The sequence below is a fragment of the Nonlabens tegetincola genome (assembly GCF_002954355.1).
Lineage (GTDB): Bacteria > Bacteroidota > Bacteroidia > Flavobacteriales > Flavobacteriaceae > Nonlabens > Nonlabens tegetincola.
The window spans coordinates 1-115,343 of the sequence record NZ_MQVV01000014.1; the positions used below are offsets into that span (position 1 = coordinate 1).

General features: G+C 36.9%; 98 protein-coding genes, 4 tRNA genes, 5 rRNA genes and 3 pseudogenes (1 of these 110 running past the window's edge). 36 read left to right on the forward strand and 74 right to left on the reverse strand.

What is annotated here, in order from left to right:
* Window positions 1-1,452: ribosomal RNA gene (locus BST93_RS14305) — 23S ribosomal RNA — on the forward strand; the annotation flags it as partial.
* 79 nt (window positions 1,453-1,531) lie between these two features.
* Window positions 1,532-1,639 (forward strand): 5S ribosomal RNA (gene rrf, locus BST93_RS06915).
* Window positions 1,640-1,770: 131 nt separating this feature from the next.
* Here the strand turns inward: rrf (BST93_RS06915) and BST93_RS06920 are convergent.
* Window positions 1,771-2,322: pseudogene (locus BST93_RS06920) on the reverse strand (PLP-dependent aminotransferase family protein); the annotation flags it as partial.
* A 449-nt stretch (window positions 2,323-2,771) separates the two neighbouring features.
* On the opposite strand from BST93_RS06920, the gene BST93_RS06925 reads away from it, so the two are divergent.
* The 5 genes from BST93_RS06925 to rrf (BST93_RS06945) all read left to right on the forward strand — a co-directional run bounded on the left by BST93_RS06925 (window position 2,772) and on the right by rrf (BST93_RS06945) (window position 7,834).
* Window positions 2,772-4,297, forward strand: a 16S ribosomal RNA gene (locus tag BST93_RS06925).
* Between the two features lie 116 nt (window positions 4,298-4,413).
* Window positions 4,414-4,487, forward strand: a tRNA-Ile gene (locus tag BST93_RS06930).
* 133 nt (window positions 4,488-4,620) lie between these two features.
* A tRNA-Ala gene (locus tag BST93_RS06935) sits at window positions 4,621-4,694 on the forward strand.
* A gap of 140 nt (window positions 4,695-4,834) precedes the next feature.
* Window positions 4,835-7,646, forward strand: a 23S ribosomal RNA gene (locus BST93_RS06940).
* An 80-nt stretch (window positions 7,647-7,726) separates the two neighbouring features.
* Window positions 7,727-7,834, forward strand: a 5S ribosomal RNA gene (rrf, locus tag BST93_RS06945).
* Between the two features lie 131 nt (window positions 7,835-7,965).
* Here the strand turns inward: rrf (BST93_RS06945) and glyA are convergent.
* On the reverse strand, window positions 7,966-9,243 hold the full coding sequence (glyA, locus tag BST93_RS06950) for a serine hydroxymethyltransferase (protein WP_105018586.1): 1,278 nt from the start codon (window positions 9,241-9,243) through the stop codon (window positions 7,966-7,968).
* Between the two features lie 98 nt (window positions 9,244-9,341).
* On the opposite strand from glyA, the gene fahA reads away from it, so the two are divergent.
* The 6 genes from fahA to BST93_RS06980 all read left to right on the forward strand — a co-directional run bounded on the left by fahA (window position 9,342) and on the right by BST93_RS06980 (window position 16,814).
* Window positions 9,342-10,637, forward strand: coding sequence for a fumarylacetoacetase (gene fahA / locus BST93_RS06955; protein ID WP_105018587.1), 1,296 nt, complete (start codon window positions 9,342-9,344; stop codon window positions 10,635-10,637).
* Window positions 10,638-10,705: 68 nt separating this feature from the next.
* Entirely contained in the window at window positions 10,706-12,313 is a 1,608-nt protein-coding gene (bshC, locus tag BST93_RS06960) for a bacillithiol biosynthesis cysteine-adding enzyme BshC (protein WP_105018588.1), read from the forward strand.
* Between the two features lie 82 nt (window positions 12,314-12,395).
* Entirely contained in the window at window positions 12,396-13,931 is a 1,536-nt protein-coding gene (gene guaA / locus BST93_RS06965) for a glutamine-hydrolyzing GMP synthase (RefSeq protein WP_105018589.1), read from the forward strand.
* A gap of 1 nt (window position 13,932) precedes the next feature.
* Entirely contained in the window at window positions 13,933-15,867 is a 1,935-nt protein-coding gene (locus BST93_RS06970; protein ID WP_105018590.1) for a LysM peptidoglycan-binding domain-containing protein, read from the forward strand.
* A 19-nt stretch (window positions 15,868-15,886) separates the two neighbouring features.
* On the forward strand, window positions 15,887-16,288 hold the full coding sequence (locus BST93_RS06975; RefSeq protein WP_042278073.1) for an OsmC family protein: 402 nt from the start codon (window positions 15,887-15,889) through the stop codon (window positions 16,286-16,288).
* A gap of 238 nt (window positions 16,289-16,526) precedes the next feature.
* The gene (locus tag BST93_RS06980) at window positions 16,527-16,814 is read left to right on the forward strand and encodes a DUF922 domain-containing protein (RefSeq protein WP_181072567.1); all 288 of its coding nucleotides are present in this window, start codon (window positions 16,527-16,529) and stop codon (window positions 16,812-16,814) included.
* Here BST93_RS06980 and BST93_RS06985 read toward each other — a convergent pair.
* Entirely contained in the window at window positions 16,809-17,306 is a 498-nt protein-coding gene (locus BST93_RS06985) for a hypothetical protein (RefSeq protein ID WP_146104989.1), read from the reverse strand. The two genes, BST93_RS06980 and BST93_RS06985, sit on opposite strands and share 6 nt — an antisense overlap.
* A 346-nt stretch (window positions 17,307-17,652) precedes the next feature.
* Between BST93_RS06985 and BST93_RS06990 the strand changes: the two genes are divergently transcribed.
* The 3 genes from BST93_RS06990 (at window position 17,653) to yidC (ending at window position 23,803) form a co-directional block, all read left to right on the forward strand.
* On the forward strand, window positions 17,653-20,121 hold the full coding sequence (locus tag BST93_RS06990; protein WP_105018593.1) for a reprolysin-like metallopeptidase: 2,469 nt from the start codon (window positions 17,653-17,655) through the stop codon (window positions 20,119-20,121).
* A 182-nt stretch (window positions 20,122-20,303) separates the two neighbouring features.
* A complete protein-coding gene (gene pyrG / locus BST93_RS06995; protein WP_105018594.1) occupies window positions 20,304-21,923 on the forward strand; it encodes a CTP synthase in 1,620 nt (539 codons plus the stop codon).
* Between the two features lie 68 nt (window positions 21,924-21,991).
* Window positions 21,992-23,803, forward strand: coding sequence for a membrane protein insertase YidC (yidC, locus tag BST93_RS07000; protein ID WP_105018595.1), 1,812 nt, complete (start codon window positions 21,992-21,994; stop codon window positions 23,801-23,803).
* A gap of 241 nt (window positions 23,804-24,044) precedes the next feature.
* Here yidC and BST93_RS07005 read toward each other — a convergent pair whose 3' ends face one another.
* The 5 genes from BST93_RS07005 to BST93_RS07030 all read right to left on the reverse strand — a co-directional run bounded on the left by BST93_RS07005 (window position 24,045) and on the right by BST93_RS07030 (window position 28,829).
* Window positions 24,045-24,863 carry a hypothetical protein gene (locus BST93_RS07005; protein ID WP_105018596.1) on the reverse strand — a complete coding sequence of 273 codons (819 nt, stop codon included), beginning with the start codon at window positions 24,861-24,863 and terminating at the stop codon, window positions 24,045-24,047.
* Window positions 24,864-25,281: 418 nt separating this feature from the next.
* Window positions 25,282-25,695, reverse strand: a complete 414-nt coding sequence (locus BST93_RS07015; RefSeq protein WP_105018598.1) for a DUF6691 family protein — start codon at window positions 25,693-25,695, stop codon at window positions 25,282-25,284.
* A gap of 3 nt (window positions 25,696-25,698) precedes the next feature.
* Window positions 25,699-26,256 (reverse strand): YeeE/YedE family protein, encoded by a 558-nt coding sequence (locus tag BST93_RS07020; protein WP_105018599.1) that lies wholly within the window; start codon window positions 26,254-26,256, stop codon window positions 25,699-25,701.
* A 169-nt stretch (window positions 26,257-26,425) separates the two neighbouring features.
* The gene (gene cydB, locus BST93_RS07025; protein WP_105018600.1) at window positions 26,426-27,463 is read right to left on the reverse strand and encodes a cytochrome d ubiquinol oxidase subunit II; all 1,038 of its coding nucleotides are present in this window, start codon (window positions 27,461-27,463) and stop codon (window positions 26,426-26,428) included.
* Window positions 27,464-27,473: 10 nt separating this feature from the next.
* Window positions 27,474-28,829 (reverse strand): cytochrome ubiquinol oxidase subunit I, encoded by a 1,356-nt coding sequence (locus BST93_RS07030; protein ID WP_105018601.1) that lies wholly within the window; start codon window positions 28,827-28,829, stop codon window positions 27,474-27,476.
* 255 nt (window positions 28,830-29,084) lie between these two features.
* Between BST93_RS07030 and BST93_RS07035 the strand changes: the two genes are divergently transcribed.
* Together BST93_RS07035 and BST93_RS07040 are read left to right on the forward strand one after the other, a co-directional pair.
* Window positions 29,085-29,450 (forward strand): hypothetical protein, encoded by a 366-nt coding sequence (locus tag BST93_RS07035; protein ID WP_105018602.1) that lies wholly within the window; start codon window positions 29,085-29,087, stop codon window positions 29,448-29,450.
* A gap of 80 nt (window positions 29,451-29,530) precedes the next feature.
* Entirely contained in the window at window positions 29,531-31,633 is a 2,103-nt protein-coding gene (locus BST93_RS07040) for a TonB-dependent receptor domain-containing protein (RefSeq protein WP_105018603.1), read from the forward strand.
* Window positions 31,634-31,707: 74 nt separating this feature from the next.
* Here BST93_RS07040 and BST93_RS07045 read toward each other — a convergent pair whose 3' ends face one another.
* From BST93_RS07045 to BST93_RS07070, 6 genes are all read right to left on the reverse strand, one after another.
* Window positions 31,708-32,181, reverse strand: a complete 474-nt coding sequence (locus BST93_RS07045; RefSeq protein ID WP_105018604.1) for a Dps family protein — start codon at window positions 32,179-32,181, stop codon at window positions 31,708-31,710.
* A gap of 6 nt (window positions 32,182-32,187) precedes the next feature.
* Window positions 32,188-33,516 carry an MBL fold metallo-hydrolase gene (locus BST93_RS07050; RefSeq protein ID WP_105018605.1) on the reverse strand — a complete coding sequence of 443 codons (1,329 nt, stop codon included), beginning with the start codon at window positions 33,514-33,516 and terminating at the stop codon, window positions 32,188-32,190.
* Window positions 33,517-33,582: 66 nt separating this feature from the next.
* Window positions 33,583-34,248, reverse strand: coding sequence for a peroxiredoxin (locus BST93_RS07055; protein WP_105018606.1), 666 nt, complete (start codon window positions 34,246-34,248; stop codon window positions 33,583-33,585).
* A 144-nt stretch (window positions 34,249-34,392) separates the two neighbouring features.
* On the reverse strand, window positions 34,393-34,848 hold the full coding sequence (locus BST93_RS07060; protein WP_258150496.1) for a methyltransferase family protein: 456 nt from the start codon (window positions 34,846-34,848) through the stop codon (window positions 34,393-34,395).
* Between the two features lie 93 nt (window positions 34,849-34,941).
* A complete protein-coding gene (locus tag BST93_RS07065; RefSeq protein ID WP_105018607.1) occupies window positions 34,942-36,204 on the reverse strand; it encodes an NAD(P)/FAD-dependent oxidoreductase in 1,263 nt (420 codons plus the stop codon).
* Between the two features lie 132 nt (window positions 36,205-36,336).
* A complete protein-coding gene (locus tag BST93_RS07070; RefSeq protein WP_105018937.1) occupies window positions 36,337-36,543 on the reverse strand; it encodes a YgaP family membrane protein in 207 nt (68 codons plus the stop codon).
* A gap of 107 nt (window positions 36,544-36,650) precedes the next feature.
* Between BST93_RS07070 and BST93_RS07075 the strand changes: the two genes are divergently transcribed.
* Window positions 36,651-37,310, forward strand: coding sequence for a class I SAM-dependent methyltransferase (locus BST93_RS07075; protein WP_258150497.1), 660 nt, complete (start codon window positions 36,651-36,653; stop codon window positions 37,308-37,310).
* Window positions 37,311-37,403: 93 nt separating this feature from the next.
* On the opposite strand, the gene BST93_RS07080 is transcribed toward BST93_RS07075, so the two are convergent.
* From BST93_RS07080 to BST93_RS07270, 39 genes and pseudogenes are all read right to left on the reverse strand, one after another.
* Window positions 37,404-38,084, reverse strand: a complete 681-nt coding sequence (locus tag BST93_RS07080; protein WP_105018608.1) for an aspartate/glutamate racemase family protein — start codon at window positions 38,082-38,084, stop codon at window positions 37,404-37,406.
* 3 nt (window positions 38,085-38,087) lie between these two features.
* On the reverse strand, window positions 38,088-38,687 hold the full coding sequence (locus tag BST93_RS07085) for a methyltransferase domain-containing protein (protein ID WP_105018609.1): 600 nt from the start codon (window positions 38,685-38,687) through the stop codon (window positions 38,088-38,090).
* Complete coding sequence (locus tag BST93_RS07090) at window positions 38,671-39,537, reverse strand: hypothetical protein (RefSeq protein ID WP_146104990.1); 867 nt, start codon at window positions 39,535-39,537, stop codon at window positions 38,671-38,673. The genes BST93_RS07085 and BST93_RS07090 overlap by 17 nt, the downstream gene beginning before the upstream one ends.
* A 7-nt stretch (window positions 39,538-39,544) precedes the next feature.
* Complete coding sequence (gene trxA, locus BST93_RS07095; RefSeq protein ID WP_105018611.1) at window positions 39,545-39,847, reverse strand: thioredoxin; 303 nt, start codon at window positions 39,845-39,847, stop codon at window positions 39,545-39,547.
* Window positions 39,848-39,851: 4 nt separating this feature from the next.
* Window positions 39,852-40,382, reverse strand: a complete 531-nt coding sequence (locus tag BST93_RS07100; RefSeq protein ID WP_105018612.1) for a hypothetical protein — start codon at window positions 40,380-40,382, stop codon at window positions 39,852-39,854.
* Between the two features lies 1 nt (window position 40,383).
* Window positions 40,384-41,106 (reverse strand): DUF2490 domain-containing protein, encoded by a 723-nt coding sequence (locus BST93_RS07105; protein WP_181072569.1) that lies wholly within the window; start codon window positions 41,104-41,106, stop codon window positions 40,384-40,386.
* A 1-nt stretch (window position 41,107) separates the two neighbouring features.
* The gene (locus BST93_RS07110) at window positions 41,108-42,118 is read right to left on the reverse strand and encodes a Tll0287-like domain-containing protein (protein WP_105018614.1); all 1,011 of its coding nucleotides are present in this window, start codon (window positions 42,116-42,118) and stop codon (window positions 41,108-41,110) included.
* A gap of 40 nt (window positions 42,119-42,158) precedes the next feature.
* Window positions 42,159-42,425 (reverse strand): heavy-metal-associated domain-containing protein, encoded by a 267-nt coding sequence (locus BST93_RS07115; RefSeq protein WP_105018615.1) that lies wholly within the window; start codon window positions 42,423-42,425, stop codon window positions 42,159-42,161.
* Window positions 42,426-42,549: 124 nt separating this feature from the next.
* Window positions 42,550-42,843, reverse strand: a complete 294-nt coding sequence (locus BST93_RS07120; protein WP_105018616.1) for a rhodanese-like domain-containing protein — start codon at window positions 42,841-42,843, stop codon at window positions 42,550-42,552.
* A 20-nt stretch (window positions 42,844-42,863) separates the two neighbouring features.
* Window positions 42,864-43,226, reverse strand: a complete 363-nt coding sequence (locus tag BST93_RS07125) for a rhodanese-like domain-containing protein (RefSeq protein ID WP_258150498.1) — start codon at window positions 43,224-43,226, stop codon at window positions 42,864-42,866.
* Window positions 43,227-43,389: 163 nt separating this feature from the next.
* Window positions 43,390-43,707, reverse strand: coding sequence for a rhodanese-like domain-containing protein (locus BST93_RS07130; protein WP_105018617.1), 318 nt, complete (start codon window positions 43,705-43,707; stop codon window positions 43,390-43,392).
* 10 nt (window positions 43,708-43,717) lie between these two features.
* The gene (locus tag BST93_RS07135) at window positions 43,718-45,127 is read right to left on the reverse strand and encodes an MBL fold metallo-hydrolase (protein ID WP_105018618.1); all 1,410 of its coding nucleotides are present in this window, start codon (window positions 45,125-45,127) and stop codon (window positions 43,718-43,720) included.
* Between the two features lie 141 nt (window positions 45,128-45,268).
* On the reverse strand, window positions 45,269-46,681 hold the full coding sequence (locus BST93_RS07140; protein ID WP_105018619.1) for an MBL fold metallo-hydrolase: 1,413 nt from the start codon (window positions 46,679-46,681) through the stop codon (window positions 45,269-45,271).
* Window positions 46,682-46,878: 197 nt separating this feature from the next.
* A complete protein-coding gene (locus BST93_RS07145) occupies window positions 46,879-47,691 on the reverse strand; it encodes a sulfite exporter TauE/SafE family protein (RefSeq protein ID WP_105018620.1) in 813 nt (270 codons plus the stop codon).
* Between the two features lie 69 nt (window positions 47,692-47,760).
* Window positions 47,761-48,396, reverse strand: coding sequence for a Crp/Fnr family transcriptional regulator (locus BST93_RS07150; RefSeq protein WP_105018621.1), 636 nt, complete (start codon window positions 48,394-48,396; stop codon window positions 47,761-47,763).
* 34 nt (window positions 48,397-48,430) lie between these two features.
* Window positions 48,431-48,790, reverse strand: coding sequence for a DUF983 domain-containing protein (locus tag BST93_RS14170; protein WP_181072571.1), 360 nt, complete (start codon window positions 48,788-48,790; stop codon window positions 48,431-48,433).
* A 56-nt stretch (window positions 48,791-48,846) separates the two neighbouring features.
* Entirely contained in the window at window positions 48,847-50,103 is a 1,257-nt protein-coding gene (locus BST93_RS07160) for a site-specific integrase (protein ID WP_105018622.1), read from the reverse strand.
* 321 nt (window positions 50,104-50,424) lie between these two features.
* Complete coding sequence (locus tag BST93_RS07165) at window positions 50,425-52,392, reverse strand: heavy metal translocating P-type ATPase (RefSeq protein WP_105018623.1); 1,968 nt, start codon at window positions 52,390-52,392, stop codon at window positions 50,425-50,427.
* On the reverse strand, window positions 52,389-52,751 hold the full coding sequence (locus BST93_RS07170; RefSeq protein WP_105018940.1) for a DUF3703 domain-containing protein: 363 nt from the start codon (window positions 52,749-52,751) through the stop codon (window positions 52,389-52,391). Before BST93_RS07170 ends, BST93_RS07165 begins: the two co-directional genes overlap by 4 nt.
* Before the next feature lie 53 nt (window positions 52,752-52,804).
* Window positions 52,805-53,221, reverse strand: a complete 417-nt coding sequence (locus BST93_RS07175; protein WP_105018624.1) for a Fur family transcriptional regulator — start codon at window positions 53,219-53,221, stop codon at window positions 52,805-52,807.
* Window positions 53,222-53,228: 7 nt separating this feature from the next.
* Entirely contained in the window at window positions 53,229-53,855 is a 627-nt protein-coding gene (locus tag BST93_RS07180) for a cation diffusion facilitator family transporter (protein WP_105018625.1), read from the reverse strand.
* A 4-nt stretch (window positions 53,856-53,859) separates the two neighbouring features.
* Entirely contained in the window at window positions 53,860-55,086 is a 1,227-nt protein-coding gene (locus tag BST93_RS07185) for an efflux RND transporter periplasmic adaptor subunit (protein ID WP_105018941.1), read from the reverse strand.
* 4 nt (window positions 55,087-55,090) lie between these two features.
* Window positions 55,091-59,535, reverse strand: a pseudogene (locus BST93_RS07190) (CusA/CzcA family heavy metal efflux RND transporter).
* 119 nt (window positions 59,536-59,654) lie between these two features.
* Window positions 59,655-60,026, reverse strand: a complete 372-nt coding sequence (locus tag BST93_RS07195; RefSeq protein WP_105018626.1) for a hypothetical protein — start codon at window positions 60,024-60,026, stop codon at window positions 59,655-59,657.
* Window positions 60,027-60,101: 75 nt separating this feature from the next.
* Window positions 60,102-61,838: an efflux RND transporter periplasmic adaptor subunit gene (locus BST93_RS07200; protein ID WP_105018627.1), complete on the reverse strand. Its 1,737-nt coding sequence runs from the start codon at window positions 61,836-61,838 to the stop codon at window positions 60,102-60,104.
* Between the two features lie 4 nt (window positions 61,839-61,842).
* The gene (locus BST93_RS07205; RefSeq protein ID WP_174270037.1) at window positions 61,843-62,334 is read right to left on the reverse strand and encodes a DUF305 domain-containing protein; all 492 of its coding nucleotides are present in this window, start codon (window positions 62,332-62,334) and stop codon (window positions 61,843-61,845) included.
* A gap of 25 nt (window positions 62,335-62,359) precedes the next feature.
* On the reverse strand, window positions 62,360-63,067 hold the full coding sequence (locus tag BST93_RS07210; protein WP_105018628.1) for a PepSY domain-containing protein: 708 nt from the start codon (window positions 63,065-63,067) through the stop codon (window positions 62,360-62,362).
* 1 nt (window position 63,068) lies between these two features.
* Window positions 63,069-63,653 carry a DUF2911 domain-containing protein gene (locus BST93_RS07215; protein ID WP_105018629.1) on the reverse strand — a complete coding sequence of 195 codons (585 nt, stop codon included), beginning with the start codon at window positions 63,651-63,653 and terminating at the stop codon, window positions 63,069-63,071.
* Between the two features lie 19 nt (window positions 63,654-63,672).
* Entirely contained in the window at window positions 63,673-66,174 is a 2,502-nt protein-coding gene (locus tag BST93_RS07220; protein WP_105018630.1) for a heavy metal translocating P-type ATPase, read from the reverse strand.
* Window positions 66,175-66,192: 18 nt separating this feature from the next.
* Window positions 66,193-66,669, reverse strand: a complete 477-nt coding sequence (locus BST93_RS07225; RefSeq protein ID WP_105018631.1) for a nuclear transport factor 2 family protein — start codon at window positions 66,667-66,669, stop codon at window positions 66,193-66,195.
* A 134-nt stretch (window positions 66,670-66,803) separates the two neighbouring features.
* A complete protein-coding gene (locus BST93_RS07230; RefSeq protein WP_105018632.1) occupies window positions 66,804-67,259 on the reverse strand; it encodes a heme-binding domain-containing protein in 456 nt (151 codons plus the stop codon).
* Window positions 67,260-67,856 (reverse strand): DUF3347 domain-containing protein, encoded by a 597-nt coding sequence (locus tag BST93_RS07235; RefSeq protein ID WP_105018633.1) that lies wholly within the window; start codon window positions 67,854-67,856, stop codon window positions 67,260-67,262.
* A 30-nt stretch (window positions 67,857-67,886) separates the two neighbouring features.
* Window positions 67,887-70,270: pseudogene (locus BST93_RS07240) on the reverse strand (multicopper oxidase domain-containing protein).
* 69 nt (window positions 70,271-70,339) lie between these two features.
* Window positions 70,340-70,906 carry a helix-turn-helix domain-containing protein gene (locus BST93_RS07245; RefSeq protein ID WP_105018634.1) on the reverse strand — a complete coding sequence of 189 codons (567 nt, stop codon included), beginning with the start codon at window positions 70,904-70,906 and terminating at the stop codon, window positions 70,340-70,342.
* A 2-nt stretch (window positions 70,907-70,908) separates the two neighbouring features.
* Window positions 70,909-72,126: a TolC family protein gene (locus BST93_RS07250; RefSeq protein WP_105018635.1), complete on the reverse strand. Its 1,218-nt coding sequence runs from the start codon at window positions 72,124-72,126 to the stop codon at window positions 70,909-70,911.
* A complete protein-coding gene (locus BST93_RS07255; protein WP_105018636.1) occupies window positions 72,123-75,920 on the reverse strand; it encodes an efflux RND transporter permease subunit in 3,798 nt (1,265 codons plus the stop codon). Before BST93_RS07255 ends, BST93_RS07250 begins: the two co-directional genes overlap by 4 nt.
* 109 nt (window positions 75,921-76,029) lie before the next feature.
* On the reverse strand, window positions 76,030-76,449 hold the full coding sequence (locus BST93_RS07260; RefSeq protein ID WP_105018637.1) for an HYC_CC_PP family protein: 420 nt from the start codon (window positions 76,447-76,449) through the stop codon (window positions 76,030-76,032).
* 81 nt (window positions 76,450-76,530) lie between these two features.
* A complete protein-coding gene (locus BST93_RS07265) occupies window positions 76,531-77,784 on the reverse strand; it encodes a site-specific integrase (RefSeq protein WP_105018638.1) in 1,254 nt (417 codons plus the stop codon).
* Window positions 77,785-78,016: 232 nt separating this feature from the next.
* Window positions 78,017-78,090: transfer RNA gene (locus BST93_RS07270), tRNA-Arg, on the reverse strand.
* A gap of 116 nt (window positions 78,091-78,206) precedes the next feature.
* Here BST93_RS07270 and BST93_RS07275 point away from each other — a divergent pair.
* The gene (locus tag BST93_RS07275) at window positions 78,207-78,725 is read left to right on the forward strand and encodes an adenine phosphoribosyltransferase (RefSeq protein ID WP_105018639.1); all 519 of its coding nucleotides are present in this window, start codon (window positions 78,207-78,209) and stop codon (window positions 78,723-78,725) included.
* A gap of 53 nt (window positions 78,726-78,778) precedes the next feature.
* Here the strand turns inward: BST93_RS07275 and BST93_RS07280 are convergent, their stop codons facing one another.
* The 4 genes from BST93_RS07280 to BST93_RS07295 form a co-directional block, all read right to left on the reverse strand.
* Entirely contained in the window at window positions 78,779-79,618 is an 840-nt protein-coding gene (locus BST93_RS07280; protein ID WP_105018640.1) for a M57 family metalloprotease, read from the reverse strand.
* A gap of 364 nt (window positions 79,619-79,982) precedes the next feature.
* Window positions 79,983-80,058, reverse strand: a tRNA-His gene (locus tag BST93_RS07285).
* A 106-nt stretch (window positions 80,059-80,164) separates the two neighbouring features.
* Window positions 80,165-80,881: a bacillithiol biosynthesis deacetylase BshB1 gene (gene bshB1 / locus BST93_RS07290; protein ID WP_105018943.1), complete on the reverse strand. Its 717-nt coding sequence runs from the start codon at window positions 80,879-80,881 to the stop codon at window positions 80,165-80,167.
* Between the two features lie 8 nt (window positions 80,882-80,889).
* Complete coding sequence (locus BST93_RS07295; protein WP_042278473.1) at window positions 80,890-82,035, reverse strand: trans-sulfuration enzyme family protein; 1,146 nt, start codon at window positions 82,033-82,035, stop codon at window positions 80,890-80,892.
* An 86-nt stretch (window positions 82,036-82,121) separates the two neighbouring features.
* Here BST93_RS07295 and hutI point away from each other — a divergent pair, with 86 nt between their 5' ends.
* Both hutI and BST93_RS07305 read left to right on the forward strand, forming a co-directional pair.
* Window positions 82,122-83,375 carry an imidazolonepropionase gene (gene hutI, locus BST93_RS07300; RefSeq protein WP_105018641.1) on the forward strand — a complete coding sequence of 418 codons (1,254 nt, stop codon included), beginning with the start codon at window positions 82,122-82,124 and terminating at the stop codon, window positions 83,373-83,375.
* A 2-nt stretch (window positions 83,376-83,377) separates the two neighbouring features.
* Window positions 83,378-84,385 (forward strand): formimidoylglutamase, encoded by a 1,008-nt coding sequence (locus BST93_RS07305; protein WP_105018642.1) that lies wholly within the window; start codon window positions 83,378-83,380, stop codon window positions 84,383-84,385.
* Here BST93_RS07305 and BST93_RS07310 read toward each other — a convergent pair.
* Window positions 84,359-86,152 carry a cytochrome-c peroxidase gene (locus BST93_RS07310; RefSeq protein WP_219843740.1) on the reverse strand — a complete coding sequence of 598 codons (1,794 nt, stop codon included), beginning with the start codon at window positions 86,150-86,152 and terminating at the stop codon, window positions 84,359-84,361. The two genes, BST93_RS07305 and BST93_RS07310, sit on opposite strands and share 27 nt — an antisense overlap.
* A gap of 41 nt (window positions 86,153-86,193) precedes the next feature.
* A complete protein-coding gene (locus BST93_RS07315; protein ID WP_105018644.1) occupies window positions 86,194-87,660 on the reverse strand; it encodes an alkaline phosphatase PhoX in 1,467 nt (488 codons plus the stop codon).
* A gap of 162 nt (window positions 87,661-87,822) precedes the next feature.
* Between BST93_RS07315 and BST93_RS07320 the strand changes: the two genes are divergently transcribed.
* The 8 genes from BST93_RS07320 (at window position 87,823) to BST93_RS07355 (ending at window position 95,581) form a co-directional block, all read left to right on the forward strand.
* Window positions 87,823-88,605 (forward strand): MBL fold metallo-hydrolase, encoded by a 783-nt coding sequence (locus BST93_RS07320; protein WP_105018645.1) that lies wholly within the window; start codon window positions 87,823-87,825, stop codon window positions 88,603-88,605.
* Between the two features lie 251 nt (window positions 88,606-88,856).
* Window positions 88,857-89,516 carry a bacteriocin fulvocin C-related protein gene (locus tag BST93_RS07325; protein ID WP_105018646.1) on the forward strand — a complete coding sequence of 220 codons (660 nt, stop codon included), beginning with the start codon at window positions 88,857-88,859 and terminating at the stop codon, window positions 89,514-89,516.
* Between the two features lie 3 nt (window positions 89,517-89,519).
* A complete protein-coding gene (locus BST93_RS07330; protein WP_105018647.1) occupies window positions 89,520-90,161 on the forward strand; it encodes a hypothetical protein in 642 nt (213 codons plus the stop codon).
* Window positions 90,162-90,288: 127 nt separating this feature from the next.
* Complete coding sequence (locus BST93_RS07335; RefSeq protein WP_105018648.1) at window positions 90,289-91,134, forward strand: hypothetical protein; 846 nt, start codon at window positions 90,289-90,291, stop codon at window positions 91,132-91,134.
* 600 nt (window positions 91,135-91,734) lie between these two features.
* Window positions 91,735-91,899 (forward strand): 50S ribosomal protein L34, encoded by a 165-nt coding sequence (gene rpmH, locus BST93_RS07340; RefSeq protein WP_042278158.1) that lies wholly within the window; start codon window positions 91,735-91,737, stop codon window positions 91,897-91,899.
* A gap of 99 nt (window positions 91,900-91,998) precedes the next feature.
* Window positions 91,999-94,851: a carbamoyl-phosphate synthase large subunit gene (gene carB, locus BST93_RS07345; protein ID WP_060522887.1), complete on the forward strand. Its 2,853-nt coding sequence runs from the start codon at window positions 91,999-92,001 to the stop codon at window positions 94,849-94,851.
* Between the two features lie 65 nt (window positions 94,852-94,916).
* Window positions 94,917-95,222: a hypothetical protein gene (locus BST93_RS07350; protein WP_105018649.1), complete on the forward strand. Its 306-nt coding sequence runs from the start codon at window positions 94,917-94,919 to the stop codon at window positions 95,220-95,222.
* Window positions 95,219-95,581, forward strand: coding sequence for a hypothetical protein (locus BST93_RS07355; RefSeq protein WP_105018650.1), 363 nt, complete (start codon window positions 95,219-95,221; stop codon window positions 95,579-95,581). The genes BST93_RS07350 and BST93_RS07355 overlap by 4 nt, the downstream gene beginning before the upstream one ends.
* Before the next feature lies 1 nt (window position 95,582).
* Here BST93_RS07355 and BST93_RS07360 read toward each other — a convergent pair whose 3' ends face one another.
* Both BST93_RS07360 and BST93_RS07365 read right to left on the reverse strand, forming a co-directional pair.
* Window positions 95,583-95,816, reverse strand: coding sequence for a hypothetical protein (locus BST93_RS07360; RefSeq protein ID WP_146104992.1), 234 nt, complete (start codon window positions 95,814-95,816; stop codon window positions 95,583-95,585).
* Complete coding sequence (locus tag BST93_RS07365; RefSeq protein WP_105018652.1) at window positions 95,809-96,360, reverse strand: REP-associated tyrosine transposase; 552 nt, start codon at window positions 96,358-96,360, stop codon at window positions 95,809-95,811. The genes BST93_RS07360 and BST93_RS07365 overlap by 8 nt, the downstream gene beginning before the upstream one ends.
* Window positions 96,361-96,693: 333 nt before the next feature.
* Between BST93_RS07365 and BST93_RS07370 the strand changes: the two genes are divergently transcribed.
* Window positions 96,694-97,344, forward strand: coding sequence for a hypothetical protein (locus tag BST93_RS07370; RefSeq protein WP_105018653.1), 651 nt, complete (start codon window positions 96,694-96,696; stop codon window positions 97,342-97,344).
* A gap of 7 nt (window positions 97,345-97,351) precedes the next feature.
* Here the strand turns inward: BST93_RS07370 and BST93_RS07375 are convergent, their stop codons facing one another.
* The 3 genes from BST93_RS07375 to BST93_RS07385 are packed head-to-tail and all read right to left on the reverse strand — an operon-like array spanning window position 97,352 to window position 101,395.
* Entirely contained in the window at window positions 97,352-97,777 is a 426-nt protein-coding gene (locus BST93_RS07375) for a DUF7832 domain-containing protein (protein ID WP_105018654.1), read from the reverse strand.
* 56 nt (window positions 97,778-97,833) lie between these two features.
* Window positions 97,834-99,063 (reverse strand): DUF3999 domain-containing protein, encoded by a 1,230-nt coding sequence (locus tag BST93_RS07380; protein ID WP_105018655.1) that lies wholly within the window; start codon window positions 99,061-99,063, stop codon window positions 97,834-97,836.
* A complete protein-coding gene (locus BST93_RS07385) occupies window positions 99,047-101,395 on the reverse strand; it encodes a DUF2339 domain-containing protein (RefSeq protein WP_105018656.1) in 2,349 nt (782 codons plus the stop codon). The genes BST93_RS07380 and BST93_RS07385 overlap by 17 nt, the downstream gene beginning before the upstream one ends.
* Before the next feature lie 194 nt (window positions 101,396-101,589).
* Here BST93_RS07385 and BST93_RS07390 point away from each other — a divergent pair, with 194 nt between their 5' ends.
* Window positions 101,590-103,104 (forward strand): serine hydrolase, encoded by a 1,515-nt coding sequence (locus tag BST93_RS07390; protein WP_105018657.1) that lies wholly within the window; start codon window positions 101,590-101,592, stop codon window positions 103,102-103,104.
* Between the two features lie 3 nt (window positions 103,105-103,107).
* Here the strand turns inward: BST93_RS07390 and BST93_RS07395 are convergent, their stop codons facing one another.
* Together BST93_RS07395 and BST93_RS07400 are read right to left on the reverse strand one after the other, a co-directional pair.
* Window positions 103,108-103,659, reverse strand: coding sequence for a YceI family protein (locus BST93_RS07395; protein ID WP_105018658.1), 552 nt, complete (start codon window positions 103,657-103,659; stop codon window positions 103,108-103,110).
* Between the two features lie 6 nt (window positions 103,660-103,665).
* Window positions 103,666-104,031, reverse strand: coding sequence for a c-type cytochrome domain-containing protein (locus BST93_RS07400; RefSeq protein ID WP_105018659.1), 366 nt, complete (start codon window positions 104,029-104,031; stop codon window positions 103,666-103,668).
* Between the two features lie 104 nt (window positions 104,032-104,135).
* On the opposite strand from BST93_RS07400, the gene BST93_RS07405 reads away from it, so the two are divergent.
* From BST93_RS07405 to BST93_RS07415, 3 genes are read left to right on the forward strand one after another with little or no spacing between them, the layout of a single operon-like run.
* Window positions 104,136-104,543, forward strand: a complete 408-nt coding sequence (locus BST93_RS07405; RefSeq protein WP_105018660.1) for an OB-fold protein — start codon at window positions 104,136-104,138, stop codon at window positions 104,541-104,543.
* Complete coding sequence (locus BST93_RS07410) at window positions 104,533-105,300, forward strand: choice-of-anchor V domain-containing protein (RefSeq protein ID WP_042278176.1); 768 nt, start codon at window positions 104,533-104,535, stop codon at window positions 105,298-105,300. Before BST93_RS07405 ends, BST93_RS07410 begins: the two co-directional genes overlap by 11 nt.
* Before the next feature lie 46 nt (window positions 105,301-105,346).
* Window positions 105,347-106,186, forward strand: coding sequence for a DUF5777 family beta-barrel protein (locus tag BST93_RS07415; protein WP_042278179.1), 840 nt, complete (start codon window positions 105,347-105,349; stop codon window positions 106,184-106,186).
* Window positions 106,187-106,301: 115 nt separating this feature from the next.
* On the opposite strand, the gene BST93_RS07420 is transcribed toward BST93_RS07415, so the two are convergent.
* Window positions 106,302-106,958 carry a hypothetical protein gene (locus BST93_RS07420; protein WP_042278181.1) on the reverse strand — a complete coding sequence of 219 codons (657 nt, stop codon included), beginning with the start codon at window positions 106,956-106,958 and terminating at the stop codon, window positions 106,302-106,304.
* A 99-nt stretch (window positions 106,959-107,057) separates the two neighbouring features.
* On the opposite strand from BST93_RS07420, the gene BST93_RS07425 reads away from it, so the two are divergent.
* The gene (locus tag BST93_RS07425; protein WP_105018661.1) at window positions 107,058-108,392 is read left to right on the forward strand and encodes an aspartate kinase; all 1,335 of its coding nucleotides are present in this window, start codon (window positions 107,058-107,060) and stop codon (window positions 108,390-108,392) included.
* Window positions 108,393-108,396: 4 nt separating this feature from the next.
* Here BST93_RS07425 and BST93_RS07430 read toward each other — a convergent pair whose 3' ends face one another.
* From BST93_RS07430 to BST93_RS07460, 7 genes are all read right to left on the reverse strand, one after another.
* Window positions 108,397-108,945: an acyl-CoA thioesterase gene (locus BST93_RS07430; protein WP_060522872.1), complete on the reverse strand. Its 549-nt coding sequence runs from the start codon at window positions 108,943-108,945 to the stop codon at window positions 108,397-108,399.
* A 64-nt stretch (window positions 108,946-109,009) separates the two neighbouring features.
* Entirely contained in the window at window positions 109,010-109,378 is a 369-nt protein-coding gene (locus BST93_RS07435) for a DUF8785 domain-containing protein (protein WP_105018662.1), read from the reverse strand.
* Window positions 109,375-110,082 carry a DUF3307 domain-containing protein gene (locus BST93_RS07440; protein ID WP_105018663.1) on the reverse strand — a complete coding sequence of 236 codons (708 nt, stop codon included), beginning with the start codon at window positions 110,080-110,082 and terminating at the stop codon, window positions 109,375-109,377. Before BST93_RS07440 ends, BST93_RS07435 begins: the two co-directional genes overlap by 4 nt.
* On the reverse strand, window positions 110,066-110,689 hold the full coding sequence (locus BST93_RS07445; RefSeq protein ID WP_105018664.1) for a SatD family protein: 624 nt from the start codon (window positions 110,687-110,689) through the stop codon (window positions 110,066-110,068). Before BST93_RS07445 ends, BST93_RS07440 begins: the two co-directional genes overlap by 17 nt.
* Before the next feature lie 103 nt (window positions 110,690-110,792).
* Window positions 110,793-112,238, reverse strand: a complete 1,446-nt coding sequence (locus BST93_RS07450) for a DNA recombination protein RmuC (RefSeq protein WP_105018944.1) — start codon at window positions 112,236-112,238, stop codon at window positions 110,793-110,795.
* 75 nt (window positions 112,239-112,313) lie between these two features.
* Window positions 112,314-113,981 carry an RluA family pseudouridine synthase gene (locus BST93_RS07455; protein WP_105018665.1) on the reverse strand — a complete coding sequence of 556 codons (1,668 nt, stop codon included), beginning with the start codon at window positions 113,979-113,981 and terminating at the stop codon, window positions 112,314-112,316.
* Window positions 113,982-115,343 carry the 3' portion of an ABC transporter ATP-binding protein gene (locus BST93_RS07460; protein ID WP_105018666.1) on the reverse strand. It continues 459 nt past the right edge of the window, so 1,362 of the gene's 1,821 nt are visible here — the last part of the coding sequence; the start codon falls outside the window, past its right edge; the stop codon is at window positions 113,982-113,984.

A 115,343-nucleotide genomic window follows, 5' to 3' on the forward strand; every position in this document is an offset into this window, starting at 1 on the left:
GCTAACGCGTACCCGAACGGGGAAGTGGATGGATAACAGGTTAATATTCCTGTACCTGCTCACAATAAAAGTGACGGAGGTGTGAATTTGGTGCGTACTGACGGAAATGTACGTTGAACCAACTGTTAAGGTTGGGATAGTACCACAAGGCTACGGCTACGTGGATAATCCAGAGGAGCAACTTCCAAGAAAAGCAAGTGAAGCAGCCGTACCGTAAACCGACACAGGTGGTTGGGATGAGAATTCTAAGGTGCTCGAGTGATTCATGGCTAAGGAACTAGGCAAAATAGACCTGTAACTTCGGGAGAAAGGTCCCCTATTTAATAGGGCGCAGTGAAAAGATCCAAGCGACTGTTTATCAAAAACACAGGGCTCTGCAAAATCGAAAGATGAAGTATAGGGCCTGACACCTGCCCGGTGCTGGAAGGTTAAGAGGAGGGTTTAGCTTCGGCGAAGATCTGAATTGAAGCCCCAGTAAACGGCGGCCGTAACTATAACGGTCCTAAGGTAGCGAAATTCCTTGTCGGGTAAGTTCCGACCTGCACGAATGGTGTAACGATTTGGATACTGTCTCAGCCATGAGCTCGGTGAAATTGTAGTATCGGTGAAGATGCCGATTACCCGCTACGGGACGAAAAGACCCCGTGCACCTTTACTATAGCTTAGTATTGATTTTGGATAAGTAATGTGTAGGATAGGTGGGAGACTATGAAGTGACGTCGCCAGGCGTTGTGGAGTCATTGTTGAAATACCACCCTTTGCTTATTTGAAATCTAACCCAGAAATGGGGACATTGCTTGGTGGGTAGTTTGACTGGGGTGGTCGCCTCCAAAAGAGTAACGGAGGCTTCTAAAGGTTTCCTCAGCACGCTTGGTAACCGTGCGTAGAGTGCAATGGCATAAGGAAGCTTGACTGAGAGACATACAGGTCGATCAGGTTGGAAACAAGAGCATAGTGATCCGGTGGTTCCGCATGGAAGGGCCATCGCTCAAAGGATAAAAGGTACGCCGGGGATAACAGGCTGATCTCCCCCAAGAGCTCACATCGACGGGGGGGTTTGGCACCTCGATGTCGGCTCGTCACATCCTGGGGCTGGAGAAGGTCCCAAGGGTTGGGCTGTTCGCCCATTAAAGTGGCACGCGAGCTGGGTTCAGAACGTCGTGAGACAGTTCGGTCTCTATCTGTAGTGGGCGCTAGAAATTTGAGTGAATCTGACTTTAGTACGAGAGGACCGAGTTGGACTGACCGCTGGTCTACCAGTTGTTCCGCCAGGGGCATTGCTGGGTAGCTACGTCGGGAAGGGATAAGCGCTGAAAGCATATAAGCGCGAAACCCATCACAAGATGAGATTTCTTTAAAGGGTCGTGGGAGACTACCACGTTGATAGGTCATAGGTGTAAAGGCAGTAATGTCATAGCCGAGTGATACTAATTACCCGTAAGCTTAGATACCTCTATCTACTTGTATTGATTTTGAATTTTTCAAAATGTCAACATATACAGTTGGATTATTTTAATTTAACTGAAACCTTTAAGGTGGTTATAGCAATGGGGCTCACCTCTTACCATTCCGAACAGAGAAGTTAAGCCCATTAGCGCAGATGGTACTGCATTTGTGGGAGAGTATGTCGCCGCCTTCTTTTAAAACCCTTATCAATTTGATAAGGGTTTTTTGTTGTGCTAAACTTTCTCTAATTAGAAATAAATTAAATAAAAGGCTGTTATTAAATAAATAATAACAGCCTTTTATTGTATTCTATTAATATGTTCTTTAGAGTTGAAATAAAGAATATGTGCTCATCATCAAATTGATTTGTTCTTTTATAGATTTTAATTTACTCTCATCGTCTTTATTTGTGATTGCGTCACTTATATATTGAGATATTAGACTCATTTGATATTCTTTCAATCCTCTTGTTGTTACAGCTGCAGTTCCTATGCGTATACCACTTGTTATAAACGGTGACTGGTCGTCAAACGGCACCATATTTTTATTTACGGTTATATCTATCTTACCAAGAAGCTCTTCTGCGTCTTTACCCGTAATGCCTTTGTTTCTTAAATCGATTAACATCATATGGTTATCTGTACCATCAGAAATAATATTAAACCCTTTATCGATTAAGGCACTTGCGAGTGTTTGTGTATTTTTCTTTACTTGAACCATGTAATGAAGAAAATCATCAGAGAGTGCCTCTTTAAATGCCACTGCTTTAGCAGCGATTATATGCTCTAAAGGACCTCCTTGATTACCAGGAAATACAGCACTGTTTAACAATGATGACATCTTTTTCAATTTACCGCTCTTCAAACGTTGATCAAATTTCTATTTACGACTAGACAACGGATTATATATTGTGATTAAAAAAGTTTTGATTTTTTCATTTTGTAAGTAATTGATTCGAAGGTGTTTGAGGACGGGTTGTGATTTTTTTCAAATTTTTTGTCGTAAAAGTTTGTTTGGTAAGAAAAAGTGTGTGTATATTTGCACCCGCTTTGGGAAACAATGATGTTTACATAAAGCGATAGTTCTTCAAAAAGGTTGGAAATATTTGTAGCGGATTGTGAGGATTTCGCATCAAATTTTCGGTCTAGATATTTTGAAGTAGTTCATTGAAAATAATGATTGACAGCACAGCGATACTGTTTTTGTATTGATTAATACAAAGGCAAGTATTGGTAAGAAAATAAAAATAGACACATGTACGCTAATTGAGGGTTCTTAAAAGAGGTTTTTGGAGTTATTCTAATAAATGATCTTTAAAAGATTCTACGATGAAGAGTTTGATCCTGGCTCAGGATGAACGCTAGCGGCAGGCCTAACACATGCAAGTCGAGGGGCAGCATAGATAGCTTGCTATCTGATGGCGACCGGCGCACGGGTGCGTAACGCGTATACAACCTACCTATTACTGAGGGATAGCCCGAAGAAATTTGGATTAATACCTCATAGTATTATAAGATGGCATCATTTAATAATTAAAGGTTACGGTAATAGATGGGTATGCGTCCTATTAGCTAGATGGTGAGGTAACGGCTCACCATGGCAACGATAGGTAGGGGTCCTGAGAGGGAGATCCCCCACACTGGTACTGAGACACGGACCAGACTCCTACGGGAGGCAGCAGTGAGGAATATTGGACAATGGAGGCAACTCTGATCCAGCCATGCCGCGTGTAGGAAGACGGCCCTATGGGTTGTAAACTACTTTTGTACGGGAAGAAATACAGTCACGTGTGATTGTTTGACGGTACCGTAAGAATAAGCACCGGCTAACTCCGTGCCAGCAGCCGCGGTAATACGGAGGGTGCAAGCGTTATCCGGAATCATTGGGTTTAAAGGGTCCGTAGGCGGGTAATTAAGTCAGTGGTGAAATGCAGGGGCTCAACTCCGGCACTGCCATTGATACTGGTTATCTTGAATTATTGTGAAGTGGTTAGAATATGTAGTGTAGCGGTGAAATGCTTAGATATTACATAGAATACCGATTGCGAAGGCAGATCACTAACAATATATTGACGCTGATGGACGAAAGCGTGGGGAGCGAACAGGATTAGATACCCTGGTAGTCCACGCCGTAAACGATGGTTACTAGCTGTTTGGATCGATTGAGATCTGAGTGGCCAAGCGAAAGTGATAAGTAACCCACCTGGGGAGTACGTTCGCAAGAATGAAACTCAAAGGAATTGACGGGGGCCCGCACAAGCGGTGGAGCATGTGGTTTAATTCGATGATACGCGAGGAACCTTACCAGGGCTTAAATGCAGTATGACAGATTTGGAAACAGATTTTTCTTCGGACATATTGCAAGGTGCTGCATGGTTGTCGTCAGCTCGTGCCGTGAGGTGTCAGGTTAAGTCCTATAACGAGCGCAACCCCTATTTCTAGTTGCCAGCACATAATGGTGGGGACTCTAGAGAGACTGCCGGTGCAAACCGTGAGGAAGGTGGGGATGACGTCAAATCATCACGGCCCTTACGTCCTGGGCTACACACGTGCTACAATGGTAGGGACAGAGAGCAGCCACTTCGCGAGAAGGAGCGAATCTACAAACCCTATCTCAGTTCGGATCGCAGTCTGCAACTCGACTGCGTGAAGCTGGAATCGCTAGTAATCGCATATCAGCCATGATGCGGTGAATACGTTCCCGGGCCTTGTACACACCGCCCGTCAAGCCATGGAAGCTGGGGGTGCCTGAAGTCGGTGACCGAAAGGAGCTGCCTAGGGTAAAACTAGTAACTGGGGCTAAGTCGTAACAAGGTAGCCGTACCGGAAGGTGCGGCTGGAACACCTCCTTTCTGGAGTTCCTGAAATAATGGAACGAAACAAGGGATAGTTTCAAGACCTTTAACACTCAATTAGTGTGTGTTTATTTTAAAAAGCAAGTCAATCAAGAAATAGTCGCAAGACACTCAGTCTCATAGCTCAGCTGGTTAGAGCGCTACACTGATAATGTAGAGGTCGGCAGTTCGAGTCTGCCTGAGACTACGATGTCTTAGGTAGTTATTGAGTAGATAATTATAGCTAAGAGATAAAGTTCATTTATAGAATTTTAATGGAAATTCTAGAGGTTGAGGATTCTAAATTCGATATTCTAAATTCAGTATTTAGGATTCGTCATGGGGAATTAGCTCAGCTGGCTAGAGCGCCTGCCTTGCACGCAGGAGGTCATCGGTTCGACTCCGATATTCTCCACGAATGATTAGTAGAGATTAATCATTAAACGTTCATTGACATTTTGAAAAGATCAAAACGAGCATTAGTTCTAATATTAATTAGGATTAATACAAGATAGAAAAAATAATATTACTATATATCGTTGTATAGTAATAGGTATCATAAGCAAATAAGGGCGTATGGGGGATGCCTAGGCTCTCAGAGGCGATGAAGGACGTGATAAGCTGCGATAAGCTGCGGGGATTGGCACATACGATGTGATCCGCAGATTTCCGAATGGGGCAACCCGGCATGTTGAAGACATGTCACCAGTAATGGAGCAAACCCGGTGAACTGAAACATCTAAGTAGCCGGAGGAAGAGAAAACAATAGTGATTCCGTCAGTAGTGGCGAGCGAACGCGGAAAAGCCCAAACCAATTAGGTTACGGCCTAATTGGGGTTGTAGGACTACAATATTTGATGCTAAAAGAATAAGAATCCTTTGGAAAGAGGAGCCAAAGAAGGTGATAGCCCTGTATTGGTAATTTTAGTTATTGATAGTAGTATCCTGAGTAGTGCGGGGCACGGGAAACCCTGTATGAATCTAGCGGGACCATCCGCTAAGGCTAAATACTCCTGAGAGACCGATAGTGAACCAGTACCGTGAGGGAAAGGTGAAAAGAACCCTGAATAAGGGAGTGAAAAAGAACCTGAAACCATACGCTTACAAGCGGTCGGAGCCTTCGGGTGACGGCGTGCCTTTTGCATAATGAGCCTACGAGTTACCGTTGCTAGCAAGGTTAAGTGTTTCAGACACGGAGCCGTAGCGAAAGCGAGTCTGAATAGGGCGCTATAGTTAGTAGTGGTAGACGCGAAACCGTGTGATCTACCCATGGGCAGGGTGAAGCTGTGGTAACACACAGTGGAGGCCCGAACCGGTTGACGTTGAAAAGTCTTCGGATGACCTGTGGGTAGGGGTGAAAGGCCAATCAAACTCGGAAATAGCTCGTACTCTCCGAAATGCATTTAGGTGCAGCGTTGATTTAGTTTTATAGAGGTAGAGCTACTGATTGGATGCGGGGGCTTCACCGCCTACCAATTCCTGACAAACTCCGAATGCTATAAAATGATGATCAGCAGTGAGGGCATGGGTGCTAAGGTCCATGTCCGAAAGGGAAAGAACCCAGACCATCAGCTAAGGTCCCCAAATGTATGTTAAGTTGAAAAAACGAGGTTGTACTGCTTAGACAGCTAGGATGTTGGCTTGGAAGCAGCCATTCATTTAAAGAGTGCGTAACAGCTCACTAGTCGAGCGGTACGGCATGGATGATAATCGGGCATAAACATACTACCGAAGCTATGGACTCCATTGAGAGTGGTAGGAGAGCATTCTAATTGTGTTGAAGGTGAACTGTGAGGTTTGCTGGAACGATTAGAAACGAAAATGTAGGCATAAGTAACGATAAAGGGGCGAGAAACCCCCTCACCGAAAGACCAAGGTTTCCTCAGCTATGCTAATCAGCTGAGGGTTAGTCGGGTCCTAACGCGTACCCGAACGGGGAAGTGGATGGATAACAGGTTAATATTCCTGTACCTGCTCACAATAAAAGTGACGGAGGTGTGAATTTGGTGCGTACTGACGGAAATGTACGTTGAACCAACTGTTAAGGTTGGGATAGTACCACAAGGCTACGGCTACGTGGATAATCCAGAGGAGCAACTTCCAAGAAAAGCAAGTGAAGCAGCCCGTACCGTAAACCGACACAGGTGGTTGGGATGAGAATTCTAAGGTGCTCGAGTGATTCATGGCTAAGGAACTAGGCAAAATAGACCTGTAACTTCGGGAGAAAGGTCCCCTATTTAATAGGGCGCAGTGAAAAGATCCAAGCGACTGTTTATCAAAAACACAGGGCTCTGCAAAATCGAAAGATGAAGTATAGGGCCTGACACCTGCCCGGTGCTGGAAGGTTAAGAGGAGGGTTTAGCTTCGGCGAAGATCTGAATTGAAGCCCCAGTAAACGGCGGCCGTAACTATAACGGTCCTAAGGTAGCGAAATTCCTTGTCGGGTAAGTTCCGACCTGCACGAATGGTGTAACGATTTGGATACTGTCTCAGCCATGAGCTCGGTGAAATTGTAGTATCGGTGAAGATGCCGATTACCCGCTACGGGACGAAAAGACCCCGTGCACCTTTACTATAGCTTAGTATTGATTTTGGATAAGTAATGTGTAGGATAGGTGGGAGACTATGAAGTGACGTCGCCAGGCGTTGTGGAGTCATTGTTGAAATACCACCCTTTGCTTATTTGAAATCTAACCCAGAAATGGGGACATTGCTTGGTGGGTAGTTTGACTGGGGTGGTCGCCTCCAAAAGAGTAACGGAGGCTTCTAAAGGTTTCCTCAGCACGCTTGGTAACCGTGCGTAGAGTGCAATGGCATAAGGAAGCTTGACTGAGAGACATACAGGTCGATCAGGTTGGAAACAAGAGCATAGTGATCCGGTGGTTCCGCATGGAAGGGCCATCGCTCAAAGGATAAAAGGTACGCCGGGGATAACAGGCTGATCTCCCCCAAGAGCTCACATCGACGGGGGGTTTGGCACCTCGATGTCGGCTCGTCACATCCTGGGGCTGGAGAAGGTCCCAAGGGTTGGGCTGTTCGCCCATTAAAGTGGCACGCGAGCTGGGTTCAGAACGTCGTGAGACAGTTCGGTCTCTATCTGTAGTGGGCGCTAGAAATTTGAGTGAATCTGACTTTAGTACGAGAGGACCGAGTTGGACTGACCGCTGGTCTACCAGTTGTTCCGCCAGGGGCATTGCTGGGTAGCTACGTCGGGAAGGGATAAGCGCTGAAAGCATATAAGCGCGAAACCCATCACAAGATGAGATTTCTTTAAAGGGTCGTGGGAGACTACCACGTTGATAGGTCATAGGTGTAAAGGCAGTAATGTCATAGCCGAGTGATACTAATTACCCGTAAGCTTAGATACCTCTATCTACTTGTATTGATTTTGAACTTTTCAAAATGTCAACATATACAGTTGGATTATTTTAATTTAACTGAAACCTTTAAGGTGGTTATAGCAATGGGGCTCACCTCTTACCATTCCGAACAGAGAAGTTAAGCCCATTAGCGCAGATGGTACTGCATTTGTGGGAGAGTATGTCGCCGCCTTCTTTTAAAACCCTTATCAATTTGATAAGGGTTTTTTGTTGTGCTAAACTTTCTCTAATTAGAAATAAATTAAATAAAAGGCTGTTATTAAATAAATAATAACAGCCTTTTATTGTATTCTATTAATATGTTCTTTAGAGTTGAAATAAAGAATATGTGCTCATCATCAAATTGATTTGTTCTTTTATAGATTTTAATTTACTCTCATCGTCTTTATTTGTGATTGCGTCACTTATATATTGAGATATTAGACTCATTTGATCTTCTTTCAATCCTCTTGTTGTTACAGCTGCAGTTCCTATGCGTATACCACTTGTTATAAACGGTGACTGGTCGTCAAACGGCACCATATTCTTATTTACGGTTATATCTATCTTACCAAGAAGCTCTTCTGCATCTTTACCCGTAATGCCTTTGTTTCTTAAATCGATTAACATCATATGGTTATCTGTACCATTAGAAATAATATTAAACCCTTTATCGATTAAGGCACTTGCAAGTGTTTGTGCATTTTTCTTTACTTGAACCATGTAATGAAGAAAATCATCAGAGAGTGCCTCTTTAAATGCCACGGCTTTAGCAGCGATTATATGCTCTAAAGGACCTCCTTGATTACCAGGAAATACAGCACTGTTCAACAATGATGACATCTTTTTCAATTTACCGCTCTTCAAACGTTGATCAAATGGGTTATCAAAATCCTTACCCATAATAATAATTCCTCCGCGAGGACCTCTTAATGTCTTGTGTGTAGTAGACGTACAGATGTGAGCGTATAAGACCGCATCATTTAGAATACCTTTGGCAATTAGTCCAGCGGGATGTGCAATATCTGCTAGTAGTATAGCTCCAATTTTATCTGCGATTTCTCTAAATCTTTTGTAGTCAATATCTCTACTATAGGCGCTAGCACCAGCTATTATAAGTTTAGGTTTTTCAGCTTCTGCTATTTTCTCGATGTTATCGTAGTCAAGTAAACCAGATTCCTTATTAACACCATAGAATGATGTTTGATAAAGTTTTCCAGAAAAGTTCACAGGTGAACCATGTGTTAAATGACCACCATGAGCTAAGTCAAATCCTAGTATTTTTTCACCAGGAGAGAGGCAAGCATGAAATACAGCTGTGTTAGCTTGGCTACCAGAATGAGGTTGAACATTTACATATTCTGCATTAAATAATTCTTTAGCTCTTTCTATGGCTAGATTTTCGATTTCATCCACAATTTCACAACCACCGTAGTATCTCTTGCCAGGATAGCCTTCTGCATATTTATTAGTTAAAATAGAACCTGCTGCAGCTAGAACGTCTGGGCTTACATAGTTTTCACTAGCAATTAATTCTATACCATTTGTTTGACGGATTCTTTCCTGTTCAATCAAATTGAAAATTTCCTTATCTCTGTGTGCCATATTATATTAATTATTTGACAAAAATACATGTTGCTATATATAATCTATACTTAAATTATATATTTGATTAGTACTTTTCAACAACAATAACTTACGGTATGCCAAATAAAACTAACGACCCGAATAGAAAATCATGGATCGGCTATAATCAAGATACTCATTTTCCTATACAAAATATTCCATTTGGAGTTTTTTTGACTAGAGATAATGTAATTACAATAGGTACAAGGATTGGAGATTATGCCATAGATCTAGGTGCCTTGCAAGAAATGAATTACTTCTCAATGATCCCGTTGACTGATGACATGTTCATGCAGGATACTCTTAACGATTTTATTTCGGATGGTAAAAAAACATGGAGACTAGTTCGTAATAGAATTGGCGATATTTTTGATAAAAACAATCCAGAATTAAGGGACAATAAAGAACATAGAGATAGAGTAATCTTCGCTATGGACGAAGTTGAAATGCAATTGCCAGTTTCAATAGGTGATTATACTGATTTTTATAGTAGTAAAGAACATGCAACCAATGTTGGAACCATGTTTAGAGATCCTGAAAATGCTCTTTTACCTAATTGGTTGCATATGCCAGTAGCATATCATGGGCGTAGTAGTACAATTATCCCATCTGGTATCAATATTCATAGACCACAAGGACAAACTATGCCAGCAGGTTCTGATGCACCTGTATTTGGTCCTTCTAAATTAGTAGATTTTGAATTAGAAATGGCATTTATAACTACTGATGCCAATAATCTAGGACATCCCATTCCAGTAAATGAAGCAGAGGATTACATTTTTGGTATGGTTTTATTTAATGACTGGAGCGCAAGAGATATCCAGAAATGGGAATATGTTCCCTTAGGTCCATTTCTTGCTAAAAATTTTGCTAGTAGTATTTCTCCATGGATTGTTACCTTAGATGCTTTGGAACCTTATAGGGTAGAAAGTCCTAAAAGGGAGAAACCTGTGTTAGATTACCTTAATAGTAAAGGGAAAAAAAGTTTTGATATTCATTTAGAAGTGGATATAACCCCAGAAGATGGAAAACCAACAACAGTTTGTAAATCCAATTTTAAGTACATGTATTGGAATATTTCACAACAACTAGCACACCATACCATTAATGGTTGTAGTGTGAATAGCGGTGATCTAATGGGTAGTGGAACTATTTCTGGACCTACGCCAGATAGTTATGGTAGTATGTTGGAATTGAGCTGGCGAGGTGAGAAACCGGTTAAACTTAACGATGGTACAGAACGTAAGTTTATTCAAGACAACGATACGGTTACATTGCGTGGTTATTGTAATAATGGTCCTTTTAGAATAGGTTTTGGCGAAGTAACAAATAAGCTTTTACCAATCTACGAACCTAAAACAAAGAATAAATAATATTACGCTTTCGCGAAAGCGTATCAATTCCAATTTGTTCTGCAATTTAAAGAACTATAGTAAGATTAATGGACGACTGTCATATTTCATATCAAGATCTAAGATATTTTTCTAATTTAATGAAGGATTATTTAGATGAAAAACCTGATGTTAAATCTTTATACCATAGATTTCCAAATATTAAAAATTTTGAAAATCAAATAGAAGAAAAGTCCATAGAATGGTCTTCAAAATCACTAGAGCGACAAAATTTGGTAAAAGTCCTAAGAGATCAATACAATGGTTTGGAAGATGTTGATAAAGTTCTATATAATATTGATTTACTCGAAAAAGAAAACACATTCACAATAACTACTGGACATCAATTAAATCTTTTTACGGGTCCTTTATATTTTTTCTATAAAATCATAGACACCATAAACCTAACCAACAAACTAAGGTCATTTTATCCCAAGTATAATTTTGTACCTGTATACTGGATGGCTAGTGAGGATCATGACTTTGAAGAAATTCAATACTTTAACTATGCAGGGAAAAAAATTGTTTACGAAACAGATCAAACAGGGGCAGTAGGTAGATTTGAAAACCGTGAATTAAATAAGGTTTATAAAGTTCTTGAATTGTCTTTGGGTAAAAGTGATTACGCTCAGGAATTATTACAAACATTTGAAAAAGCCTATTTAAAAACCAGTTCGTTATCTGAAGCCACTAGGGTACTAGTTCATCAATTTTTTAAAGATGATGGGTTACTTATTCTAGACGCTGACGATACAACGCTAAAAAGAACAATGTTTCCTTTTTTTAAACAGGAATTTACAGATCAAAAATCTTATAATCAGGTGAACAATACTCTTGCTAGTTGGCCTGAAAAATATAAGGTTCAAGTAAACCCTAGAGAGAACAATTTGTTTTATCTAAAGGATAATTTAAGGTCTAGAATAATTTCTCATGAAAATAACACCTATTCGATTGACGGTACAGATTTAAAATTTGACAAGAAGGAAATTTTGGAAGACCTAAATAAACACCCAGAAAGATTTTCACCTAATGTTATATTGAGACCTCTTTATCAAGAAGTTATATTACCTAATTTGTGTTATATAGGTGGTGGTGGTGAAATGGCTTACTGGTTGCAATTAAAGCAAATGTTCGATAGTTATAACGTGACGTTTCCAATATTACTTCTTAGAAACAGTGTGTTGATTGCAACTGAAAAGCAGCTTAGAAAATTAACAGCCCTCAAATTGTCTGTGCAAGAATTGTTTTTACATCCGGACGAGCTCAAAGAAAAGGTTACCAATTTGCATAGTGAGATTGAAATAGATTTTTCTAATCAGAAGAGTCATCTTAAAAAGCAATTTCAGGATTTGTATGAAATAGCGACAAAAACAGATCACTCATTTTATGGAGCAGTGGCAGCACAAGAGCGTAAACAGATAAAAGGTCTTGAAAATTTAGAAAAGAGACTCCTTACAGCTCAAAAACGTAAATTAAAGGATGTGAATGAAAGAGCACTGAAGTTGCAAGAACAGTTATTTCCTAATGGTAATTTACAAGAGAGAGTTCTTAATTTTTCATCCTTTTATGAAAAATACGGTTCTCAATGGCTGGAAAAACTGAAGAGTAATTTAAATCCATTTGATTTAAGGTTTACGGTGATTGAATTACCTGATTGATAAGATATAGTTGTTAACAAAACCTGATGACAATTATTTAAAAGCCTGATGGCTTTTTTCTAGCAAAAGGGTAAATTTGCCCATGCAACATGACAAGGTACTTATAATCGATTTTGGCTCGCAGTATACTCAGCTTATTGCTCGCCGTGTTAGAGAACTCAATATCTATTCTGAAATTCATCCCTATCATCACTTGCCTGATGATATCGATGGATTTAAAGCCGTAATACTTTCTGGTAGTCCAATGTCTGTAAGGTCTGATCAGGCATTTCACATAGATCTAGATTCTATACGTGGTAAAAAGCCACTTTTAGGTGTTTGTTATGGAGCACAGTACCTTGCACATTTCCATGGAGGTGAAGTAGGAGCTAGTAGCACAAGAGAATATGGACGAGCTAATTTGAATTACGTTCACCCAGATGAGCCTTTTTTCAAAGGAATAAACAAAGGCAGTCAGGTCTGGATGAGTCACAGTGATACAATTAAAAAACTTCCCACAGGCGGAACACTTTTAGCTTCTACAAATGATGTAGAGAATGCCGCATACAAAATAGAAGGAGAAAAAACCTATGCTATTCAATTTCATCCAGAAGTTTATCATAGTACAGATGGTAAGTTACTTCTGCAAAACTTTTTGATAGACATAGCCGAAGTAAAACCAGACTGGACGCCTAATGCTTTTGTTGAAGAAACAGTTGCCCATCTTAAAGAGAAAATAGGTGATGATAAAGTGGTATTAGGATTGTCTGGTGGAGTAGATAGCAGTGTGGCTGCCATGTTACTGCACAAAGCGATAGGAAATAACCTGTATTGTATTTTCGTAAACAACGGCCTACTTCGTAAGAATGAATTTAGTCAAGTACTTCATCAATATGAAGGAATGGGACTTAATGTTAAAGGAGTAGATGCTTCGGCACGATTTATGGAAGCACTTGCTGGTGAAAGCGATCCAGAGAAAAAACGTAAGGCAATAGGGCGTGTGTTTATAGAAGTATTTGATGATGAAGCTACTTCTATCAAAGACGTTACTTACCTGGCACAAGGAACGATTTATCCTGATGTGATAGAAAGTGTAAGTGCTACTGGTGGACCTAGTGCCACGATTAAATCTCATCACAATGTAGGAGGATTGCCAGATTTTATGAAATTAAAAGTGGTAGAACCTCTTAAGGCATTGTTTAAGGATGAAGTTCGTAGAGTAGGAGCAAGTATGGGAATGGCACCAGAATTATTGGGTCGTCATCCTTTTCCAGGTCCAGGATTAGCTATTCGTATTCTAGGTGATATCACACCAGAAAAAGTCGCTATACTGCAAGAGGTAGATGCTGTTTTTATTGAGAATCTTAAAAAATGGAATCTTTATGATAAAGTATGGCAGGCAGGAGCAATCTTACTTCCTGTAAATTCTGTAGGAGTGATGGGTGATGAACGCACTTATGAAAAATGTGTAGCTTTAAGAGCTGTAGAAAGTACAGATGGTATGACCGCCGATTGGGTGAATTTACCTTATGAATTTTTACAAGCTACCAGTAATGAGATAATAAATAAAGTAAAGGGCGTTAATAGAGTAGTGTATGACATTAGTTCAAAACCGCCAGCAACAATAGAGTGGGAATAATATGAAGCATTTTATATATAGTTTATTAATTATTTGTCTCGCTTTCGCGAAAGCGAGCTGTGCAAGCGCACAAACCTATAAAAAGCATACAGTTGATCAGGGTGAGACCTTGTATAGTATAACGCAGTTATATGACGTAACCGAAGATGCTCTAGTTCAACTTAATCCCGACCTTAAATCAGGATTAAAAATGGGTGCAGTACTATTGATACCTGAAAAGTCTGGCAAGCAAGATAGTAGGATTGAAAAATATATCACCCATAAAGTTAAACGAAAAGATAATCTTTTTAGACTTGCTCAAAAGTATGGGATTGATGAACTAGATATAAAAGAGGCCAACAAAGAATTATACTCAAAACCCTTAAAACGAGGTGATAAAATAAGAATTCCTGTTTTTGCCGAAGACCAAAAGCAACAAGTGACACAGGATAATTCACCTATCACCTTGATAGATGGACAATATAAAGTCTTGCCCAAGGATACTAAATACGGTATAGCAACTAGATATGGTATAAAAGTTAAGGAATTAGAAAAACTTAATGATGGTTTAGATAACTTACAACCTGGAATGATAATCAACGTTCCCAAAAAGAATACCGTTGAAAATGAAGGGTCAACTGATGCAAGTAAATTTGTGACCTACACTGTGCCGGCAAAAATGGGAATGTATTCGCTTACTAGATTAGCAGGAATTTCCGAGGATAGTATAATATCTTTAAATCCTGATGTTAAAGAAGGTCTCAAAGTTGGAATGCAATTAAAATTACCTGCCAGAGTTAACCTAGATAATGGTTTAAGTGGTAATGGTATAAATACAAATAGGTTATATAGCAATTTACGAGATAGTATTGTTAATTATGACCAACAGCGTATAGCAGTAATGCTACCTTTATCATTGCATAAAATTACTGAGGAACAATCCCAGGATGATAGATTGCAAGCTGATCGTACTCTAAGGAGGGCCCTAGATTTCTATAGTGGTATGCAGGTAGCCAGAGACAGTGCCAAAAAATTAGGAATAGACGTCAACTTTGATTTATACGACACTCGTAAAAGTTTAGATAGAACAAAATCCATTTTAAATCAAACAGATTTTTCGAATTACAATACTATTATTGGTCCATTGATGGGTAAAAATGTAGTAGAGGTGGCAAAACACGTAAAAGGAGATGATATTCCTGTGGTGAGTCCTCTCACAACAACCGATGTAAGACTGTATAAAAATCTTTTTCAATCAAGACCTGTAGATGAGCTCTTTATTGAAAAAATGCAAAAATATATCCTTAGTATTAAGGAAGGAAAAAATATTATTATAGTTACAGACAATACAAAGCCTGAGCTTAAAAATTTATTTGCAAACCTTGTTCCCGAAGCAAAACTGTTAATTCCTAATCAAAAAAAGAATTACATTTTTAGTCGTCACTATTTTGATGCCTTGGATAAGGAAAAAGAAAATTTAGTAATTCTTGCTGTTGAAAACGTTGGATTTATCACCGATGCTGTTTCTAATTATAGCGCAAAGGCTGATGACTTTAAAATCACCATGATAGGAATGGATAATTACGAGGATATGGATTTGTCAAATACTCGACTTGCGCAGCTTAATTATATTTACCCAAAAATGAATAGAGATTCTGGTGGTGATACCGCTTTCGCGAAAGCGTACTATAGAGCACACAATATTTCACCCAATGAGTATGCAACAAGAGGATTTGATGTAACTATGGATGTGATATTAAGACAAGCTAGCGCTAGTGATTTATTTGAAAGTGCCATGCGCCATGGAGCAACAACGATGGTTGAAAACAAATTTGATTATCGAAAGAAGTTTCTTGCGGGATATTATAATGAAGCAGTTTTTCTATTACAATATCAAAAGGATTTATCTATAAAAGTTATTGATGTGGACTCGTCTGAGGAAACAAAAGAGAATTAATAAAACGAATAGTTGAGATATGACATCAAGGGTTGAGTATTTAGGAGATTTAAGGTGTAAATCTGTTCATATTAAAAGTGATAACTCATTCGTAACAGATGCTCCTACTGATAACAATGGGAAAGGAGAAGCCTTTTCACCTACTGATACTGTGGCAACAGCTCTTGCAAGTTGTATGCTTACTGTAATGGGAATAAAGGCAAATGATCTTAATCAGGATATTTCTGGTAGTTGTGCTCATGTGTTAAAAACAATGGCAAGTGAACCTCGAAGAATTTCTAAGATAGAAGTTTCACTTGAAATGAAGGGTAATTGTGATAAGCGCACTCAAATTATTCTTGAGAGGATAGGGAATACTTGTCCTGTACTAAATAGCTTGCATCCTGATATTGAAAAGGTAATTAAGTTCAACTGGGAATGATGAAACTTGCTTGGTGTTTCGTTTTTCTTTTAGTTCTAAATTCTAATCCTTCAGAATATTTTACTTATGCGGATCATCCTGTATTGACCTGGGAAGATTTTAAAGGTATTCCACCACAAAATGCGAGACATTTTGCGAGTGTCAACACAGGTATAGCCTATAGTTATGAGGTTAAGATTTTAAATGGTGATTTTCATTTGAGCTATGAAATAGAAAGTCAATTTTATCCTCAGCTCAGTTGGAAAAAAATATACAAGAAAGTAGTAGAGATTTACTTGCTCACGAGCAATTGCATTGGGATATTTCTGAAATTTATGCTAGAAAACTTAGAACAGCTTTAAGCAAATATCGACCTAGAAAGTCATACAAAACTGATTTGAATGAAATCTTCCAAAAAATTGAATCAGAAAGACGAAAGCTACAAAAGCAGTACGATAGGGAAACTAATCACGGTATCGACAAGGAAGAACAAGCTAGGTGGTACATAAAAATCAAGGAGCAACTTTTTAAAACTACTCATCTATAATTTGATAGTGGTATTAATTGATTTTAAAATGTGAGGCACTTCACTTAAAGAGAAAGTTCCTGTTAAAGTAATCTGTTCATTGTTTCTATTGAGCTTAATATTAGCTTTTTCAACTGGATAGTATCCAGTCGCTCCTCTACAATTACACAATCTACCGAAAGACAAATCCTTGATATTTTCCTGATTGTACTCGTAGGTACCATTCTCGTTAGGAATTAAAATGTGAAGTTCTTCCTTGTAATAAGAATCTGCAATGTTATTCATCTCATCTCTTAAGAAGGAATAACGAACAGAACTTTGATCAGAGTTCATCTTTTTAATGTAGGTGGCACCATATTCATCTGCTTGTATCTTGAAAATTGTATTTTCAAAAAACTCAGATTGACATGTGCCTCCTTCTGGGCAATTGGATGAACTGTTTTTCATTATCATATCCTTTTCAGTTTTACATCCCAAGGTTACAGTTAGAACAATTAAAAGAAAGATCTTCATTATAGAAATTTTAAATTTTTGTCCACTATTCATTATGAGTTTGTTTATATAAATGTGATGATTAAACGTTATTTTTACAGCATAAGATATAGATTATGCAAAACAAATACCCTTCTAATGCTTTATTTTTAGTTTTAGTAATATTGATTTCATCAATTTCGATTGCTCAAAATAATTTTTTAAACAAATTTCTAAAATTCAAATTAAGGATTCTGATAAACTCGAAAGGAAATCAGAGCCTTTTAGGTACAAACTTTATTCTATCGATGTAAATCAAATTAAGGCATCGATTATTAATGCTCCTCATCGTTTTGATAGTACCACCCATAGCTCTGACATTATCACCTTGCCTACAAGCCATGGTGTTTTGGATTTTGAGGTTTACGCAGCACCTATTATGGAAAAAGCATTGCAGGATAAGTATAGCGATATCAATTCTTATATAGGCTATTCAACAGATAATTCCAGTACTCAAATTCGTTTTACAATCACACCATTAGGATTTCACGGAATGATTTATAACCCAGAATCTGGATTGGAATTTATTGATCCTTTTACAAAGGATAGATCAGTTTATATATCTTATTCAAAACAGGATCTACCAGTTATTGATGCTGGCGGTTATTGTACACTAGATACGTCAAATGTTCAATCACGAGATGATCATAATCACGATATTTCTAAGAATGCAAATGATGGTCAATTACGTACTTACAGAATTGCTATAAGTGCTACTATAGAATATTCTAGATTTCATTGGGAACGAGCAGGTTTTACAAATGCAGACACTGAACAAATACGAAGAGCGGCCGTTCTCGCAGCTATGAATGTTACTCTGGCGAGAAACAATTTTGTCTATGAGCAAGATTTATCAGTTACAATGAATTTAGTTGCTAACAATGATTTATTAATTTTTATCAATTCTGATAATTTAAGCAACGACAATGCTGGAGCAATTTTACCTCAAAATCAGCAATTAATTGACTCAACTATAGGTTCAGGTAATTACGATATTGGACATGTTTTCACAACTGGTGGTGGTGGTTTGGCTTCGTTAGGTAGTGTTTGCGTACCTGGTAGAAAAGCACAAGGAGTAACTGGACGAGCACAACCAATTGGAGATCCATATGATATTGATTTTGTAGCTCATGAATTAGGACATCAATTTGGTGCACCACATAGTTTTAATGGTACAGCAGGAAGCTGTTCGGGTGGTAATAGAAGTGGTGGATCGGCATATGAAGTAGGAAGTGGTTCAACAATTATGGCATATGCAGGAATTTGTCCACCTCAAAACGTTCAACCTAATAGTGATGCTTATTTTCATCAAACGAGTATTAATAGTATATGGAATACAATCGATTTTACCTGCGCACAACAAACTCCTACTGGAAACTCTCAACCAACTGCAAATGCTGGTTTAGATTATTTTATACCTAGTCAAACTCCTTTCAAATTAACTGCAAGCGCAACGGATGCAGATGGTACTGCAGGGTTGACATATACTTGGGAGCAATTTGATCTTGGCTCAGCAGGGTTGCCTAGCCCAACTAATACTACAGGACCACTATTTAGATCTTTTCAAGGAACTACTAGTCCTACAAGATTTATCCCACAGCTTGAAGATATAGTTGCAAATGGAGGAGTATCTACAGAGTGGGAAGTACTTCCTTCTGTAACAAGGGGAATGAATTTTACCGTAACCGTAAGGGATAATGATGCAAGAGGTGGACAAACGGACTCTGATACTATGAGAGCTACTTCAATAACTGCTGCAGGACCCTTTAGAGTTACATCTCAAAATACTACGGGTATAGTATGGTTACCAGGAAGTACTGAAACTATTACTTGGGATGTAGCAGGAACTAATGCAAACGGTATAAATGAAGGCTTTGTTAATATTGTTTTGTCTACCGATGGAGGTCAAACCTTCGATACTGTTTTAGCATCAAACGTTCCTAATAATGGTTCTTATGATTTAATAGTTCCTAGTGGAATTGTAGCGCCTAATTGTAGATTAATGATAGAGGCAGCTAATAACATCTTTTTTAATATAAATGATGAAGATTTCAATATAAACGCAAATGTGCAAACCACTTGTGATACCTATTCTTCAGGAAGTATCAACTTACCTATTCCTGACGGTCAAGGAAGCAATGTTCAAGGACCGGTTCTTTCAAATCAAATTAACATTCCAGTTTCCAATGTGTCTCAGGAAATCAGAATCGATTTAGATATTACACATGACTATGTTCAGGACTTAGTAGTACAAGTTAATAATCCGAACGGTGATGTTGCTACGATTTGGGGTAGAACATGTATTGGTGAGGACGATATTGATATTTTGTTTCAAGATGGTGCACCTGATGTTGTATGTGTTAGTCCTGTTTCAGGTACTTACTCTAGTCCGGTTGATCCTATGTCAACATTATCAAACAGTGATGTTAATGGCAATTGGACTATAGTAATGGCAGACTTTTTTAATGGAGATGCTGGTGTATTGAATCAATGGGCTGTTCAAGTATGTCAAACAACAGTAACTCCGTTGAGTAATGAGGATATTGTATTGACTCCGCAAGTTTCTATATATCCTAATCCTGCTACAAATTCATTCAACCTTTTATTAGATCAATGGAATGACGAACCTACTTCTGTAACCTTATATGACCTGTCTGGTAAAGAAATTATAACTCGCAATTTTGAGAACTCGTTTGTAGAGCAGCAGTTTTCTTTGGAAACAATTGCCAGCGGTATGTATATAGTAGAAGTAAAACAAAATAGTAATACGATTTCTACTAAACTCATAGTAGAGTAAGTATATAAAATAAAATTATAATTCAAATCCCTATTCCTCATAAAAAAGGAATAGGGATTTTTTAATAATAGCAACTAAATTTCTTAATCAGTGAAGTGCTTAATAACTACTTCAATTATGCTTACAATCCCATATTAAATAATTACTTTTGCACCTGTTTTTAAAGTAAGGAAACAGATATTATGGCACATGCTAAGTACATTTTTGTAACGGGTGGAGTAACCTCATCATTAGGAAAAGGAATTATCGCAGCTTCACTAGCAAAACTGCTACAAGCTAGAGGATTAAGAGTTACAATCCAAAAACTTGATCCATACATTAACGTAGATCCCGGAACACTGAATCCTTATGAACATGGTGAGTGTTACGTAACAGAGGATGGTGCCGAAACTGATTTAGATCTAGGACATTATGAAAGGTTTTTAAATGTTAATACCTCTCAAGCAAATAATGTTACTACAGGACGTATTTATCAAAGTGTCATTCAAAAAGAACGTAGAGGAGAGTTCCTAGGAAAAACGGTTCAAGTGATTCCACATATAACTGATGAGATTAAGGAGCGTATTCAGATTTTAGGTAAATCAGGTGATTATGATGTTATAATTACCGAGATAGGTGGAACAGTTGGAGATATTGAGTCATTACCTTACATCGAAAGTGTACGTCAATTACAATGGGAATTAGGTGATAACAATTCATTAGTTATTCATTTAACGCTTATACCATTTTTAAGTGCGGCAGGCGAGTTAAAAACAAAACCTACCCAGCACAGTGTTAAAACATTAATGGAAAGTGGAGTACAAGCAGATATATTAGTTTGTAGAACTGAACACGAACTTTCTGATGAAATAAGAACAAAGCTAGCACGTTTTTGTAACGTTAAACCAGAAGCAGTAATACAATCTATTGACGTAGAAACTATTTATGACGTTCCTAATAAAATGTTATTAGAAGGATTGGATAGAGTTGTCATTAAACAATTACACATAGAAACTGAGAGCCAACCAAACCTTAAAAGTTGGAACGAGTTTGTTATCAAACATAAAAATCCTAAAAGTCAGGTGACGATTGGATTAATTGGTAAATATGTTGAGTTACAAGATAGCTATAAATCTATTTTAGAAGCATTCATTCATGCCGGTGCAGAAAATGAGGTAAAAGTTAAGATTGAGAGTATTCACAGTGAGTACTTAGAGGTAGAAAATGTTGAGAAAAAGTTATCACATTTAGACGGCGTTCTAGTTGCACCTGGGTTTGGTGAACGAGGGATAGAAGGTAAAATAGAAGCAGTTAGGTATGCTCGAGAAAACGGATTACCATTTTTTGGTATCTGTTTGGGTATGCAAATGGCGGTAATTGAATATTCACGTAACGTTTTAGGATTGAAAGAGTCTAACTCTATAGAAATGGACGACAACACGCCGCATCCTGTAATTTCTCTTATGGAGGATCAAAAAAATATACTAGACATGGGTGGTACCATGAGACTAGGTGCTTGGGATTGTAAATTGAATGGTGGTAGAGTGTCAGAAATCTATGGAAATGAATTGATAAGTGAGCGTCATCGTCATCGTTATGAATATAACAATGAATATAGAGATCAACTTGAACAAGCTGGATTAAAAACTACCGGAGTCAATCCAAAAACTGATTTGGTTGAAATCGTTGAAATAGAGGATCATCCTTGGTTTATTGGAGTACAGTACCATCCTGAGTATAAAAGTACAGTAGCAAATCCACACCCATTGTTCAAATCATTTGTAGCTGCGGCGGCAACATTTAAAAGTAATAAAAATAAATAATCTGATTCCGCTTTCGCGAAAGCAGAATCACCACAAACCCTTTACAGAGTTTCAAACTCTATCTAGAAATGGAAGAAAATAAAACAGACTGGAAGCAAATATTAGGTATGTCCTTAATCTTTGCAATATTGATGTACATGTTCTTTATGAATAAGGAAGAAGTACAAGAACAAGAACCCAATACTACAACTGAACAATCTATATCCAATAATGATCAACCTGTTCCTGATGGCTTGACAGTTGTAAATGATTCAATTAATCCTAGTAATAGTGCTGAAACTTTATCCTACCAGACCGAATTAGTAGATTACAAATTCAGTACTAAAGGAGCTTATTTAACCCAAGCCGAACTTTTAAAGTTTAAGACTTACGATTCTTTACCGGTTTACTTAGTAAACGATGGTGATATGCGATTGAATTTAACCTTCATGACCAAAGATGGTCGTAAGTTAAATACCGCAGACATGCTTTTTACTCCGCAACAAAGCATGAACGGTGAAAATAAGGTTTTTAACTTCGTTGCTACACCAGGTAACAATGCCAAAATAGAATTTAGATATGAAATCAAACCAGATAATTATATGGTTGATTTTACTATTAGAAGTACTGGTTTAAACTCGGTTGCAAATACAAGTGATGCTGTTTCACTTAAATGGGATATGCAAGGGTATAGACGTTCAAAGAGTATCCAAAATGAGAACAGATATACTGAAATTAAATTTGAATATGATGGTGGTAGCGATGATTATACAGGACAAGGAGAAACCGCCGAGGAGGAAGGAAACGCTATTACTTGGGCAGCTTACAAGCAACACTTTTTCAGTTCAATACTTGTAACCGACACTCCATTTACGTCTGGTGTTTTAAGAACTAAGAATATTGCATCAATAGACGACTCACAAAATAAATTTACCAAGGAATTTAGTTCAGAATTTCAATTAGATTATTCTGGTGGTGAAATAATGTATAATATGGACTGGTATTTTGGTCCTACTGATTATGATATTCTTGAAAATTATGATGCCAATCTGGAAGAAGTTGTTGATTTAGGTTGGGGAATTTTTGGTGTCATTAATAAATATGTAATTAGACCACTATTTACTTTTATTACGTCTCCTAAATATCTAGGAATTCCTGTTGGGATAGGTATTATTCTTCTAACATTTGGGGTAAGGTTATTATTATCGCCAGTTTTATATAAAAGTTATTTAACTCAGGCAAAAATGAAAATATTACGTCCTGAGATCGAAAAAGTAACTGCAAAGTATAAAGATGACGCTCTTAAAAAGCAACAAGAAACAATGCGTATTCAGCGTGAGGCTGGAGCAAGTCCTTTATCTGGATGTTTACCGGCCTTATTACAGATGCCTGTATTTTTTGCCCTGTTCAAATTTTTCCCAACTGCTATCGAATTAAGACAAAAAAGCTTTTTATGGGCAGATGATTTGTCGAGTTACGACGAAATTTTTAAACTTCCTTTCCACATACCGGTTTACGGAGATCATGTAAGTTTATTTCCAATTTTAGCATCTGTTGCTATATTTTTCTATATGCAAATGACCACTGGTCAAAACATGGCGCAGGCACAACAACCAGGAATGCCTAACATGAAGTTTATCATGTATTTATCGCCATTATTCATGTTAGTTTTCTTTAATAATTATGCAGCTGGTCTATCGCTTTACTATTTTGTATCTAACTTAATTACAATAGGACTGATGTTGGTTATAAAGAATGTGATAATTGATAAGGATAAGGTCCTTGCCAAAATTGAGAAAGCAAAAGCTAAACCTAAAAAGAAGGGTAGATTTGCTAAAAGAATGGAACAGATGATGGAACAAGCACAAGCTCAACAAGAGTTACAGAAGAAGAAAAAGTAACATCCTATTATACAACATTAAAAACAGCTTTGTGAATATTTCATAAAGCTGTTTTTTTATTAATTGGCTTTACTTACTTAATTCAGTATATAACTTCGTGTAAGCTTAGTAAATATAAAACTATGAACTTTCTCTCGTTTTAAATTTTAAATCATATTAGCAACTACTTAAAATATAAAAAAAGTGTTTTTACATATGTAAAAACACTTTTTATGATTTTCAGTTCTTTTTCCTTAATACCTTACTCCTTAAGAGTAACTGTTCTTGTCACACTATTGAATGGTCCAGGTATAACTTGATTATTATCGTCAACAAGCTCTAGTTTGATGGAAACTTCACCCATAGGAAGTCCTTTTACAATATATGGAGCCCATTCAGTAATAGTAAAAACTTGATCGTTTATAGTAGCTCTTACCTTATTTCCGTCTTCTGAAAGAGTGGTGTTAATAACAAAGAAATCTAATAGTAAATTCTCAGTGTCTTTACCAGAATACTCTCCTTTAGGTCTGCTATAAATAAGAGTAGGAGCATTCATATCCAATTCTTGAGTTATCTCGTCACCTACTTGTACTTTCTTTACCACGACAGAATTGTTATTTTTAACAGATTCATGGTAAGATCTACTTAAAAAAGCTACTAGGTGGTGTGTTCCGTCAGGAAGAGCTTTAGTAAAGGTAGGCTCATAGTGAGCAGAGTAGGGTTGATTATTCACAATAAAATGAATGTGCTGACCTTTTCCTGAATTGGCTAAACGGTTTGCATTTTCACTTTCAGTAATTGCTCCTAATTCATAGTTTGTAACTTCAAAATCAAAGTTAGTATCACCGGAAGGAATAGTTCCAGAAACATCTGGAGATTTAAGAGAAAGACTAGCAGTTTCATAAGCTGGTGAGTCCATTAATTTTTCGATAGTAATAGAAGGCAATTCTTGTTCTACCATCGCTTCTTCAGAGAGCATTTCTTCGGTTTCCTCTGATTTTGGAGATTCTTTACATGCAATAAGTGTGGTAGCTGTTAAGGCTAAACCAATAGCTGCTATTCTATATTTTTTTATGTTCATGATGTTAGTTTGTTAGTTAATTTAAATTTTTAGTCTTCTCAAAGATAGTAATAGTGATTTGCAACAACGTGTAAATTAACGCTTTCTTGGGTTTGTGACTTTTGTTTTGTTAATGTAAGAAAATAAAAATTCCAGCTATAAAAGCTGGAATTTAAAAGTGACACGTACTTATAGAGCTTGACATGAAATTTTAGACGCCCATAGATAAACGGTTTTTCTAATTTGAAAAAATCTATTATATCTTGTTGACGTTCAAATTTTCTACCTTTAATTACATCTCTTAATTTATGCAAATAACTTTGAGATATTTCGATACCCGCAATCAAATTTTTTTGGTATCAGACAGGTCTGATTGGGAAATAGGTAACACCTCATCCTTGTAGGATTGGATAAGTTCTCGAATACTATTAAGCATCTATTAATGCGGTAGCTTATCTCTCAATATACCATACAGAAAAGTACCTGCTATTGCTCCAAAAATCACTATTAATATTGAAATATAGCCTGAACCTGCAAGTACATACATTGGTCCTGGACACGCACCGGCAAGTGCCCAACCTAATCCGAAAAGAATACCGCCTAAAAGGTAACGAGCTACACTCTTGTTTTTTGGTTTTAAGCTCATCTCACTACCATCTAAAGGTTTAATGTTATTTCGTTTTATGACTTGAACACCAATGACTCCAATTACCAAAGCAGATCCTATGATTCCATACATATGAAAACTACCAAATTGAAACATTTCATAAATACGAAACCAAGAAGCAGCCTCAGATTTATACATTATAACTCCAAAGAAAATTCCAATTACTAAATATGTTATATAACGCATTGTCTAAAAGATTAAAGGATATAAAAAATGAACCATTACAAGCCCGCCAATAAAGAAGCCAATTACTGCTATAAGTGAAGGTAATTGTAGATTACTCAATCCAGAAATGGCGTGACCTGATGTACAACCACCAGCATATCGGGCTCCAAAGCCTACTAATAAACCGCCTGTCAATAAAATGGCAAGTGTAAACGGGTCGCTAAGTGCCTCTGTTGCAAAAATTTCTGAGGGTAAATAAGCTTCACCAGCGCTTTTAATATTATAATCTTCTGAAAGCTGTTGTGCAATTTCAGGGTTGATTTCTACCGTATTATCGCTTAGGTAATTTGCAGCGATAAACCCACCGATTACTGCACCTAAAACAACCATCAGGTTCCAGCGTTCCGCTTTCCAATCGAATTTAAAAAAGTCAGAGGCTTTTCCTGCGCCGATAGCAGCACAAGCCGTTCGTAAATTTGAAGACATTCCAAATTGCTTTCCTACAACTAATAGTACAAACATTGTAAGAGCGATGAGTGGCCCAGCGACATACCAAGGCCAAGGTTCATAAATCCAATTCATATTTTTAATTTTTTACAAAGAAATGTCTATTTATAGATTTTGTCAGTAACCAATGTTACATTGGAGTAAATATTATAATGCAAAACACCCAGCTAAATGCTAGATATTTATCTTAGTTTCGATTTTTAATTTATAAATCTTAAAAATTCTTTGGTAATTATAAAGGTGTCTAATAACTCGTATCGTCCAGCTTCACTTTACCGTGGAATGTTTTATATAAAAACAGAAAATAACCAGCCAATAAAGGGGAACCTATAGCTACAATGGTAAGCATAATACCCAAAGACTTTTGGGATGATGCAGCATTGTAAATAGTAACACTATATTCAGGGTCAATGGTTGATGGCAACAGCACAGGATACAGTTGAAATGCCACGAGCATTAATAAAAACGCCATAGTTAATGATGAAAAAATTAATGCATAGGCATACTTCTTCTTTGATACTAATCTAGGAACGTTTGCCACGGCCAAAAATGCAAGTACAGGTATGATAAAGAAAACAGGATTCTCTTTAAACTTGTCCGTTACACCAGGAAGAAAAACCAATGTATAAAGAGATGTTGCTGCAAAACTTACAATGAAAAATATCATTCCTTTCTTAAGTAAAAAAGTAAGCCTTGCGTGTAAACGTCCTTCCGTTTTTAACAGCAAAAATATAGCCCCTTGGGTCATAAAAAGTGATACCGTGGTTAACCCCACCATTATTGCATATGGGTTTAAAAATGAAAAGAACATACCGCCTTTATAACTGTAGTTCTCACCCAGTTCAAACCCTTGTAAAATGTTTGCTAATACAACTCCTAGTAAAAATGAGATGAGTGTATTCGATACAAAATAAATAATATCCCAAGTTTTGCGCCACCATAGCATATCCTCAGCACTTCTAAATTTGATGGCCGATGACCTTAATACGAGAAGCATTAAAAAGAGCATAAACGGTACATACATCGCAGACAACATCGTTGCATACATCACAGGAAACCCTGCAAATAATGCACCTGCACCAATGATTAACCATACCTGATTTGCATCCCATAATGGGCCAATAGCATTTATTGCAATACGTCTACTTAAGTCCTTTCTAAAAAACAAATGCCAAGAACCTGCACCATAATCAAAGCCTTCTAAAATTGCATAACCCGAAAACAGTAGTCCTACTACTAAGTACCAAAGAGTTGGATAATCTATCCCTAAAAATGTTTCCATAATTATGCGCTTAAACGTATTTTAAAAATTCATCTGGATTCTTAGCTTCATCGTAAGGACCGTGCTTTATTTTTTTATTTACAGAATAGAGAAATAAAAGAAACAATATCGTATAGACCACTAAGAATAGTATTAAAGAAAAGAGTATTTGGTTAGAAGATACTTCTTGAGAAAAACCTTCGCTAGTTCTTAAATGCCCATAGACAATCCAAGGTTGTCTCCCCATTTCGGCAGCAAACCATCCAACCTGGTTCGCTATTTGAGGCAGTAATACTGAAAAAGCAAATATTCGTAACAGCCATTTTTTATTGAATAAGGTACCTCGCCACCATAAATAGCTTGCATATAAAGTTAGACCTATAAGGAACATACCAATGGAAATCATAATATGATAAAATTGAAATACAGCGTTCACTTGCCCAGGTCTATCTTCTTTAGGAAATGCGTTTAGTCCAGTTACGGGTTCTTCAAAATCTTGATGCACTAAAAACGATAAACCGCCTGGAACTTTTATACCTGTTACCTCTTGGGCTTCATCATTTACCCAACCGAATAGATATAAATCAGCAGGAGCAGATTCTTCATAATGCCCTTCCATTGCAGCTAGTTTTGCAGGCTGATTTTTTGCTACACCGTCGGCAGAACTGTGACCTGAAACTAATTGTGTTAATGAAATTACAGTCGCCAGACCTAAGGCTATTTTAAACGCTTTTTTCGATATTTCAACATAACGTCCGTTCAACAGATAATAGGCGTGTACACTTAGCACTAAGAAAGCACCTGCTAAAAAGGCACCTTGCCAAACGTGAATGATTCTATCTACGCTAGAAGGGTTGAATACCATAGCCCAGAAATCGGTAACTTCCGCTCTTGCATTAAGACCTTCGCCTACGATGTGATATCCTGCAGGTGTTTGTTGCCAACTATTTGCAACAACAATCCATACTGCAGAAAACATCGAGCCTAAAAATACACCTATGGTGGATATAAAATGTACCTTGGGCGATACACGATTCCAACCAAATAGTAGAATCCCTAAAAAAGCGCTTTCAAGACCAAAAGCAAACAAACCTTCGGCAGCGAGCGCACTTCCAAAAATATCACCTACATATCGAGAATACACAGACCAGTTAGTTCCAAACTCAAATTCCATTATAATACCTGTTGCCACACCTATACCAAAAGTGATAGCAAAGATTTTTAACCAAAAACGAGTTAATACCTCGTACTGTTTATTTCCAGTCTTCAAATACATACCTTCCATAAACACCATAATCAGCCCTAAACCAATACTCAATGGCGGATAGATGTAGTGAAATGCAATGGTGAAAGCAAACTGGATTCTAGCAAGAATTTCTGTATCCATAGTGACGAAAAATTTTTATCAAAGGTAAAATCCTATATTTCTTAAATAGGTAACTTGGGTTACATATAGAGTTTTTTTATTCTTTTTTTTAGCTGTGTAACTTAGGTTGCTTATTCTGTTTTTTTATTTTTTTATTTTGTCTTCAATAAGCGGTATAAATACAATTTACGCTTTCGCAAAAGCGTAAATATGAAAATCAATTTCTGAATGATTTTTATCAGTTTTATTTACGCTGTAGCTATTTAATTTTGCCCCTTGAAGTTTATAAGTGCTATCATATTACCTATCCTAATACTAAGTAACAGTCTTAGAATTTCCTTAGTCTATACTTGGTACGCTTTAGATATTGAGAGTTTTGTAGAGCAATTATGCGAAAACAAAAACAGACCTCAGTTGCAATGCAACGGAAAATGCTATTTGAGCAAAATGAGTAGTAAAGAACTAACTCAAGATGAGCAGACTATTCCTACTATAGAGTGGGAACAATTAATATTTTGTTTAACCGATTCTATACAAGATAATCAAGCGAATACAGTTGTTTTAAGACCTGAAAATTTCTACGATTCAAGAATGTTTACCGAAGGTTACTTTCAGTCTATTTCTCATCCTCCTAAAGAGTAATCTGCACACAGCTTTACTATTAAAAGAGAGAATTGTTATGTTCTCTCCAGATTATTATTATTCAATTTTGAAATTTAAAAATGAAAATAAAACAATTTGCGCTCGCCGCTGCGTTTATTCCTGCTATCTTATTAGGTCAGGAAACCATAAAACAAGGTTCAATTAAGACAAAATCAATTAAACTAAATACTGTTATTGTGACTGGGCAAGGAAAAACAGATCCGGTGCTCACAATTGTAAAAACAGACTTGCTTAAAAAAGTCGTTCAGCCAAAGAATGTTGCAGACCTATTTAATGATTTCAATGGGTTTTCTTTGATAAAACGTGGTAATTATGCCATTGACCCGTCATTTAGAGCTTCACAATATGAGCAACTAAATATTCAATTTGATGGAGGTACAAAAGTGATGCACGCTTGCCCAAATCGGATGGACCCGATTACCACTCACGTTGTACCAGAGGATATTGAAAGAATAGAGGTTATAAAGGGGCCTTATACTGTTAGGTATGGAGCAACTTTTGGAGGAGTTATTAACCTTGTAACTCAAAAACCGAGTGCTATGGATAACGGTTTGCACGGCAGTATTAACTCTGGTTACGAATCTAATGGCAACGCATTAGTATCTTCTTTAAAACTTCATCAGGTAACCGATACCTATGACATAACTGGGAATGTTGGTTATCGTGATTTCGGTGATTATGAAGATGGTGATGGTACTGAAATCCCATCATCCTTTAGAAGTTTGGATTACGGTTTGCGTTTTGGATATAATATATCAGAGAATCAGCGAATACAAGCACACTGGAGGCAATCCTTTGGTAGGGATGTACTGCACGCTGGACTGCCTATGGATACAGAAGAGGATAATAGTTCTATTTTGTCTTTGGATTACAAAATTTCTAATTTAAAGGGTTTTGTAAAAGAAGTAAATGTGAAAGCCTATTATTCTTATGTAGACCATATAATGTCTAATTCGAGAAGGCCATCCTTTACAATGACAGGAGCCTTATCTGAAATAGATGCAACTACTGGTGGCGGAAGAGTGGAACTTAAAATGAAACCTACCGATAAATGGACGCTATATGGCGGACTGGATGCCTTGCTTATTGCGAGAGATGGTGCAAGAACTCGTACGGTAAAGCGTAATATGATGGGAGACTTGCTACCTGAACCTAGGATGTTTCAAGATAAGATATGGCAAGATTCTTATGTAAATGACTATGGCATATTTGCAGAAAACAAGTATGCTGTTTCAGACAAAACGATGTTAACGGCTGGGGTGCGTTACGATGTAGTAGTTTCTGATATTAAAGACCCTGAAGCAGATTTTCAACAACTCTATGCCAATTTAGAACAGCGCGAAGAGTATAACGTATCGGCTACGGTTTCTATGAAGCATAGGCTTAACAATAATGCTACACTAGAAGTTGCTTATGGCCGTGGTGTGCGTTCTGCAAATATGATTGAACGTTCTATCAATCATTTTCAGGTAGGTCAGGATCCTTTTGAGTATGTAGGAAATCCTAATCTGGACGCTGAGGTAAATAATCAGTTTGAAATAGGTTTTAAAGGTCGTAAGCGTTTTGAAAAAGGGATTAGCGCTTTGCGTTATGCTATATCTGGGTATTATGCGCGCTATGAGAATTACATTGTTGCCGTTGTAGACCCTACACTAGATAGAAAGTTTATGCCTGATGCACAACCGCAAGAAGTAAAACGATTTATCAACCTTGATAAAGCGTATAAGATAGGTTTTGAAGCAGAGGCTACGATAGATTTTGCAAATTACTTCAATTTTTCTAGCGCATTATCTTACGTATATACAAGAAATCAAGACCTGAACGAAGCCTTGCCGTTAACACCACCATTGACAACCCGTTTTGGATTAGGATTTGAAAAAGAAAAATTCTGGGCTAACATAAATTATACTATAACATCAAAGCAGGACCAAATAGCAATAAGTTTTAGTGAACAAGAAACACCTGGTTATGAGGTGTTGGATTTACGTTTCGGCTTTAAGCCTGTAAAGGATGTGAATATAGGTTTAGCGGTGCTCAATGTGTTTAATGAGACATATAACAATCATTTAAATTTCTCATTCGTTAATCAAGCAGATTTTACAAGGATACCAATAAATGACCCTGGAAGAAACTTCTCGGTATTCGTACAATATGCATTTTAAAAATGCTTTATTAAAAATAAAAGCCCTTTTGATGATTTCAAAAGGGCTTTTTAATTTTATACTTGTTTTGCTATTTAATCTCGATAAGCGGACAGCATCCAAACAAGTTTTTCTTGCTGAACAATGTAATCACTCATCAATGCTACTGTACCTTCATCATTAGCTTCTGCTGCTATGGCCAGAATTGCTCTTTCTTTGTTAAGCAATATTTTTAACGATTCCAGAATGTTATCGATAGCATCTTCACCATCTGTTACATTTTCAGCAGAGTTAATATCAGAAGTATCCAGATACTTTTTGAATGAATGTAGTGGCGTTGCACTTAACGTCAGTACACGTTCTGCAATTTCATCAACCTTTATAAGAGCGTCGTTATATAGCTCTTCAAATTTTAGATGTAGTTCAAAGAATTTCTTTCCCTTTATGTTCCAGTGGAATCCTCTAAGATTCATATAGAACATTTGGTAATTAGACAATAAGTCGTTGAGTTGTAATGCTGTGGTTTGAGATGTTTTATTATCTAAACCTATGTTATTTGTGTTTTTCATAGTGTATTATTTAAAATCATTTACAGCGTCGCTCAAGTCGTAAATTTTTGCATCTTTGAGCTGTCTTTCCAAAATACTGCTTCCTGCTGCACTTCTGTAACCACCTGCACAATGCACTACAATAGGTTTGTCTGTTGGGATGTCATCGGCCGTATCACGTAATTGATTGAGCGGATGCGATATGGCACTTTCAAAAAATTTACCGTCTTCAACTTCGCTAATATTTCGTATATCTACGATGGTGTATTTTTCAGGATTTTTCTTGAAATCTGCTACATCTAGTTGTTCGGTTTTCATAAGATTTTCATCAGATAGCGTAATAACTTTTTTGAGTTGTTTTTCATATCCTATTTTGGCAACTCTGTTTAACATATAGTCTTTAGAATCCTCACTATCTATGACTAAAGTGAATGCTTCTTTGGGTTCTACGATGGAACCTAACCAAGTTTCAAATTTTGCGTTTTCAGAACCTGCTTGAATGTTTATACTTCCAGGTAAGTGTCCTTTCTTAAAAGAAGCTTCATCTCGCATATCTATAATTAGGTCAGTAGCTGTAGACTCTTTTTCAAAAGGTACTTTCGAGATAGCAGGCTGCAAATTTTCTGCGCCAATTTTGTTCACATCTACATTAAATCCAAAATAAGAAGGAATAAAGGGCTGACCATCGAGAATGGTGTCCATAAATTCTTTTTTTGATTGCTTTTTGAACGCCCAATTATCTCTTCTCTCGTCTCCCAGTGTACTACTAGCAGCATCACTTAAGTTCTTGCCGCATAAAGAGCCTGCACCGTGTGCAGGATACACCACGGCATCGTCTGGTAGCTCATTGAATTTAGTGGTTATAGTTTGGTACATCATTTTGGCAAGTTCTTCACGTTTAGCTTGCATATTGCCTGCTTTCTCACGTAAATCAGGTCTGCCCACATCACCAATAAATAGTGTATCACCAGTAAATAAAGCTGTATCATTATTTTCTGTTGCTACAATGGTAATACTATCTGGCGAGTGCCCAGGTGTGTTAATAGCTTCTAGCGTAGCGTTCCCAATTTTGATAGAATCTCCATCGTCAAAAGTTTGATGCGGATAGTCGGCTCCTAACTTTTCGCTATTGTAAATAATTGCTCCAGTTTCTTTCTGTAGTTCTAAGTGAGAACTCACAAAATCTGCGTGTGGATGTGTTTCGAGCACTGCCACAATTTTTGCGTTATTCGCTTTCGCGAAAGCGTAATACTGCTCAGGGTCACGCTCTGGGTCTATAATGGCCATTTCTCCATTGCTAACTACAGCGTAAGAGTAATGGGCTAACGGCTTATATTCAAATTGCTTTATTTTCATATGTATATTTTTTAAGAGATTAAAAAAGGGCTTACGTATCGTATCGAAAGCCCTTGTTTTCTTTTTTTAGATATCTTTTTTAGCTAAATACCAAGTGACTTTTTCTACCGAGTCGTCTGCAAGTCTATCGTTTAATGCATCGAGTGATTTTGGTGGTGGGCAAATAGCCTTATCACCTCTTTTCCAGTCTAGTGGCATAGCTACTTTGTGTTTGTCCGATACTTGAAGTGCATCTAGCGCTCTTAGAATTTCATCCATATTACGACCTACGTTAAGCGGGTAGTACATAATTAAACGTATCTTTTTAGAAGGGTCTATAAAAAATACTGCTCTTACAGCCGCTGTCTCACTTTCATTAGGTTGTAGCATACCGTATAATTTAGATACTTTCATATCGATATCTGCGATAATAGGAAAGTCAAAATACACACCTGTATTTTCTCTTACGTTTTGTACCCAACCTAAATGCGCGTGAATACTATCGATACTCAAACCAAGTAACTCGGTATTTAACGCGTCAAATTCGGCTTTTCTAGTCGCAAAACCACTCATCTCAGTGGTACAAACTGGTGTAAAATCTGCAGGGTGAGAAAACATTACTATCCATTTGTCTTTTGCAAAATCAGACATTTTGATGTTCCCTTTAGTAGTTACTGCTTCAAAATCTGGTGCTGTGTCTCCAATTCTTGGCATTGAAGTAACTGGCTCTTGTAATAAATTTTCTTTATCCATTTTATAGTTTTTAATTATCGTATTTTTAATGTAGTATAAAGATAAACTATGATTACAGTATCTACTGTAACCTGTGTTACATACTAATGGAATTAACTTTTTTTAACATTTAATACACGAGACAACCGTGACTTCTTAGGGGTTTTAGAAGAGTTTAGGTAAAAATCGTCCTGTCCTTTTTTTATATATAGGATAATCAATAAATATAGATGTGAGTTTCTTTTCTTCGTATTTTGATTTAAAGAAAAATAAAATTAGAAGGGCTGACGTAATAATTAGTTTATATGCTGACCCTATGTGCAGACCATATCCAAATAAGGCAAAAAGAATGCCTGTGTAGATAGGATGTCTTATGTACTTATATGCATATCCTCGAATCAATTCACTTCCAGAAACTGGCGTAGGAAAAGTTGATAAATGTTTATTGAGTTGAAGTAAGCTTATGATACCGATTAGAACACCTAAAATCAGCGTTATAAGACCTATGTTTTTTAGTATTTCATAAGTTGAAAAACTAAGTGCTGTTGTAGGTATAATGTATATAACAAAGAGTATAAGCTGAATCGCTACATAGATATAATCCCAACTTGATTTTATCATTTCACTTAATAATTTGCTATCACAAACGATATTAAAAAAGGCGAACTTCTTATTTGAAATACGCCTTTGAATTTTAAGATTATAAGATTTTTCCTAAACGTCTTGTCCTTTCATCATCTTATTCCAGTAGAGATAAGGAAGCATAAACTTCTTAAGCATCCATAATCTCCAATGTTCTTTGGCACTATTAAACACTAACATTCTTTTTAGTTTTGGGTCTGGTGTAAAATTACCATCATAATCAAACTCTGCTAAGGTCATTTTACCATATCCAGTTACAAGTGGACAACTGGAATAACCATTATAGGACTTTGTACCTATCTTGTCCTGGGCGATGAGTAGACTTAAGTTGTCTACTACCACAGGAACTTGTTTACGAATTGCCGCTCCTGTTTTAGCGGTTGGTAGTCCAGCAACATCCCCTAATCCAAAGATATTCGAGTATTTATTATGCTGTAATGAGTGGTGGTCTACATCTAACCATCCAGCTTCGTTTACAAGTGTAGAATCGCGAACAAATTTTGGTGCTGCTTGTGGTGGGGCTAAATGTAGCATATCAAACGGCATTTCTATAATTGCATCGCTACTCATCTTTTCTCCTAACGAATTATCCTCAGTAATGATGCACTGATTCTCATCTGTAGCTGTATTTCTAAAATAGATAATTTGTTTTTCAGCATCAATTTTGAAAGGAGCGTAATATGGTTTGAAGTGCATCCCATATCTATGAATTACCTGCATTAACGTGTCCCTTATCGGTTTGACACCAAATATTACTGTACCAGGGGTAGCAAATACAACGTTTGTCTTTTTGCTTAAACCATTTTTTCTAAAATAATCAGCTGCTAAGTAAGCGATTTTTTGAGGAGCACCTCCACATTTGATTGGAGTGGTGGGTTGTGTGAATACAGCGTTTCCTCCTTTGAAACTTTTAATGACCTCCCAAGTGTGTTTTGGGTCAGTATAATTACTGCATACCATACCTTTATCTAGTGCTTCTGGTAATCCTTCTATTAAGGAAGGTTCCATAACCAAACCTGGTGCCACAACAAGATAATCATAAGTGATATCACCACTTTTTTCTGTGTGGACAGTATTGTTATCTGCATCAAAACCTTTGGCTTTATCTTTTATCCATTTTGCTCCTTTTGGGATAATGGATGACATAGGCCTACCCGTCTTTTCATAGTCGTAGGTGCCAGCACCAACTAAAGTCCAAGCAGGTTGATAGTAATGGGTGTCTGCAGGTTCTATTATAGCAACGCTATTAGATTTCTTTTGCTTTAATAATTGAGCTGCGGTCATTATTCCTGCAGTTCCTCCTCCTATAATTAAAATTTGAAAATGTGATGCCATTTTTTATGTTATTTTTTTAACTTCATAAAAATACCCGACAAAAAACATTAAATGTGTAACTTGAGTTACATAAGAATAAAAAAAAGCAGTTAAAAATCATAACTGCTTGAAAAATCATTAATTTACTTAAAACTATTTCTTTACCCTGCAGGTATTTAATCCTACAATGGTGTATAAAGGACAGAAACTGACAAAGCTTGTTATCAGGAAAACTCCAGCAACCGCTAATAGGATGTACGCTAAAGTACCTTCGATAATACCTTGCCAATATAAAACACCAACAATTGCTGCTATAATAATTCTGATAATGCGGTCTGCACCTCCCATATTTTTTTTCATAAAAACATTTTTAAAATAATCTATTAAGAAATAAAGTGCCGTAAATAAACCTGCACAAATAATACAGACCCAAAGCAACTTTAAACCTTTTTTCATTTTTTCTTTTAATGTTGAATCAAAAATATAATATTAGAGTGTTAATTCTTGTGACGGATGTTACAAGACAAAAAAATACAAATGAATTTAACTCAAACACAAGCTGTACTCGGCAGTGTAGATATTTATATCATAGACCAAATTCTAAAAAAAGATATGCACCTAATGAAAAAATATTAGATGCTGGTTGTGCAGAAGGAAGAAACCTGAAATGGTTTTATGCCAATGATTACGATATCTATGGTTTAGATACCGACAATCAACGTTTGGAAAATGCAAAATTGAATTACCCAAAATCTGCTTCAAACTTTAAAGTAGGTAACATCGATGATTTGCCTTACGGTGAAAATGAATTTCATCATATATTTTGTTCGGCAGTGTTACATTTTGCGGAAAGCGAAGAACATTTTTTTAAGATGTTCTCTGAACTTGTAAGAGTGTTGAAGCCTAATGGGACCTTATTGATAAGAATGGGGTCTGATATTGGTTTGGATGGAAATGTACCCTACCTAAAAGAAAGTAAAACAAATAGAGCAGGAACTTTTTTTCTTACAAGAGGACATATTAAGGCACTTCTGGAAAACCACGAGATAGAACTTATTGAACCGGTAAAGACAACCAATGTTGAAGATAAGAGAGCTATGACCACTTTGATATTTTGTAAAGTGTAACTGCATTAGTGAACAGTATTATGTAAAAGGTATCAGTTGATGTTAATGAATTATTCTGCAATATCTCATTTTTAATTTAATGCACTTAATAAGCTAAGAAAGAATAAATTCTACAGCCCTTTGTGCGTGTAAGTCTGTAGTAGCTAACAATGGGACTATAGTTTCATCCTGGTTTATTAATAATGGTAACTCTGTACATCCTAAAATTATTCCTTCTGCACCACTTTTTACGAGTAAGTTTATTTGATTAAGAAAAAATTGCTTTGCTTTATCTGTAAAAATACCTTGTGTAAGTTCTTTAGAAACATAGTTGTGAGCTTGACCTAGACAATGTTCTTCTGGGATTATGGTTTCAATATGGTGCTTAGTTTTTAGAATTTTAGGTATAAAGTCACCTGTCATTGTAGGTTTATTACCAAGTAATCCTAAAGTCTTTAGACCTTGTTTTTTTGCTTCATTTCCGGTGGCATCAGCAATGTGTAGAATTGGAATGTTTATTTTGGGCTGTACATATTCATAGGTCATATGAGGGGTATTAGCACAAATAACAATAGCTTGTGCACCTGCTTGTTCTAGCTTGCGAGACACATCTAGATACTTTGCGTTTATTTTTTCTATATTTTGCTCACGCATTAATTCGATATTAATACTATGAATAATCAATGGTGGATTGCTTTGAGTGCCAATTTTATTACCTACTAATTCATTAATAAGTTTGTAGTATTCTATGGTAGAATGCCAAGATGTGCCACCTATAAGACCTAAGGTTTTCATAGTCTATTTCTTTTGAAGTTTTATGAATAGTTCTTTTCCTTTTCTTTCAGATTCTGAATTATAACAAGGTTCCATTGTCTTTATAGAGAAGTATGGGCTAAAATAGGCCTCGTATTCACATTTATCTCCTCCAAATGGAGGATGGTCTTTGTAAAGTGGTGCATCAAAAAGTAAACCTACTAGTTTGCCTTCTTTTTTTAATAACTCTGATGCTTTTGTAATATACTGGCCTCTTAGTTTTGGGTCAATAGCACAAAAGAATGTTTGCTCTATAATAAGGTCAAACTTCATCTTTACATCAAAAAAAATCATTTTGATTAATTGAGACGAAGGATAGTCTGGTACCCTTTTTTTAAGATTAGTTAAAGCCGTCTCAGATACATCAACAACAAAAACGTTTTTAAATCCTTTTTTTACTAAATACTCTGCTTCATAGGAATTTCCGCCACCGGGAATTAAGATTTTAAGTTTCTTATTATCCAACTGTTCAAAATAGTATTCTAAAGGCCTAGAGATTTTACCTAAATCCCAACCAATACTATTGCTTTGATAGCGGTTCTCCCAATAGTTAGAGTCCAAAGCTAGTTCAGGATTTTTTTTCATTTGCTTCAATATTATTGGTTTTAAGAAAGTAGTTGTAGGTAAGCGTTAACAGTAAAACGAATACAGCACCAGCTATACCTACCAAAATACTCTCCATTGTGTCTAAACTAAAAGAAATTCTTATGAATATAGTTGCAAGCACAAATGATGAATACCTAAATATTACATTGTATGCTGTAGAGTAGCGCAAGGCTATAAGTACAATTAAAATATCACAAAAAATAAGTATGGTATAAAAGGACTCAAACGACTGCGTATAGGTACCTGTTTGTATAAGATGAATGGTGTCATTAATGCCAATGATAAAGAAGCCTACCAAAAGAACTAAAGCAAGCAGTTTTTTTACTGCTATAAATGATAGTAGCTCTGTTTTACTACTAGTTATTTTAGCGTGTTTTTGCAGGGAGTAGGTAAGGCTCGTCAAACCAAAGATGATAAGTCCACCAGCTCCATAGGCAAACATATTAATTACTGGTTCTGAGTTAAACGCCCAGTCTGAAAGATTATCAATATGACTAAATTCTTTGAAACCAGACCTTAAGAAAATTAAAGAGAGGACTTCATATTGTTTACTGTTGGAACGTGCTACTGATTGCGGAAGTGAAAAAATTAAACTAAACAGTTCAAAAATTAAAAGCAACGTAAATGAAATCTCAATGGCAAAAAATGGATGAGTAAAAAACTCGTTGGCAGGTAATAACCACTCTGCTTTTATTGCACCATAATAACATATACCTAAAACAAAACTTGCAACAAGGATATTACTCACCCAGCGTTCAGCAAAGGAAGATGTCCAGACAGTTTTTACGCTATCATAAAGTTTAACTGCTATTTTAAGTATCGGTTTCAATAATAGACTAATTCTGGTGTCTTATAATTTTTTCAATGAGCTCGGTCTTGTGCATTAAACCCGACTCTTTCCATTTAATAACTCCCTTTTGAAACAAAATTAAAGTAGGAACTCCGCGCACATTATACTCTGAAGCGAGTGCTTGATTTTTATCTACATCAATTTTCAAAATGGTAATTCTGTCTCCTAATGATTCCTTAACCTCTTTTAAAATGGGTGACATTATCTTACAAGGACCGCACCATTCTGCGAAAAAATCTACCAATACAGGTTTGTCTTCTTTTATTATGTCTATGAATTTTTTGGGCATATTACTATAGTTTTAATCCAATTCCCAAACCAATGTTCCAAGTGTTATAACCGTCAAACCTTTGGTCTAAAAATAAGTTAGGTAATAAATAAAAAGAATCTGTTATATCTTTTTCGTATTCAATCCCGACACGCATCAAGTAAAACGATTCATCTTTCTCTAGTTCTACACCTGGTCCTAACGTCACGACAAAACCGCCACCAAACTGGTAAAGTGCATCTAAAGTGAGCACCAATGGATTTACTCTTTCAATTTCTTCACCATTAGAAGTTCGGATGATAAAGGTTTCTATTTCAATATCATTATGAAGTCCGATTCCCCACGAATGATTAAACCAGTACTCAAAATCTAAACCCCAAGAAGGTACAAAAACATTATCCATACCTTCACTGTTAACAAGTGTATGGCCAATAACTCCGGCAATTCTAAATCCACTCGCTCCAGCTTGCCTATGTAAGTGTTCTTTATGTTCCTGGGCATTTGCTTGAGCGACCATTGCTATGAGTAGAACTATTGTAATTTTTAAGGTATTCATTTTAAATTGTATAAATGATTTTGGTTTCCCAAATTCGATTATTGGAATTAGTGTTACTTCTAACGAAATAGATATCGTGGTATCCAGAACGTATTTTTATATGGTTGTTTATTCGATAGCTAAGGCTTATGTTCATCCTATTTTGGTCTATGGCTTCGGGTCTAAAACTGTCTTCAAAATCTAGATGCAGTTCATCGTATAGCACTAAATTTAATTTCCTATTAGAGGCAAAGGTTTTCAGCGGAATAGTAACTTGAAACTTATACCTCAATCGATTTCTATAATTGGTTCCATCGATGATATATTTTTCTGGGGCTAATTCAATAATATTTTGCTTGAATCGCTCTTCAAAACGCAATCTATGTTGAAGCGAAAATTTTGAAAATGGGTGCTTTATGGTAAGCTGTTGAAATATATTATGCTCCTTAAAATCTATAGGCGCTCTAAAATCTGAAAAGCTATTGTTGTCTATATAGCTATACCCAAAGGCTAGGTCTAGTTCTTCACTTACCTTATAATGCACAAAGGGTCTGATAATGAATTGCTCCCATTTTTTTAAAAAATCGGTTCGCCGATTATTAAACTCAGAATTTATAGACCATTTATCGCTTATTTTTATACCAATATCTACCGTATTCCAGCTGCTATAATATTTTTCTACCTCCTGTGCATTCGTTTTATAAAATGGCGATACTATCAATAGCGCAAAGAGTACTTGTTTCATTTTATTGATTATAAGTAATACTCCACATACCTCGCACTTCGTTGACATCATATCCTATGGCTTTGTCTTCAGGGTAAAGGCTAGTAATAGTCTTAAATACCTCTGGCTGAATAGTTTTTCTAGGTGTGCCGTGACACTGCAAACACATTGAGTTTGTTAGTATTGGCGCATAGAAAGTAACCTTCCCATTTTCTACTTCTGTTATTGGCTTATATTCTTCGTTGTTTGCAATAGCTTTTTTATATTGAGAGATGATGCTCAGTTCTTTGGTACTTGCCTGATTATTTGGGTTGCGTGGCTTATCCGAAACACGTTTGATGTTGGCGTTCTGTGCGACTGCCATACTATCGGTTATAGGATAAGCTCGTTTATTGCAGAAGGTAACAGCTTCTTTGGTTCCTTTTTTCTGAATAGTACCCATAAGGTTCTTACCTAGTTCTTTTTTGGTGTTTAAAGCATATTGTAACCCACGTTCTACTGGTGTGTTCGCTTTCGCGGAAGCGGAACTTGCACTTGCTTTGCCGTCGTTGCGGTATTTCATTTTGCCCTTACTTTCTTCTTCAATATGTTCTTTAAACCATTCTGGCTCTTCTATTTTAAAGTCATAAATATATTCTGATATCAGTTTGATTTCTTCTTCTGAAAACGGTTGATAAGGCATAACACCGAATCGTTTTACAGCTCCTCTCATTTTGGCTTTGTCTTTTGAAGGTTCCCTCACAAAGTTCCACATAGCAGTCACAAACTCTTCTTTTGTAGTATCATCACCAATGTAATGGGATTTAATGGCCACCATAGGCGGTGCTATTCTACTGTCGTGGTCGGTAGATGGATTATGGCAAACGTAGCATTTGCTTTCCATTAATTTCTTCCCAGGATGATTACTCGCCGAGTATGCTATCGAAGGCTCTTTGATTTCTACTTGCTTTGAGTAGTCTGAATTTTTATTCTGATTACAGCTAACTAATAGTGTTATAGCAAGTATTGGGATTGATTTGATGAAATTCTTCATTTAGGAAATTATTTATCAAGAGGTTGATTTTACAGTAGTTTTATTTCATTTTACCTGTTGCGCAACTCACAAACGATTTCGCTTTGGACAAAACTCCATTTGAGTCATCGATTGTAGGGTAGCCCAGCGTTTTTAATTTCCTTTTTACTTCTAGTGCGTCTTCAGAATTTGTTGCTGAAAAGGCGATAGTGGAATTTTCAATATCAACAGTGATATCTGTTATATTACTTATCTCGGATAGTTTTGAAGTGATGGTCTTTGCACAACTGCCACACTTTAAATTTTGAACTATTATTGATGTTTTCATATTGTTTCAATTTATAGTAGCAATTTATCTCGAAAGTCAAAAGTGTGCAGTAACATAGGTTACATACGAGCAAAAAAAATGGAGACAATTTTTGTCTCCATTTTTTTTCATTAGGGTAATAAGTTCAGAAATTTGCAATTCCTCCATTAAGATTAATGGTCTCCACAAAGCCAGCATCCTCCATATTCTGGCACGCTATTGCTCCACTTTTACCACTCTTACTATAAACATAGTAGTGCTTTTGCTTGTCTAGATTTTCAATGGTACGTTTAAACGATTTTGTATTGTGAAGCGGTATGCTCAAAGCGCCAAAGCGTGTTGTTCCTTCAGGCTCATTTTCAGATTTTACATAAAGTACTTCAGGGTTTGCATCCTGCTCTAAAAAACTATGCCATATAGAACCACTTGCAATCGTCATTGTTTATAATTTTAAGTTTATTACCAGTTAAGATATCCACCCTTTAAATCGTAAATTTCCTTAAAACCTAAGCTGTCTAATTTTCTAGCTGCTTTTTGGCTTCTATTTCCAGAGCGACAATACAGATAAACTGCCTTGTCTTTCTCTAACTTGCTAAACTCGTTTATAAATTCTTTTTGATTAAAAAAGTCAATATTTTTTGCTTTCGCAATATGGCCTGCTTTATATTCTTTGGGCGTTCTCACATCTACAAGCTGTACTTTTTTGGCATTTATGGCAGCTTTAAAAGATGCTTTATCAAGAATAGTAATGGAATTGCTTTGTTGTTGGCCTGAGCCAAATAAGAAAGAAAGTAAAGACATAATGATTAGTAAAAATTTCATTTAATTTTTCTATCAAAATTAGTTTACAACAACTGGATTGTAAGTAACTTGTGTTACACACAGAGAAAAGGCTAATGAAAAAAGCAGCCTTTTAAGACTGCTTTTTTATCTACTAACCAACCAATAAAACCATAGCAATGATGCTATGGTCCTCAAGATTCTTTTATGCAGGAATAACTGTTTTTCCTGTCCAAGCGAGCATCCCTCCAGAAAGGTTGTAGGTGTTTTTAATACCCAATCCATTTAAAAGTTGACAGGCTTGCCCACTTCTATTTCCACTTCTGCAGTAGACGTAATAATTCTTGTCTTTATCTAATTTTTCAATTTCTGATTTGAACTTAGGGGCATCTAGAAAATCAATCATTATTGCATTTTCAATAATACCTTCAGCACATTCTTTAGGTGTACGTGCATCAATAATTACAGCATTACTATCATTTGCAACTAGCTCTAACCATTCGGTTTGATTTATATTTCTCATCTATTGTTTATTAAAGTGTTGAGGGGCAAACATAATCAGTCGCAGGTACTCCTGCTTCTTTTATGGCTTTAAAACCACCCTTTACGTCAATTAAATTATGGATGCCGCGACTTTTTAAAATGGAAGAAGCAATCATACTTCTGTAACCTCCAGCGCAGTGTACAAAGAAAGGTTTGTCCTCAGGAAATTCTGCTAGATGATTGTTCAAGAAATCCAGCGGTGTGTTGTTTGCATCAATCACGTGCTCTGACAAATACTCACTTTCTTTACGTACATCAAATACAGGTAGTTTTTCTTCTTCAAGGTCATTCTTGAATTGTGTAGCTGTAACAGAACTTACTACGTCATATTCTTTAGCTGCCTTTTTCCAAGCTTCAAACCCGCCTTTTAAGTAGCCCAATGTATTGTCAAAACCTACACGAGATAGTCTTGTCACAGCTTCTTCTTCGCGACCTTCGTCAGTAACTAAAAGTATAGGTTGTTTTACATCAGCAATTAGTGCACCAACCCAAGGTGCAAAACTACCATCCAAACCTATAAATATTGACCTAGGAATGTGTCCGTTTGCAAAGTCATCTTGATGTCGTACGTCTAAAACGACTGCTCCCGTTTCGTTAGCTGCTACTTCGAAAGCATTAGGCGAAAGGGCTTGAGTTCCTCTACTCAATACTTCCTCGATATCATCGTATCCTTCTTTGTTCAACTTTACATTTGCTGGAAAATACTGTGGTGGTGGTAGTAACCCGTCTATAACTTCTGCGATGAACTCTTCTTTTGTCATATCTGCACGTAAGGCATAGTTCATTTGCTTTTGGTTACCCAAACTATCTACGGTTTCTTTCATCATATTCTTACCACAAGCAGAACCTGCTCCGTGCGCAGGATATACAATAACATCGTCAGCAAGTGGCATTATTTTTTCGCGTAAGCTATCGTAGAGAAAACCTGCTAAATCTTTTTCTGTTAACACACCCATTTTCTGTGCTAAATCTGGTCTACCAACATCTCCTAAGAAAAGCGTGTCTCCACTAAAAATGGCGTGGTCTTTTCCGTTTTCGTCTCTAAGAAGATATGTGGTACTTTCCATTGTGTGACCAGGCGTATGTAAAGCAATAATAGTTACATTACCCAGTTTAAACTCCTGACCATCCTCTGCTATTATTGCATCAAATGAAGGATTAGCATTAGGCCCGTAAATGATAGGTGCGCCTGTTTCTTTTGCTAGGGTTACGTGACCACTAACAAAATCGGCGTGGAAATGAGTTTCAAAAATGTATTTAATTTTTGCATCGTCGAGTTTGGCTCTATTCAAATAGGGTTTTACCTCTCTCAAGGGGTCGATAATGGCAACATCACCATTACTTTCGATGTAATAGGCGCCTTGAGCAAGGCAACCCGTATAGATTTGTTCAACGTTCATCTCTTTTATTTTAAATTTTATAGTGTAAAACTATATAGATTGTGAAGTATGTACAGTAACCTAAGTTACATAATAGTAAAATTAACAGAAACTCCTATTATTTCTGTGATAATAGGAGTTTTGAAGGTGCCAATTCATTGATTACAATAAGGTCGTTGGGCAAACATATTCTGATTTAGGAACTGTGGTTTCAGAAATTTCTTTAAAACCGCCTATTACATCTACAAAATTATCCCAACCTCGTTGCTTAAGAATGGAAGCGGCAATCATACTTCTATAGCCTCCTGCACAATGAAGAATAAAAGGTTTGTCTTTAGGGAATTGTGCTAAATGCTGATTGATTTCGTTTAAGGGTACGTTTGTAGCATCTATGACGTGTTCTGATTGAAACTCACTGTTTTTGCGTACATCAATTACCATAGGTTTGTCTTTCTTGTATTCACTTTCAAATTGCGATGGCGTTATACGATTTACAGTTTCAATATCCTTTCCACTGTTTTGCCAAGATGCAAATCCATCTTTTAAGTATCCTACAGTGTAATCATAACCCACTCGGGATAGCCTAGTAATTGCCTCTTCTTCTTTACCTACTTCGGTAATTAAAAGAATTTGTTGTTTTACATCTGGAATCATCTCACCAACCCATTGCGCAAAATTACCGTCAAGCCCAATGTTAACACTATTGGGAATAAATCCTTTAGCAAAATCATCAGCATCGCGAGTATCGAGCATTAGTGCTCCTGTTTCGTTTGCAATTACTTCAAATTCATCTGGGCTCAAGGCTTTTGTGGCTCTATCCATAATAGTATCTAGACTTTCGTAACCTTTGATATTCATCAATACATTTTGTGGAAAGTATCCTGGAGGTGCCGTAAGTCCAGTTAAGAGCGCTTTGATAAACTCTTCTTTGGACATATCTTGAAGCGCATAATTATATTTTTTTTGATTTCCTAGGGTGTCGGTCGTTTCCTTACTCATCATTTTACCACAAGCGGAACCTGCACCGTGGTTAGGATATACGATTAAATCATCACTTAAAGGCATTATCTTATTTCTAAGGGAATCGTAAAGATGACCTGCAAGTTTTTCTTCTGTAAGGTCAGAAACTACGTGTTGCGCTAAATCAGGGCGTCCAACATCTCCAATAAATAAGGTGTCTCCTGTAATGATTCCATGTTCCTTACCGTTTTCATCAATAAGAAGGTAGGTGGTACTTTCCATTGTATGACCTGGTGTATGGATTACTTTTACTTTGTATTCACCTACTTCAAATACTTGTCCATCCTCAGCAGTTGTAGCTTCATAGGCTGGTTTGGCCCCTGGGCCAAAAACAATCTCAGCACCTGCTTTTTTACGTAAGTCTAAATGCCCACTCACAAAGTCTGCGTGAAAATGAGTTTCAAACACATACTTTATTGCTGCATTGTCAATTTGTGCACGATCAATGTACGGTTGAACTTCTCTTAAAGGGTCAAATACGGCAGCTACACCGTTGCTTTCAATATAGTACGCTGCGTGAGCTATACATCCGGTATAAATTTGTTCTACTTTCATACTGATTAGATTTTATGATTAAACAAGTTAAAAGTAGACTCTAATTAATTTTTTATCAGTTACTTAAGTTACACAAGAGAACTTTAATAATAAACGATGACTTTTGTCATAAAAGTGGTTTTTTTATCAAGAAATTTGTAAAATAAAAACGACCCCTGAAAAGAGGTCGCTTTAAGTTATCAAAGTACACTAAAATATCATTGCTCAATAAAGAATTCCATATAAAAAATAAAAATTGCCATAACGAATATAAAGTAGCCAAACCCTTTCTTTAATTTTGAGCCATCTATGAAATTACTCAGATAGCTTCCGATAAAAATTCCTACAAAAGATAATCCAGTAAAAATTGATAAAAACATCCAATCAATTTCCATAGTTAATGCATCTCCAAAGAAAAACCCTAAAAGAGATTTAAATGCAATTATAATCAAGGACGTACCGACTGCTACTTTCATTTTGACTTTTGCTAATATTACAAGAGCCGGTATTATTAGGAAACCGCCACCTGCTCCTATGAGTCCTGTTATACCGCCAACAATCAGACCTTCTGCTAATATTAAAGGGTAATTGTATTTAACCTTTTGGCTTTCTTGTTGCTTTTTATCCTCTCGTTTTTTTAACATTGAGAAGGCGGCTGGAATCATTAGAATGGCAAACAGTCCAAACATGGCCATCCTTCGGGTAAAGTCAAAATCATCAATACTAAATAATACATCAGGCAAAGCAGGAACCACATATTTCCTTACGAGTGTAACACCTGCAATTGCTGGTAGTCCAAATACTACAGCTGTCCTCCAATCTACATAACCCTTTAAATGTTGTTTCAAACCTCCTACTAAAGCGCTAGCACCTACAATAAAGAGGGAATATGCTGTTGCTACTTTTTCATTAACTGAGAATAAGTAAGCGAGTACTGGTACAGCAAGTATGGACCCACCACCACCTATTAAACCTAAAGAAATGCCTATAATTAATGCACTAACGTATCCAAGTAATTCTAATAATTCCATATGTATTTAAGTAATTTGGGACGAAAGTATGCAGACATCAATTAATTAGGAGTAACATAGGTTACATAGCTAGTCTAAATTTATTATTTCGATGTAATTTCTGTGAAGTTCGATGCTACCTAGGTTTTCTAATTTTTTAAGAAGTCTCGAAATCACTACTCTTGAACTATGCAATTCATAAGCAATTTCCTGATGTGTACTATGTATTATGTTGTCTTTATTTATACGAGCTTTTTCCTTAAGGTAATTTAGAAGTCGTTCGTCCATATTGTCAAAAGCAATACTGTCCATAGTAAGAAGCATTTCATTTAATCTATTATGGTAGCTTTCAAAAACAAAATTTCTCCAAGATCTATATTTGGAAGTCCAAACCTCCATTTTTTGAATAGGAATCATAATAAGTTTGGTATCTGTTTCTGCAATAGCTCTAATCTCACTTTTGGTTTGTCCCATACAACACGTCATTGTCATAGAACAAGTTTCTCCTTTTTCGAGATAATACAACAAAAGCTCATCACCATTCTTATCTTCTCTCAATACTTTAATTGCTCCAGAGACAAGTAAGGGCATCCCTTTTACGTAAGAGCCAATTTCCATTAATTTGAAACCTGCTGGAACTACCTTATAGGTGCCCACTTGTAATATTTCATTAATTAAGGCACTTTCAAAAAGATGCCCATAGCTATTTTTAAGTTCTTGAATCATTTTGTAAATAAAATTTATTGTCTAAAATTAGTTTTCATTTAAGGAAAAAATGTGCCCAAATAGATTTTGAAACGGCTCCTATGTAAGGCATTAATAGAAATAAACCTAAAACAATATAACTAAATATGGCAAGTGGGTGTTTTGCCAAACCTGAGAAAAAAGTCAAGACGAAAATGGCTACCCCTATAGCTACCCCTACAGCATATGACACATACATTGAACCAGTATAGAAAGCAGGTTCTATGTGATAGTTTAAATCAAATTTAGGACATCTTGGTTTTACCTTATTCAATCCTGATGAAAGTTGATATGGATGCGATTCTAAAAATTTACCCTTCTTACAGCGTGGGCATTTCAAGAATAACATACTGTATAACTTTGTTCTTTTAAACATTTTAGAAATTTTTTGATAAAATTAAATGAACTACTAACTGTTTTCAGTAACATAGGTTACATAGATTTGTGTTTTTCTCTTGTGCTTTTGTTTTGTTGCAATCTATCTCGTAGGACTTTCATGTCTGCACTTACTTTATTCTCTAGCACTCTTGCATAAATCTGAGTGGTGGCAATCTTTGTATGTCCTAAAAGCTTTGAAACGGTTTCTATGGGCACACCATTGGAAAGAGTTATTGTTGTGGCAAAAGTGTGACGTGCCATATGGAAAGTAAGATTCTTTTTGATGCCTACGTGGTTGGCTACCTCTTTGAGGTAGACATTCAATTTCTCGTTTGTGATGATCGGTAATAGTGATGAGGTTATAGCTGTCATAGGATGGTCGCTGTACTTTTCAATGAGTTCTTCAACCTTGCCCAGTAATGGAACTTGTACAGCACTCTTGGTCTTTTGACGTTTAGTAACTATCCAATTACCACCATCGATTCCCTTCATCACATTATCTGCAGTAAGCGCCATAATATCCACATAGCTGATACCAGTATAACAACTGAATACAAACAAATCTCTTACACGGTCCAGACGGTCACTATTGAAGTCGTGGTTCTCGAGATTCTCAAGCTCAGTTTCTGAAAGAAACTCACGATTTGATTTCTCATACTTCGGTTTCCATCTCGCAAATGGGTCGCGCTCCAACCATTCTAAATGATAAGCGAGTGTTACCATTTTGCGTAGGCGCTGAATATGCTTCATAATGGTATTTTGACTTAATGCTCTTGGGTGGCCGACTGGCCAGACATTCGCCAGATAGTTTTCAAAATCCACCAAGAATTTATAGTCCAGCTGCTTAAGGTAGATGTCCGTTGTTTTCTTCTCTTTCTTCAGAAATTTGTTAAGGTAATTTTCTGTTACACCGAAATTCCGAATGGAACCAACCGCAAGTGTATTTTCAATTTTCTTACTGTGGTATTCGATGAGGTCAAGCAATGATTTTGATTTTTCATCGTCACCTATGAATTTGGCTTTGATGATTTTGGCGGTGACGAGCTCTTCTTTGTAAGTTAGGTCTTGGTAAATTTGAAAGAGTTTTGTGTACGTCTGGTCAAGATAAAAGTTAAGCTGTTTGGCTTTGGCATCAGTTCCTTTTGAACGCTTCTTAGTAACATCCCACTTGTTTACGTTAATGCTATGTTTTAGACTGATGTTTGCCCGCTTTTGATTTACAGTTACACGAGCGTATAGATTGGCAACGCCATCTTTGGCGCGCGAAGTGTTAATCCAAAATAGGATTGCAAAGGTGTTTTGTGACTTCATAGTTGTCGTCTTTAAAAGGTTAAACTTTATGCGACGAATGTCAAATCAACTATGGTTCAGAGTTTTATGCCTGCGGTCAACACTGTTGACTGCCATATTCTTTGTTGACCGAATTGTTGACGTTTCAATTGAAATCGTATCAAATTCTATGATGGTCTAAAAACTACAAAACCTTGCAAATCATAAGATTTACAAGGTTTTAGTACTCTTTCAAGTTTTGTTTAGTGAACTCAACGGGACAGAGTTCGAACTTTTTGAAGGAAGATATTAGCTTAATTCTCTCAAAATCAATGATTATGAATAATGCTTCCTCGCAAAGATTTAATCCCACTTCATCTTCTGTAATCTAACAGCATTTAAAATAGCAAGCAAGGCAACACCAACATCTGCAAAAACAGCTTCCCACATTGTGGCAAGACCACCAGCTCCCAAAATGAGGACTATGATTTTAACTCCAAAGGCTAAAACAATATTTTGCCAAACAATACTTCTGGTAGAACGACCTATTTTTATGGAACGTGCAATCTTTGAAGGTTGGTCATTTTGAATGATAACATCTGCAGTTTCTATAGCAACGTCACTTCCTAGACCACCCATTGCCATACCAACATCACTTGCTGCCAAAACTGGTGCATCGTTGATACCATCTCCTATAAAAGCGACTTTTGTATCCGGTTGTGCTTTAAGCTTTTCTACTTCGTTAAGCTTATCTTCTGGCAACAAACCACCTTTTGCCCAATCAATGCCTAATTCTTTAGCAACCTGTTGGGTAATTGAATCCTTATCGCCAGAGAGCATTATAATTTTTGAAATTCCAGATTCCCTGATCTGTTTAATCGCTTGATGGGCATCTTCCTTCAGTTCATCGGCAATGGTAACATAGCCAGCAAATTTGCCATCGATACCCACCATCACGATGGACTCAATAATGCTATCGGTTTCAGCAGGAACATCTATGCTATTTGAAGTCATCAATGCTTTATTTCCTACCAAAACGGTTTTCCCATTTACACTTCCTTTTAATCCCTTACCAGCAATTTCAGATACTGCTGTAGCTTCATAGCCGGCACCTTCTGCCTTGTATTCCAGAATTGCTTTTGCAATAGGATGTGTGGATTGTTCTTCCATCGCCATCAGGTACTGCATAAATTCAGCTTCCGCAAAAGTGGATTTATTTACCACTTCCTTAATCTTAAAAACACCTTTGGTCACCGTTCCCGTCTTATCCATTACCACGGTATTCACCTTAGTCATTGCATCCAAAAATGATGCGCCTTTAAACAGGATTCCGTTGCGAGATGCAGCACCCAATCCACCAAAATATCCTAGCGGAATGGATATTACCAAAGCACAAGGACAAGAGATAACTAGAAAGATTAAAGCTCGATATAGCCAGTCTCTGAACACATAATCATCTACAACGAAATACGGTAAAAAGGTCAGACCTATGGCTAAGAAAACTACAATAGGCGTGTAAACACGAGCAAATTTTCTAATAAACAACTCGGTTTTAGATTTACGAGCGGTGGCATTCTGCACCATATCTAGAATACGTGCGATAGAGCTGTCCTTGAACTCCTTAGTAGTTTCTACCTCAATAACTCCATCAAGATTGATGCTTCCTGCAAATACAGATGCTCCTTTCTGGACGGTATCCGGTTTACTTTCTCCGGTAAGAGCAGCGGTATTGAAAGAACCTTTATCTGAAAGTAATATTCCATCAAGAGGCACTTTTTCTCCTACGCGTACTTGAATTTTTTCGCCTATCTCAACCGTCTCAGGATTAACCGAAATGAAGTCGCCATTTCGATATACTAACGCCTCATTAGGTCGCACATCTAATAAAGCCTTGATATTTCCTTTTGCTCGGTTAACCGCTGCTTGTTGAAATAATTCGCCCACGGCATAAAACAACATTACAGCTACACCTTCTGGGTATTCTCCTATGGCAAATGCGCCCAAAGTTGCAATGGACATTAAAAAGAACTCCGTAAAGAAATCTCCATTCTTAATACTGTTCCAACCTTCTTTTATTACAGGGAAGCCAACAGGGATATAAGCTACGGTGTACCATACGATTCTTACCCATCCTTTAAAGAAGGGAAAAGTGTCAAAATAATCAACTGCAATACCTATTATAAGCATTACAAAACTGAAAATCGCCGGTAGATAAGTTTTCAAATTAGACACTTCGTCTGGACTACTGTGATTGTGTCCATCATCGTGACTGTGCTCGCCCTTATGTTCTTTAGGGTCTATGTCCCGTAAATTTATTTTTTTCTTTTTCATTGACTATTGAATAAGTTAATTATGTCATTTGGTATAGGCATACGTTTTAATGGTGGCACATTTGAACCTCCTGTATTTCCTAGTGGAACGTGATTAATAAACGACTTCCAACCACCAACAACTAATCTGATTATTTGACCAAATACTTCTTTAGTATTCTTTTGCATAAACCCAAATTTCAACATTAACCAATGTGAATAGGTATGCTCAATTGGATACGATTGACCTATAATATGACTCCTTTCTAAATGATACCAAGCAATTGCAAATTGTTCCATTTTCAAATTATTGCGGTACAACTCTAATTCTTTACTATATGCCTGTCTTAGATGTCTTGGTATTTTAATATTGAACCTCATATCCATTGATTTTGAATAAAAGTAGTTTAATAACTAGTGCAACAGAAGTGCATTTATTGACCACTACATTTATCACATATTCCTTTTACGACCAGATTCACATTTTCTGAAACAAACCCATCAGGCACTTTTATTTGAGGGATTTTATGTTCCGTAAGACACACCGTTTCATTGCAATTATTACAATGAAAATGCAAGTGTAAATCTTGGTCAATCTCACAGTTACAGCCACTTTCGCATAGCGCATATTTTGAAATGCCAGTACCATCATCTATTTGATGAACAATTTTCTTTTCTTCAAAGGTTTTGAGTGTACGATATAATGTGGTGCGTTCCGCTTTCGCGAAAGCGGACTCAATATCCGTTAGTGCTACCGCAACTTCCTTTTCAGCCAAATATTTATAAATCAAAATGCGCATCGCTGTAGGACGCACTTGATGATTCTCTAATGTTTTTTCTATTTCGGTCATTGTTATTTCAGATTGTTTTTGATTTTTTTGCCTTCGATAAAGCTTCCCATCCTTCTTTTGCTGCGTATGGAACAATCAGCAGCGCAGCAACTGGGTCTGCCCACCACCAGCCTAACCAATTCACAAGTAGTAATCCTAATAAAACTACTACCGTTTGATAAAGGCAAATAAATGTATCCTTTGCATCAGCTTTTAGAGCTGGACTGTCCAATTTGTTACCATATTTCCTTTTATAATAAATCAAAATGGGATTTACGATTAAGGATATTACTAATATCACAACCCCAATAGTTGACCAAGAAGCCGTTTCTTGACTTATTAATTTAGATATGGAATCATAGGATATAAAGGCACAGATAAGCGCAAAGGATATAGCAATGACATAAAGCGTTATCATTTTTCGCTTTTCTACACGTTTCTCATCTATTCCTTTGATTTCGCCGTGTAACCGCCAGCCCAATGTTCCAGCACTTATTACCTCTATGGTACTGTCAAGTCCCCAGCCAATTAAGGCAGAGCTGTTTGCGGTAAATCCTGCAATAAGTGACACGACCACTTCAATGATGTCATAGATGACGTTCCATATTTGAAGTGTGCGTGCTTCTTTTAAATTTTGTTGTCTTGTAGCTTCCATAAATTTAGTGTTCGTGTTCTGTTTCTCCTTTTTTCATTTCTGCCATTAGGTAGTAGGCGTTATTAAATGCAAAAGGTGTGTTTAGACTTGGGGTTTCAAAAAAACGTATCGCTATCCAGTCACCATCTTTTTCGCCAGTTTTAACCTCTATTGGTGTAAAACTCCACGCTTCACCTTCCCTTTGCGCTGTAAATACATACGTCTTTCCTGCTTCTGTAACTACGGCACTTTCTGGTAGTGCTATAGTCTGCTGGTTGTCAACTTCAATTTTACCTTTAATGTACATTCCAGGTATAAGACCGCCTTCTTTGTTCTCAATTTCAGCGTGAACGTGCACTGCTTTGGGATCTTGTTCAAAGGTCTGGCTGACCGAATAAATTTCGGCTTGCAGTTCTTTTCCTGGACGCGATTGAATACTGAAGCGCACTTTTTGTCCTTTTATTACTTTATCTACATCTTTTTCAAAAACCATTAAATCTGCGTGCACGTGGTCTGTATCTACTATTTCCATCAGATTGGTCTGTGGCTCTACATACTGCCCAGTTTTTATAAATACCTTTTCTACAACACCTGCAATGGGACTGCGTAATGCCACACGCTGGTAAATCGTACCATCGCGCACGCCACTTGCATTGATGTTGTACTGTTGCAATTGCGCTTCAAGGCCTTTTACCATTGCCGTAGATGCCTGATAGTCTGCGGTGGCTTTTTGATAATTCATACCAGATGCAACGCCAGCTTCATAAAGTCTTTTTTGACGTTCATATTCTTGTTTTAAAAAAAGACTGTTGCTGTAGGCATTTAGGTAATCACTCTGTATCTGAATAATACTGGGATGTGAGAGGTATGCAACCGCCTGGTTTTTTTTAACCTCGTCGCCTTCAATTACTTCTATTGAAGCCACATTTGCTCCCGCGAGCGTGGTAATATTAGCTTCGTTTTGCGGTGGTACTTCCAGCGTTCCGTTTGCTTCTACATAACCGCTCATATTGCGCTGTGCAAGAGTGTCAATTTCCATTTGTAAGGCTACAAACTGTTCTTGCGTAAGCATTACTTCTCGAGCCTCGCCTTCGGTATGGTTTTCTCCATCAGTTTCACCTTCAGAATGGTTTTTTTCTGTTTCAGAATGGGTGGCTTCATCGTGGCCATCTTCAGTTTTTGAGTCGCCACAACTGGTCAATAATAATGCTAGTAGCATTGTTGTAACAGGTATATATTTTATCGTTTTCATCTTTTTAGTTTTGGAAATATTGTAGTTCAAACAAGGCTATTAAATAATTATCGAGTGCGTCCAGCGCATCCATTTCAGTCTGGATGGCATCCCTGATTATTTGTGTGAATGCCGCATAGTCCAGCGCTCCTTCTTTATATGCCAGCAACGCGCCCTTTCGCTGGTCTATGGCAAGCGGCAGCGCTTCAGTTTTATAGAAAAACCAAGTGTCCCGCCATCGCACATAATTTTGCATCGCTTGTGTATATTCAGATTGTAACTCACGCTGTTTATAGGCTGCATTGGTTTCTGCAATCTGTGCATCCAGTTTTGCAGCTTTTGCACGGCTGCGGTCTGGGCCAGAAAACAGCGGAACGGTAATGCCCGCTTGATAGGTGTAGAAACCGCTATCGCCATTTACTCGTTGCAGACCACCTTGCAGATTAAACTGGGGCAGTAAATTTGCCCTTGCTGCGTCATAGCTTGCTTGTGCTTCGTCTATACGCTTTCGCGAAAGCGATAACTCAGGATGATCATTCAATGTATTATTAGACTCTAAAATTGAAATTTCACTAGCTCCCAATTCATCAGAAACGCCGTACATCGCATCTGGTGTCAACCAAAGGTTGAGCTTTTGCAAGGCGATGAAATAGTCTGTTTCTGCCTGCTGAAACTTATTGTTAATTTGTAGTGCTTGATTGCGCGCAGCAGCATATTCCAGTCTTGAAATGGCTTCCACTTCATAATTGAGTTCTACAGATTGTGCAAACTGATCATAAATGCTGTCCAGTTCTCGGTACAAAACAAACTTCTTCTTTGCCTGAAAAGCTTCTGACCAGGCCTTTTTGACTTCCCGTTCTATCTGGATTTCCGAAAGGTCAAGAGCTGTTTCGGCTAACTGGATGCGTTGTTGTTGCAAACGTTTTTTAGCACCTATTCCCAGTAGATCAATATTTTGTTGACCGATACCTATCAAGGTATAAATACCCTGACCATCTGCCACTTCTTCGCCACCCGTAAAGACCTGTGTACTACCATAGTCGTAGGCATTGCCTGTGAGTGCATTCTGTCTTTCGATTTCGAGCTGGCTTGCTTTGAGTACAGGATAATTTTCTTTGGCAATTTCTACAGCTCGTGATAATGTGATGGGCGTGATGCTGTCCTTAGCAATGAGATCTTGCACAGGTGCTTGTGATTGTTGCGCTCTCCCTTCGACTGCTCTCTGGGCAGATGCCGAAGCGGTACCACCTAACATAAAACCAAGTATCAAAATTGTAGTCAACGCTTGCGGATTAAACGAACCAATCTTATTCTGCTCTTTGCGCTCGCGTCTCTTTTCTATAAACGTATAGAGCACGGGAAGAACGACCAACGTGAGTAGCGTAGCTGTAAGCATTCCACCGATGACCACTGTAGCTAGTGGTTGCTGCACCTCTGCACCGGCAGATGTGGAAAACGCCATAGGTAAAAAGCCAAAGATATCTGTAGTAGCCGTGAGCATAATGGGACGAATACGTTCTTTAGTCCCTTTAAATATTCTATCCTTTATACTTATCACACCTTCTTCTTTTAAGGAATTAAATCGGTTTATAAGTACCAGTCCGTTAAGAACTGCAACACCAAATAGCACAATAAAGCCGACACCTGCCGAAATACTAAATGGCATATCCCGCAACCATAGGGCAAACACACCACCGATGGCCGCCAAGGGAATCGCTATGTAAATCATTAGCGATTGTGAAAAGGATTTTAAGGCAAAGTACAGCAGTATAAATATTAAAAACAGGGCGATGGGCACAACGATTATCAAACGATCCTTTGCGCTTTGTAGATTTTCAAACTCGCCACCATAGGTAATATAATAGCCTGATGGCAAGTCCAGTTCTTCATCTAATTTTTGCTGAATATCTTTTACTACAGACTCCACATCCCTGCCTCTTGCATTTACACCTACGTAGGTTCTTCTATACGTATTGTCACGTGAAATTTGCATAGGTCCAGGGACGTATTCAATTTCGGCTATTTCGATAATGGGTATCTGATTGCCATCCTTAAGATCGATATACATATTGCGTAGGTCATCGATACTTTTTCTATGGCTTTCATCAAATCGTACCACGAGATCAAATCGTTTCTCGCCTTCAAAAATTACTCCTGCGGTTCCCCAGCGAATGCGGTACTTATGTAATCATTTACTTTTTGAATATCCAGTCCATATTGCGCCATTTTATCACGCTTATATTTTACGGTCATCTGTGGTAATCCTGCAGTTCGTTCTGCACTCACATCACCAGCGCCAGGAACGGTCTGTATAATCGCTGCCATTTCCTGAACCTTTTGTGATAACACCTCTAAATCTTCGCCATACAGCTTTACCGCAATATCTTCTCTTACACCTTCTAACAGCTCGTTAAATCGTAACTCTACTGGTTGTGTAAAGACTAAATTCACACCTACGAGTTCTTCATCTAATTTGTCTCTAATGGCATCTATCAAACCTTCTTTAGTAGTAGCTGTTGTCCACTGGTCCATATCCTTGTTTAGGATGATGTACATATCTGCAATATCCATAGGCATAGGATCGGTAGGAATATCTGCAACACCTATACGAGCTGTGACTGTTTTAATTTCAGGGAAATTTTCTAATAGGATAGTTTCTATTTTCTTGGAAACTTCAATAGATTCGGATAATGAACTTCCTGGTCTAATGAGTGCTTGCATTGCTAGATCTCCTTCATCAAGCTGGGGCACAAATTCTCCACCCATATTAGAAAAGATAAAACCAGCAATAAGAAGTAATACGGCAGCAGCTGATAAAACAATAAGTTTTAGTTTAAGGGCTCCCTTTAATAATGGCATATATGCACTATGAATAGCACCTATAATTTTATCACTTATTTTTTCGAGCCAGCGCTCAAACCTGCCGAACCAGTTTTTGGTATTTTGTACTGGTTTCATAAAAAGCGCTGCCATCATAGGCACATACGTGAGACACAAGATGATGGCACCTATCATTGCAAAGCCAAAGGTGTATGCCATAGGTTTAAACATTTTACCTTCTACACCAGTTAGAAAAAGTATAGGCGTAAAAACGATGAGGATAATTATCTGTCCAAAAAAAGCGGAACCCATCATCGTGCTTCCTGCATCATAAGCTACTTTATCCATCACTCCTTGATTGAATTTTAGCTTGCCAGACCTAATTCGTTTTTGGATCTCATAAACCGTTCCTTCTATAATAATTACCGCACCATCTATGATAATCCCAAAATCAATAGCTCCCAAGCTCATTAAGTTTGCCCATACATTAAACTGCTTCATCAGGATAAAGGCAAAAAGTAAGGACAAGGGTATGGTCGTGGCTGTTATGATTCCACCTCTTAAACTACCCAGCAATAACACAAGGGCAAAAATCACTATAAGAGCACCTTCCAGTAAATTAGTTTTAACCGTATCTGTAGTTCTGGCAATAAGCTCACTACGATCAATTATAGGGGCGATCGTTAAACCTTCTGGCAGGGATTTTTCAATTTCTGCCATACGATCCTTTACATTTTGAATAACTGCATTAGGATTAGAACCCTTGAGCATCATAATCATACCGCCCACGGCTTCCTTACCGTCTTGGGTAAATGCACCATAACGTACCTGACTCCCAAAATGGACACGCGTTGCTACATCTCCAATTGTTATGGGAATGTTGCCTTCGTTGATAATCGAGATATTCTTGATGTCTTCCAAAGAGCGAATAAGACCTTCGCCTCTTATGAAGTTTGACATTTTATTTTTCTCAATATAGGCACCACCTGTATTGACATTGTTCATAGCAAGAGCATCATACACTTGTGAAATGCTGATGCCCATACTATTTAACTTTTCTGGATCGACGGCAACTTCGTACTGCTTAATGCTACCACCATATGAGTTAACTTCTACCACACCTTCCAGTAAAGTAAGTTGTCGTTTGATAACCCAGTCCTGTACGGTACGCAGTTCCATAGGCGAATATCTGTTTTCAAATCCTTTCCCTGGCTGAATGGTGTATTCATAAATTTGACCTAATCCTGTGGAAATAGGTCCCATCGAAGGACTTCCAAATTTTTCAGGTATAGATTCTCCAAGTTCGTTGAGTTTTTCCCCTACCAGTTGTCTAGGAAGATAAGTCCCCATATCGTCCTCAAAAACGATGGTTACTACAGAGAGTCCGAAACGTGAGATAGATCTTATTTCGGTAACGCCCGGTAAATTACCCATAGATAATTCTACAGGATAGGTCACGAACTGTTCAATATCTTCCGTTCCCAGATTGGGCGATTGCGTGATGACTTGCACTTGATTATTGGTAATATCTGGCACAGACCCAAGATTTACCGTTGCCATTGACCAGATACCGACACCCACAAGAGTCAAGGTAAACAAGCCAATAATAAATTTGTTATTGATTGAAAAATCAATGATTTTGTTAATCATAGATTAGAAAATTAATTCAGTTAATAAATGACTTTACGCTTTCGCAAAAGCAAAAACATAGTTGAGTATTCCTGTTAGGAAAACTTCAAAAAGGATATAGTTATCCTATTAAAACTGAATTATGCCCGAGGTGGTTGGAAAAGAGATTCCAGATATCTGGAATTGAATTGAAAAGAATAATATGAATATGTCACCCTTTTTTCAAAGAGAAGTGGCTTTATGGTTAATGCGTTAGAAGGCGTTAAAAAAACTGTAGGATAACAGCATTGATGATGTGAATGTACAGGCGCACTATCGTCGTACGAGCCATCGTGATGGTCTTTGTTATCAGACTCATCATTGAAAACTACCTCTACTACATATTCATAAAACGTATCTCCACCATACTCTTTATGCATTTGGTAATGCGATAAAAAATGTGAAAACTTCTCTATTTGTTCACATATTTCCATATTGGCTGTAGCCCCTTGAAAAAGGAATAAGATTGCCATTGATATAGAACAAAATGCTTTCATATATATTACAAAGATAAAAGAATAATGATGCAATTGAGTTGCAAAGGGTTTTTACAACGAATCAATTAAACTTCCGCAAGTCAACATTGCATCGCCATAGTATGGATTTCTTATTTCTTCTTCCATACTTAACCATACCGCACCTTTATTGTTATTTGCCATAGGGCATTTCTGAATGTAATAATTTGTCGAGTTTTCTATGCTCATTGCAATAGGCACGATATTCTCGTTTAGAATGACGAAGTGAGAACGCTGATTTTCCAGAATGTCATTGTTTGCAATGGCATCCAGCATCTCAATACTTTTGGTTAAATGTTGTTTTTCCATCGTACCTAAATCATCAGTCGATATTGCTTTTAATTTTTCTGATGTCGCTTTCGCGAAAGCGGAAACTTGACTTGCATCGCTTGCTACAAGGGCATCTTTCATTTTGAGATATGATGGTAATGCTTTGTTGAAATCAGAACTAAACGCATTACTGAAACTCATTTCCATATCGCCCATCATTGCTGATTCGTCCTGCATCATTTGCTGATTCATCATTGATTTTTTACCCTGTAATTGTGCTGCTGCATCTACCGTGAACGTTCCATTGGTAACAATTTCATCGCCATTATTTAATCCGGAAGATACTTGGTAAGTTTCGCCAGAGCGATTGCCCAAGGTCACTTCGCGCATTTCAAACACAGGCTCGTTAGGATTGGTTTTAACATATACCAATGAGCGCTCGCCCGTCCATAGTACAGCACTTGCAGGTACGGTAAGGGTATTTTCCATAGTTTGCGTTGCGCCTTTAACCTTGCCCGTCACAAACATTCCTGGTTTAAACAGGTTGTCTCTATTTTGAAGGGTTGCACGTACCGTTACCGTGCGTGTCGCATTATTTAGAATAGGGTCGATGAATGAAATAGTTCCTTCAAATTCCTTGTTAGGATAGGCATTGGTCGTGATGTTGATTTTTTGCCCAATGTTGAATTGCGCTATTTGATTTTCATAGGCATCAAATTCTGCCCAAACCGAATTGAGGTTGCTCAACTTCACAATAGGCTGTCCTTGATTTACATAATCGCCTTGTGCTGCCATTACTTCTGAAACCGTTCCGGAAACCGTTGCATAAATCGGGAAATTCTCTCGTACCGTTCCACTTTCTTCAATAGCATTGATTTGTGTATCTGAAAGTTTCCAGTTTTTGAGTTTATTGCGAACTGCTTTATACAAAGCGGGTTGCGATTCTTTCAACGATGCTGCGGTAATCAATTCCTGTTGTGCCGCTACAAGGTCTGGTGCGTAAATGGTTGCGAGCAGCTGACCACGATTTACTTGTTGACCTTCATAGTTGACGTTGAGTCTTTCTATTCTTCCTTTGAAATAGCTGGCTTGCACAGTATTGTTTTCTTCATTAGCAGCTATTTTTCCAGAAAGGGATATCATCCCATCATCATCGCTGGCTTCTGCATTGCCCACGATAGTGGTTTGAATATTTGCCAACGCCATTGCGTTTTCAGTCATTTTTATCTCGTTTGCAGCGAGACCTTCTGCACCAGCTTCTGCAGGGATTAAGTCCATCCCACATATAGGACAATCGCCAGCTTCTGGTTGCATAATCTGTGGATGCATTGAGCACGTCCACATCTGGTCTGCACTCTCGCCAGAGTGGTCGTGTTGATCAGACATCTCGGATATATCCTTGTTTGCCATAGTATCACTTGACCCGTTTCCAAAAATGAGCCAGCCTGCGCCCAGACCTATTATTAGGGCTATTGCTATATATAAAATGTTCTTATTCATAATCTTATTTTTCGTTTTCTAGACGTTCAATCATTGCTTTCATCTCTGCAATTTCCTTACGTTGTGCCTTAATAATGTCTTCTGCCAGTTTTTTTACTTCTGGGTCTTTAATATCTGCACGCTCACTTGTTAAAATTGCTATAGAATGGTGCGGTATCATTGCTTTCATCCACAGTACGTCGCCCACAGTGGATTTTTGGTCGCGTACTAGTCCTAATGCTCCCAAAAACAATATAACACTACCTGCGAGAATTGCAATATTCTTTTTCTTGTCTTTATACATATTCAACATAAATAACAACATAATAACAGCCATAGTAGCTATTCCTAAACACACCATATAAAATCGTGTAAGACTGAACCACACGTGGTCAAACTCGTAGGTATTTAAATACATTGTGATGTACATTGCTATAAATGATGACCCTAGCATAAGGAAGAATTTAGTGTATTGGCTCATTCCTTTGTTCTTGTTTTCGTGTTCGTTTGAATTCATAATTTTTGGTTTTATTTGTTACTAATTATTTGATTTTCTTTTTTAGTTTTCTGATTGATGGGGAACTGATATACCACAAAACGAAACCGCTTAAGACAGTTATCAATCCCAAAAGTGAAAATGCCCTTAACAACAACGTGTTGAAATTATCCCTTCCCTGATAATCCATTGTATGGGTCATCCATAGAAAATCAAACCAGCGCCAGTCTCTGTGTCTCACCGTTTGAAAAGCGCCATTTTCAACCGCCACATAGGCTTTTAAATTTTGTGGTGTCTCATACGAGATTTCATAAGCTGGAAGTGGGCGACCTCGATATTCGTGATGTGGCCCTACAGAATCGACTAATTGAATTTTTGCTATTTCTAAATCGTTCAACATATACCTATTTGCAACTTGTTGTGCCTCTTCTTTAGAAATTCCGTTTTTCATTTGTCCCGTTCTTGCGTTATAAAGCTGTGCTTCATTAATCCAATAATAAGGTTCATTGGCTATTTCCAGTAATTCCAAAGATTGTACGGGTTCTTTAGTAGCAAGTTGGGATGTGCCGAGCAAATCATTAAATGTAGTCTTTAAAGGTGCTTCTTTCTTAAAATGGTCGCCGTGTATCTCGTCGATGTCTGTCCAGCTGAAATACATCCCACTAATCGTCCACATCAGAAACTGAATCCCTAAAAAGATACCCAAATAGCGGTGCGCTTTTCTAATCCATTTCGCTGTTTTTCTGTTCACCATTTTACTTTATTTCAAAAGGAAATTCAATCGTGACTTTTTCCCAACTCATTGATATTGTTCCGGAAGTCTCAGTTGTTTTGTTTACGTTATACTCTAAATGTTCTTTAATTTCTTCGGAAATTTTAGGTGTCACTTTAAATCGTAATACATCATCATTTTCATTATAGTCGTCCTTACCGTGTTGGTTCCAATTCCTGTTGAAAATGACAGTCCATTCTTCTTGATTCGGAATTACAAAAAACCCATATTTCCCGGCTTTCAATTCTTTACCGTCAATTTCTAAATCCTTATTTGTTTCAAGCCAAGTAGCCATATGGGCACCAGCCTGCCAGACTTGGTCGTAAGCCAACAGTCCACCGAAAATAATTCTATCCCTTACGCCTGGCGACGAATAATCTATATGGATATGTGTATCGCCTATCATCGCCATTGCCGATGTATGTGGACTAAGGGTTTTTTTGTTCTCAGATTTAGGTTCACTCTGGGTATGATTGTGCTCTATCTCTATTTTGGTATTATTCTTTTCTTCGTTTTTACATCCGCTGACAGCAACTACCAATAGGATTATCAAAATTTTATATTTCATAAGTATTTAATTAGTTAGATTATATGTTTTTACTTTTTAGACGTAATGAGTTGGCAATTACCGATACCGAACTGAAGCTCATCGCCAAAGCCGCAATCATTGGCGATAAGAGTATTCCAAAAAACGGATACAGTAGTCCTGCTGCAATAGGGATACCCAGCGTGTTATAAATCATTGCAAAAAAGAGGTTTTGTTTGATATTGCGCATTACTGCATCACTTAGATTTCTTGCCTTTACAATACCGTGTAAATCGCCTTTCACCAATGTAATGGCTGCACTTTCAATGGCAACATCCGTACCTGTTCCCATTGCGATACCTACATCACTTTTAGCGAGTGCAGGTGCATCATTGATACCATCGCCTGCCATTGCAACCACCTTGCCTTGCTCTTGTAATTTCTCGACTTCCTGCAATTTGTTTTCTGGTAGCATACTTGCTTGAAAATCGGCAAGGTTAAGCTCATCTGCGACAGCTTGGGCGGTGTCGTGATTATCACCAGTAAGCATAATGACCGCAATTCCCTTATTCTGCAAATCCTTGATAGCTTTTGCACTTGTTTCCTTGATTTTGTCGCCGATAACGACGTAGCCTACAACTTGACCTTCTACAGCGAGATAGGAAACCGTTTTCCCTTGTTTTTGGTAGGATTGTGCCTCGTTTTCCATAGCTTCGGTAAGTGTAGCATTTGCCTGTTCCATCATTTTGGCGTTACCTAAAGCCACTTCTTTATTGTTAACTTCACCTTCAACGCCTTTTCCAGTTACTGCGTTAAATCCATCTGCTTTTAAAAACTCTGCGTTTTGTTCTTTTCCATATTTTACGGTGGCTTCCGCCAGCGGATGTTCACTTTGGCTGTTCAAGGAAACAATGTATTGTAGTACTTCGGTTTCGGTAAAACCCTTCTCAAAAGAACCCACTTTCTCAACTGTAGGTTTTCCTTCGGTTATCGTTCCGGTCTTATCGACAATGAGAGTATCTACCTTATCCATTTTCTCAAGGGCTTCAGCATTCTTGATAAGCACCCCATTTTGTGCGCCTTTACCAACACCGACCATTACGGACATAGGTGTCGCAAGCCCCAAAGCACACGGACAGGCGATAATTAATACGGCAATCGCATTAACCAAGGCATAAACATAGGCTGGCTCTGGGCCCCAAATCGCCCAAACGCCGAATGTCACAGCAGCGATGATGACCACGATTGGCACGAAATATCCCGAAACGGTATCGGCCAACTTTTGGATGGGTGCACGGCTTCGACTGGCATCATTAACCATCTGTATAATCTGTGATAACAGGGTGTCAGACCCCACCTTTTCAGCTTTCATCAAGAAGGACTGATTGCCGTTGATAGTTCCGCTACTTACTTTATCATCTACTGATTTGTTTACAGGAATGGGTTCGCCTGTAATCATCGATTCATCGATGGAAGTTTCGCCTTCGGTAATAACGCCATCCACAGGAATCTTATCGCCCGGCTTCACACGTAGGATATCGCCCAATTCAATTTCATCGATGGCCACTTCCTGTTCTTCCCCATCAACTACCTTTATAGCCTTGTTAGGTGCCAATTTTAAAAGTTCCTTGACTGCGGAATTGGTCTTGCTATGCGCACGAGCTTCGAGGACTTGACCAAGTAGAACCAAAGTTAGAATCACCGTAGCAGCCTCAAAATAGACGTGAACCGTACCGGCTTCGGTCTTGAATTGGTCAGGGAAAAAATCGGGTACGAGCATCCCGAACACGCTGAAGAGCCAAGCAACGCCAGCACCGATACCGATAAGCGTAAACATATTTAAGTTCCACGTCTTTATACTGCGGTAGGCACGTTCAAAGAACATCCAAGTAGCGTAGAATACCACAGGAATAGAAAGCGCAAATTGAATCCAGTTCCAATATTTTAATTCTAAAACATCATATAAGGGGTTGTTGGGCAGCATTTCGGACATTGCAATGATAAAAATGGGCAATGTGAAAGCGACCGCTATCCAGAACTTTTTAAGCAGTTTTTTATAGGTCTTTTCTTCTGCGGATAAATCGGGTTTCATAGGAACTAAATCCATTCCACAAATTGGACAGCTTCCCGGTTCGTCCTTAATAATTTCTGGGTGCATCGGGCAGGTATATTGAGTATCAGAAGTAGTCGCTAAATTCACTTCTTCGACCAAATCCATTCCGCAAACAGGACAATCGCCTGGTCTGTCGTAAGTCTTGTCGCCCTCGCAATGCATCGGACAGTAAAATGTTCCTGTTCCTTTGCCTTTAGGTTTATCAACTTGCTTCTTATCGTGGGTATGATGATGTTCCCCATTTTGATGGATGCTGTATTGCCCACCGTCCGCTTTTAGAGCCTCTTGAAATTTTTCGATGGGAATATGTGCTTGCATTTCGATGATCGCTTCGGCTTTTTCTAAATTGACAGATGCATTAGTAACACCTTCTATTTTGGAAAGCGTCTGTTCGACGTGGTTTCGGCAACCATTGCAGGTCATTCCGTGTATGTGATAGGTGTGTGTCATTTTATGATTGGCTAAAAATTATTTAACATTTCTGGATGATGAATGTGTTTTTACTATCTGCCATTTTTCCTCTATCTTCTTAAGGATAGAAGTCGCCACCCCTTTTTTCTTTATGGTTCGAGTATTGCCTTTATCATCGGGATTGAGAACTATGGTGTAGACATAAGTTTCGGTAGTAAACGCATAGGGCAAATCTACTTCTGCATCAATTTCATAATCTGAAAATTCAAACTTCTTGAAATGCCCCAATTCTGGACCCAAATGATGTTCTATATAGTGGGCATAGGTGCCTTCAACACCACCAGATTCAAAAACCTCGGAATCTTCTGTAAATAAGTCAAAAGTACCTTCGGTTGTCAAGTTTTGTAGCGCATCTTTGTAGGTTTTCATTACTTTAAGCACCGCTTGCTTTTCTGTGTTTGTATCTTGTCCGAACACTTGGCTTGTTGCTATTATAATTAATGCGAATATTGTAGTTTTTCTAAGTGCATTCATCCTGTTTATTTTTAAGAATTTTTACTCAAATTCATTTATATCATTATTCATTTTTCTAATATTTTTTATTGTGCCTGACAAGGGAAGGGCTACTAACTAACCAACCATCAACTTTCCCTTCCCATATCAGGACTTTATTCCAAACTGTCTTTTAACGCTGTCATATAATCTATTATCATCCTCTTATATTCATCTGAAAGAATTGCATCTTTATGAATGAGTGTATAAGAATCCAAGGGCATTTTATCTTCTTCAATTTGGCTTATGATAGACCGAAGTTTACTATTCTTTCGCCGGTCTGAATATGTTGCCCATTCATTAAAATTAAGTTCGTCCTTACCTTCTTGTATGTGATCTTCCAGAAACCAAGCCGCAGGCTGTATCTTACTATACCACGGATAATCTGTATTATTACTGTGGCAATCGTAGCAAGAAACCTGCAACCGATTTTTTATCGTTGCAGGCACTTGATTTTCGACCATAAAATCACTTTGCGGTACATAATCGCTCTCGTTCAGAATTATTGGAAAGAACTGAATCACTATCAATGCCACAAGGGCAAGCCACGCTATGATTTTTAAAAACTTCAATTAGTTGATTTCTCGCTGTACTTTACCGCATTTCAACATTTTGTCACCGAAATAGGGGTTTCTAATTTCTTCGTTCATACTAAGCCAAGCACCACCCTCATTATTATTATACATAGGGCAGAATTGCTCGTATATCTTCATCTCTGTTCCAGTAATGGCAACCATATCGGTAACATCCTTGCTTAATATCTTAAAGTGCTCACGTTGGTGTGCCATATCACTTTCTGAAATGTGTTCTGCGTGTTCAATTGCGTCTTCCATAATATCCTTGAGTTCTTGTTGCTCACTATCTGAATAGCTCGATGCATCAAAACTGCCTAAAGTGCTTGCCAGCGTGGCGCCCAGTTGTTTTGCTTTGTCATTGTCATCGCCTACAAGAGCATCTTTTAAGTTGAAATAGTCATTCAAGATTGCTTCTGCTTTTGCATCTTGGTTGTCATTCATCGCCATATCGTCTTTGTCATCGATAGACTCTTGATGCATCTCATTACTCATAGGTGCAGCCGGTTCGTTCTTGTTTACATCTTTGCAGGAAACCGTTAGTACCGTTGTAGCAGCAAGTGCCATCATACCTAGTGTTCTTTTTACTTTTTTCATCTTTGTTGTTTATTTAAGTTAATTATTGTTTTAAAATCTTAATGAAAGTCCGCCACCCCATCCAAAACGGTTGTCATAGCTTCCCATTAAAGAGAAATCTCTACTCAGTACATATTCAAGTCCTACTTGCCAAGTCGTTTCTTCTTCAAAATCAGTCCCTTCTTCAAAGTCATTTACCCAACCAAAATCCATTTGGTATTCATACTCACCATAAAGGGCAACATTTCTAAATATCATAGTCGCTGTCGCAAAAGAGATAGTAGGACGTAACTTGTTATCAATCCGTAAATCGGAATCGATTAGAAGTGGAAGCAAATAACGAACACCTACGACACCTGTGGTAGATATTTCTTCAAGGCTATCCACGCCTTCGTTTTCAACATTTACACCTCCAAAAACCCTGAAATAACTATTGAGCCAACGCTCGTATGTAAACTCTGCTTCTAAATTTTCATTCCAGCCATATTCTCCTCTTAAGGTAAACTGATTACGAATGTTCGTTGCCGTATAATATAATTCTGTCATATGGCTTGCCCAGTGACTTCTCCCCAAGTGAACATATGATTTGCCTCATTGGTAAGATTGGTCAAAGGATATCCTTCTAATCGTTCATCTCGTGGTGTATCGTAGCTAAAAATTCTAGCCATACCACTGTTTACGTGATATAGAACGTGACAATGAAAATACCAATCACCCTTTTCATCCGCAGCAAACTCAATGACTACCTTTTGCATCGGTGCAACATTAACCGTGTGTTTTAATGGACTGCGCTCACCATTTTCATTAAGTACCCTAAAAAAGTGTCCGTGTAGATGCATTGGGTGGTGCATCATTGTCATATTGTTAAGCGTTATTCGTACAACTTCTCCCTGATTGATTTTTATTTTATCGGTTTCTGAAAGTGGTACTCCGTTTATTGACCATACATATCGGTTCATATTACCAGTTAGGTTAAATAGCATCTCACGTGTAGGTCTGTCTTCCTCAAATTCGGTACTTTCTGGCGCTTTTAAATAGTGATAATTAAATTCAGGATTACCACCTGTTTTCATATTATCACCTATCACTTTGTCTTTTGGAACCATATAGCCCATTTTCATTCCACCATCCATTTGCATCTTATCGTCTTTCATTTTCATATCCTGATGAGCCATACCGTTGTCTTTCATTTTGATGGAATCTTTATCTTTCTGCATCCCATCCATCTGCATTTTGTCATCTTTCATATTCATTCCATCCATTTGCATTCCATCCATCTTCATTGCGTATTTCTTCATTTTTTCAATACTATCATTTTTTGAAGGGTTGAACTTAACTGCTGGGGCTCCCATTTTCATATCCATTGACATCATCTCTTGCATCTGTTTAATCAAATCAGGTCTAGGAACTTCTGGAGCTTTCAATGTATTGCCTGTTCCTAAAAAGGTAGATGCTTTACCAGAACCGTCTTGTGAAGTTGCAAGGATTTCCAGCTTTCCGCTTTCTGGAATAGTTACTATAAAGTCATATGTTTCGGCAACTCCGATTAATGTTTTATTGTGTGGTACAGGAACAACATCTAACCCATCCGCTGCTACTAGCGTAGGGTCTTCGCCACCGAATGTAAGCCAGAAATAAGTGGCAGCAGCTGCATTTACAAAACGTACCCTTACCTTTTCACCAGGTTTAAAATCAGGATAGTTCTGTTCAGGTTTTCCATTTATAAAAAAATAATCGTAGTAATTGTCAAGTATAGCCATATCTGGCATACGTTGCCACATCATTTTCAACTTAGCTCCAACAGCACCTCTGGCGATTACTTTATCCCAACTTTGTACTTGATTTTTCTTAATGAGGTACCATTCATTACCTCGTTTTAAGTTACGGAGTTGTGTTTTAGGATTTTCATCCATCCAGTCCGAAAGTACGAGTACCAAATCTTTATCATACTCTAATGTGGTCTCTTTAGGATTGATTTGAATTGAGCCATAAACACCTCGTTGCTCTTGCAATCCCGTATGTGAATGATACCAATAAGTTCCAGATTGTTTGAGCGCAAATTTGTACTGTTGAGTTTCGCCTGGCTTAATAGGTGGTGTATTTAGATAAGGTACACCATCGTAAAAATGTGGAAGTATTAAACCGTGCCAGTGCACAGATGTTTCTACATCCATTTTATTGGTTACGTTAATAATAGCAAATTCCCCTTCATTAAATTCTAAAGTTGGACCAGGAATACTACCATTAAAGGTCATCGCTTTTACATCTTTACCCGTGTAGTTTACAGTCTCATAATCAATAGTTAAATCATAGACACGTTCTGGCCAATTATCAACATTTTCTTCGGATTTGTTGGCCACAAAAGGATTGTCTGGTTTTTGTGCTTGCACTGCAAATCCAAATAGTATTAAGAAGAATATTAGTAGTTTTTTCATATTTATTTTTAATTTTTACCAAAATTAAAGCTGTTTTTCAGCGAGTTGTGTCATAATCTTGGTTCTTATCTATAAAATTTGGTCTAATGAATTCCTAAAATTTTGCTGTTGCTTTTTATAGGTCGTTAAGCTCATTCCTGTTTCGGTCTTAAATTGTCTACTCAAATGATTGATATGGCTATAATCCAATAGTTGACTTATCTCGGTAAAATTCTTTTCCTGTGTTTGTATGAGTTCCTTGACCTTTTCGATTTTCAGTTTAATGAAGTATTTTTCAATGGTATTTCCTTGTGTGAATGAGAATACCTTACTGATTTTTGAATAGTCTTGATGTAATTTTTCTGATAGGTGCTTAGATAATTTGTCGCTTAGTTGGATGGGTAGATTTTCCATCATTTTTATAAGAATAATTTTCACCTGCTCAGTTAGTGTATCCTCAGCAGAATCGATAATTGCGAAGCCGTTATTACTCAGAATTTCCTTAAAAGCATATCGCTCATCGTCGTTCTTGATGTCAAGTTTTACACGTCCCAATTCAATTTCTTTTAGTTCAATGCCCTGCAATTCAATTTCAGATTTGAGCACCTTGATACATCTATCACAAACCATATTTTTTATGTAAAAATCCTTGACCATAATTAATTGATTAGATAGTTAATAATGGCCGATTGTACATAGTACATTTGCACCGACTCGATTTGATTCATCTGAAACTTCAACTGCAATTCCTGAATGTCCAGCACATCGTTAAAATCGATAGTGCCCGTTTCATAATTTTTTACCAGAATTTCCTCGGCATCTTGGGCTTGTTTTAAGTTGCGCTCTTGTGTATTGTAAGCGATGCGCGCTTGGTTGCGTTGTGATTGCGCTTTCGCGAAAGCGGATTCCAGCACATTCAATCGCTGTTCCCGTTGGGTTTCTATTTCTTGCTGGCGCAGTTCATTTTGCCTTGAAATGGATTTGTAACGGTTGTTAAAAATGGGAATGGATACCGAAACCATTGGCATCAATATATCTTTCCCATTATCGCTAAAATTGACATCGCTACGTTCTGTTACAGGCAAGTAGTCCACACCAAAACCAATCATAGGTAAGCTTTCACGCTGGTTGAGTAGTTCAGATTGTGCCACAGATTCATAAAGTTTATCGTATTTGAGCAGTTCAGGATTGAGCGCCAGCGCTTCATTACTATAAAACGGGTCTTCCTGTGGAATTTCCATTTCTGGAACGACGTCAACCGTCATCATTGATTCGCGGTTGAGCAAGTTGTTGAAAGCCGTTTGTTCTGCTGTAAATTCTTCTTCCAGCACTTCCTTTTGTTGCTGTAACTCATTTTGCCGTATTTGAAGTCGCAACACATCTACGGCACTCGCTTTACCCACTTCTACAGATGTGAGCGCAAGTTGCTCATAGGTTTGCAATAGCTGTATATTTTCATCAAGCACAGCTTGCTTGGCACGTATAGAATACAGGCTATAATAGGATTGTGCGACCGAAAGTGCGAGCTTGCGCTTTGCAATCGTGATGTCCACATATTCGGCATCTGCCATTGCGGTGGCATAATTTTCACGAGCTGTAATAGTACCAAACCACGGCAACATCTGTTTTACACCTATCCGTGCACGTTGTGCGCCCACTCTGGTTTCTGGCTCGCTCACAAAGTAGCCGGCACTTACTTCGGTATTGGGAATCCAGTTGGCTTCGTTTACCTTTTCTTCGGCGATGTTGTACCGCAATTCAAAGGCTTGAATTTCTGGATTGTTCGCTTCGGCTTCCTGAATATAGGATTGTAATTGTTGCGCTTTCGCGAAAGCGGAAACAAACAAAAACACGAGTATATATTTTAATTTTTTCATCTGTTTGCTCTTTTAAGTTGGTATTCCTTTTTCCAGCTGTATAAAACTGGTAATAGGAAATAAGACGTAACGTCGATTATCATTCCGCCAAAAATGGGTATCGCCATCGGTATCATTATATCGCTTCCCTTGCCTGTGGATGTGAGTACGGGAAGTAGTGCCAGCACCGTTGTTACGGTAGTCATCAAACACGGACGAATGCGTTTACCTGCGGCTTCCAAAGTGGCGAGTCTTATACTTTTTTTATTGTCTGGTTCGTTGCTTTTGAAAGATTGGTCTAAATAAGTCGCCATAACTACACCATCATCTGTAGCAATACCAAATAGGGCAATAAAACCTACCCAAACGGCGACACTTAAATTGATGGTCTTCATATTGAACAAGTCCCGAAGATTTTCGCCGAAAAAACTGAAGTTGAAAAACCAATCTTGTCCGTACAACCATATCATTATAAACCCACCCGCAAAGGCCACGGCGATTGCAGTAAACACCATAAGCGATGTAGAAACCGACCTGAACTGGAAATACAAAATCAAGAAAATGACAAGCAAGCAAAGTGGTACAACAACCGACAGCGTTTTTTCTGCTCGCAACTGGTTTTCATACGTTCCTGTAAAGCGATAGCTCACGCCCTGTGGCACGACCAGCGAACCGTTATCAATATTTTCTTGAATCAGCGCTTGGGCATTTTCGACCACATCCACTTCTGCAAAGCCATCGAGTTTATCAAACAGCACGTAGCCAATAAGAAAAGTGTCTTCACTCTTAATGACCTGTGGTCCTTGCTCGTAGCGAATATCTACCAATTCGCCAAGCGGTACAGGACTTCCTTTTTCAACAGGAACATAGATATTACGCAAGTCGTCTGGATTTGCCCGTAATTCTCTTGGATAGCGGACACGCACGGCGTAGCGTTCACGGCCTTCCACGGTTTGCGTTAGTGGCATACCGCCCACGGCCACTTGAAGGATTTCCTGCACGTCCATAATGGATATGCCATATCGAGCCAATTGGTCTCGCTTAATATCGATGAGCAAGTAGGGTTTGCCCACGATACGGTCTGCAAAGACAGCTTGTTCTTTAACGCCTTCGGCTTGTTTCAAGATGTCTTCCAGTTGCAGTCCAAAATTTTCTATGGACTTTAAATCGGGACCTTTTACCTTGATACCCATAGGTGCTCGCATTCCCGTTTGTAGCATTACCAATCGTGTTTCGATGGGTTGCAACTTGGGTGCAGATGTCACGCCTGGTAGTTTGGTTACTCGAACTATCTCGTTCCAAATATCATCTGGACTCTCGATGTCTGGTCGCCAGTTTCGGTAATACTCGCCGTTTTCATCTTCAATCAACTCTTCGCGTGTAGCGGTAGTCTTGAGCGATGCTTTGTCATAATTGACATCTTCGTCTATCTCATTATTTGGGTTAATAATAAATTTGTCGTTCTTCAGTACAAACAATCCATCGTCATTGACCTTATAGCGTTGTCGCTCGCCTGAACTATTCCGCATATATTCAGATTTATACTGAATGACATTCTCATACATCGAGAGTGGTGCTGGGTCGAGTGCGCTTTCCGTTCGTCCTGCTTTTCCTACTACGGTTTCAATTTCAGGGATGCTCGCCACCGCCATATCGAGCTGTTGTAAGACTCGCTTGTTTTCTTCCACACCAGCGTGTGGTAAGGATGTAGGCATCAGCAGGAAAGAGCCTTCATTCAGCGCTGGCATAAACTCTTTGCCCGTATTTCGCATAATAATGATACCCAACGTGAGCACCGTAGCCGGAACGATTAAGAATAGATATCGGTTCTGAAGTGCCCATCGCAAAATACGCTCATAGTATATCCTGAAAATCGAGAACACACCAAGCAGTCCAAAACAGATAATGGAAACAAATAACAAGTTCATCACAATACTTCGGTCAAAGCCTAACGGTCGCCAGTAGGTAGCGAGCAAGAATACGATGGCAACCGATGAAATGATGATGTCCAGAAGGTTTTTACGCTTTACCGCTACGCTCTCTCGTTGGTCGTGAATCTCGCCAGCTCGATTTCGCGAAAGCGTACCACGCATCTTTAAAAGTGATGTTATGGCAAAGGCAATTAGAATTAGCCCCAACCAAAAGCCGTAAACGATGGCGAGAATTCCCAATAAAACAAGTAAGCCATTGATGACGTACTGTGTCCGTTCACGCAAATTCGTCTTACGGAAAAGAAATGCCGCAATGGGTGGGATGAGAAATAGCGCAATGATGAGTGATGCCGTGAGTGCCATTGTTTTGGTAAAGGCAAGCGGACGGAATAGTTTTCCTTCGGCACCAATCATTGTAAATACGGGCAGGAAACTGATTATTGTTGTTAAAACTGCTGTTAGAATAGCACCAGAGACTTCGGCAGTTGCGTTGTAGATGATTTCGTTTGTGGTGTATTCTTTACCGTTTTCATTAAGGCGCAGCTTTTCATCTTCCAAGTGCCGTATCATATTTTCGGCGAGTATCACGCCCACGTCCACCATTGTACCGATGGCAATGGCAATACCTGAAAGTGCGACGATATTTGCATCTACATTAAAGAGCTTCATCGTGATGAAAACCATCAAAACGGCTACGGGTAACAACCCTGAAATAAGGATGGATGCACGCAGATTGAAAACCATTATAATAATGACCAAAATGGTAATTAGGATTTCCAAAGTGAGTGCTTCATTGAGCGTTCCCAGCGTTTCTTGTATGAGTTCTGTCCGGTCATAAAATGGTACAATGGTAACTTGCGAAATGCGACCATCTGATAAAGTTTTTGTGGGAAGTCCAGAGCTTATTTCGGCAATTTGCGCCTTGACATTATTGATAACTTCCAACGGATTTGCACCGTAGCGAGCGACTACGACACCACCTACGACTTCGGCCCCTTCCTTATCGAGAATACCACGTCTGGTAGCAGGCCCCAAATGGACGTTAGCCACATCTTTGATGCGGATGGAAGTGAAATTTTCAGAATCTACAACTGCATTTTCAATATCTGCTATGGACTTGACGTAACCCAATCCGCGTACGAGGTATTCCGCTTGATTGATTTCGAGAGTCTGTGCCCCTATATCTTGATTGCTCTGTTTGACGGCTTTAACCACATCGCCCATACTCACGTTGTACTGGCGCATTTTTTCTGGGTCAATGTCCACTTGGTATTCCTGAACATAGCCACCAATGGAAGCTACTTCAGAAACACCACTTGCCGATGACAATCCATATTTCACATAGTAATCCTGTATGCTACGCAATTCCTGTAAATCCCATCCGCCAGTTACGTTGCCGTCTTTATCACGACCTTCCAGCGTGTACCAAAAAATCTGTCCGAGACCCGTGGCATCTGGTCCTAATGATGGATTGACACCATCAGGTAATAGGTTTGCAGGAAGTGAGTTCAGTTTTTCAAGTATGCGACTGCGTGACCAGTAGAACTCGATGTCTTCTTCAAAAATGATATAGATGCTTGAAAATCCAAACATAGACGAACTACGAATGGTTTTCACACCTGGAATACCGAGAAGCGAAGTGGTAAGAGGATATGTGATTTGGTCTTCAATGTCCTGTGGCGAGCGACCTTGCCACTTGGTAAAAACAATTTGCTGGTTCTCGCCAATATCCGGTATGGCATCAACGGCAACTGGGTCTGTAGGTAAAAAGCCCGTTTCCCAATTAAAGGGTGCGTTGACCACGCCCCAACCCACAAATAGGGCGAATAGTAGAACGGCAACAAGTTTGTTTTCTATGAGAAATTTAATGCTCTTATTCAGCATAACATTTGATGTATTAGATAATTGGAATTACGTGTTGCGGAAAATGGCAAACACGAGTTTTAGCCCACTACAGCATAGCTATTGGGCTTCATTCAAAAAATCTAACAAATCAAATTAAGAAAGTCTGGTACATCACTTGCACATCCCGTTTGACAAAGGGTCGCGGGTAATCTTCAAAAGGAACTTCTTCAGATTCGGTTCCTTCAAATAGGTTTATATAAGAATATGTAAAAGCAGCGATGAACGTTTGCTGCTCGCAAGTCAACTTGGTAAAGTTTTGCTTTAAATCATCCTGTCCTTCAATAATTAATTGCTCATCAGAGCAACAGGAATTTTTGGTAAGCATCGGATTTTCACAACCTATACTTGACTGCTCTTTTTCCATTCCACAGGTTTCTGCTGATTGGAACAATGAAAAATCTACAAGAGAATCCCCACAATAATGCATATCAACAGTAAATGACATCGTGGTAAAAAGTACCACGACTGCCATTAAGATAGCCATCGATTTGTGGAGGAATTTCTTCATTAAGTACAAAAATAATAAAATTTGATATAATTTGTTGTACTTTCTTATTTAGAATGCTTCTTGAAAGTATAAATTTGGTTATTAGTCTGCTTTTTTAATGCGTTCATTTTTATTCTTCAACAACTTGTTTTTCAAGATATCCATATCATTGCTAACCTTATGCTCGAGTACTCGAGCATAAATTTGAGTAGTAGCAATTTTACTATGTCCTAAGAGTTTTGATACCGTTTCTATAGGAACACCATTGGAAAGCGTTATGGTAGTTGCAAAGGTATGGCGTGCCATATGAAACGTTAGATTTTTAGTTATACCAACATAGTGAGCAACTTCCTTTAGATACACGTTCAATTTCTCATTAGTGATTACTGGCAAAAGTGTTCCTGTTACTTCTGTCATAGGATGCCCTTCATATTTAGAAATGATTTCTTCTGCTTTTCCAAGTAACGGGACTTTGACTGAAGATTTTGTTTTTTGACGTTTGGTATATATCCAATTTCCGCCATCCATACCAAGCACCAAATTATCTTCTGTCAAATTCATTATATCCACATAGCTGATACCGGTGTAGCAGCTAAACACAAATAAGTCACGCACTCTGTCCAGGCGTTCGATAGAAAACTGAAAGTTTTCCATATTGGAAAGCTCATTTTCAGAAAGGAACTCACGTTGCTTCTTCTCGTAAACTGGTTTCCATCTTACAAATGGGTCCCGTGGAATCCATTCCATATGATAAGCCAACGTTACTATTTTACGTAAACGTTGAATATGCTTCATTATAGTATTCTGGCTTAAGGCTTTTGGATGACCAGCTGGCCAGTAATTGGCTAAGTAATTTTCGAAGTCGCACAGGAATTTATAATCGAGCTCTTTTAAATAGATATCGGTTGTTTTCTTGACTTTGTTGAGAAATCTGTTGAGGTAGTTTTCGGTCACTCCGAAGTTTCTAATCGTTCCCTTTGCCAGAGTATTTTCAATTTTTTTACTGTGATAGGCGATGAGGTTTTGAAGTGATTTGGATTGCTCGTTCTCGCCTGTGTAGTGGGCTTTTATGAGCTTGGCCGTTATCAATTTTTCTTGAAATTTTAAGTCTTGGTATATCTGGAAGAGCTTAGTGTAAGTCTGGTCGATATACTGATTGAGTTGGCGAGCTTCTGCAGAGTTACCCTTACTTCGGTTTTTCTTAGGGTCCCAAAGTTTTACCGGCACTCGTCTTTTTAAACTGATGTTAGCTCGTTTTTGGTTTACCGTGATTCTGGCATAAACCAGAGCTTCGCCATCTGTGGCGTTCTTTTGGTCTGCCCAAAAGAGAATTGAGAATGTGTTTGTTGACCGCATAGTTGTCGTCTTTAGATTATACAAATCGTCTTGACGAATGTCAAATCAACTATAGCAAGTATTTCAAAGCTTTTCTTGAAAGTGTCAGTTCAACTGACACTTTGAAAATTAACTGACGATTAGCTACCATATAGAAGCAAATCGTTTCATTTCAAATGTTGGTCTAAAAACCAGAAAGCCACGCAAATCATAGTGATTGCGTGGCTTTGTTGTCATTTTGCAATGACTAAAGTGACCTCGACAGGATTCAAACCTGTAACCTTCTGAGCCGTAATCAGATGCGCTATTCAGTTGCGCCACGAGGCCTTTATAGCTGCTTAATGAAAACATGTTTCTCACAAAGCGGTTGCAAATATACTATCATTTTTTAAATATTGAAATAACTTTAATTAAAAGTTTATTCAGTTTTTTAATTTTGATCTATGACTGAAAAAGAATTAAAAGCAATTGTAGTTGATGTCCCAGATTTTCCTAAACAAGGAATCATTTTTAAAGATATCTCTGGTTTATTAAGTACTAATGAAATCAGAAGTGGTGTCGTAGATAAATTAACCCAACCTTATCAGGGTAAAAGGATTGATGTAGTTGCTGGTATAGAATCAAGAGGATTTTTATTTGGAATGTTGCTTGCGCAAAAGTTGAAGGCCAAATTTATTATGATACGTAAAGCTGGAAAACTTCCTGGACCAATACTGAAAACAAGCTATGAGCTAGAATACGGAACAGATTCATTAGAAATTCAGGAGAAATCGATTAAAGAGGATGATGTAGTTTTACTTCATGATGATGTTTTGGCCACAGGAGGAACCGCTGCGGCTGCTATATCGTTGTTAAAGGAGGCAGGAGCAAGTAAGGTGTATGCTAATTTTGTACTTGAACTAGGCTTTTTAAATGGGAGAAAACAGTTTTCTGAATCGACACACTCTATTTTAAAATACTAATCAAAAAAAGCCCGAAGTTATTCTTCGGGCTTTTCTTCCAAAAAAAATCTAACTTAATACATTGCCTGTAGGGCAGTGATGTCGTTATTATTAAACTCTCCACCTGTACTTCCAGAAAAACATGCATTCATAAGGCTAGTAGGATCCCAACCAGTTGGAGTACCAGCTAAATGAACGGCTCCATCAGAACCTGCAGACTCTCCAGATTGATTACAAGATTGTCTAGAAAACCAATCACTGTGGCGGAAACCTATAGAGTGGCCCATTTCATGACAAATCACATGTTCATTCACATTAGTCGAAAAGTTTTCTAAATTATAGATTTGACACCATTTGTAAGGACGCCCATTAGAAGGAAATCCAGCTACACCACCAGATCCAGAATTAGAAAAGGAAGTATCGTAAACTACCATATCGGCACTATTAGTGTCAGTTCCAAAAGTCAATCTAAAATTTAAACTTACTCCACTTAAACGATTATAATTCGCTACAGCCCATCTTAATCCAGTCTGTGCCTTAGAAGATAATCCATATTGATTATTACCAGTGTAACCTAGTATATCAATTGTAGTGTTTGAACTGCTAACTAGATTAAAAGTTCTGTATTGCTTTTCAAGATCTCCTTCTCGTTCAAGCGCAAAGAACTCATCTTCACTTAAAGCAATATCATCTTGAAGAAAAACACGTTCAATTGAAGTGTTATCAGGTAGAAGAAAGTCTTTTAATTCTACGTCTTCTACTTTATAACCAAGTTTAACAGCATGATCTTGTATAGCTTTTAATCTAGGATTGTCTAAATTTTCTTCTCGTGACTCATCCGAGGAACAAGAAGTAATTAAAAGACCTACTAATGCAAATCCAATCATTGATAATTTGATAAGGGATTTTTTCATTTTTAAAAAATTTAAAGGTTAATGCCTTAAAACTAGAAGATTAAATCCTTAGCAACAAAATACGTTTTTTACATAAAATTCATGATTCAATATATAAAATTATGATATTCAAATACTTAAATCTGATGTAGGACTATTTTTACATTTTATATTTTCGATTAAGTGCATCATAATATTAAAATTATCATTTGTTAATCGATACGGCACGATAATTGATTTTAATCTTAATGTTTAACGTTTTAGCGATAAAACATCACAGTGATAGTGTAAAGAAATTAAAATATTGGAAGTCCAATGATAAATTATTAGGAACGCACGATAAGTATAGAAATAAAAAAAAGCCTTAGAATATCTAAGGCTTTTTGGGTGGAAGACCGGTTTCGAACCGGCGACCTCCGGAACCACAATCCGGCGCTCTAACCAGCTGAGCTACAACCACCATATCAATGTGAGTTTTTTAACGTGGTGCTCAAGATATCTCAACCACGACTTTTAAAGCGGTGCAAATTTATAACATTTAAAAATTATACTCGCTATTTTTTTTAATTATTTTAAATCAAATAAACTATTTATTGCAGGATATCGTTCGACTGTATATCCTTCGGCATAATTGCTTCCCGTTAATCGACCTAAATTTGCTGCCCTATACTTTATACTTTGTAAGAAGTTTTCCGAATTAATAGGGGTTTTAGGACCTTCATCACCAGCTTTATAAAACTGCGATTCATAAGCCATTACTGCTTCTAATTTTTGATCTATAAACCCTGAAATATCTACAACAAAATCTGGTTCGATATCTTTCCATTGTATATAATGATAAACGTGATTAGGTCGCCAGTGGTCTTGTTTTTTTCCATTTAAAAAGGTTTCAATCCTTAATAAACCGGATAAAAAACAGCTCACACTTGCAAGGTTGGAACCCTTTGCGTGATCTGGATGACGATCGTCGATAGCATTACATAAAACGATTTCTGGTCTATATTTTCTTATTACCCTTACGATTTCCATTTGATGATGTTCATCGTTAGTAAAAAAGCCGTCTTTAAATCCTAGATTTTCTCTTACATCTAGATTCATAACTTTAGCGGCATTTGCAGCTTCTTTATCTCTTATATCTGCACTACCTCGTGAACCTAATTCACCACGAGTAAGATCAAGCACACCAATTTTTTTTCCTAATGACTTCTCTTTGATTAATGTACCAGAACAACTTAATTCTACATCATCAGGATGAGCACCTATGGCAAGTATATCTAATTTAATTGGCTCCATTATTTTGTGCTTTTCTCCATCGCTTGTTCGATGTCGTTAATTAACAAATCTACTTCCTCAATACCTACAGATAACCTAAGCAAGTCATCACTTATTCCTTGCTCAGCTCTTTGTTCTGGTGTCAACAAACTATGTGATGTTAAACTAGGGGCTAGGATAGTACTTTCAACTCCTGCAAGACTTAATGCTGGCTGAATTAAGTTTAGTGCTTCTAAAAATTTATCCGTTTTTACAGAACTTTTGAGCTCAAAAGAGAGCATACCACCATAACCCTTCATTTGATTTGTTGCAATTTCGTAATCAGGATGTGATGGCAATCCAGGATAGTTCACTTTTCTAATTAATGGATGTAATTCTAAAAATTTGGCCAGTTTTTTTGCATTTTTCGATTGCTTTTTGACCCTTAATCCTAGAGTTTTTATACTGCGATCTAGCATCCATGCGGTTTGATCACTTATACTTCCTCCATAATTTTTAGCTGTATTCCACACACGATCAATATCCTGTTGTGAACCACTTACCGTTCCTGCTGTTATGTCGCTGTGTCCACCTAAATACTTGGTAGCACTGTGAATTATAATATCAATCCCAAAATCTGCTGGTGTTTGATTAACGGGTGAGGCAAAGGTGTTGTCGATTACAGATTTTAATTTGTTCGCTTTCGCGAAAGCGGAAACAACTTCAAGATCAACAAGCTCTAGTAAAGGATTACTAGGTGTTTCTACATAAATCATTTTAGTATTCGGTCGAAGAGCTTTTTGAAGGTTTTCTTCATTAATACGTTCAACCATGGTAAATTCAATACCCGTATTTTTAAATTCGGCAGCGGCAAAATGTGCTGTTCCACCGTAAATAGCCCTTTGTAAAATGATGTGGTCACCAGTTTTCAAAAAGCTCATGAAAACAGCACTTATGGCAGCCATACCACTCGCTAAAATGAGTCCGGCCTCTGTATTTTCTAATGCAGCCATCTTTTCACCCAATGCAACTTGATTAGGTGTATTCATGTAACGAGGATATAAATTAGTGCCAGGATTGCGGTAATCGTAGGCTGTAGATAGGTACAATGGAGCGGTAGCACCACCGTATTTGTCATCTCTTAATTGCCCAGAATGAACGCACAGGTAATTAATATTTTTTTTCATAGAGCGAATGTAAGAACTGTCTATCACATCTTCTCACAATTACCTGCAAAAACATACCTTTACCTGATTACAAAATTCAATTATAAATGACCACTGTTTACACTAATATTAAAGAACTTTTTCAAATACGTGACGCATCCATCAAAAGAGTAATAGGCAGTCAAATGAAAGAATGTCCCAGCATTAAGAATGCTTTTATCAAAATAAAAGATGGTGTAATAGAGGATTTTGGAAAAATGAGTGATCTAGTTGTTGTTGAAAACCAGGATCAAATAGTCGATGTACAAAATACTATAGTAACTCCTGGATATGTTGATAGTCATACTCACCTTGTTTTTGCAGCTACAAGAGAAAAGGAATTTGAGGACAGAATTAACGGATTAACCTATGAACAAATTGCTGCTCGTGGTGGAGGAATTTTAAATAGTGCTGCCAGATTGCAAGACATGAGCGAAGATGAATTGTACGAACAAGCATTAATAAGACTTAAAGAGGTAATAAAAACAGGAACAACATCTATTGAGATTAAAAGTGGATACGGATTATCCATGGAAGGCGAGTTAAAAATGCTTAGAGTCATTAAACGTCTTAAGGAAACAGAGCTATCACCTGGAGTATTTATGTCTATCAAAGCTACTTTTCTAGGAGCTCATGCGGTGCCATTGAAGTATAAAGACAATAAACAAGACTATGTCGATTTTATCATTGCAGAAATGCTACCTAAAGTAGCCTCTGAAAATCTCGCAGATTATATCGATGTCTTTTGCGAAAAAAATTACTTTTCAGTTTCACAAATGGTCCAAATTTTAGAAGCTGGAGCAAAATACGGTTTAAAAGCAAAGGTCCATGTAAATCAGTTTAATGTATTGGGAGCTATCAAAAAAGCGGTAGAACATAATGCTATAAGTGTAGATCACCTTGAGGTTCTAGAAGATGAAGACTTAATATCACTGAGTAATTCAAACACAATTGCTACGGCTTTACCTAGTTGCAGTTTTTTCTTAGGATTAGATTACACACCTGTTCATGATTTAATGGATAAAGATATTGCGGTTGCACTAGCTAGTGACTATAATCCAGGCAGTACACCATCGGGAAATTTGAATTTTGTTTTTTCCTTAGCTTGTATTAAAATGAAAATGACACCGCAACAAGCTTTTAATGCGCTAACTATTAACGCTGCCGCAGCTGTAGAGCTTGATGAATCAGTAGGAAGTATAACCAAAGGAAAAAGAGCCGACTTATTATTCTTTAAAAATATTGATAATCTAGCTGGAATTCCTTATAATTTTGGAACATCACAAATTGATAAAGTGATGATTTCTGGAACTTTTATGTAGGTATGAATTACGTTAAATTTATTGACAAGTCTGCTCAGAAGCAATTTGTAAATCACCGATCCCAAATTGATAATTTTAAAGAAAGGGAAGACGCCTCTGTTGTTTATGCAGAAAAAATAACCTTTCTTAATAGTTATGCAGATTTAGTTAGTTGTCAAGAAAAATATGTCTTACTAGGAATACCAGAGGATATCGGTGTAAGAGCAAATTTTGGTAGAGTAGGAGCTAGTGAAGCTTGGGATTCATTTTTACCGATTTTTCTTTCTACTCAAATTAATAAATATCGCTCAGTAGATAATATTGCTGTATTAGGAACTATAAAGACCGAGGATCAAATGGATGTTTGTGAAGGTCTTTATTCCTATCATCCAGATGATCGTTTGATTTTAAGTAAATGTGTACAAGAAATTGATAAACGTGTAGAACAGGTCATAAGTCAAATCGTTCAATTAGGAAAAATCCCTATAGTAATAGGTGGCGGTCATAATAATGCATACCCTTTATTAAAAGCAACAGCTGTAGACCATGCAATTGATGTAGTGAATATTGACGCACATACTGATTTGCGACCAGCAATAGGAAGACACAGCGGTAATGGATTTTCTCACGCACTTAAAGACGGAGCAATCGGTAGGTATCATGCAATAGGATTACAACCTAGTGCTCTTACTACTCAAATGCAAGAACTCATAGATCATGATTTGAGAATTTCGGCAGATTTTATAACAGATAGAATAGACTTTACTCAAAGAGTAGAACAGGTGTTTGATAAAATTAAACTGGAACACTTTGCTCTTGAAATTGATATGGACGTAGTAAAAGACTTTCCAAGTAGCGCACAATCTCCTGTAGGTTTTTCATTTCAAGAATTAATAGATATAGTTACCGAAATAGTCAAAAAAGGACAGCCTCGCTATATTCATATATGCGAGGCTGCTCCTGTTTATGGTTATAAAAATCAAGTAGGAAAGGCGCTTTCCTATTTAGTAAATACTTTGATCAACATTTGATTCGTATCGTTGATCTGTTAGGGTTTTTAGAAAATTTATGAGATCAGTTTGCTCTTGTTTGGTAAGGTCTAATGGATCTGGTGGCAAGGTTTGATATTCTTGATCAGTTATTCCAATACCATAACCACCACCACGATTATAAAAATCAATTACTTGCTCAAGTGTGCTGTAAACTCCGTTGTGCATGTACGGTGATGTGATTTCAACATTGCGCAAACTTGGAGTTTTAAAAAAGTGTTTTCTAGATTCAGTTTGATAAACCTCATACACACCTAGGTCTTCATCAATTGTAGCGTTTGTGTTTTCAATTGTTGCAGGAGTTCCCAAATGTTCAATTTCGGTTTCAGTAAAATCAGGCGGAATAGTACCATTAAAAACTGGGGCAAAATGACAAGTTGCACATTGTGCATTACCCATGAATAAATTAAAACCATTAATTTCTGACGAAGTTAAGCTGGATTCTTCACCTCGTAGATTTCTATCCCATTTTGAATCCCAGCTATTCAAGCTGCGTAAATAGTCTGCTATGGATCTTCTTACAGTTGATTCATTTAAAGGTTGATCAGGATAAAGAGTTGTAATTGATTTTAAATAATCTTCATTCTGCTTTACCACTTGTAATAGTTTAGAAACATCAGTGTGAAATTCTGTTTCATTTTCAACTACATTAATAATTTGTCCTTCTAGACTTCCAGATCTCTTATCGTAGAAAAAATTATTTTGATAAGCTACATAGGTTAGGCTAGGGCTATTTCGTTTTTGATCCTTACTTTTTGCAAGTCCGTCTGTAAATGCTAGTTTATCTACATGACAAGAAGCACAGCTTATTGCTCCGTTACTTGAAAACCCTTTCTCATTGAATAGTTTTTTTCCCAGCTCAATTTTTTCTTGTGTAAGTGTGTCTACTAGGTATCCTGCAAAATGATCTAGATTGAGTAGTTCGTTAGAAAATAATGCTTCTGCTTCATTAGATACCGCCATTTCTAGTGGAAAATGAATGGTCAGTTCTTTTACGGTTTGTGCCCATAATTTAAGCATGGGATCACTATGATTTCTAATGTAATGATAGCGATCAAAAGAAGAAAAGGAATGTTTTTTTAAATAGTTTTTATTTGCCGTAAATGCGTTTTCCCATTCTTTAGCTAGAGATTCATTAGGGTGTTTGGTTAACACTAGATTGATGAGGTATTCCGCTTTCGCGAAAGCGGAAACAGCATCCTCTAAACTGTTTTGTAAAGCTGGACTGTCATACCCAGTAATTCCTGTGGTTGTTGTACGTAGGATTTGATTACGGACCATCCATAATACATGATAGGTTTGATAGTGAGAAAAATCGGCATTGCGAGCAAGTGCATCCATTTTATTACTCATGTGATGAGCAGTTTTTTGAGCAAGTATGAGGTCGGGATTTTCACCGAAAATGTTTTCCTCTAAAGATTGAAAACTTAAAGGATTAAGTTCTTTGATATCTGTAGCATCTTCCTCTTCTACCTTAAGTATATTCGGAGCGTTCAAACTAGCATAAACTTGCTTATCATGAAATGATAGAACGGGCTCAAGAGATTTGAAATTTTGTCTAGAAACTTTAAACAAATCCCTCATTACTTTAATCTCCTTGGTCTCACTAATAGAATCGAGAAGATCACGATTTTCAATAAGTTCCTTTTTATAAGAAGACTCAAGTTCTTCCCAATGCTTGGTAGTACTTATATGGGAATATTCTTGAGGTTGCTTACAGGCGTAATTTAAGAGAATAAGGCTTGCCATGAGGCAAGCCTTTAAAATATTATTTTTAATACGTAACATGATTATTGTTCTAATCCTGTAATTACATACAACATACTACCTTCTTTACGGCTGTTTGCAATATCTATAACCGCAGTAGGATCAGAGAAGGCACTACCATCCGCAGGTTCCCAACCGTGATTTTGTGTAGCAACTAGGAAAGAACCTGGTAGGCCAGTTTGCATAGAGATATCAATCATTCCTGTTATTTCCCAAATGCTATTTTCAGTTCCTACTCCTGCTGCAGCAGCAGCAACTTGGTCACATTCAAGAACTGTTTTTACAGTACCGTTGTTTAGGTCGTATTGATACATTCTTGCATAGTGTTGTCTTGCAGGATCGTCAAAGTATCCATTAGGATCTTCTTGAATGTATGCGTAGTTTTCTGTAACAAGAATATTATCAGGACTATGGAATCCCCATGCTTTTCCATTAACCTTATCACCATCTAACACACAAGTAATAGTAGCAGGTCCTGTAGGATCATTCTCATTAAGTACTACTTTGTACACACGACCGTATCTAGTTCCTTTTCCTATCAAACCTGGTTTGTCTCTACCAGTTACGGCGATATAAACTTCTCTTTGATTAGCTGCGTTTCCTCTTCTCCAGTCGATATCTTCAAGTCTAGAGAATCCCATAACGCCTTTTTGTTTAGCCTCAGCATCTAGTAGATCAATGTTACGCTGATTAAGTTCTACAAATTCGGCTGTGTATGTTTGACCTTCTTGCATGTCCATTTCATAGTTAATACCGCTGGCAGTAACTTTAAGACCGTATAATTTACCACTGTACAGATCACCTCTATCTCCTACGTACATTCCTAATTGTCCAGAAGGAATGTTATTATCAGAATGATCGTCACCAATAAAAACAACAGTTTTATCTTGATAAGCATCTTTACCTATCGCTACTGCATTTTCAGTACTCCATTGTCCCATAGCAGTTAACAATTCTGGAGTAGTGCGTGCGCTAGAAGGTTTTGTAGGTTCAGTTACGAATACACCTTTAGATGATCCACCCCATTCACCACCTGATAAATAAAGCGGTCCAAAGCCATGTTCCTCTGGAGTAATTAGTGATCCAGAACATTGAGCGGTACTTGCCGTTGCCGACTCACTTAAAATATACTCACCTTTTACAGGTTTAAAGGTATTGTCCAAGGTGATTCTAGCTATGGAGTAATCTGCTTCAATGTTATTGATAAGAGTAAAGTTATCATCGGCGCGGTTGTAAATTAATCCCATTCCATCGGCCATTGATCCGTATACGAAATTTGGAGATTCAGTCAATTGATCTTCACTAGATAGTATTGGGTATACTTTTACTGAAGAGAAGTCAGATGTTGTTTTAAGGTAATTACCGGTAACGGAGTGAGCTTTAAAATCGATGCTGTCAGCTTGCGGATTTGAAGCTTGATTATCATCGTCGTTACAAGAGACAAAAATAGCAGTTGCTAAAAGGCTAGCGGTTAGTAATTTAATTTTCATGTGTTTTAAAATTTTTAGGTTGTCAAAACTATTCACACATCGATCATGGTCAGGTTTTAAAACCGCTATTAAAATCTTAACTCCACGTAAACATTTTGGGAAAACACTTTACTTTAACTTTAACTCATTGTTACATCGATTGAAAATCAAATAAATATCAAAATGAATAAAATAATTTTAAGTTTTTTAGTTCTTGCTGTTACTCTTTCTTGTAAAGAGGAAAATAAAAAAGAAGTCATTGAGGAAGAAGTAATGGTTGAAGAACAGACTAATTATGAACCCGAGTTGTCGATAAATCCAATATCTCATGCTACTTTTTCTATGGAATGGGATGGAACCGTATTTTACGTGGATCCTGTAGGAGGCGCACAAGCTTTTGAAGGAATGAAAAACCCGAATATTCAGCTCGTGACTGATATTCATGGTGATCACATGAATGCCGAAACCCTTAAAGCAACACAAGGAAATGCTACATTAATAACACCACAGGCAGTGGCTGATAAATTAGGAGAAGATTTTGAACCTATAATTCTTAATAACGGTGAAGTTAAAACGATCCAGGGCTTTACTATAACTTCAATTCCTATGTATAATCTTACGGAAGAAAGATTAAAATTTCATGAAAAGGGACGCGGTAATGGTTATGTTATTGAAAAAAACGGTTATCGAGTTTACATTTCTGGTGATACTGAGGATATTCCAGAAATGCGTAATCTTGAGAATATAAATAAAGCTATTGTTTGTATGAACTTACCATATACTATGGATATAGAGCAAGCGGCAAATGCTGTTTTACAGTTTCAACCACAAGAGGTGATTCCTTATCATTATCGCGGTACCGATGGTTATCAAGATGTAGAGAAATTCAAAAAATCTATTGAAGAGGTTAATTCCGACATCAAAGTAAGTTTGATGGAGTGGTATCCAAATAGAGATAATGGATAAGGATGGCTATTATTTTACAAGGAATAGTGATTAATTTGAGTTATTAGTTATAATTGCTTGTTTTTCTGTGAACTAAGTATGATGTTTGTCCTACTATTTTTAACACCAGACAAGTGTTAAATAATTGTAAACCTTTTGATTAATCTTTTTAATTACGTTTTTTTTTTTTCACTTTTACAAGAGTTAACTAATCAAAGCCACCGGTGGTTTAATTTCACTAACCGCTTCTTAACGAAGCATAAAATTAAACCATGAAAAAATTTAATTTATTATTATTACTACTTTTAGCAGTGGTAAGTTTTTCTTGTCAAACAGATTCAGAAGAACCATTAGATAAAGAATCAAATCAAATCCTTTCAAAATCAGGATTTGATGCAGAATCTACCTATTTTAGTATTCTATCGAACACTGAAGACGGCATGATACAATTTGATAATCTTGATAATACTGAAAAACAAGCTGTTTGGGTATTTAAGTATAACAGATTTATTACAGATAATGCCTTAAATACTGCACAATTGGATGTTGTAAATGCCGTAAAAAATTATGTTGAATCGGTTGATTTTGACACAGAGCCAAATGATGCCGCAGAGGCTTCATTAGAAGATCAAATACAATCTGTATTTGATGAAGATACTTCAAGTTTTTTGTTATTAACTCTTGAAAATGGTCCTAGTGATATTAATCAAAGCGGTGCCACTCAGACTGAAGGTTGCTTTTGGTGTGATGAAATTGTTTCAGGATCAGAAGGACCTTGTGAGGCTGTGTGGATGGATACTGGTGCAGGCGACGGACATATCGCATATGTGCGACCAGTTAAAAGAAAAAAAAGACGTTTTTGGATAGGTTGGGGTTCAGAGTATAATAGTACAACTCCTTGTACTATGCAAGAATTTATTAACGAAGGGTAAGCAATGTTGCAAATTATTAATCTCTTACAAATTCAAAAGGAACATTATATTATGTTCCTTTTTATATTGATCACGCAATTGACTTATTGTCAGGTAGACAGATCTGCTATTGAACAACCAGACACATTAACAACAGTATTTTTAAAAAATAAAAAGACTGGTTTTTATCCGCAATTAAAATTACAAAACAAAGGAATAAATGCGAACGGTTATAATGTTGCAGAATTAACGAAGTTACCAATGTTTGAGAAAGTAGAACAATTGGACAGTCTTTCCTTTTTATTTCAACGATCTTATAGAAATGAAATTGTCAAATGTGAATATATTCTTTTCTCAGCAGATAGTATTAATGACCCTAACTTAGTCCGGATCGCTTTTAACAATAGCTTGTACGAAAAATTTAAAAATAGAAAAAATTGGTTTACATTAAAAATAGAACAAGAAGTTCCAGAAGATTTTTATGACAAAAAATTTGTCTATGTAGGATTTAAAATGATCACACCTACAAGTTATCGTGTGTTCAAGGATAAAAAAAATGTCGCTTTAAATTTATATGTAGATTCTCAAAAGGGTTGGACTCCTGTACGAAATTATAATTTATTTAAGTGGTTTCCAGCATTTCGTCTATATTATACTGATTACTAATGACGAACAGTTTTGCTATATATAAATAAGATAATAGGTGCAGAGTAAGACGGTTTTGAACAGGCTATTAAACTTCGAGTGTACTTTTGTCATATTTTGAACCTGATTAGATAAACGATGCAAAAAAATGATTGTACATAGTTTAAAAAATATCTTACGCTGGATGCTCTTAGTGTGTCCAGCGTTACTATTTAGTCAAGAGCAAAATTTCAAATTTTATGATTTAAATTCTAAAACCCAACTAAAGGAATTTTATTTAGATGTTGTAAGTGAGGTAAATCACCAAATATTTTATCCTGACAATAATGGAATAGTTACAATTGATAAAAAAATTATTCAAACTAGTTCCTCTATTTATTTACATCATAATTTTAATCAGATACTTATAGAAAACAGTCTTTTTAATAAAGAAACTATCAATATTAAAAGCCCTGAACAAATTTTGGATGAAATTGTACTTGGTGAAGAAGTACCTGTAATTGTAAATATAGGTGCCTTCAAGGGTAGCAAGCCTCCCATGACGATTACCTCTCAGCCCTTTTATGTTGGTATAAAGGTTCCTGATTCATTATCTTATTTATTGCGTGATGTTAATATACCAATTAGAAAAAAAGGAATTTGGGTTCCGGGAAGTAAAGGAGCTGTTTGTAAGGTAGATTTTTTTGTTCTTAATGAATCCACTGGATATATAAGAAAGGTGAATAACGAGAACTATCAAATTAATATTACAAGCAATCGTTCTCATGTTATTAATATTAAAATAATTGAAAGGATTCTTGTTAACTCTGGAGAAACTTTTGTAATCTGCTTATCTCCCATAAAAGGCTCCCTTAATATAAAAGAGGCGCCTTCAAAAAAGAATAAAAATGTCAAGAAATTCTTTGCTTCAAAAAGAAATGATTCTATTTTTTTAAAGGATGCAACAGTAGATTCTTGTTCTAAAATAAATATTAATTTAGAAGTGTTAGATTAATCTTCTTAATTAGGTTTTTTTATACTTTTACAAGAGTTAACTAATCAAAACCACCGTGGTTTAATTTCACTAACCGCTTCTTAACGAAGCATAAAATTAAACCATGAAAAAATTTAATTTACTATTTCTACTATTATCCGTATTAAGCTTTTCTAGTCAAACAGATTGAGAGTAACCATTAGAAAAAGTAATTACTTCTAGTGTTGAGATTCCAGCATATGGTTGGCTTGGTGTACAGGTTGACTATTTTGATGATGGGTTTGTTGTTCCATGTTACAACCAAAGAAATATTAAAAACCTAAGGTATAATTGGCAAATGTTGAAACCTTGTGCCATAAAAGAAAAAGGGATAGTTAAGGACTTTTGGTGGGAATTTTATTCTAAGAAAGATTTAGATGACGTTCAAAACCACATTAATCTAATACCGATAGAATTAATTATTGGAAGAATGAATTAAAAGTTACGCTTTCGCGGAAGCGAAATAATCAAAAAAACTTTTCTTAACTATTGTACATGTATAAAATAAGATTATCTTTGCACCCGATTTAAAATGAAGGTATGGTACCTTCTTTATAATTTATTGAAACAGATTTTTGAGCTATGGCACAGAAGAGAACATATCAACCTAGTAAGAGAAAAAGAAGAAACAAACACGGTTTCCGCGAGCGTATGGCTTCAGCAAACGGTCGTAAAGTACTAGCTCGTCGTAGAGCAAAAGGACGTAAAAAATTATCTGTTTCTACTGAAAGAAGACATAAAAAATAATGATTGTTCATTATTACTTAATAAAGGCGTTAATCTTAAGGGTTAACGCCTTTTTTTATAACTTATCTTTGAATTCCTAAATTACACATTTCCACACCGATGGCTAAACGATCAGACTTAAAATCCATATTACTTATAGGTAGCGGTCCAATTATTATTGGGCAAGCATGTGAATTTGACTACTCAGGTTCTCAAGCATTGAGATCACTGCGTGAAGATGGTATTGAAACCATACTTATCAATTCAAATCCTGCGACTATTATGACTGACCCTAGTATGGCAGATCATGTATACTTGCTACCGCTTAACACAAACTCAATTAGAAAGATTCTAAAAGAGCATCCACAAATTGATGCAGTGTTACCGACAATGGGAGGACAAACAGCTCTTAACTTGTGTATTGAAGCGCAAGAAAAAGGAATTTGGGAAGAGCACGGTGTTGACTTAATAGGTGTAAATATTGATGCTATTAATATCACCGAGGATCGTGAGAAGTTTAGAGAACTCATGGAAAAAATAGGTGTAGGTATGGCGCCACAAGCTACTGCTACATCATTCTTAAAAGGAAAAGAAATTGCGCAGGAATTCGGATTTCCTCTTTGTATAAGATCATCCTTTACTTTAGGTGGTGCAGGAGCAGCAATTGTTCACAAGGAAGAAGATTATGATGAATTACTACGTCGTGGACTAGAGGCTTCTCCTATTCATGAAGTAATGATCGATAAAGCCTTGCTAGGTTGGAAAGAATACGAATTAGAATTATTACGCGATAAAAATGATAACGTAGTAATCATCTGTGTAATTGAAAACATGGATCCTATGGGAATTCATACAGGTGATTCTATTACAGTAGCACCTGCTATGACCTTATCAGATCGTACGTATCAAAAAATGCGTGATATGGCTATCCATATGATGCGCAGTATAGGTGAATTTGAAGGTGGTTGTAATGTTCAATTTGCTGTTAGTCCAGACGAAAAAGAGGAAATCATTGCCATTGAAATAAATCCTCGTGTTTCTAGATCATCGGCGCTTGCAAGTAAAGCTACCGGTTATCCAATCGCAAAAATAGCTACTAAACTTGCTTTAGGTTATACCCTAGATGAGTTGAACAACCAGATCACGGGTAGTACATCTGCCTTGTTTGAACCTACAATCGATTATGTAATTGTTAAAATTCCACGATGGAACTTTGATAAGTTTGAAGGCTCAGACCGCACACTAGGCTTACAAATGAAAGCCGTAGGTGAGGTGATGGGAATTGGTAGATCATTCCAAGAAGCTTTGCACAAAGCAACACAGTCACTTGAAATTAAAAGAAACGGACTAGGTGCCGATGGTAAGGGTTACCGTGACTACAATCAAGTGATTGATAAGTTAACCAATGCAAGTTGGGATAGGGTTTTTGCACTGTATGATGCTATCGAAATGGGAATTTCTCTTTCACGTATTCATGAGATCACTCGTATTGACATGTGGTTCTTGCAGCAGTTTGAGGAATTGCACCAACTAGAAAAGGAGATTTCAAAGTTTGATATAAATACGCTTTCGCGAAAGCTACTCTTAGAGGCTAAACAAAAAGGATTTGCCGATAGACAGATAGCACACATGCTAGGATGCCTAGAAAGTGAGGTATACAACAAAAGAGACGAGATGAACATTAACCGTGTTTATAAGCTCGTAGATACCTGTGCTGCAGAGTTTCCTGCTATGACGCCTTATTACTACTCAACCTTTGAGGCAGAGATGCAAACTGCTGATGGTAAGAGGTTTGCGCAAAATGAAAGTGTTGTATCGGATAAAAAGAAAATTATTGTATTAGGATCAGGTCCTAACCGTATAGGCCAAGGAATTGAATTTGATTACTGTTGTGTTCATGGTGTATATGCTGCTCAAGAATGTGGTTATGAGACTATCATGATTAACTGTAATCCTGAGACTGTGTCTACCGATTTTGACACAGCTGATAAGCTGTATTTTGAACCTGTATTCTGGGAACATATTTATGATATTATTCGTCATGAAAAGCCAGAAGGAGTTATAGTCCAACTAGGTGGACAAACAGCGCTTAAACTAGCTGAGAAATTAGATCGTTACGGTATTAAAATTATGGGTACAAGCTACGACGCGCTGGACCTAGCTGAAGATCGTGGACGTTTTTCAACCTTGTTAAAAGAGAACAACATACCTTATCCTAAATTTGATACAGCAACAACGCCAGATGAGGCCTTAAAAGTAGCCGATGAATTAGATTTCCCGATTCTAGTGCGTCCTTCCTACGTACTTGGTGGTCAAGGGATGAAAATTGTCATCAATAAACAAGAGCTAGAAGCACACGTTGTTGATATTTTAAGAAAAATACCTAATAACGTTCTTTTACTAGATCATTATCTAGATGGTGCCATAGAAGCTGAAGCAGATGCTATTTGTGATGGTGAAAATGTTTATATCATAGGTATCATGGAACACATTGAACCATGTGGAATACACTCTGGTGATTCTAACGCTACATTGCCTCCTTTTAATCTAGGAGATCTTGTAATGCAGCAAATTAAAGATCACACTAAAAAAATCGCACTTGCACTTAAGACTGTTGGTTTGATCAACATACAGTTTGCAATCAAAGATGATACGGTTTACATTATCGAGGCTAATCCTAGAGCATCTCGTACAGTACCTTTTATTGCTAAAGCTTACGGAGAACCGTATGTAAACTATGCTACTAAAATAATGCTAGGAGAGAAAAAGGTTACTGACTTTGAATTTAATCCACAATTAGAAGGTTATGCGATCAAGCAACCTGTGTTTTCATTCAATAAATTTCCAAATGTAGACAAGAGATTAGGTCCAGAAATGAAATCAACTGGTGAGAGTATTTTATTTGTAGACAGCCTTAAGGATGACGAGTTCTACGATTTATATGCACGTCGACGTATGTATTTAAGTAAATAATATCAAATTAAATTAATTGATAAAGCCTTTGTTTGTTTGAACAAAGGCTTTTATTTTTAAATAATATGAGAAGCCATGTAACTGTAATTAAATCTGCAACTGTTTTGCTATTTCTATTGTTCCTAGTCCAATTACTTCATAGGCTTTTTCCTATGCCAGGATTAGATGTGATCTATGTAGATTGGATCTGGATATTAATAAGCTTATTGTTGTTGGGCAGTTATGCAGCTGTGGTTACTTGGATGTTTTCTACAACCAGCACAAGCAAAAAAGTACTTTCCTCGTTGACAGTCTTAATATTAGGATTAATAGGATTGTGTTTTTGGTTGCACGAGGCAGAAGTAGAACTTAAAAAATCAGGAAGAAAATGACTAACGACAAAAAAGATAAAATACGCAAACACGCCAGTATTTTTAGAGGTTTAATTATTGCTTATTCCTTAGTTTTTGTTGCGTTTCTTTTTGTAAAATTTGCAAAACCAGAGCTTTTATCTCAGGTTGTGACGGGATACACTTTTAAGTGGTATTTTTTAAGTTTTTTGAGTTTACCTATCTCGTTTTATGGTGTTTGGTATGTTTTAAACCTTGCGCCTAACCGACAACTTACAAAAACTAATCAAGTCTTAGGCTTACTATTTTTTGGAATTATAGGTATGTGGATGAGCTTTCCATGGAAAAATAAATTAGAAAAGCAGATTAAGAGAGATGAGAAGAGGATTAAGTTAGATTAGATCAACGCTCACTTCTCAACATTTTCAATGTAAATCCTCCCATAATAACGATTGCCAAAGTCATGAGAATCCACAACCATAATTTGTTTTCAAATAAGCCTTTTTCTTCTACCATTGGTTGATTGGGAATGATTAAAATTTCTTCTCCTAAGGATAATGAGGTGAGTTCTCCTCGTGGCGCGCGTTTGTAACGCGTGCCTTTAAACTTTTGTATTGGCAATGCAATTTCATTCAAACCATTTAGTAATTTCAACTGGACATTGTCCACCATCAATATAAGCACTTGCACTGCTATGAATCCACTCGTGTTCATTTCTTACATATCCAGCTGCAACAGGATTATAATGTATGTAATTAAAAGTTGCTTCTATTTTTCTATTGCAATCCATTATTTTAGGATGAAAACCGTCTTTCCATACTTTGTAATGAGTATGCCGTTTTGACTTTTTAGCAAAGAAAGAAAAAGTACTAAGCAACCATTCTGTTCTACTTTCTCCAGGCTCTTTTATAGCCTCGATAAATGACTTTGAGGTATACTTTTTTAAATCCCTTATAATGTCGTTGATGGGTTTGTTTTTAGTCCCTACGATCATATGGATATGACTGGGCATGATCACATAAGCAAACACCAAAAGATCTTTTTCCTTAATACAGTAATTCAGTGCATCTTCAAAAATATGGATATAGCGATCTCGTGTAAATAAATCGATCCATTGAACCACAGTTAGCGTTATAAAATAATTATCGTCTTGATCTCTGACCTTGTACTTTTCTGACATCGTTTAAAAGTACAGAATATTTAGGGTTTAATTTAATTTCATGAAGTCGCATTGCAAATGCTCAGCTTAAAACGAACGCGTCGCAGACGCGCCCGACGTGGTAAGTATTATCAGTAAAGTAGGCCAGCAAAATTAGCGACGCTGCTGCTAGCTCATTTCAAATGCCGTTGGCTTTACAAATACAAAATCAAGAAAAGCCAACAACCTTTGAAACGCAAAAAAAGTATATTTTTGGAATAACTAACAGTTCTAATTAGGGGAAGCTTACACTACAAATAAAATAGAAAGAGATTTCAACATACTTTATGACCAATTATATCCTGCCGTAATGAAATGAAATTAAAAGAAGTAGAAAATTTATTTTTTAGTAAGGTTGAGGATATAATTCAACAAAATGATTTTAAAATTTATAAATCAAGTTGTAAAGCCAATAGAAAACAAGGTGACTTTTTGCACCAAATAGATTTTGGTTTTATCTCAAGGTCTAGTAGTAAAATTTTAGAAATTACAGTCAGTATTACGAGTTTGAAACTAAACGACTTATATTTCGAAATAACTGGTAGCAAGCTGGAAATGACAATGGGTAATACATTGCGTTTAATAATCGAGCAAGATGATGATGTAATGAAAATAAAGCCCTTTTGGGAACTGGAGGTTACAAATGAACATTTAATCGATAAAGTTGCATTTAAGTTTGTTAGATGGATGGATTCAGATATCCTACCATATTTTGAAGGTTATTCAAGTATTGGGGAAGTTGACAAAGCTTTCAATAGTAATCCTTTGGCAATGACTAGGCATACTTCAAAACAGTTTCAAAGGTGTACAGTAGGTCTGTTAGCAGCTTACTTAAATAATAATAAAAACTTAAACGAATTGCTTGAGTTATATGATAATGAGATGAAAGCTGGCGGTTATTTTTTCGTAGAAGAGCATTTTGCTATAAGTAAATATATAAGATCTAAAATCAGTAGTAATATATAGAATATTACTACTGATTCAGTTGCCATTGCTGGTATCTATCACTTACGGCTTTTTTAATAGTGTTGTAGTTTTTGGTAGTATCTTTTACGGTATAAATAGAGTCATCTTTATCAATAGCGTTCGCTAAATGAATGCAGTAATCTTCTAGGTATTTTTCCTCATAGTAAAAATCAACAAAAGGTTTAATGTAGTTGTTTATCTCGTCAGCTGTAAGTTTTTCATCACAGTATTGAATTAAGAATTGTGCTCCAGTAATTTTGTTTTGATTTACAAGAGCAATTTCCTCATCATATTTGATTTTATAATATTCGCTGATGAAGTCATTTTCAATAATCCATTTCAAAAACATCCCTATGTGAGTAGCAGCATTTTTTTTAGACAGGTGTTGAGGAAAATCACCATCGTAATGCCAAGATGTGTCGTCGTATTTCATTTGGTTAATTTAAGATTTCTAGGGTGTACAATAGTTAGACATATTAACTTAGAAACTCAACTCTCACTCCTCAACATTTTCAATGTAAATCCTCCCATAATAGCGACTGCCAAAATCATAAAAATCCACAGCCACAATTTGTTTTCAAACAAACCTTTTTCTTCTACCATTGGTTGATTGGGAATGATTAAAATCTCTTCTCCTAAGGATAATGAGGTGAGTTCTTCAGGGATGTTGTCTTTAAATTTTTCAATATCATAGCTAGGTAGTTGATCGTTTTCTTTACCATATGCGAGAAAAAAATCGGCTTCCTTTGTAAATCGAGCTAACAAATAATCTCTAAATCCTGATACGTTAAAAGAGTCTACGTATAAAGGTTCATTGTTGCCGTTATAAATGTTTAATCGCATCTTTTTACAAGTGGTTGCTGGAAAGGTATAGGTATTATCGCTACTAGAATCTAAAACACCTGTGATTAAGGTGGCATACTGATAGCGATAACCATCATCTAATTTTACACTATCAGCTAAATATTCTAGCTTAAATGGACGGTAGTAATCGAAATTTGATTTAATGTTAATAAGAACTCTACTTATACGCGCAGTATCATCCATTTGAGTAAATACTAGACTTTCATTTGAATTTGTTGTTTCCTTTTTTGTAATTGTTGATGGGTATGAGATGTTCTCTCCTTTTTCTACTTCAAAACGTCTTAATCTCGCTCGGTCTAGCTCTGCTTTATCTATGTTTTTAACTAGCACTCGGTAGTATTGATATTCACTAGGTTCAAAATGCAATTGACTATATTGATAAGTAACCTGTTTATTTTTAATACTAGTAATTCTATAATCGTCTAGTAAAGTATACCATTCTTTTTGGTCATTGCTAGCATCTAGTTGAATCTTCCAATCAAAGTTTGTCTCAATAAAATCTAGATGTATTTTATTTATAATTTGTGCGTCCTCCAATTTAAAAGTAAAGAAGATACCATCTTCATTTTTGGTTTGATTGATAAGTTCAAAAGCTAGATCTCTATTTACTTTTTTACTAGCGCTTGAATGCATTAAAAATGGAACCTGCGTTGTATCTGTTTTAGAAACTCCATAAATACGCATATCAGACAATCGTTGATTGAGATGCTTATACATTTCTGGCTTTATATTTATTTTGTGCCAACTATCTGTCGGTCGCTCTATACTGCGCTTATACTCATAAGTATGGAGTTGGGCAAAAGTCAATGAGGCTATAAAAAGAAAGAGAAATGCCAGTTTATTCTTCTGATTCATCTGCGATTTGTTTATTGAATTTATTGTACAAGAAGGATGCAATAAGCATCAAAGCTCCTATACTTATAAATACTATAGTTTTAGAAATGGTGTTCAAATAGGTGAGGTCGTAGAAAAACAATTTTACCAGTGTAAGTCCAAATAAGGTTATGGCAGTGATTCTAATGTATTGTTTGCGTTTCCAAATTCCTAGAATTACTAAACCTAATGAATATACAGCCCACAGAATACTTAAACCCAACTTGTAGTTATTGCTTACTCCAGCAAAATCCATCCAGTGCAATAATTCACTGCTCAAAATCCATAGAATAGTAGTGTGTACAAACAAAACTATAGGCTTAGCAAAAGCTTTTCCTAGATAGTTTTCCTTATAATGTAATCTTATAAGGTAATGCAGTAATACAGCTGTAGTGATTCCTAGATATCTCAAATTGACCTGCCATAAAGAAATACTGGTATAACCATCCTTAACTCCATCTAAATAGGAATCCCTAAGCTCACTGAAGTTCCACAATGCTGCTATCAGGAGCACAAGAATAGAAAATCCTATAAACCCACAATTGACTTGGCCAAGTATTTTGTTTTTAATCCATTTTAAATTAATTCCAGCTAGTAAAGCCACAAATCCAAACGAATAAAACAAAAGCCAAGTGTCATGTAGTAAAGTTACATTTCTATCATGGCGTGTACCACCATACAAGGCAGTGAGCGTTTTGGTTGATATGTTACGTGCATGTTCCCAGTAAATATCAATTTCAACTTTAAAAATCACATAAGACATCATTATTAATAGTGATGGTAAAACATAATGCATTACGTGAAAGAATCCATTAATCGTGAATTCTGGAATCGCTCGCTTTTTATTAAAATAGAGATAATTGATGCTACCTAATCCTATTATATAAAACAACCCTGAAAAAAAGGTAGTATGCCACAACGCTTTCAAATTTGAATCATAAATCTCACGGTCAAGTTGATCCCAGTCTTCAATTAAACTCAAGGTAGCTAGAATAATAATCGCGTAAGCTATTTTTTCATAGGGAGCAATATTTTTAATTCGCCCTATTGCAAAAAGAACAGCAGCGAGAACTGTCCACGATACAGTTACCCATTCACCATCTAGCTGAACAGGAATCGCAAGGGTAATAAAACTTAACACTAGGGCAGCTACCAAATAAAATAGATTGTTTGAAGCTAATTGCTTCTTATGGATTATAACAGCAACTATAAAGTGAATTACAGCATTTAATAGTGTGAATAATCCAGTAAAATCTCTCGTACTTGAATGGGACTCTAGGAGTAAATAACCGGTCGCAAAAAACAATAACGAATTCGCCAGTAGCATGACAATATCGATTACCGTATACACTTCTTTTTGTACCAGTTTGTAAACGATGAACATCGTATAAAAGGTGAGAAAAATAAGACTAGAAAAGAACAGAGCTTTACCTAGGTCATCGTTTACGTTATAGCTGGTTATTGACCAAGTTATAAAAATGAGCCACGTAGCGCCAAAGGCGACAAAGTAAAGTGATTTCCATTCCTTTTTAAAGGCAATGGCAAGAATTCCAAAATTAATAAGAGAAATATAGCTAAACAGTATCGCCATCCTACCAGAACCATCACTTAAAAAAAAAGGTACGGCATAGGCGCCTATTAGTCCTAAATGCGCGATAATAGAGCGGTCGTATTTAAGTGCTGTAATTACAGTGAATAGGGTAAACAAGGCCATCAAAATAAAGGCGACCGATTGGGAATATAAATGGTAGAAGCTATACCCTGAAAAGGTGACAAAATACATCACACACATCGCACCGCTTACTAGCACCGCACTGTATGGTTCGTATTTCTTCTTTAACTTAATTCCGATTCCCAGTAACGAGATACCAGTGATATAACCTAGAATAATTCTTGTAAGTGGGCTTATCAGGTTATTTTCAATTGAATACTTCACCCCAATTATTACACCTATAATTGTGATTAAAATACCGATTTTATTGAGCAAATTTTCTCCTACAAATTTTTCTAGGCTATTTGTTGAGGTTTTTTTACTCACATCATTAAACCTATCCTTAACCTGTGGATCTAGCTTGTCAAACTTTTTTATTGGCTGTTCGGTTGAGGTTTGTTTTTTCTCAACGGTTTCAATTAATTCTGATACAGGTTTAGGTTGTTGTTTTACTGGTTGATCCTGAGATTCCTGTACCAAGCTGTCCTTCTTAAAAGCTTGAATTTCCTCACGTAACTGCTTCATGTTGCGTGCATACTCTTCTTGTTTCCGCTCTAGATATTGCAGCTTGTAAATAAGGTCATTAAGTCGGTCGTTGCTCATAAAAGGAAGTCTTGGTTATGCCAGTATCTAGGGTGAAGGTAATCATTTATCCACAACCTTGGTATAAGAAAAGTCTTTACTAAAATCTTATAAAACTTAAGGAGTCAATAGATCGGTGGATTGAAAGATGTTGGTGAGATTACGCTTTCGCGAAAGCGTAACAAATATTATCTTACCATTTTTAAATACAGATCATGAGAATATTAATAGCCTTTTTGTTCACCGCTCAATTATTTACAGCCCAAAATGTAGATCTCAAAGAAATAGATAAGTATATCACTAGCACTCAGAAGGAATGGGATATACCTGGTTTGAGCGTAGCTATTGTAAAAGATGGAGAAATTGTATTTGAAAAGGGATACGGTGTTATGGAAATAGGGAAGAAACAGCAGCCCGATGAGCACACCTTATATGCCATTGCCAGTAATACCAAGGCCTTTACAGCAGCTATTATTGCTCAGTTAGTTGAGGAAGGAAAATTAGATTGGAATGATAAAGTTCAATCTTACTTACCTTACTTTGAAGTGTATGACCCTACCATTAGTCGTATGGTAACCATTAAAGATTTACTGAGTCATAATGTGGGATTAGGTACTTTTTCAGGCGACGCTATTTGGTATAAAAGCGAATTATCTACCGAAGAAATAGTAAAGAGAATCAAATTTGTACCACAAGCATATGAATTTAGGGATGGATATGGATACTCTAATTTGATGTTTATCACAGCTGGCGCAGTGATAGAAAAAGTAACGGGTAAGTCTTTTAAAGATAATGTTACTGAGCGTTTTTTAAAACCTTTAGAAATGGATGACACTGTAGTAAGTGTAAATGATTATGGTTCTAATAGCAATGTAGCGACACCTCATGGTAGATCTGGTGATACCAATTATAAAATCGATCACGTTGCCTGGGATAATGTAAGATCTACAGGTGGTTTGATTTCTAGTGTTCACGATATGGGTAAATGGATGATATTTAACATGAATCATGGGGTTTATAAAACCGATACCTTATTTAATAAAAACAATCGGAATAAAATGTGGAGTTTACAAAACTCATTTGAGGTGAATCAAGTAAATCGCAATGATAGAGGTCAGGCTTTTAACGGTTACGGTTTAGGTTGGTTTATCACAAATTATCAAGAGCATTTTCAAGTAGGCCATGGTGGTGGATACGATGGTATGATATCTACAGTTCAAATGTTACCTGATGAAAAACTGGGCGTTGTGGTTTTAACAAACGGAGTAAAAGCTCCAACTAATGCTATTGCTTATTATGTTTTTGATAGGTTTTTAAACAGGCCGATGAAGGATTGGAGTAAAGAAATGCTTAATGGCTATAATAAGTGGAAAGCTAGTGATACAAGAATTGCAGATAGAAAGGCCGCTCGTGTTAAAAACACAACGCCTACTGTTACTAAAGAAGAGTTGATTGGAACTTATCATACTCCGGCTTATGGTAATTTTTACGTAAAGGAGAAAAACGGTGAGCTACAATTGATCTGGGAACACAGCCCTTTACTATCAAGTACCTTGTCTCATTTCAATTACAATGCTTTTGAAATGAAGTGGGATCATCCACAGGTCTGGTTCAGTTTTGGAACTGTGAATTTTGAAACCGATGCTTATAATAACGTGATCGGTATTTCATTTGATGTCCCAAATGACGATTTCTTTATGGAAGAACTTAATGCAAAGAAGGTAAAATAAAGCTTATCTTTTTTCTAAAACCGCGTTTACAGATACATTAATTTCATCAGCGATTTTATTACTAACAATAGAAGGGATTTCAATATTAAATCGCTCTGGTAACAAGGTGAAGTTAGCTGTTAGCTTTACTTGCTCGCCGCTTTGGGTTAAATTAACTGGAAACTCCAATAGTTCTTTTTTTCCGTGTAATTCTATGGTGCCTTTAAAAGTATATTCATGCAATAGCGCATCATCAAGTGCAGTAGAGGAGAACTCTGCCAAAGTCCCTTTTAAAACAGCTTTAGGATAGGTATCACTTTCTACATAATTCTCATTAAAGTGCTCTTCCATAAGAGCAATGGGAAATTTAAAACCTCTAAGTAGTACAAGAGCGGCTAGTTCTCCAGATTTAACATCGAGTACAATGGTGGCATTATTGTTTATAGCCTCGACAGGCTCAAAGCTAGGAACGCTGGCATTAAATTGAACTTGTCCTGTTCTAGTTAAAAACCGTTCTCTTTGAAGATTTACTAGTAGAAATAAAGTTACCGTTATTAAAAGCGTGAGATTTTTCATGATGAATTAATTTTCTATGAATCCACCATCTCGCCATCTTAAGACAAGATCTATAGAAGATTGAGGTAAACCATTTGTTCCTTGTGGCATTAATAATGGATCGCCAGGTTGTCTGGTTATCCTATCTATAAGAGTACCGTTTTCGGTACTGTTACGTACTTGGTCATAAGTTTCCAGTCTTAATCCACCACTAGGAGCAGCATTTTGATGACAATTCACACAAGAGTTTTGCATGATTTCCTTTATGGAGCCATCATAAGTTACAACCTGTGGTTGTGGATCATTTTGTATTTCTTCAAAATCATCTGGACTTGTTTCACTACAAGATGATATAAATAGGGAAATAAACAAAAAAGTAAGAAAAAGTCTCATTAAAATATATTGAATTCAGTATAAATATAAGTATATATTAAAATGACAAGAATTTTTTATAATATTGATAATCATTAAAGTTAACTTGTTTATAGTTCATCAAATTGAATAGAAAATACTTATACATATTTCTTATTCTGCTTGTCCTTCTTGGAGTCCTCAGTTACAATTATGTTTATCAGGATCATAAGGACATAAAGAATGAAAGTGCTACCATAAAATTAAATTCTCAAGATTTAATTTTGATGCTCACTGATGATGACCAAGAAAACGATAAATTAATTCTGGATCAAGTTATAGAGGTTACTGGTGTAGCAACAGATAAAGCGGCGCAAGAAATGACATTAGATTTTAATGTTTTTATTCAACTCGCAAACCCAACTAAATTTCCTCTTAATCACACTTATACAGTAAAAGGTCGATGCATAGGTTACGATGATCTTTTAGGAGAAGTAAAAATAGATCAAGCATACATTCTTAACCCACAAAACTCAAATGATGATGAAAAATAATTACTCTTTTTATTCGATTTTAACAGCAATACCGGTTGCACTGTTAGTACTAGTAGGTTTTACTGGTGGGCAAACTGGTAATTTTTCTGGTTCGCCAGGAGATAACAATCAAAATTGTACCGCATGTCACGCGCCAGGAGCAAATCATGGTGGAAGTGCAGCATTAAGTGGTGTACCAGCTACATATAACGCAAATCAGGCCTATAATTTAAATCTAGCCATAACAGGATCATCAGTTTCAAAATTTGGTTTTAACATTACAGCAGAAGATGATAGCGGGAACAAAATTGGAACTTGGACAACAGGAACAGGTAGTCAATTGAGATCAGGTGGATCAGGATTGACTCACACAGCAGCAGGATCTAGTCAAAACAACTGGAGCTTCAATTGGACAGCGCCAGCAAGCGATGTAGGAGCGGTAACTTTTTATTATGCAGCCTTACAAGCAAACGGTGCTAGTGGTAACAGTGGTGATCAAGTAATTACAGGATCCTCAAACGCTGTTCTTACCACCATTGATAGTAAATTATCAGACTTTACTTTATATCCTACTCAAGTAATGGATAAAGTAAGCATAGCCCTAGAAAACGCAAGTGCTGCTCAAATACAAGTTTATAACATGCAAGGTAACCTTGTTCTAGAATCAAAAATTCAGGATCAAAATGAATTAGATGTAACTCATTTGTCTAGTGGTATATACATCACTCGTGTAATGGTAGAAGATGCAGTGTCTGTTGCAAAATTTGTTAAATATTAATAGCACCTAATCCGTATTGTAAGTATTACAAACACCTCTTTATAGAATGAACAAATTTCTACTTTTATTACTACTACCTTTTTTTGTTACCGGTCAAGACGATCTATTAGATGGACTCGACATTGAAGATGATAACCAAGTTACCAGTACTTGGAAATCTCTTAAAGTGGTAAATTTTGAGACCACCAAATTGGTTGCAAAAAATGAGTTTCAAGTTATAATATCTCACAGATTTGGTAGTGTAGAAAACGGAATAGACGATCTTTTTGGACTTGACAACGCCGTGACCAGATTTCAATTTGTGTATGGAGTAACCGACTGGATGCATCTAGAAGCAAGCCGCAGCGGATTCAATAAAACATACCAACTAGCTGGTAAATTCAAACTTAAATCACAAGAAAAGCAGGGATTTCCCTTCACTATTTCTTTATTTACAGCAGCAGATTTTTACAGCGCCGTAAATGAAGAACTTTATCCAGGTATTGAATTTATGGACCGCACCGGTGCTACGTTACAATTTATCGCAGCCCGTAAATTCTCTGATCGTTTTAGTGCACAAATTAGCCCGACTCTTTTTCATCAAGGCTTTGTTCCGGTTGATGAACAAGATAACACTCAATATGCGCTTGGAGTAGGAGCTAGGTATAAGTTGTCTAATAGATGGAGTATAAATGCCGATTATGGCTATCATTTGAACCGTGCTAGTGAGAATAATTTTGTTAATCCATTAAGTATAGGAGTTGATTTGGAAACAGGTGGACACGTTTTTCAAATGCATTTCACAAATGCCCAGCCTATGTTGACCAACAACTTTTTGAGCGGTGGAACAGGCGATTGGACCGAAGGTAGATTTTATTTTGGATTTAACTTGGTACGAGTTTTTTAGAAAGTAAGTGACTATTCACGCTTTCGCGAAAGCGAATCAACCACATGAAAGAAATAGTCTAAAACTGGCTATTTCACATGGTAAAAGCTATAGCATAAATTGTTTGTATTTCAATTTATGACTTATAGCTTAATTTTTTTATTGCAGAAAAAGCTTTCTCAACCATGTGATCTTCAACAAGTACACTGAACTCATTTGTAGTAGAGATTACCTCGTATAACGAAATACCTTCCCAAGCAAACCTCTTAAATATTTGGTAGTATAGACCTGGGATTTTAGTATTAATTTCAGGTAATCCGATACTTATCGCGCATAAATTTTCTTGAAGTCCAATAAGATGTTCACTAGTAAAATGCTTTTCAATTTTTTGTTTTTGACTGGCAGAAATCACGAGATTACTCTCATGTGTACCTCTGGAAAAGCCATAAAATACATTCGTCTCTATGGATGATATCATCTTACTATGGCTTATCATCAAGGTACTCGAGTTCTGAAACGTATAGTCAACCAGATTTGAGCGCACTGTTATATCACCTAGATTTTTTAGAACCGTTTTTAATTTATTAGAGTGTCTTAAATTGTTGGGTGGATTATAACGTCTTAATGCCATCATTACTGCTCCTGTCTTGATAGGTTTCCTCAGCATATCGCTTATAGGTTCTCGTAGCTCTTCAGCAAGTGCTGAAAAGTTGATTATACGTCTGGCAAGTGCTTCTTCTAAAAAGGGTTGTGTGAGTAATATCTCCTCAACACATTCTGATACAGTTTTCATTTTGTTAATTATATAACAAGTTGTATAATTTTATTCAAATATCAGTAATAATTTACTCAAATTGCAAGTCAGACGTAAGTTTGCCAAAAATTTATTGAAATGTTGGTATTAAAGTTTGGTGGTACATCAGTAGGCTCTATTGAAAATATGAACAATGTGAGATCTATCATTAACGATGGCACACAAAAGATAGTAGTACTATCGGCCATGTCTGGAACGACTAATGCCCTAGTTGAAATATCGGAACAACTCAATGCAGGTGATCGAGATAATGCGCTAGAATTAATTGAAGAACTACTTGTCAAATATGCTCAAGTGATAGAGGATTTGCTTCAAAATAAACAATTGAAAGAAGAAGTAAGCAAGTATGTGCTGTCTGTTTATGAAACGCTCATAGAGCAAACGAAAAGCAAGTATAACGAGCTAGTTCATAATACGATAGTTGCGCAAGGTGAATTACTTTCTACATTTATATTCAGCCGATTCTTAATTCAAGAAGGTATTAATGCTGTTTTATTACCAGCACTTGATTTTATGCGTGTGGATCAACAACATGAGCCTGACTCTTTTTACATTCAACAAAATTTGAACAGGATTATTGATGATAATCAACAAGCTGACATTTATATCACTCAAGGTTTTATTTGCCTAGATGTTCAAGGTCAAATATCTAATTTACAACGCGGTGGTAGTGATTATACCGCATCTATAATAGGAGCAGCAATCCAAGCAGAAGAGGTCCAAATTTGGACTGATATTGATGGGTTTCATAATAATGATCCACGGTACGTTGAAAATACAACCGCTATACAAAAGATATCTTTTGATGAGGCGGCTGAGTTGGCTTACTTTGGAGCAAAAATTCTGCATCCACAAACCGTCATGCCGGTTAGAGATTTGAATATTCCTGTAAGATTAAAAAACACGATGGTACCAGATGCCTATGGGACATTAATTACTCAACAAGTACATGGTGAAGGGATCAAGGCTATAGCCGCAAAGGATGGTATCTATGCTATTAAAATAAAATCGGCGCGCATGTTGCAAGCCCATGGATTTCTTAAAAAGGTATTTGAAGTGTTTGAGAAATTCCAAACTCCTATTGACATGGTCACTACTTCAGAAATTGCTGTATCGTTAACCATAGATGATGCAACTCATATAGATGCTATTTTTAATGAACTTGAACAAATAGCGAGCGTAGAGGTTGATGCAGGAATGAGTATTGTATGTTTAGTAGGAAATAATATAATCTACCATCAGGATACACCACAATTATTTAATATCCTTCAAGACGTTACAGTGCGCATGATCGCTTATGGTGGTAGCAATAACAATATTTCCTTATTGATTAATACGGAATATAAGAGAAACACTCTGCAAAAATTACAGAGTTATGTTTTTGAGTCGGAAGAGAAGATGGTGGTTGCCTAAAACGTTACAATTTTACCTGAACATTATAGTTTTTAAACTCTTCTAGGTATTTAGTGTCAGAGAAATTTGCCTCGGCGATTTCTTTGGCACTTTTGATTTTAATTTGTTTTCTCTTTATAGCACGAGCAAACCTTCTTACGTGAGTCTCGTTAGTAATTTTAAGTCCTGGTACTGTCACGGTATTTCCATTTTCATCTTTGGCAACCATGGTTAAAAATGAAGAATTACAGTGTTTTGACTCACCAGTCTGAATGTTTTCAGAATCTACTCGTATACCTACTACCATCGAGGATCTTCCTACATAGTTGACTGATGCTCTAAGAGTCAACATTTCACCTACCTCTATTGGAGCTTTAAAATCCACTACATCAACACTTGCTGTAACACAGTAATGACCACTGTGTTTTGATGCGCAGGCAAATGCAATTTGATCAATTAATGATAACACATAACCACCGTGAATTTTTCCAGAAAAATTAGCATTTGACGGCAGCATGAGAATGGATAACATTACTCGGGACTGCTCTGGTGATTTAAATGTTGATGAACTCATGGCATGTTTATTTTAAAGTGTTTGATCGTTATTACGCTTTCGCGAAAGCGTAATCCATCACAAGTTACTCGCGATTAAAATGAGGGCTTTGTTCTTTACTGACCTCAGTAATGAAATACTTTGTATCACCCCAAAAAAAGAAAGTGCCAAATTTTTCTTCGTATTTTAATTTTACGTATTGACCTTGATACTCTTTTAATTTCTCAATGACCTCTTTTTCATGATCCATCACTGAAAATGAAAATATTTGAGCACCGCTTATACCTTGAGAAATTTCACCTTCCCAAGTTTTAACCATAACACCTTTACTGGAGAATTTAATTAATTCACCGGTACGGTATCCGTCGGAATAGGTGGCATAGTACAAAAAGGTGTACCATAGAACGGCCATAATTAAAATGGTGGCTAGAATTACTCCTAAAATACGTTTCATGCGATATAATTTTTAAAGAATAGGCCAGTTAAAATGGCGATACCAAAACTAAGCAATGTTCCTATTAAGACATACTCGGTGAGCTTCATATTTTTTGCCTTGCTTAAATCACCAAATCTAAAAACCGATTTTGCAGTGAGTAATAAACCGACGGCGCTAAAGTTATCGGTGATTACAAAAACAAAAATGAGTAATCGCTCAATAATTCCTATCCAGCGACCTGCATTTTTGAGCCCATAGATGCCAGTATCTTTTTCGGTTAATTTCCATCGTGTGAAAAACACTTTGAGCATAATGGCTACTGGCGATGTAAGTAGTACTACACAAGTAATTAAAGGTATGGTATAAGCTGGAAAACTATCTGGAACGATCTCGTTTTTTCCTAAATGCAAATTGACGAGTATTAGTATAACGATAAGATGTGCCACTTGATCTGCGGTAAACATCCAGCGTTTGTTTTTCTTTCTTGTCAATTTAATTTTGAGCGCATCTATAAGTAAGTGAGTAGCGGTTATAATTACTGCTATGTACCACAGTTCTAGATCCCATATAAGTACAAGACTTAGTAAGCCGTGTATCAAAGCATGTAGGTATAAGTGATAGGATGATAATCCGTCTTTTTCCTTCTTCTTAGTAAAGCTATCGGATTGCAGGACAAAATCTCCTAATAAATGAGCGAGCAGTAATTTAAATAGTAGTTCCATGATTGATGTCCTTAAAATAATACTTTTCAAATAACTCCAATAGTGCCTGTACCTCTTTTAATTGTACTCTATCTAATCTACGGCTGGCAGTAGATTGTTTTATTCCTAGTCGTTCACCTATTTGTTGCTGAGTTTGATCGGGATGATTTAAAACCTCAAAAAGAACTTCGGCGCCATTATTTGTCCAACTATCCATAAAGGTAAGGGCTAGTTGTAACGACGTGTTCATATAGGTGTCGTAGTGAGTATTACTACTACTTACCATTATATTTTGTTTTAATTCTTTGAGAGAATCTAGTAAAGCACCAGATCTTGTAAATGCACTACCTGTTGATATGGCAATGTTGTTTTGTATTAATTCTACATCACCTAATCCTATAGCCATGCGTGCAGCTATTCCTTTACGTTTAAGAGCTGTTTTTATTTTTAGACAAACTAGTAACGCCGTTGAGGTTTCTTTTATAAGTAGCTGAAAACTGTCTCCTCTATAAATGTGAAATAAATCAACTTCTTGAAGTTGGTTAAGTACTTTATCGAGCTCATTTAAAAAAAAGCCAGCTTCCATTTGTTGAGAAGATATGATGTCTCCTGCAATAATAGCATTCATACCATTACATGTTTAAGTAATACTTCAAATATATTACATTATAGTGTAATAAATAGAAATATTACATTTTTATGTAATTATTATATAAGAATTAGCTATTGATCTAATCATTAGACTCAATTCCTAAAATATCAGGATCACTGTCAACAGCCCTTTCTACCAGCTTCTCGTTGAGGTGTTTATTAGCTTTGGCTCCTAATTTTCTAAGTTTTTCAACACGACCTACTAGATTACCAGAACCTTCTGTAAGCTTGTTCATACTAGAAGAATATGTTTTTTTAACAGTATCTAGTTGAGTTCCTACTTTGATTAGATCTTCTGTAAGACCTACAAACTTATCATAAAGTGCGCCGGCAGCATTGGCAATATCTAGTGCATTGCGTTGTTGCTTTTCGTTTTGCCACATTGTGTCAATAGTACGTAAGGTAGCTAGTAGGGTAGTAGGTGTCACAATTACAATATTCTTTTCAAAAGCATCGCTGTACAAACTGCTATCTGTATTAAGCGCCATGGCAAAGGCAGGTTCTATAGGCACAAATAACAATACAAAATCTGGACTTTCTATTCTATATAGATCGTGATAGTTCTTGCCCGATAAATCACTTACGTGTTTCTTAAGCGCGTTAATGTGTTCTTTAAGATAACGTTCTTGTAATTGATCGTCTTCTTCATTTACATAGCGTTCATAGGCATTAAGAGAGACTTTACTATCTATAATCATCTTTTTGCCACCAGGTAAACTCACAATAACATCAGGAAAAACAGTCTTACCATCTTCTGTTTTGAAGCTTTGCTGCACTTCATATTCCATGCCTTTTTCTAGTCCAGACTTTTCCAGCACACGTTCTAAAACAAGTTCACCCCAATTCCCTCGCATTTTGGCATCACCTTTAAGCGCTTTGGTTAGGTTATTTGCCTCGGTGCTCATTTTTTCATTGAGCTCCTTTAAACCTATAATTTGCTGTCTCAAGGCACTTTGACGGTCGATCGTGTCCTTATGAGTGTCTTCCACCTTTTTTTCAAAACTCTTGATTTTCTCCTGTAGCGGATTTAATATTTGTTCAATACTTTCCTTGTTTTGACTGGCAAACTTGGTGCTTTTCTCTTCTAAAATTTTGTTAGCTAGATTCTCAAATTCTTTAGTGAACTTTTCATTGAGCTTCTCAATTTCTAGTTGTGCCTCAGCATGTTTTTCTTCCGCTTTCGCGAAAGCGGTACGTTGCTCTGCGAGCAACACATTCAAATGTTCCTTTTCGCGAGCTACTTCCTTGAAATCTTCATTGAGCGATTCGTAGCGTTTAGTTAGTTCCTGTAGGTTCTCCACCTTACTCGCTACTTGCCCTTGTAAGGTATTTTGCTCTAATTTAAGTTGATCTCGTTCTTTGGCTACTTGTAGCACCTCTGTGAGTTGCGTTTCTAATTGCTCTTTGTTGTTACGTAGTAAGTTGACCTCACCAGAAAACTTAGTTTTAGAAAAAAACCAAGCGATGACAGCACCTAAAACAGCACCAATTAAAAAAATAAATAACCAAGAAAAATCGTCAAACATAAAAACAGATTTAAACCTTAAAAATACATCAGTTGGTTGAGTACTAAAATCACTTTTACAAAGTCTTTTCCACAATTAAAAAGGACTAGGTGCTTCAAAGGTCATTTTTTCTTTTGTGTAAGGATGTACAATAGTGAGTTCTTGAGCATGTAGGTACAACCTGTCCTGTTTTGTTCCATAAAGATCATCACCTTTTATAGGTGCGTTCAATCCCTCGTGATGAGCTGCATGAACTCTTAATTGATGGGTGCGCCCAGTAATTGGATAAAAGTTTACTTTGGTATATCCGTTTTTAACCTCTATTACTTCAAATTTTGTTCTAGCATTCTTACCATGAACGGGATCTACAAGTTGGTAAGGTCTATTGTCTAGATCTACTCTTAAGGGTAATGAAATAAATCCATCTTGGTTTTGAACGATACCATCTAAAACCGCAGTATATTTTTTACTCACAGTTCTCGTGATAAACTGCTCTTGCAGTCTTTTATGTCCTTTTTTATCTAGAGCAATAATCATAATTCCAGATGTTGACATATCTAATCTGTGCAGAATCATAGGACCTGTGGCATTAGGATATCTTGCTCTCATACGTTCTTCAACACTATCGGAAATATTCTTACCTCGAACTGATAAAAACTCTGCTGGTTTGTTAATGACGACTATATATTCATCCTCATATATAAGTTCAATTACTTTACCTATTGCTGGGTTTTGTAACATGGGATTTTCATCGACTTGTAAACCTTGTAACATATGCAGGAGTAATGGCTCACATTTTGAACGGCAGGCTGGATAGAAGTTACCATGTTTACGCACCTGTGATGGTGGTGATTCCCCATACCAGAATTCGGCCATGCATATGGGTTCTAGTTTGTTTAAATAAGCGTATTGTAATAGTTTGGGAGCGCAGCAGTCACCAGTTCCCGATGGAGGGAAGAAAGGAGGAACGTTTTTAAAGATATCTAATGCCGTTCTCGATTCGCCTTTTGCATTCAGAAAGTTGTACTGTTCAAAAATAAAAGATTGTAAATCATTTGACTTTTCCTTGCGCAAAGATTTAAGTCTAGAGATTTCCTTCTCTTGATTTGTAACAATGGAGCCGGCTTTGGTTGCTTTTTCCTCTAGATAAGCACGATACTCTCTCAAAAGAAACTTTTCTTTCATGCTCTGATCGTGGTGTTTTTTGCGTAATTCTTCTAGATCTTCAGGTTGACCAAGCGCTAGGTTTCTAGATTCTTTTCTAGCTTGCTTTTGTTTTTTATGCTTGGCTATTTGAGCCTGTATCTTTTCCTCGTTTTCTTCTAGAATTTTTTGATACCTTATTTTTTGAGATAAAAACTTCTCATCATGTTCTAGTTGGTAAATACGATCATTGATAAAGGCAAGTTCTTTAGATTCAATGGCATACCTGCCAGTAGTTTCAAACATATTATACACTAGCGGTACAAAATAGTTATTTTCCTGTTCACCTGTAATTACACCAGAGAAAGCAGTTAAATAGCCCAGCTCACCTCGTGAATCTTTTACCACTAAAACACCAAACATTTTACCCAAATGGTGTTTATAATTTTTTGGACCAAGATTTAAATCAAAAAACCAATTATCAAAACTTTCTAGGTATTCCTGTAATTCCTGACTCGCTATACTAGCTAGTTCATGAGGTTTATAATAAAAAGGAAATGTAAACCTATCTGGTAATTCAATACCTGATATGTCCTTTGAAAATCTATGTACTAGTGACATTTATCCCAGACTTTGCATTTCAACTAGAGTGTGATAAAGACCGTTTTTGGATAATAATTCATCATGAGTTCCTTGCTCTACAATTTGCCCTTTCTTCATTACCACAATGTGATCTGCGTTTTGAATAGTAGATAGTCGGTGTGCAATAACTACTGATGTTCTATTTTTCATCACACGCTCTAGCGCATCTTGCACTAGTCGTTCGCTTTCAGTATCTAGTGCGCTAGTAGCTTCATCTAATATAAGAATAGGAGCATTTTTAAGAACTGCTCTTGCGATAGAGAGACGCTGTTTTTGACCACCGCTTAATTTACCACCGCTGTCACCTATATTTGTGTGTATACCATTAGGAAGATCTTTTACAAATTCCCAAGCATTAGCAATTTTTAAAGCCTCAATAATACTTTCTTCACTGGCATTTTTGTCACTCAACGCGACATTGGCAGCCACGGTATCATTGAAGAGGATAGAATCCTGTGTAACTAATGCCATTTGGTCTCTTAGACTTTTTAAACTAACATCTTTAATATTGTGTTCATCAATAGATATGGTGCCATTTTCAATGTCGTAAAACCTGGTGAGTAAGTTAGCTATCGTACTTTTACCAGAGCCAGATTGACCAACCAGTGCGACGGTACTTCCCTTTGGTATATCAAGACTGAAGTCTTTAAGTACTGGTTCATCAACGTATGAAAACGTAACGTTTTTAAGTTGTATCGCTTTCGCGAAAGCGGACATCTCAACAGCACCTTCTTTATCTTCAATCTCATTCTTTGTATGGAGTATTTCAAGTACACGCTGCGCTGCCGCATTACCTTCTTTTACTTGATAACTTGCTTTTGAAAGAGCCTTGGCTGGTGTTAATATGTTGTAAGCCAAAGCCATAAAACCAATAAATGTGGTAGGGTCTATACTTTCTTCTGTGAGTACCAGTCTACCACCAAACCAAAGCAATACTCCAATCATGAGAATTCCTAAAAACTCACTCACTGGACTAGCCAATCCTTTTCTGTGATTGAGCTTGATTGCATATCTATTCATGCGCTGCGTGCTACTCTCAAATGTTTCTTGTAAACGTTCTTCTGCATTGAAGCCTTTAATTACTTTCAAACCACTTAGGGTTTCTTCTAAAAGGGACAAAAAGTAACCTTGCTCTCGCTGTACTTGACTACTACGGTTTTTTAATTTTTTACCCAATCTAGAAATCAAAAATCCAGAGACAGGTAAGAATAAAATCATAAAAATGGTAAGCTGCGGACTTAAGATGATCATTAATATTAAAGTGAAAATAATATTAAGTGGTTCTTTTATAATCAATTCTAGAATCGACAAAAAACTATGTTGAATTTGTAACACATCGGC

Excerpts from the sequence above, each read along its gene's own strand:
- glyA (WP_105018586.1), bottom strand. The coding sequence starts at position 9,243 with ATGGCACACAGAGATAAGGAAATTTTCAATTTGATTGAACAGGAAAGA.
- fahA (WP_105018587.1), top strand. The coding sequence starts at position 9,342 with ATGCCAAATAAAACTAACGACCCGAATAGAAAATCATGGATCGGCTAT.
- bshC (WP_105018588.1), top strand. The coding sequence starts at position 10,706 with ATGGACGACTGTCATATTTCATATCAAGATCTAAGATATTTTTCTAAT.
- guaA (WP_105018589.1), top strand. The coding sequence starts at position 12,396 with ATGCAACATGACAAGGTACTTATAATCGATTTTGGCTCGCAGTATACT.
- BST93_RS06970 (WP_105018590.1), top strand. The coding sequence starts at position 13,933 with ATGAAGCATTTTATATATAGTTTATTAATTATTTGTCTCGCTTTCGCG.
- BST93_RS06975 (WP_042278073.1), top strand. The coding sequence starts at position 15,887 with ATGACATCAAGGGTTGAGTATTTAGGAGATTTAAGGTGTAAATCTGTT.
- BST93_RS06985 (WP_146104989.1), bottom strand. The coding sequence starts at position 17,306 with ATGAAGATCTTTCTTTTAATTGTTCTAACTGTAACCTTGGGATGTAAA.
- pyrG (WP_105018594.1), top strand. The coding sequence starts at position 20,304 with ATGGCACATGCTAAGTACATTTTTGTAACGGGTGGAGTAACCTCATCA.
- yidC (WP_105018595.1), top strand. The coding sequence starts at position 21,992 with ATGGAAGAAAATAAAACAGACTGGAAGCAAATATTAGGTATGTCCTTA.
- BST93_RS07005 (WP_105018596.1), bottom strand. The coding sequence starts at position 24,863 with ATGAACATAAAAAAATATAGAATAGCAGCTATTGGTTTAGCCTTAACA.
- BST93_RS07015 (WP_105018598.1), bottom strand. The coding sequence starts at position 25,695 with ATGCGTTATATAACATATTTAGTAATTGGAATTTTCTTTGGAGTTATA.
- BST93_RS07020 (WP_105018599.1), bottom strand. The coding sequence starts at position 26,256 with ATGAATTGGATTTATGAACCTTGGCCTTGGTATGTCGCTGGGCCACTC.
- cydB (WP_105018600.1), bottom strand. The coding sequence starts at position 27,463 with ATGGAAACATTTTTAGGGATAGATTATCCAACTCTTTGGTACTTAGTA.
- BST93_RS07030 (WP_105018601.1), bottom strand. The coding sequence starts at position 28,829 with ATGGATACAGAAATTCTTGCTAGAATCCAGTTTGCTTTCACCATTGCA.
- BST93_RS07040 (WP_105018603.1), top strand. The coding sequence starts at position 29,531 with ATGAAAATAAAACAATTTGCGCTCGCCGCTGCGTTTATTCCTGCTATC.
- BST93_RS07045 (WP_105018604.1), bottom strand. The coding sequence starts at position 32,181 with ATGAAAAACACAAATAACATAGGTTTAGATAATAAAACATCTCAAACC.
- BST93_RS07050 (WP_105018605.1), bottom strand. The coding sequence starts at position 33,516 with ATGAAAATAAAGCAATTTGAATATAAGCCGTTAGCCCATTACTCTTAC.
- BST93_RS07055 (WP_105018606.1), bottom strand. The coding sequence starts at position 34,248 with ATGGATAAAGAAAATTTATTACAAGAGCCAGTTACTTCAATGCCAAGA.
- BST93_RS07060 (WP_258150496.1), bottom strand. The coding sequence starts at position 34,848 with ATGATAAAATCAAGTTGGGATTATATCTATGTAGCGATTCAGCTTATA.
- BST93_RS07065 (WP_105018607.1), bottom strand. The coding sequence starts at position 36,204 with ATGGCATCACATTTTCAAATTTTAATTATAGGAGGAGGAACTGCAGGA.
- BST93_RS07070 (WP_105018937.1), bottom strand. The coding sequence starts at position 36,543 with ATGAAAAAAAATATGGGAGGTGCAGACCGCATTATCAGAATTATTATA.
- BST93_RS07075 (WP_258150497.1), top strand. The coding sequence starts at position 36,651 with ATGTTGAATCAAAAATATAATATTAGAGTGTTAATTCTTGTGACGGAT.
- BST93_RS07080 (WP_105018608.1), bottom strand. The coding sequence starts at position 38,084 with ATGAAAACCTTAGGTCTTATAGGTGGCACATCTTGGCATTCTACCATA.
- BST93_RS07085 (WP_105018609.1), bottom strand. The coding sequence starts at position 38,687 with ATGAAAAAAAATCCTGAACTAGCTTTGGACTCTAACTATTGGGAGAAC.
- trxA (WP_105018611.1), bottom strand. The coding sequence starts at position 39,847 with ATGCCCAAAAAATTCATAGACATAATAAAAGAAGACAAACCTGTATTG.
- BST93_RS07100 (WP_105018612.1), bottom strand. The coding sequence starts at position 40,382 with ATGAATACCTTAAAAATTACAATAGTTCTACTCATAGCAATGGTCGCT.
- BST93_RS07105 (WP_181072569.1), bottom strand. The coding sequence starts at position 41,106 with ATGAAACAAGTACTCTTTGCGCTATTGATAGTATCGCCATTTTATAAA.
- BST93_RS07110 (WP_105018614.1), bottom strand. The coding sequence starts at position 42,118 with ATGAAGAATTTCATCAAATCAATCCCAATACTTGCTATAACACTATTA.
- BST93_RS07115 (WP_105018615.1), bottom strand. The coding sequence starts at position 42,425 with ATGAAAACATCAATAATAGTTCAAAATTTAAAGTGTGGCAGTTGTGCA.
- BST93_RS07120 (WP_105018616.1), bottom strand. The coding sequence starts at position 42,843 with ATGACGATTGCAAGTGGTTCTATATGGCATAGTTTTTTAGAGCAGGAT.
- BST93_RS07125 (WP_258150498.1), bottom strand. The coding sequence starts at position 43,226 with ATGAAATTTTTACTAATCATTATGTCTTTACTTTCTTTCTTATTTGGC.
- BST93_RS07130 (WP_105018617.1), bottom strand. The coding sequence starts at position 43,707 with ATGAGAAATATAAATCAAACCGAATGGTTAGAGCTAGTTGCAAATGAT.
- BST93_RS07135 (WP_105018618.1), bottom strand. The coding sequence starts at position 45,127 with ATGAACGTTGAACAAATCTATACGGGTTGCCTTGCTCAAGGCGCCTAT.
- BST93_RS07140 (WP_105018619.1), bottom strand. The coding sequence starts at position 46,681 with ATGAAAGTAGAACAAATTTATACCGGATGTATAGCTCACGCAGCGTAC.
- BST93_RS07145 (WP_105018620.1), bottom strand. The coding sequence starts at position 47,691 with ATGGAATTATTAGAATTACTTGGATACGTTAGTGCATTAATTATAGGC.
- BST93_RS07150 (WP_105018621.1), bottom strand. The coding sequence starts at position 48,396 with ATGATTCAAGAACTTAAAAATAGCTATGGGCATCTTTTTGAAAGTGCC.
- BST93_RS14170 (WP_181072571.1), bottom strand. The coding sequence starts at position 48,790 with ATGTTTAAAAGAACAAAGTTATACAGTATGTTATTCTTGAAATGCCCA.
- BST93_RS07160 (WP_105018622.1), bottom strand. The coding sequence starts at position 50,103 with ATGAAGTCACAAAACACCTTTGCAATCCTATTTTGGATTAACACTTCG.
- BST93_RS07165 (WP_105018623.1), bottom strand. The coding sequence starts at position 52,392 with ATGAAAAAGAAAAAAATAAATTTACGGGACATAGACCCTAAAGAACAT.
- BST93_RS07170 (WP_105018940.1), bottom strand. The coding sequence starts at position 52,751 with ATGAGGTTCAATATTAAAATACCAAGACATCTAAGACAGGCATATAGT.
- BST93_RS07175 (WP_105018624.1), bottom strand. The coding sequence starts at position 53,221 with ATGACCGAAATAGAAAAAACATTAGAGAATCATCAAGTGCGTCCTACA.
- BST93_RS07180 (WP_105018625.1), bottom strand. The coding sequence starts at position 53,855 with ATGGAAGCTACAAGACAACAAAATTTAAAAGAAGCACGCACACTTCAA.
- BST93_RS07185 (WP_105018941.1), bottom strand. The coding sequence starts at position 55,086 with ATGAAAACGATAAAATATATACCTGTTACAACAATGCTACTAGCATTA.
- BST93_RS07195 (WP_105018626.1), bottom strand. The coding sequence starts at position 60,026 with ATGGCAATCTTATTCCTTTTTCAAGGGGCTACAGCCAATATGGAAATA.
- BST93_RS07200 (WP_105018627.1), bottom strand. The coding sequence starts at position 61,838 with ATGAATAAGAACATTTTATATATAGCAATAGCCCTAATAATAGGTCTG.
- BST93_RS07205 (WP_174270037.1), bottom strand. The coding sequence starts at position 62,334 with ATGAATTCAAACGAACACGAAAACAAGAACAAAGGAATGAGCCAATAC.
- BST93_RS07210 (WP_105018628.1), bottom strand. The coding sequence starts at position 63,067 with ATGGTGAACAGAAAAACAGCGAAATGGATTAGAAAAGCGCACCGCTAT.
- BST93_RS07215 (WP_105018629.1), bottom strand. The coding sequence starts at position 63,653 with ATGAAATATAAAATTTTGATAATCCTATTGGTAGTTGCTGTCAGCGGA.
- BST93_RS07220 (WP_105018630.1), bottom strand. The coding sequence starts at position 66,174 with ATGACACACACCTATCACATACACGGAATGACCTGCAATGGTTGCCGA.
- BST93_RS07225 (WP_105018631.1), bottom strand. The coding sequence starts at position 66,669 with ATGAATGCACTTAGAAAAACTACAATATTCGCATTAATTATAATAGCA.
- BST93_RS07235 (WP_105018633.1), bottom strand. The coding sequence starts at position 67,856 with ATGAAAAAAGTAAAAAGAACACTAGGTATGATGGCACTTGCTGCTACA.
- BST93_RS07245 (WP_105018634.1), bottom strand. The coding sequence starts at position 70,906 with ATGGTCAAGGATTTTTACATAAAAAATATGGTTTGTGATAGATGTATC.
- BST93_RS07250 (WP_105018635.1), bottom strand. The coding sequence starts at position 72,126 with ATGAAAAAATTAAAATATATACTCGTGTTTTTGTTTGTTTCCGCTTTC.
- BST93_RS07255 (WP_105018636.1), bottom strand. The coding sequence starts at position 75,920 with ATGCTGAATAAGAGCATTAAATTTCTCATAGAAAACAAACTTGTTGCC.
- BST93_RS07260 (WP_105018637.1), bottom strand. The coding sequence starts at position 76,449 with ATGAAGAAATTCCTCCACAAATCGATGGCTATCTTAATGGCAGTCGTG.
- BST93_RS07265 (WP_105018638.1), bottom strand. The coding sequence starts at position 77,784 with ATGCGGTCAACAAACACATTCTCAATTCTCTTTTGGGCAGACCAAAAG.
- BST93_RS07275 (WP_105018639.1), top strand. The coding sequence starts at position 78,207 with ATGACTGAAAAAGAATTAAAAGCAATTGTAGTTGATGTCCCAGATTTT.
- BST93_RS07280 (WP_105018640.1), bottom strand. The coding sequence starts at position 79,618 with ATGAAAAAATCCCTTATCAAATTATCAATGATTGGATTTGCATTAGTA.
- BST93_RS07295 (WP_042278473.1), bottom strand. The coding sequence starts at position 82,035 with ATGAAAAAAAATATTAATTACCTGTGCGTTCATTCTGGGCAATTAAGA.
- hutI (WP_105018641.1), top strand. The coding sequence starts at position 82,122 with ATGACCACTGTTTACACTAATATTAAAGAACTTTTTCAAATACGTGAC.
- BST93_RS07305 (WP_105018642.1), top strand. The coding sequence starts at position 83,378 with ATGAATTACGTTAAATTTATTGACAAGTCTGCTCAGAAGCAATTTGTA.
- BST93_RS07310 (WP_219843740.1), bottom strand. The coding sequence starts at position 86,152 with ATGGCAAGCCTTATTCTCTTAAATTACGCCTGTAAGCAACCTCAAGAA.
- BST93_RS07315 (WP_105018644.1), bottom strand. The coding sequence starts at position 87,660 with ATGAAAATTAAATTACTAACCGCTAGCCTTTTAGCAACTGCTATTTTT.
- BST93_RS07320 (WP_105018645.1), top strand. The coding sequence starts at position 87,823 with ATGAATAAAATAATTTTAAGTTTTTTAGTTCTTGCTGTTACTCTTTCT.
- BST93_RS07325 (WP_105018646.1), top strand. The coding sequence starts at position 88,857 with ATGAAAAAATTTAATTTATTATTATTACTACTTTTAGCAGTGGTAAGT.
- BST93_RS07330 (WP_105018647.1), top strand. The coding sequence starts at position 89,520 with ATGTTGCAAATTATTAATCTCTTACAAATTCAAAAGGAACATTATATT.
- BST93_RS07335 (WP_105018648.1), top strand. The coding sequence starts at position 90,289 with ATGATTGTACATAGTTTAAAAAATATCTTACGCTGGATGCTCTTAGTG.
- rpmH (WP_042278158.1), top strand. The coding sequence starts at position 91,735 with ATGGCACAGAAGAGAACATATCAACCTAGTAAGAGAAAAAGAAGAAAC.
- carB (WP_060522887.1), top strand. The coding sequence starts at position 91,999 with ATGGCTAAACGATCAGACTTAAAATCCATATTACTTATAGGTAGCGGT.
- BST93_RS07350 (WP_105018649.1), top strand. The coding sequence starts at position 94,917 with ATGAGAAGCCATGTAACTGTAATTAAATCTGCAACTGTTTTGCTATTT.
- BST93_RS07355 (WP_105018650.1), top strand. The coding sequence starts at position 95,219 with ATGACTAACGACAAAAAAGATAAAATACGCAAACACGCCAGTATTTTT.
- BST93_RS07365 (WP_105018652.1), bottom strand. The coding sequence starts at position 96,360 with ATGTCAGAAAAGTACAAGGTCAGAGATCAAGACGATAATTATTTTATA.
- BST93_RS07370 (WP_105018653.1), top strand. The coding sequence starts at position 96,694 with ATGAAATTAAAAGAAGTAGAAAATTTATTTTTTAGTAAGGTTGAGGAT.
- BST93_RS07375 (WP_105018654.1), bottom strand. The coding sequence starts at position 97,777 with ATGAAATACGACGACACATCTTGGCATTACGATGGTGATTTTCCTCAA.
- BST93_RS07380 (WP_105018655.1), bottom strand. The coding sequence starts at position 99,063 with ATGAATCAGAAGAATAAACTGGCATTTCTCTTTCTTTTTATAGCCTCA.
- BST93_RS07385 (WP_105018656.1), bottom strand. The coding sequence starts at position 101,395 with ATGAGCAACGACCGACTTAATGACCTTATTTACAAGCTGCAATATCTA.
- BST93_RS07390 (WP_105018657.1), top strand. The coding sequence starts at position 101,590 with ATGAGAATATTAATAGCCTTTTTGTTCACCGCTCAATTATTTACAGCC.
- BST93_RS07395 (WP_105018658.1), bottom strand. The coding sequence starts at position 103,659 with ATGAAAAATCTCACGCTTTTAATAACGGTAACTTTATTTCTACTAGTA.
- BST93_RS07400 (WP_105018659.1), bottom strand. The coding sequence starts at position 104,031 with ATGAGACTTTTTCTTACTTTTTTGTTTATTTCCCTATTTATATCATCT.
- BST93_RS07410 (WP_042278176.1), top strand. The coding sequence starts at position 104,533 with ATGAAAAATAATTACTCTTTTTATTCGATTTTAACAGCAATACCGGTT.
- BST93_RS07415 (WP_042278179.1), top strand. The coding sequence starts at position 105,347 with ATGAACAAATTTCTACTTTTATTACTACTACCTTTTTTTGTTACCGGT.
- BST93_RS07420 (WP_042278181.1), bottom strand. The coding sequence starts at position 106,958 with ATGAAAACTGTATCAGAATGTGTTGAGGAGATATTACTCACACAACCC.
- BST93_RS07425 (WP_105018661.1), top strand. The coding sequence starts at position 107,058 with ATGTTGGTATTAAAGTTTGGTGGTACATCAGTAGGCTCTATTGAAAAT.
- BST93_RS07430 (WP_060522872.1), bottom strand. The coding sequence starts at position 108,945 with ATGAGTTCATCAACATTTAAATCACCAGAGCAGTCCCGAGTAATGTTA.
- BST93_RS07435 (WP_105018662.1), bottom strand. The coding sequence starts at position 109,378 with ATGAAACGTATTTTAGGAGTAATTCTAGCCACCATTTTAATTATGGCC.
- BST93_RS07440 (WP_105018663.1), bottom strand. The coding sequence starts at position 110,082 with ATGGAACTACTATTTAAATTACTGCTCGCTCATTTATTAGGAGATTTT.
- BST93_RS07445 (WP_105018664.1), bottom strand. The coding sequence starts at position 110,689 with ATGAATGCTATTATTGCAGGAGACATCATATCTTCTCAACAAATGGAA.
- BST93_RS07450 (WP_105018944.1), bottom strand. The coding sequence starts at position 112,238 with ATGTTTGACGATTTTTCTTGGTTATTTATTTTTTTAATTGGTGCTGTT.
- BST93_RS07455 (WP_105018665.1), bottom strand. The coding sequence starts at position 113,981 with ATGTCACTAGTACATAGATTTTCAAAGGACATATCAGGTATTGAATTA.